We start from the raw sequence: 105,640 nt of genomic DNA on the forward strand, positions 1-105,640 counted from the left end.
AAATAATCTTTTTGGGGTTGATATCAACCCAAACTCTTGCGAGATCACGAAGCTAAGGCTTTGGATAGAGCTTTTAAAACACAGCTTTTACCAAAACTTTGATGATGAAACTTATCACGATCTCAAAACCCTACCAAATATCGATATAAACATAAAATGCGGGAATTCTTTGGTATCTTACTTTGAAATTGATAAAAGCCTAAGTCACTATCCAAACATCAAAGAACGTATGAGCAAATACAAACGCATAGTAAAAGACTATAAAGAGGGCTTTTACACGGATAAAAATCTCATTGCCAAAGAAATAAAAAATCTCCAAGAAAGCTTTAAAAATTTTTGCTTGAAAGATAAATTTAACAAAGAGATCAAACAGCTCACAAATGGGGCAAACGAGTATTCTAAAAAATACGGCGATTTTTTGGCCGATGAACATCACGATGAAAAATTTAAAAGCTTTTTTTCTAAAAATATGTTTGAATTCAGTTTTGATGAAAAAGTAGCAAGAAAAGAATTTAAAAAGCTTTTAGAGCTTTATGAGCGTATTTTCGAACTAGAAAAATCACATCCTTTTGAATGGCGTTTTGAATTCCCTGAAATTTTAGACGATGATGGAAATTTCAAAGGCTTTGATCTAATCATTGGCAATCCACCTTATATAAAAGAAAATGATAATAAAGAGCTTTTTGCCAATACAAAAAAGTTAAGAACTTATCAAGGAAAAATGGATATTTGGTATCATTTCGTAGGGCGTGGATTTGATATACTTAAGAATAATGGATATTTAGCATTTATCGCTACAAATAATTGGGTTACAAATTCAGGGGCTAAAAAACTACGCAATATAGTTTTAGAAGAATCTCAAATTTTAAGCCTTGTTGATTTTAGTTCTTTTATGGTGTTTGATTCTGCAAGCATACAAACTATGATAATGCAATTTCAAAAAATAAAACCGCCTAAAAATTACGAATTTCATTTTGCTAAAATCACAACTCAAACTCCAATTTATGAAGATGTTATAAATCTTTTAAAAAATGAAAAAACCCAAAACAATGAAATTTTAAGCATAAATTTAACTCCAAAAAAATTTATAGATAAAACTTTGAATTTCACAAAAAGCGACTATGAAGAACTTTTTAACAAAATCCAAAAATATGGAAAATTTTACCTTGAAGAAAAAGAAGTAGCACAAGGAATAGTTTATCCTCAAGAAAATATAAATAAAAAATCTTTAGAAATTTTAGGAAATAATTTTTATTTAGGACAGGGAATTCAAAAATTAACAAATGAAGAAGTAGAAAATTTAAATCTTTTAAAAAATGAAAAAACACTTTTAAAACCAATTTTTGAAAGCGATAATATTCAAAAATATTTTGTAAAAAGATATAATTATTTTTGGGTTATTTATACAAATTCATCTTTTAAAAATCCAAATTCTATGGATAATTATCCAAATTTGAAAAAACATTTAGATAAATTTCAAAAGGTTATCACTTCTGATAATAAACCTTATGGTTTGCACCGAGCAAGAGATGAAAAATTTTTTACAGGAAGTCCTAGAATAGTAGCACTTAGAAAATGCGTAGGTGAGCCTAAATTTAGTTATGTTGATTTTGATTGCTATGTTTCAGCGACTTTTTATGTAATTAAAACTCAAAGAATTAATGTTAAATATTTAACTGCTATTTTAAATTCAAAACTTATAGCATTTTGGTTAAAACATAAAGGAAAAATGCAAGGCAATAATTATCAAATTGACAAAGAGCCTTTGCTAAATATCCCTATAGTAACTATAAATTCCAAAAATCAAAAAATAGTCGATGAGCTTGTAAATTTAGTCGACGAGATTTTAAAAGCTAAAAAACAAGACAAAAACGCAAATACTCAAAAACTAGAAAATAAAATCAATTCTTTGGTTTATAAACTTTACAATCTCACTGAAGAAGAAATAAAAATCATAGAAGGAAAGTAATATGCATAAAGGAAGAGATGATTTAATTTCACCAGAAGAAGCAGAAAAAGGCGTTGAAATAGTTTCTAAAATATGCAGAGTTGATAAAGAAAAAATACATTATCCAACCGTGGAATGCAATGGACCAAGCATAAGTGAATATAAATTTGATTATTTTCCTCCTAGTTTATTGCATACAGATTTTAAATATGAAATTAAATTTATTAATTGTAAATTTGGTTCTTGGGAAGACTTTAATTTATATAATACATCAAATAATTTTTTGGTTTTTGTAAATTGTGAATTTGATTATATATGCTTAAATAATGATTTAGTTACAGATAACACATTTAAATTAAACAATAAATTATATTTTTTTGGTTGCAAATTTAATGGAGATATTGACATTGGAAAGGCTAATATTAATGGCGAAATAAAATTTAATGGTTGTATTTTTAAAAATGTTTTTTATTTTAATGTTAAAGAATATTTGTCAAGTATTAAAATAAAAAATTGTATTTTTTATAAATCATTTTATATGTTGGGTTCTTTTAAAAATGAAGCTAGTTTTGATAATTCTATATTTAAAGATTATGTTTATTTTAATGAGTGTGAATTTGAAAAAACTGCTAGTTTTTATGGAGTGAGGTTTGAAAAAGCTGCGAATTTCAGTGCTTGTTATTTTAAAGAACCAAAAGCTGTAAATTTAATCAATGTCGATATAGATAAGCTAGATTTTAAATCAGTGGAGAAATATATAGAAGATAACTATCAAGATAAAAGTTATAAAGGGGAAATCAAGAGAATCAAGGATAAAAAAGAGAAATTTAAAATTCAAAACGAACATCAATTAAGATATGCCAAAAATTTAAAAGACTCTTTCAGGGTTATAAAAGATGTTTTAATCACCCAAAACAATAAATTAGAAGCTCAAGAATGGCACAAGCTAGAGCTTTACGCAAAAGAGAAAGAATTGGAAATTCAATTAAGTAAAAATAAAAATGACAATTTAAAAAAAGAATCTAAAAATCAAGTATATAATCCTAAGGATTATGAAAAATTTAATTATTCAAGACTGAAAGCATTAAAATCAAAGTTAATGCCTTTAATTTTTTATTCTTTATTACCAATGGCACATACATTATTTCTACCATTTTATTTATTTTGCACTATTTTTATAATAATAAAAATAATAACAAAGATATTAATAAAAATATCAAAATTATTTTATTATTTTTATATATCTTTTAGACCTTTAGAATGGAATAAGTTTATAATTTTTTGGAAAGTAAAATTTAATCATTGTATAAAAAAATTAATGACTTTTGGAAGAAAAATGCTAGATTTTACTTTATGGTTTGATTGTATTTTATTGCAAGTTTATAGGAATACTAGTAATCATCATACAAATTTCTTAAAAATTTTAAATTTTACAATTTTAATGATTTCATCATATGCTATTTTTAGCTTATTATTTTTAAATAATATGGATTTTATATTATCTTTTGATCCAATGACAATAGCTGCAATGAATTATATCGTTTTATTAATGTTATTAATTATTTTTATTAGCCTTACAAGGCAATTATATCAACATGGTGCTATTTTATTATTTCTTATTTGTGGTCTTTTTATAATCAGCATAGCATCATTTTTATCGCCAATATACATTCCAGCTTTTTATTTTTTAATTTATTTTGTAGGTATATTAATTTCCTATCTTTTATTTATCTGTAAAATTAAACTTTTTGTTTTTATTTCGAGATTGTTTGCCTATATTTGTCTAATTGGGGTTGTTATTTTAAAACCTCAACTTATCAATCCTTTTGTAGGAATTTTTTCATCAGATAAACTTTATGAAAGTAAATTTGAAAAAAGGTTAAATGACTTAAATACAAGTGCTATTATAAACCTTGCAAAACTATCTCAAAAAGATTTTAATTTCACTAAAGAATATATAAATATTTCTTTTACAGAATTAAATTCAGCTAAGGCTTTGATAATAGCAAATAAAGAAAAATTAAAAGAAATTTTATCTAAAGTGTATGATGATAAATATGAAAGTGGTTATAAAAAGGTCTTAAATGAACTAGAAAATAACACATCAAATGTAAAAAATATCATAGAAAAAATAGACAATAAAAATAACAATAGCGTTGTATCTGCTCAACTTAACCAATTTTTAAAATTAAATTTTACTCAAGAAGTAGATTTTTTACATGGAATAAAAAGAAATTTTTCTATATCTGAAAAACTATCACCTGAGCAAATGGCTCTTTTTGATCAAAAAGACAGTCAAGATAAATTAAAAAATATTTTATCTCTTTTAAATTTCAAAGTAAGCTTTGAAGAAATTTTAAAAATTATAAAACAAGATGAAAATATGCAAGGTGTTATAAAATCCACTAGTATTTTATATAGCATTATTCTTTTGCTTTGTATATTTTCACTCCAAAAAACCGCACGAAAAAATTCTATAGTGCCAAGCTAAGCTTTTAAGGCTTAGCTAAGCTTTATAATTAGTCTTTTAAGTAGTATTCTATAGTAGAAACCACTCTTATGGTTTTGATATAAGGGGTGTTTTTGTCTCTATTACTGATACTAAATTGCCCTTGAGAAGCCTTTTTTATCTTACCAAGATGGCTATTTGAGTCTTGTGCGAATTTTATCGCTGCATTTCTGGCATTGAGCGTTGCTTCTTCTATCATTTGTGGTTTTATCTCATTTAATTTTGTATAAAGATATTCTATTTCATAATTTTCTATTTTTATCACTATACCTTCTTTGCCAAGCGTTGAAATTTTTTCTAGTATGCTTTTTCCAAGTTTAACATTTTTAGTATAGATGAGTAAATTTCCCGTGCCCACATACCTAAAGCTTACTATATTATCATTTCTATAAGGATCGCTTAATTTATCTATGATATTTGGGGCATTATAGCTTATCTCATCAGCCCTTACACCTTGAGCTTGCAAAAATCTAAGTATATTTTGCTTATCTTTTTCCAAATCTTCGTATAAATTTGTAAGATTATTATTTGATCTTGTAAATTTTATAGGAAAGATAAGTGTATCCGCTTCTACATCTTTTTGACTTAGACCTTTTACGCTTACACTTCTTTCAAGCGTTTTAAAGTCATTTAAAGCCTTATTAAAACCAAAGGCTAAAATCAAACTTGCCAAAACTATGGCCAAAGATATAAAAAAAGTATTTAATTTCATTTTTATCCTTTAAGTCTGTATTTGCAATAATATTATAAAATCTATAAATATATATTTTAAAACTTTTATTTCGCTTAAAAATTATAGAGCATTTGAAAGTTAAAACATTTTTAAAAATTTAAAATTCCAAAGATTTTAAATTTTTAAAAAATAGCTAAAGATAAAAATTCAATTCTTAAAACAAAATTTAGAAACTAGAAAACAAAACGTGGCCGGGAGAAAGGGATTCGAACCCCTGGAGGTGTGACCCTCAACGGTTTTCAAGACCGCCGCTTTCGACCACTCAGCCATCTCCCGAAAAAATGTAAAGAAAACTATCGCTGGAGGCGACATCCGGATTCGAACCGGAGATCAAGGCTTTGCAGGCCCATGCCTTACCGCTTGGCTATGTCGCCTTGAATATGGTGCCCGAGGCCGGACTTGAACCGGCACGGAAGAAAAATTCCGAGGGATTTTAAGTCCCTTGTGTCTACCAATTCCACCACCCGGGCGGGTGATAATGGAGCGGGAAACGAGAATCGAACTCGCGACACCAACCTTGGCAAGGTTGTGCTCTACCCCTGAGCTATTCCCGCAAAGAAAACTTTTATAAACAACAAGTAAGTAAAGATGAAATCTTAACAAATTAAACTTAAAATATTGTTAAGATTTATTTTTATTTATTTGCAAATGTAACTTACGATAGCCTCTAATTTTTGATCCCCTTCTGTTACAAGAGGTAAAGAAAGTTCTACTCCGTCCATTTTAGCACTTGAATTTAAAACCCTTGGCATTGTTGCACCATATTGTCTTTGAGTGATATTTAAAGATCTTAAAGTACAGGTTCTATTTAAATCGCTAGAATATTTTTTTTCATATTCTAATGATTTTGTTAAAAGTTTATCATAAAGCTTTTCTTTACTTTCTTTTAAAAGCTCATCAGAAAATCTAGCCTCTAAAGAAGGTATTGAAACACTTATAAACTCACTTTTTGCAACAATGGCGTTTAAATCATTAATAAAAGCATTAAATGCATTTAATTCTTCTGGTTTTATATTGCAATTTAAATAAGCATTTAGCCTTTGTCCTTTTGGAATTTGAACCCCATCTTTATAAGAAAAATTTGGCTCTAAACTATACGAACCGCCTGTGCAAAATTTATCTTGTTTAGCTCTTTGTAAAATTTGATTAAAAGTATTAGAAATTTGACTTTTTTCTTCTTGGGTTAAAGAAATTTTTGTGCTTAAAAGCTCATTTGCCCAAAAATTGATATGTGCACTAAATACATCAGGTTTTATTTTTGAACTTTCTTCAATGTTTCTTGAAAAACTTAAATACCTATTTGAGTTTAAACTGCTATTTGTATCTTTTTTCTTATTTAAAAACTCAACGTTAAAAATAACCCCTAAAACAAAAAGCAACAAGCATAAAAAACCTACACCTAAACCTTTAAAAAAAGTTAACATCTTATTTCCTTTATTAAAAATTTAAGCTAATTTTAGCAAAGAAATATAAAAATCAATATCTCTTTATCCTTGTTTTAAAAATCCTATAATGCAATTGCATTTTTTGCATCTAAATTTAGCATTACTATCTTGAATTTTTTTATGAATTCCAAAAGGCACATCGTGAATTTTTCCTAGACATTGACAAGTATAAAAATAAATTGCCAACTCGTCATTTTCTTCTTCTTTAACTTCTTCAAAACTTATATCAGTTCCATCCTCAGAACTCAAAGCTCCTATTCTCCATTTTTCTACTTTCATATCCTCATAAAGTATATGCTCTAAAAGCCATTTTTTTACCATAAGATAGAGTTTCTCTTTTAAATCATTTGTAGTTTTTATATTTTGAATAAGTTCTATCATAGATTGAGTAATTTCTTTATGGATCTTACAATGCTCTTCAAAATAAGGGTATTTGATAGTTAGCATATATTTTTCTTCATCATTAAAATGATATCTCATATAATTAAAAAATTCTGTCAGTAAAATTTTAATTTTATCTTTATATACAGGCTTATCAAGTATATATTCAACTTTTGCAGCAAGTTCAAATAATTTTTTATGTTGTTGATCTATTTTGTTATTATGAACGCTATAACTCTTATCCCATTTTGGTAACAATTTTTATCCTTTATAAGTTTTTTCTTTGCTCTTTAAAAAAACCAAAAGCTGTTGGCATTTTTTACATTTGATGATTGCATTTTCATTTATCATGCTCATATGATCTTCAAAATTTAATCTATGTTCTATTTTGCAAGGACAAGAATAAATAAATTCTAAATTTTCTTGCATTATGGGTTGTTCTTGTGTTGATTTTTCATTATCTAAAGCTTTTGTTTTATTTTCATTGGCCCAAATTGCTATTTTAATATCATATTTTAAGATATGCTTATAAAGCCAATTTGACATCATGTGATACAATCTTTCTTTAAGATCATTTGTAGTTTTTATATTTTGAATTAACCTAGACATTTCATATATGATATTTTTATGCATTTGTCTGTGTTCATGAAGATAGGGATATTGAATTTCTTCCATAAATTTTTCTTCATCATGAAAGTGTTCTTTCATATAATTAAAGAGTTCTGTTAAAATTTCTTTTAACTCATCTCGTTTGACAAATTTATAAACTGCATTTTCAACTTTTGCGGCAAGTTCAAATAATTTTTTATGTTGAGTATCGATTTTTTTATTATTAATGTTATAGCATTCATCCCAAGCTGGAATCAGCCTATGATCTTCCATTTTTCAATCCCCCCCCCCCAGTCCATTTACAAAACATTTTATCAATATTCTATAAATATTATTTAAATATTATATCATAAAAATTTATTTTTATATATTTTTTTAATAATATATTTAAATGTATAAATATACTTTTTATTATATTTTTATTAAATTTTATTTAAGATAGTTCAAAATTTCATTGCTATTCTTAAATACTTACAATTGCTATAAATTTTATTTTTTTGCTATACTCCTTTTATGCAAAAACAAATCCTAGCTAAATTACAAAATAATATTCTTATTTGGTATAAAAAAAATGGTAGAAAAGAGTTACCTTGGAGAAATTTACAAAACTCTTTATGTGATAAAAGACTTTACCATATTGAACGCTCTTATGGGGTTTATATCAGTGAAATTATGCTTCAACAAACTCAAGTAAAATCAGTTTTAGAAAAATTTTACTTTCCTTTTTTAGAAAAATTCCCAAATTTAGCTAGCCTTGCAAATGCAGACGAAGAAAAACTTTTAAAAGCGTGGCAAGGACTTGGGTATTATTCTAGAGCCAGAAATTTAAGAAAAGCAGCCATTATTTGCATACAAAAATTTAATGGGTCTTTGCCAAAAAATATCAAGGATTTAAAAAGTTTAAATGGTATAGGAGCTTATACAGCTGGGGCTATTGCTTGTTTTGGATACGATGAAAAAGTAAGTTTTGTTGATGGAAATATAAAACGCATTTTATGCAGATTGTTTGCCTTGCAAAACCCTAGTACAAAGGAACTAGAACTCAAAGCTGAAAAACTCTTAAATTTAAACAATGCCTTTGATCACAATCAGGCTTTACTTGATATAGGAGCTTTAGTTTGTTTGCCTAAAAATCCAAAATGTGGAATTTGTCCACTTTATGAATTTTGTATAGGGAAATTTAATACAGAACTTTATCCAAGAGTTAAAAAAATATCATATGAAAATTTAAATTTAAATCTTGTTCTTTTAGAATTTCAAAAGAAATTTAGCATTCAAAAAAGTTCTAAAAAACTTTATAAAGGTATGTATAATTTCCCTTTTTTTGAAGACAATGAATTTAAAATTAATAAAAATATGAAATTAATAACAGAGTTTAAGCATAGCTATACTAGATTTAAAATCAATGTTAGAGTTTATCATCAAATTTTAGACAAGAAAGATAAAAGTCACAATTTTAAAAGTCTTGAAGAATTAGACAATATGCCCCTTTCAATTCTTTCTTTAAAAGCTTTAAAAATACTTAAACAATCCATTATAAAATTTGATAGCGGGGTTTGATTTATTATAATTATAAAATTATTTTGAAATTTAATTGGACAATAATGAAATTTAAAAAAATTTATATAGAACTTAGCGATATTTGTGGTTTAAAATGCGATTTTTGCCCTTGGGTGAAAAATACAAGAGGTGTTATGAAATTATCAAATTTTAAAGCTTTGGTAGAAGAAATTTCAAATAAAGCAGAACTTTTTACCTTTCACCTACTAGGAGATCCTTTACTTTTGCCAAATCTTGAAGAATATATTCAAATAGCCTATGAAAAAAATATGAAATTAGAACTTACAACAAGTGGCTTTTACTTTAATGAAAAAAATCAAAATTTACTTTTAAAATACTCTAATATTTATCAAATTAACATTTCAATCACGGCTTTTTTAAGTCAAAATAAATTAAATTTAAAAGATTATTTTGCACCTATTTTAACTTTTTGTCAAAAGTATCTTGAACAAGATATTAAAAGTTTTATCAATCTTAGGCTTTGGAATTTAGATGAAAAATTTAATTTTCCTAAAGAAAATTTAGAATTTTATGAATTTTTAAACTCATATTTTAATGTAAAAATTGATCCTAAGCAATCTAAAAATCGTCTTGCAAGACATATAATACTTCATCAAAAAAAATCATTTAACTGGCCTAGTTTAGAGAATAAAATCATAAATACCAAAGGAACTTGTTATGGGCTTATTAAGCAAATTGGAATCTTAAGCAATGGCACAGTTGTGCCTTGCTGTTTAGATGCTAAAGCTTGCATTAACCTTGGAAATATCTTTGAAAAACCTTTTACAAGCATTATTAACTCTCAAAAATCAAAAAAAATTATACAAGGCTTTAAAGAAGGAAAATATTTAGAAGCTTTATGTCAAAGATGTGCTTTTAATGTAAGTTAAATTTAATTTTTTTTAGCTAAATTAAACATTTTATTTTATAAAAGGCAAAGAATGAAAAAAAACCTAATCATAGTCGAATCTCCCGCTAAAGCAAAAACCATAGGAAATTTCTTAGGAAAAGATTATGAAGTTATAGCCTCTAAAGGTCACATTAGAGATTTACCAAAAACAAGCTTTGGTATAAAAATAGAAAATGATGTTTTTATCCCTGAATATAAAATTACAAGTGATCATAGCTCCTTGGTAAAAGAATTAAAAGAAAAAGCTAAAAATGCTAAAGAAATCTTTCTTGCAACGGATGAGGATAGAGAAGGAGAAGCTATAGCTTATCATATAGCAAAAGCCATAGGAAAAGACGAAGAAAAACTTCCTCGTATCGTATTTCACGAAATCACAAAAAGTGCTATTGATCATGCTCTAAAACACCCTAGAAAACTGAATATGAACTCAGTCAATGCTCAACAAACTAGACGTTTGCTTGATCGCATCGTAGGTTACAAACTAAGCCCTCTTTTAGGACAAAAAATTCAAAAAGGTTTAAGTGCTGGACGCGTTCAAAGTGCGGCTTTAAAAATCATAGTAGATAGAGAAAAAGAAATTCGTGCTTTTATACCTTTAGAATATTTTAGCATTGATATGATATTCAAAAAAGATCTAGAAGCGGAATTAATAGAATTTGATAAAACCAAAATAGAAAAACTTACCATAACCAATAAAGACCGTGCTAAATTAGTTCTTGAAGCTTGCAAAAATGATAATTATTTTATAAGCGAAATAGAAAATAAAGAAAGAAAAATATCACCCCCACCTCCTTTTATGACCTCAACTTTACAGCAAAGCGCTAGCAATCGCTTAGGATTTAATCCTAAAAAAACCATGATGATAGCTCAAAAACTCTATGAAGGAGTAAATACTCATCAAGGCACAATGGGTGTAATCACTTATATGAGAACAGATAGCTTAAATTTAGCCAAAGAAGCAATCCAAAATGCAAGAGAATTTATCAAAAATAATTTTGGAGAAAAATATCTCCCTAATAAAGCTAATGTCTATACCACAAAAGCTAAAGGAGCTCAAGAAGCTCATGAAGCAATACGTCCTACAAATCTGGACTTTACCCCAGAAATTGCAACCAAATTTTTAGATAAAGACGAGTTAAAACTTTATGCCTTAATTTACAATCGTTTTTTAGCCTGTCAAATGAATCCTGCTATCTCTGGAACTCAAAATATTTTTGTAAAAAATGATAGAGCTGTTTTTAAAATAAGTGGTAGAAAAATACTTTTTGATGGATACTATAAAGTATATGGAGATATGGATAAAGATAAAATTTTACCCGATCTTAAAATTGGAGAAAATTTAAAAATACAAAATTTAGAAATGAATTCTCATTTTACAGAACCTCCTTCAAGATACTCTGAAGCAGGACTAGTAAAAAAACTTGAAAGTTTAGGCATAGGAAGACCTTCTACTTACGCCCCTACTATCTCTATACTTACAAGCCGTGATTATGTAAAGATTGATAAAAAACAATTAATTCCTAGCGAAATAGCTTTTGTAGTTACTGAGATGCTTGAAAAGAACTTTAGTGATATAGTAGATAGTAAATTTACTTCAAATTTAGAAAATACACTTGATGAAATCGCTGAAAATAAAGCTAATTGGCAAGAAACTTTGAAAGAATTTTATTATCCTTTTATAAAAAAAATAGAAGAAGGAAAAAATAAAATAGCAAGTCAAAAAACTGTTGTAAAACTAGGAGAACTTTGTCCTGAGTGTGGCGGAGAACTTGTTATAAGAAAAGGACGTTTTGGTGAATTTGTGGCGTGCTTAAATTTTCCAAAATGCAAATATTCAAGAAATTTAAACAACGAAAATAAAAATGAAGACCAAAATTCTACAAAAGCTAAAACAAACTCAACAGGCATAATTTGTCCAAGCTGTAAAAAAGGTGAAATTGTAGAACGCTTTTCAAAACGTGGAAAATTTTATGGTTGCAGTGCTTATCCAAAATGTAATTTTATAAGCAAATATAAACCAAGCGATGAAATATGCGAAGAATGTGGTGAAAATTTAGTGATTAAAGAACTTAAAAAAGGCACATTTTTAGAATGCCTTAAATGTAAAATAAAAAAAGAAATCAAAGACTAATTCTACTTATGAAAATGGAATTTATTTTACATTTTCATAATTTTTATTAATTTTATAAATTAAAACATTTACAAAACAATACAAAATTATTAAAGTTTAAAAAGGAGACTAAAATGCAAAAACAATACATCAAAGCTGATGTTATTTTAAGTTTAGGATCTGCTTGTCGCACTGCACATCACTTAAGAAAAAACCATTTAAGATTATTTTCTTCTCCGCTTGATTGGATGGTAAGTGGTGATTTAGATATAATTTATGATTTATTTTGCAATGATTTTAAAGATTTTTTCTTAAATTATGAAGTAGTTAAACATTCTAAAAAAGGCGATAAGGCAGATGAGCCAATTCATGTTAAAGATGTCAAATATGATATTTTATCCATTCATCATTTCTTTGCTAATGAAGATTTAAAAATTCAAAGCAAAAGAGTCAATGAACAAAGCATTTATCGCTGGAATAAAATCAAACAAAAATTACTTTTAGCCAAAAATATTGTTTTTATCCATTGCGGTAACTTTGAACTAGAAAAAATAAAAAAATTTTTAACAAAAACTTCTCTTCTTTTAAAAAGAAACGGGGGGGGGAATAATATAAAATATTATTTTATAAATATTAGTTCAAACGAAAATTTAAACGAAAATGAAATTTATATAGATGAATTTAAATTTAATGAAAATTTACATATCATAAACTACACTATCAATGATTCTTATAATGGTTTTATAGGAAATGCATCTGCTTGGAAAAAAATTTTAAAAAGCTTAAAAATGCCACTAAAAATTAAAATAAAAAATGCTATTAATGATTTTTTTATCCGTTTAAAAAGAAGCTGCAAAAGAAGAATAGCTTTTTTTACAAAAAAATACAAAAATGATATCAATGAATTTCATTAAAACTTACCTACCCTTAATGATAAAAATGCCAAATCTAAAAACCCACTTAAAACATTAAAACAAAATAAATTTATTAAATTAAGGCTTTTTTGTTAGAATGCAAATTTTAATTACTAAATAGGAGAAGCAATGCAAATTATGCTTTGTGCTATATGCAATATAGCAAGCGGAGGATGTAGCGAAGATTGTAAATACTGCACTCAAAGCTCTTTTGTTAAAACAAATATTTTAAAATATAAAAGAAAAGATATCAAGCAAATTATTTTAGAAGCTAAAATGGCTAAAAAAAATCATGCTCTAGGATTTTGTTTGGTAACTGCAGGGCTTGGACTTGATGATGAAAAATTAGAATATGTTTGCGAAGCTGCATATGCGATACAAAAAGAAGTTCCTAATTTATTTCTTATAGCTTGCAATGGTATGGCAAATGTGGAACAACTTAAAGAACTTAAAAAAGCAGGAATTTTCTCTTATAATCACAATCTTGAAACTTCAAAAGAATTCTTTCCAAAAATTTGCACCACTCATACTTGGGAAAGTAGATTTAATACAAATCTTAATGCCAAAGAAGCAGGATTAATGCTTTGTTGTGGCGGAATTTACGGAATGGGAGAAAGTGAAGAGGATAGAATAAGCTTTAGAAAATCACTACAAGAATTAAAGCCTTTTTCAACTCCGATAAATTTTTTTATTTCTAATGAAAATTTAAATTTAAAAGCTCCAAAATTAAGCGCAGATGAAGCTTTAAAAATAGTGCGTGATACAAAAGCTGCATTACCTGATTCTGTTGTTATGGTAGCAGGGGGACGTGAATTTGTTTTAAAAGAAAGACAATATGAAATCTTTAAAGCAGGAGCTTCTTCTATTGTTATAGGAGATTATCTTACCACAAAAGGAGAAATAGCCTCTAAAGATATTGAAAAACTTGAACAAATGGGATTTAGTTTTGCTTCAGAATGTCATTGAGCACCAAGATTTAATTGATCTAAAAATTCTTGCAACAATAGCTTGTTGTTTATTTTTTTCTCCATATATTGCCAAATCTTTACGACTACCTATTTCTGCAACTGAAATTATTTTAGGCTCCATTGTGGCGTATTTTCATTTTATAGAAGATAGTGAAAATTTTAAACTTTTAGCTAATATTGGTTTTTTCTATCTAATGTTTATTGCAGGTATGGAAGTCAATTTAAGAAATTTTTTTAATATGGAAAAGAGACTTATTAAACAAAGTATTTATTATATATTTTTGCTTTATTCTTTAGCTTCTTTGATAGTCTGGATTTTTAAACTTCATTTTATATTTATTTTGATAATTCCTATAATGAGTGTTGGACTTTTATCTATACTTTTTAAAGATTTTGGTAAGCAATGTTATTGGCTTAATACAGCTATGATTGTAGCTACCTTAGCTGAAGTTATTAGTATAGTTTTAATTACTATCGCAGGAGCTTTTTTAAGAGAAGATACAAATATCATTAATGTGGGTCAAAGTATTTTATATCTTAATATATTTTTAGGGCTTTGTCTTTTAAGTTTTAAAATCCTTGGTATTTTATTTTGGTGGTATCCTGGATTAAAAACTATTTTAATGCCTGAAGAGGACAAAAACGAAAAAGATATAAGATTTTGTATTGCTATTTTTATTTTAATTATTATAGCGATGATTTTTACAAAATTAGAAGTTGCGCTTGGAGCTTTTATAGCCGGTTCTTTCATAGCAACCTTTTTTAATCATAAAAAAGATTTAGAGCACAAACTCTCAAGTTTTGGTTATGGTTTTTTAATTCCTGTATTTTTTATCTATATAGGTTCAACTTTTGATATTAAAATACTTTTAGAATATAAAATCATACTCTATTCTTTTTCTCTCATGCTTTTAATGATGTTTTTAAGGATACTTTGCTCTATGGTTTTTTTAAAGGATATTGGCTTTAAAAACTCAATTTTATTTGCCTTAAGCCACTCCATGCCTTTAACTTTATTAATTGCTGCAGCGACTTTATCTTTTAATGCTAAAATTATTTCTTCAAATTTATATGCTGCTTTAATTTTAACAGCTTTATTTGAGGTTATAATAGTTTTAAGTCTGATAAAAATTGTATCAAACATAAAAAAGGAAAATTAATGAATCTAGATTATTATTTAAATTTGGCTATTGAGGCTGCCTCTTTGGCATCTAAGGCTATAATGCAAACTAGGGATTCTTTAGAAATTTGGAAAAAAGAAGATAAAAGTCTTGTTTCAACGGCAGATATGGTTTCTAATGAAATTATTACACAAAAACTCTCACAAACTAATTTTAAAATTTTCTCAGAAGAAAAAATTTTAAAATACGAAGAAAGAAAAAATCTAGAGTATTTTTGGCTTATTGATCCTCTTGATGGCACAAGTGGTTTTTTAAAAAAATCAGATGAATTTTGCGTTATGATTTCTCTTATAAAAGAACAAAGACCCATTTTAGCCTTAATTCAAAGTCCTAGCACAAACAATGTTTTTTATGCACACTTACACACCCCTGTTTATAAAAATAATACAATTTTAAAAAAAGATGAAAATTTAATAAATCAAAACAAAAACACCGCTCTTTTAAGTGTAAATCATTTAAGCAAAGAAGATGAAAACTTTGCAAAAAAACACAATCTAAAGGCTCTAAATATAGGCTCAGGACTTAAATTTTGTGCCATTTTAGAAGGAAGAGCTGGGGTATATAAAAGAAATGAGAGCTTAAGTATATGGGATATAGCAGCAGGAGATTTTTTAATCAATCAAATTGGTGGTTTTATGGGAGATTTTAATTCAAAACTATTAAACTACAATCAAGAAAGCTATAAAGCTTTACCTTTTATAGCACTTTCAGATAAAAAATTCTTAAAAGATTTTTTATAAGGATAAAAATGAAAATTTTATTTTTAATGCTTTTTTTTCTAAATGTTTTATTATCCAATGATTTCTCGCAAAAAAAAATTTTAAGCATCAAAGCAAATGAAGATCCTTTTGAAATCATTGATTTAAAACAAAACAACCCAATAAATCTTTATAAACAAGAAGCTCTTTTTAACAGCTCAAATATAAACAAAGAAAAACAAAATAATCCCAAAGATGTAAAAACCGATTTTGCTATACTTGTAGGTTTTAAACCGCATTTTGGTTTAGCCTTAAATCAAATTTATATTAAAGCTGATCAATTTTCTTCTTTATTTATGAAAAATTTTTTCTTAAATTCACAACTTCATTTTATAAATTCTAAAGCCAATGAAATATATCAAAATAAAAAATATCTTGATTTATTTAGCATAGATAATAAATTTCATATTTTAAATATTTCCAATTTTTTAAATTATGAAAAAGATAAAAATAAAATCTATTCTCAAATTACAGATTTTCTAATCGTAATGAATTTAAACGAATTTTATATCAATACAACAAATTTTTTTATAACAAAAACAAAAAGTGCTAACGCTCTTATTAATTTTAAAATCATTGATGTTATTACAGGAAAAATAATAAGTAGCAAAAAAATCAAACTAAAACTTTCTCTAGATTCTTATAACGAAGAACAAAGTTATAAGCTTATATTAGATCAAATGCCAAAAATGCTTGCTGAAATTATCGATAAAGAAGATTTTAAAAAATGAAAAATTTTTATATGCAACTAGCCTTAAATGAGGCATGGAAATATCAATTTTTAACCTATCCAAATCCTGCTGTTGGTTGTGTGATCTTAGATAAAAATGAAAAAATTTTAAGCATAAAAGCCCACGAAAAAGCGGGTTGCAATCATGCTGAATTAAATGCTATAAGCGAAGCCTTTAAAAAATTAAAGCCTGAGATTTCTTTACCAAAAGAAGCCAATGCTTTACATGAATTTATTTGCAAAAATCATCAAGGAATTTTTAAAGATAGCATAGCTTTTGTAACACTTGAACCTTGCTCTCATCAAGGCAAAACACCTCCTTGTGCAAAACTCTTTAGTGAACTTAAATTTAAAAAAGTTTTTATAAGTGTTAAGGATGAAAATAAAATAGCTAGTAATGGTGCTTTATATTTAAAAAAACAAGGCATTGAGGTTGAATTTGGAATTTTAGAAGAAGAAGGCAAAAAACTTTTAAAACCTTTTTTAAAATGGCAAAAAGAACAATTTAAGCTTTTTAAACTTGCTCTTTCGATGAATGGTTCACCCTATGGCAAAATAGTAAGCAATGAATTAAGTCGCACTTATGCTCACCAAATAAGATCAGCTATTGATCTACTTGTTATCGGTGGAGAAACTATAAGAGCGGATAGACCTATACTTGATGCAAGACTTTGCAAAGGCAAAGCTCCCAATATTTGCATAAAAACTCATAAAAATTTAGAAGAATTTGATAAAAACATCCCTTTATTTAAAGTTCCAAATCGCAAGATTTATACTCATATCCCAGAGGAAGCAAAATTTATAATGTATGAGGGCGGAGAAAATTTTTTAAAAAATTTCAAAGATGAAATAGATATGTTTTTAATCTTTCAAAGCTCTAATTTAAATAATAAAGAAAATATCAAAATACCTTTAAATTTAACCCCGCTTTTTAAAGCTAATTTAGGAGAAGATAGCTATGGCATTTATGAGTTTTGATATTTTTTTATATGCAAAAACAGATTTAAGAATGTTTAATATAAAAGAGATAAATTTAGAAAAAAAAGGTGTATTTAACTATGAAATAAAAGCTAAAAAAGATAAGCTGAATCCTTATGATGAAAGCTTTGTTTATAGTGATAAAAGTGAAGATATTTTTGAAGCAAATGATGAAATTATTATCTCAAATCTTGGTAAAAAAATCATACTTTTTAATAACTACTCAAAAAATATTAATAATTTTAAAAAAGCAAAAAAAACTCATTTATTAAATCTAGCCCTTTTAGGCTCTTTAAATATCTTTTTTATAATCCTTGCTTTTTTAAATAACTTTAATACAATCAATTGCTTTTTAGTGCTTTTTGGTCTTTTGTTTTTAACTATGGGACTCATTAATTTAAAACTACTTAATAAGCAAATTCATATTTTAAAAAATTTCAAAAGCGAAGAAATGAAACAATTTTTAGAAAAAAATCATTAAAAGAGATATTTAACTTTGCATTTAGTCGATTTCATTTAAAATGGATAAGTAATTAATTATAGATTTTATAAATCAAGAAGAAGCTATGAAAAAGATAGTTGCTTTACTCGTGGTACTTTAGTTTTTTAAACGCTGATTTTAAAAAAGTAGATACATATGTTTTGATTTTAAAGAAAAGCTTAGAAAGTGTAATTCTTTACTTACAAATTCAAAGACAAATGTGTCGCTTAAATAAAATCAATAAATAAAGGAGGAAATAATGTTTGCATCTGTCAATTCTCAAAATACTTTATTTTCTTATGAAAATTTAAACATTGAGAAAAAAGAACTTGTAAAATTACAAAATGAAAACAAAACTCCTTTAGAAATTCCAAGTGATCAAATAGGTGGTGTTAGAGTTATCTTTGAAGATAAAAATAAAAATTTAATCAGTATAAATTTAAGTGAAGAAAATTTCAAAAGCTTACAAGAAAATTTTAGATCTTATACAAATTATATCCCAAAAGAAGATGGCTCTATAAGATTAAACGCAGAAGCTGAGAATTTCATCTCTTCGTGGTTTAATACTGCTTTAAATTTAGATAGTGCAAAAATAAATTCAAATCTTTATGATGATTATAATCTTATGTCTTTTAAAAAAGATAGACCTACTTTAAATCAAAGCCTAAATCAGCTTGGAAAAAGTAATTTTAATGCCATAGATGAAAATGCAAATATCACCCAAAAGCTTAATTTTTTAATTGATAAAGATGTCAATAAAGATGGCAAAATTGAATTAGGAGAATCAAAACCCGATGAACCCAAAGAAATATTAAATTCTCTTAGAGAAAGTTTAAATGGATCTTCAAAGATTACTGATAGAATAGATCCTCAAAAAATAAATGAAGAACAAAAGAAAAAAATAAAAAAAGTTGATAATAAAAAAGAAGAAGATTTGCTTAAAAAAGCACAAGAAAAAGGTTTAAGTGCATTAAGTGCTAATGAGCAAGAAAAGCTAAAAACACAAAATCCTAAGGAATTTAAAAAATTACAAGAAAAATCTTTGCAAAATTTAAGCTTAAATTTAAACAAAGACTTTAATCAAATAAAACTTGTAGATAAATTAGTCTAAAAGGTATTTAAATTTATACCTTTTAGAGCGTTACTTATAGTTTTACTTATAAAATTAGAACTACTAATACTTAATTTATCTAAGAATCTATCTAATTTATCCTCTTCTTTCCAAATAGGGTTTTTAACCCCTGCTAAATGCTCTAATTCTTTTTTAGCGTTTTCATAATCACTAAGCTCATCAATAAGCTTTAAATCCTTTGCTTCTTTAGCCAAAAACACTCTTGCATTAGCCCAAGTATCTTTTTGATCAAGATTTAAACCACGCTCTTTTGCTACATAACTTGTAAAAAGATCATAACTTTGATTGATTAAATTTTGTAAATATTTTTTTTCCTCAGCAGTCCAAGCCCTTGTAAAAGTTCCAGCACTTTTAAATTCTCCTGCTTGCAAACTTTGCTCTTTAATACCAAGCGTATTTACCAGCTCACTTATATCAACTCCTTGCATAATAACTCCTATAGATCCTATAAAACTTGCTGGATTAGCTAAAATTTTATTTGCACCTACTCCTGCCAAATAACTTCCGCTTGCCATAGTTCCACTTGCATAAACAACTACAGGTTTTTTTTCTTTTAAATTTTTAATTGCTAAAGCAAGTTCCATACTTGGTGCAAAAGATCCACCTGGAGAATCTATAACAAAAAGCACCCCTTTTATATTATCATCATTTTTTGCATTAATAATTCTTTCTAAAACTTTTGAGCTATCAAAAATCTCTCCTTTTAAATCAATACGCTCTAAATTTGCAAAATTTGATTTTGAGGCAGAATTTGGCACAAGAATTAAAAAAACAATAAACAAAAAAACAAAAGTTTTAAAATAAGTATTAATAAATCGAATAATTTTTCCAAAAAAATTAAAAAAACACTTTAAAATTTGCATTCTTTTCCTTTAATAAATAATTTTTCAACAAATTTAGCATTAAGAATAAACTGCAAAGGTAATTGTAAATTTTCACATTCTTTCACTTCAAAAAGACTAAAATCAGCACTTTTTCCTATTTTAATTTCTCCTAAATTTAAATTTAAAGCCTTGGCTGGATAAAGCGTTGCCATTAAAATAAGTTTTTTTGCTAATTCTAAAAGATTAAAATCTTTGTGTATAAGTAAATTAGCACGCATTTCATCTAACATAGATAAAGAGATATTTGAACTTAAGCCATCTGTGCCAAGATGAATATTTAAACCACTTTTTAAAGCTTTTTTTAAATCTAGGCTTTTTCCACTTAAAAGACGATTTGAAAATGCACAATGCGTTATAGAATGTAAATTTGTATCTAAATTTTCCCATTCTTTTAAATAAACACAATGAGTAAAAAGTGTTCTTATATCTTTAAAAAGTTTTAAAAAACTATCTACGCTATAAAATGGAACTGGATTAGAAGTAAAGTTTTTTAAATAATCTTTAAATTTCCCTTTTGCAAATCTTAACCAAAAATTCTCAGCCCTACTTTCTAGCAAATGAGTACTAACAAGTAGATTTCGCTCTTTTGCTAAATCAAGAGCAAATTTAGCAAGTTTTGGGTGAGTAGAGTAAGCAGAATGCACTGATACCGCTGGAATAAATAAATCGCTTTTATGCTTTAATGAATCTTGAAATCTTTTTAAAAATTCTTCTTTTTTAACAGCAATTTGATTTTCGTTGCTTCCTAAAATTTCATTAAAAAATATTATACGCATTCCATCTTTGCTTGCCTTAACACAAGGTTTTAAATCACTTCCAAAACTTGAAATTTCGCCTATGGTTGCCGTTCCTGTTTTGCGCATCCAATTTAGTTTTTCTAAAATTAAATCATTCTTAGCTTCTTTGCTAAGTTCATCTCTTGAATTAATAATACTTTTTAACCAAATTAAAAACTCTCCAAAATGTAAAGTATAAGAATTTGCACTAAATTCTAAGTGCGTGTGAGGATTGATAAAAGAAGGAAGCAAAAGCGTGTGTTTATGAGACTTTATAAGCTCTGCTTTAGGATATTTTTTTTGCAAAGTCTCTAAAGAATCTATAGCAATAATTTCTTCTTTAAAAGCCAAGGCCTTTTTTTCTAAAATATTAAATTTTTCATTACATAAAAATATTTTATCACTATAAATTATTTTCATACTTTCCTTTCAAAGCCATAATTGTAACAAAAATTTATTTTAAAATGTTATAATATTAAATTAAAGAATTAATTTTTAAGGTTTAGACTATGAAAATAATGGTAATTCAAGGACCAAATATCAATATGTTAGGTCTTAGAGAAGTTGGAATTTATGGCTTAATGAAAATGGATGAAATTCATGAGCAAATGAAAATTGCCGCATCTGGAAATAATGTTGAACTTGATTTTTTTCAAAGCAATTTTGAAGGAGAAATTGTAGATAAAATTCAAGAATGCTTAGGTGTATTTGATGGCATTATTATAAATGCTGGGGCATACTCTCACACATCAATTGCAATCAGAGATGCAATAGCTGGAGTAGGTTTACCAACTATAGAAGTTCATATTTCTAATATTTATCGTAGAGAAGAATTTAGACAAAAAAGTCTTTTAAGTCCTGTTTGCTCTGGAAGTATAGTAGGCTTTGGACCTTTTGGATATCATCTTGCTTTAATGGGTGTTTTACAAATTTGTGATCAAATTCAAAAAATTAAAGAGCAACAAAATCAACAAAATGCTAAAAATTAATGGAGCAATACGCTTTGAAACAAGTCGTTTTTTTCCTTATTGCAATAAAGGGGTAATTAAACAGAAATATTATGCTTTTATAGGTCTTGGAAGTAATATAGAGCCAGAAAAAAAACGTTTTGATATTTTTTTTAGAAAACTTCTAGATGATAAAAGAATCAAGATTTTAGCTACTTCCCCCTTTTTAATCAATAAGGCATTTGGATTTACAGAACAAAAAGATTTTACTAATGCTGTAATGATCATTGCAACCAATTTGCATGCAAGAGCACTTTTAAAAATTTTACTTTATTATGAGTTAAAATTTAAACGAAAGAGAACTTTTAAAAATGCTCCAAGAACTTTAGATCTTGATCTTTTGTATTTTTCAAAAAAAGTAAGAAAAGATTCTTGGTGTGAAGTTCCACATATTGGAGTTAAAGATAGAATAAGTGTAATTTTGCCTATAGGCTTATTATAAAGGAAAAAATTAATGGGACAACTTATCCATACCTTTACTGTAGAAGATACCGAAGAGATTATACCGAAAGTTAAACAAGACTATGGAGATAAAGCTTTAATTATAACCAATAAACAAATCAGACCAAAAACCATTAACCGTAAAGGAATTTATGAAGTAATGGTAGCCATAGAAGAATCAGACTATGAAGAACATCTTAAAAAGATGGGAAAAACTCTGCCAAATAAACAAACCAAACAAGCTAACTCTTATCAAAAAATAGAACAATCAAAAATTTCAAAAAACTTAGAAGATGAAGATGTTGTTTTAGACTTTTCATCTAATCTTAAAACACCTCCTTTAAAAGAAAAACTTCCAAGAAATAATCTTGAGAATATAAAAGAAAAATTATCAGAAGTTAGTAGCGAAATTTCAAAAGTAACTAACACGCCATTGCCAAACTATGAGCCAACTCCAAACTATAATAAAAAAATAGAATCTTTTGAAAAACAGATTAATAAGCTTAATGATAAAATGAATTTGCTTGTTGATATGATGTGGGATGATAAAGCTGAAGCTAGAAAAAATCTTGTTATACCGCCAGAATTTGCGAGTATTTATAAACAAGCCAAAGAAAGCGGTATGAAAGAAGAGCATTTAGAAGCCATAATGAAAGCAACTATTGAAAATATGCCAACAGCTATGAAAACCAATAAAGAAGCTGTGCAAAAATATTTTTATTCGCTTTTACGCAGTATTTTGCCTTGCCGCGTAGAAAGTGAAATTAAAAAGCAAAAAATTATGATGTTAGTAGGCCCAACAGGAGTTGGAAAAACTACCACTTTAGCAAAACTTGCTTTTCGCTATGCTTACGGAGATAAACGCTATAAAACTGGAATTATTACTTTAGATACCTATAGAATTGGTGCTGTGGAGCAATTATTTCAATATGCAAAAATGATGAAATTGCCTATCATTGATAGTATAGAACCAAAAGATTTAGATGAAGCTATTAAAAGTTTAAATAATTGTGAAGTAATCTTAGTCGATACCATAGGAAATTCTCAATATGACCAAAACAAACTTGCAAAAACCAAAGAATTTTTATCTCATTCTAATGCACAAATTGATGTAAATTTAGTAATTTCAGCTAATACCAAGCATGAGGATTTGGTCGAAATTTATAAAAATTTTTCTTTCTTAAATATTGATACGCTTATTATTACTAAATTTGATGAAACAAAAGTTTTTGGTAATATTTTTTCTTTAATTTATGAAACAAACATTCCTCTTAGTTTTTTCTCTATAGGTCAAGAAGTTCCTGATGATTTAGAGGTTGCAAATAGCGACTTTTTGGTGCGTTGCATTTTAGAAGGTTTTAACAAAGGAAAAGCAAGTGAATAATCAAGCTAATAAATTAAAAAATCTAATGAATGAAAATAAAAATAAAAAATCTAAAAATACACATTTTATTTCCATCACAAGCGGAAAAGGTGGGGTGGGCAAAAGCACTATAAGTGCTAATTTAGCAAATGTTTTAGCCTCCAATAACTATAAAGTAGGACTTTTTGATGCGGATATAGGCTTAGCAAATTTAGATGTAATTTTAAATATACGCATACAAAAAAATCTTTTACATGTCTTAAAAGGTGAATGCTCTTTAGAAGATATTTTAATAGAAGTAAAACCAAATTTATGGCTCATACCAGGAGAAAGCGGAGATGAGATATTAAAATACAATGATAAAAATATCTATGAAAGATTTTTAAATCAAGCAAGTATTTTAGATGAGCTTGATTTTTTGATTATTGATACAGGAGCGGGTATTGGAGGAAATATTTTAAATTTCTTGGAAATGTCAGATGAAGTTATAATCGTTACTGTTCCTGATCCAGCAGCAATTACTGATGCTTACGCGACTATTAAAACTACTTCTAAAACTAAAGAAAATTTATTAATGATTTTCAATATGGTCAAAAATGAAAATGAAGGATTAAAAGTTTTTGAAAATATTAAAAAAGTCGCCGATGCAAATATAAAAAATCCTCTAAAATTAGAATTTTTAGGATTTTTAGCAAGCAGTAAAGATGTAAGCTCAAGCATTAAAAAAAGAACCTTATTTACTGATGATAATACAAGCTCTAGCGATGAACTTAAAGCTCTTGCTTCAAAACTTTTATATAGATTGGAACAAAAAGTGCTTAATAATGTTTCAAATAGAAGTTTTTCGAATTTCTTTAGAAAAATTATAGAAAGATTTTAAAAAAGAGAAAATATGAGAGCTGAAAATTACGTAGCATTTTTTACTGTTTGCGGTTTCTTTATAGGACTTTCATTTAGCGTTATTAGTGTAGATGAAGCTTTTGATATTATTTTGTTTACATGCTTTATTACTTTTGCTTTTTATATTTTTGCACATATTGCTATAATGAATTTTATAGATATCAAAAAAATTAGTGGTCGTATTTTTAATAAAAATGATTATGAAAAAACTAGTAATAATATTATTAATGATTTAATCATTCGTGAGAAAAAAATGGATATAATTTTGGAGAAGCTTAATCAAGAAAGAGAAAGTCTTAAAAAGAATGACCCAAAAGAAAGAAACAAAAATGCTAAAAAAGCCGCCTAAAGCCTATGAACAAATGATCAAAAAAGAACAAGATGATCTTGTTGTAGCTTATATGCCCGCTTTGCGTGCTATGGCTTTTAAACTTAAAGAAAAACTCCCTTCAAGCATAGATGTTAATGATTTAATTAGCACTGGTGTTGAAGAAATGATTAAACTCTCGCGCAGATACGATAAAGAACAAAATGATAATTTTTGGGGTTTTGCAAGAAAAAGAGTTAATGGATCCATGCTTGATTATTTAAGAAGCTTAGATGTAATGAGTCGTAATAACAGAAAAATTATTAAAAGTATTGATAATCTCATAGATGAATATTATCAAGAATACGAAAGCGAACCTGATGATGAGTATTTGGCTAAAAAACTAGACCTTGATATAGAAAAAGTCAGAGAAGTAAGAACAGCTCATGCAATAAGCTATACTCTTCCTTTAGATGAACAAATAGAGCTTTATAATGAAGATAATACTTTAGAAAAAATTGAAAAAGATGAGCTTTTAGAAAAAATTAATGAAATTCTAGAAGATTTAAAAGAACGTGATCAACTCATCATTCAGCTTTATTATTATGAAGAACTTAATCTTAAAGAAATAAGCGAAATTTTACAAATAAGCGAAAGCAGAATTTCTCAAATTCACAAAAAACTTCTTAAAAAAATAAGAGAAAGGCTTTCTTAATGGCTGAAATACTTTCTCAAGAAGAAATTGATGCTTTACTTGAAGTTGTAGATGATAACACAGATACGCCAGTATCCTCCAACAATAAAGACGATAAAGAAGAAAGAAATATAGTCGTTTACGACTTTAAAAGACCTAATAGGGTTTCTAAAGAACAATTAAGAACCATTAAAGGTATCCACGACAAACTCGCAAGAAATCTTGCCTCTCAAATTTCATCTATGATGAGAAGCATAGTAGAAACTAAACTGCATTCAGTTGATCAAATGACTTATGGTGAATTTTTAATGTCTTTACCAAGTCCTACAAGCTTTAATGTTTTTTCCATTAAACCTTTAGATGGTAACTGTGTTTTAGAAATTAACCCAAGTATCGCCTTTCCAATGATCGATAGGCTTTTAGGAGGTCAGGGTGATAGCTATGAGGCCTCGCGCGAACTCACAGATATAGAACTTAATTTATTGGATTCTATTTTGCGTATTATTATGCAAAGACTCAAAGAAAGTTGGGCAAGTGTTACTGAAATTTATCCTAGTATTGAAGCAAAGGAATCAAGTCCGAATGTAGTCCAAATAGTTTCTCAAAACGAAATCGTCATTATGGTTGTAATGGAAATTATCATAGGAAATTCAAGCGGCATGGTAAACATTTGCTATCCGGTTGTACATTTAGAATCTATTCTTTCTCGCTTAGCAAATCGTGATATAATGATGGGAGAAACCTCAGCTAAAAAATCTCGTAATAAAGAACTAAAAACTCTCATTGGTCGTGCCGAAGTTGTTTACGAGGCTATTTTAGGAAAGACTTTAATTAGTGTGCATGAATTTTTAGAGCTTAATCAAGGAGATATTTTACGCCTTGATAGAGAAGCTGATGATAAAGCCATAGTTTGTATTGATAAAAAAGAAGTTTTTTTAGCACAAATTGGCTTACATCGTTTTAGAAAATCGATTAAAATCTTAGAACTTATTAGAACCGACAAAGACGAAATTAAAGAAATTCTTGAAAAATATGAAGAAGAAAGAAAAGCAAAAGCCAACGTTTATGATCAAGAAGAAACTCAAGAGGAGGAGGATGAAATATGATTAATGAATTTTTAAAGCTATTTACAAATGAATGTATAAGCACAATAGAAGGCTTAACAGGTAAAAGTGCTGAATTTAGTGAATATAAAGAATTTGATATTTCAACCCAAGATACGCTAAAGCCTCCTTTGGTTTATGTAGATTTTAATATAAATCCAACAGGTAAAATAGGAATTTTAGCTAGTGCTGTTTTAATGAGTGCTATTGGTGAATGGATGATGGGAGAAGAAGAAATTACCAAAAATGATCAACTTGGTGATGACGAAATGGATGCAGCTAAAGAAGCGATACAAAATATTATTTCTGCTTTTTCTACAAGTTTAGGAGCCCAAAAAGAAATTCCTAAAATAGAATTTAATTTTAACTCTTGCAAATTTAGCTCTGAGCAACCCGAGCTTAAAGATTTTATTAAAATTTATCTTTATGATGTAAAAATAGAAGATTTAAATGAACAAATTTCTTTAGTAATGGATAAAAATTTTTATAATTTACTTACACAAAAAGAAGATGACAATACCAGCAATAATAGCGATGCTAAAGATAATGATAAAAAAATTGCATTAAGCGAAGAGCTTAGAAATATAAATCTTATTATGGATGTAAGGCTTCCTGTTCGTGTGCGTATAGGAAATAAAAAAATGCTTTTAAAAGATGTTTTAACCATGGATATAGGTTCTGTTGTAGAGCTTAATCAATTAGCCAATGATCCCTTAGAAATTTTAATTGGAGAAAAAAGAATTGCTTATGGAGAAGTTGTTATAGTTGATGGGAATTTTGGAGTTCAAGTAACTGAAATTGGAAGCAAAAAAGAAAGATTAGAACAACTTAAATGAAAAATGTAAAACTTGATATAGAAAAATTTGAAAATATCCCTGATTTTCCAAAAGCTGTTACTTTTTTTGGTTCAGCAAGATTAAAAGAGGATAGCATTTATTATAAAAAAGCCAAAGAGTTAGCAAAAAAATGTGTTGAAAATGATTTTTGCGTTATCAGTGGCGGAGGTGGGGGAATTATGAAAGCAGCAAATGAAGGTGCTTTTAAAAATAAAAATAATAAAACTTCCATACAATCTGTAGGTTTTAATATTTTTTTACCCTTTGAACAAAAACTTAATGATTTTATAGAGTATAATATCACTTTTAAGAGCTTAGCCATACGCAAAATGGCTCTTATTCAAAAGAGTCTAGCTTTTGTGATCTTCCCAGGCGGCTTTGGAACTTTAGATGAGTTATGTGAAATTATCACACTAAAACAACTTAAATTTAAAGAAAATGTTCCTATTATTTTATTTGGGAAAGATTTTTGGCATAGCTTTGATGAATTCGTCAGAAATTCTTTGCTTGAATATAATCTTATCACAAAAGGAGATGAGTTAAAGTATAAAATCACTGACGACTTAGATTTTATCATTCAAACTTTAAAGGAACAATTATGAAAATTCTAGTCGCAATGAGCGGAGGAGTTGATAGCTCAGTAACTGCCTATAAACTTAAAAATTTAGGTCATGAAGTTATAGGATGCTATATGAAACTTCACGGAAAACCAAATTATCATGAAGAAAATATAAAAAAAGTTCAAAAAGTAGCAGATTTTTTACAAATCCCTTATCATATTTTAGACTTACAAGAAGATTTTAAAAATAAAGTATATATGCCTTTTGTTAATACCTATAAAGAAGGAAAAACTCCTAATCCTTGTGCTTTATGTAATCGTTTTATCAAACTTGGAAAACTTTTAGAATTTGCTAAAAGTTTAGGCTGTGAAAAACTTGCCACAGGACATTATGCAAGACTTGAAAATGGATATATCAAAGTAGCTTTTGATGAAAGCAAAGATCAGAGTTATTTTTTGGCAAATGCCGATAAAGAAGCTTTAAAATACCTTATTTTTCCACTTGGAGAGATGAAAAAAGAAGATGTTAAAGCTTTTGCTTCTACCATAAAAGAATTAAAATCTTTTGCTACTCAAAAAGAAAGTTCAGAAATTTGTTTCGTTGAAGATACTTATATCAAAGTTTTAGATCAATTTATGGATACAAAAATACCAGGAGAAGTTTTAAATAGCGATGGAAAAGTTATAGGAAAACATGAAGGTTATATGCACTATACCATAGGAAAAAGAAGGGGATTTGAAGTGCGTGGAGCACATGAGCCTCATTTTGTTTTAAAAATAAATCCAAAAGAAAATCAAATTGTAGTGGGAACTAAAGAAGAGCTTAAAGTTAATAAATTTAATTTAAAAAATATTAATCTTTTTATAGATGCTAAAGAACTCGACTGTGAAGTAAAAATCCGCTACCGATCTAAATCAACACCTTGTAAAGTAGTTATTAATGATGATAAAAGCGCTAATATCATTTTAAATGAGCCAGTTTATGGTTTAGCAAGCGGTCAAATGGCTGTATTTTATGATAATGATAAAGTTATAGCTAGTGGTTTCATAGAATAAGTTTATATTTTGTAATTATCTTAAACAAATAGATAATTACAATCATCATTTGAAAATATTTTTAAACTACCTATGACAAAACATATATTTTGGACTGTATTTTATATTTTTTAACAAAGCAATAAAAAAGCTACGAACTAGATTAAATGATTTCCTTCTTGCAAGAAATGAAAAATTTAACAAAATAAAACTAAGCAAAAAAAATAAACTCTAATCACGATCATAAAATGATCAATTTTTAAGTTGATAATTAATTGGTATTAAAATCTTAATATTTTTACTATATTTTGGGAAATTTTTAGACGCTAACTGTATAGTTTTTAAAGCACTTTCGTCTAATAATTTATATCCTGAACTTTGCATAATTTTTAAATACTCTAATTTTCCCTCCTGTTTCCATAAAAACTCAATTAAAACTATACCCATCATACGCATTTTAATTGCTTGTCTTGGATAAACCAAAGAATCTTGTATAGCCTTTTTAATTTCTTGTAAAAAAGGATGATTATCGCCAAAATTTATACTTTCTGTTTCTGTTTTTTGATTTACAGCTTGATTGGAATTTAAATTATTAAATTCTTTAGATTTAACAACTTCATTAGATTTGTGTAATTTTTCGTTTACAATAGGCTTTTTTTTGTATTTTTTTATTTTTTGGGTTTTGATTACTTTTTCTTTTATAGGTAAAATTGGCAAAATTGGAACATTTTGTTTTTCTTGTTTTATGGTATTATCTTGAGATGGACTAGAAATAGCAAACTGTTTCATTGAGAGAGAAAATGCCTCTTGACTCTTAAATTCTATTTTAAACAAAGTAACACTAGAAAATAAAAAAAATAATAAAGGCAAAAAAAATAAAAAAGAAATATAAAAAGCTTGAAATTTATGATTTTTTAATATATTAGTCATTTTTTTTCTCAGTTAAAATTTGAAAATTTTCGTGCTTTTTAGCTTTTAATAAATCAATAACTTTTACAAAGCTTTCAAATTTTGAATCTTTATCGCTTTTTAGCTCCACTATAGTTTTAGGATTTAAATTATCAATAGTATGTTTAAGCTCATCTAAGCTTATCTTTTTATCATCGACATAAAAAATATTTTGTGCATCAATACTAATAGAAATTTTTTCTTCTTTTTCACTCATATTTATACTGCTTTGACTTGATGGGAGATTAATTTTTATACTTCCTTGCGCTATAAAAGTAGAAATACTTAAAATTATAGCAAGTAAAACAAGCATAATATCAATAAAAGGGACTATATTTAACCCTTCATTTTTTGGAAGCTTAATCATCTTTATTCTCATTAGAAATTCTAAAAGAATTGCTAAGAAGCGATACTTTGCGCAATAAAGCATTATAAGCAATTAAAACAGGAATAGCCACTAAAAGTCCTAAAGCTGTTGCTTTAAGCGCTAATGAAAGTCCTATAACTATGGATTTTACATCTATATTACCAGCCAAACCCATTTCATAAAAGGTTATCATTATACCTATAACAGTTCCTAAAAGTCCTATATAAGGGGCATTAGAATAAATAATATAAAGTGTTGTCAAATTTTCACTTATTGCATCATCAAATTTTTCTTGATTTTTATAATCTTTAAAATTAAGTTTTTTAAAAAACAATATTCTTTCTACGACACACCAAAATGCTATAAAAGCCATAAAACCTAAAACTACAAAAATAATTAAATCTATATAATTTTTTAAAAATTCCATAAAAAACTCCAAATGTAGTTTACGATTATATTAAAAGAACTCTGAATTTAAAATTAATATCTATTATCAAATTTATTTAAAAAATTTTTATACTCACTTCACAATTTATTATTACAATTCATTTAAATTAATTTTTAAGGAGTTTAATATGAAAAAAATATTTTTTGCAATTTTAGCTTTTGCAGCATTACTTTACGCTGATATGGTTGTTTCAGTTGATTCTTTACCTCAAAATGCTCAAAAATTTATCCAAACTTATTTTAAAGGAACTCAAATAGCTCTTGTAAAAAAAGATATTGACTCTTTTGATGTTACTTTAAATGATGGTACAGAAATTGATTTTATCATAAATGGAGAATGGAAAGAAATTGATGGCAATTATAAAGCTATACCAACTGGATTTTTACCTACTAATTTAATTTCTAAAGTTCAAGCTTCTCAAGCAAATGCACAAATTATAGAAGTAAGCAAAGAAATTAACGGTTATAAATTTAAATTTAATAATAATATGAAAGTTTATACAGATATAAATGGAAATATTTTAGGACAAAAATTTGATGATTAAAATAAAGCTTGTTTTTTAAACAAGCTTTTCAATCCAAATCATTCTCCTGGAAAGTAGTTTGGATTCTTCCAAGGTCCATATTTAACTTTTATATATTCTTTTGGATCTAAATTCTGCTGTGGTGATGCAAAATATTCTGGTTTTAAAGAAGGGGATTTACTATAAGCAGTATCAAGCCCTGCGCGATTTTCAGTTGTTACAATTGGCATTCTTACAAAACCTGTATTCACATAAGCTGCAATATCAAGCGCATCATCATCACTTAAAATAGGATTATCATAGCTTGCGCCATAAGGCATAGCCGACTTTAAAAATCTTGCTAAAAAAGGTATCATAGACATATGTCCTCCATCAGGATAAATGAGCAACGACGGATAAAGATGACCTCCACCTTGTGCATAGTTTTCATTTTTAATCCCTAATCCATTTTCGCCATGACAAGCCATACAATTTTCTTCAAAAAGTTTTTTTCCACGCACAGGATTGGCTGGGCGATTAGGAAATTTCATTTTAGCAAAAAAATCTCCCTCAAGTCTTACCCCATCTTTAATTCCATAAGCTTTTTTAAGCCATTTAAAATAAGCTAAAATTGCTTTCATTTCTTTAGAATCATCAGGGAATTTATGAGAATCTGTTCCGCCCATACCACGAATCCTATCCTCTAAAGAAATAATCTTCATTGTTTCTATATCAAGCTTTGGATAATTATTTATAACATTTAAAAAAGGAATAACATATTTTTTAGTGCCAGGCAAACCATTATTATCATCCATATGGCAAGCTATACAATTAACCTCATTATTAGTCATTTTAAGCTTCCCTTTAGGTCCTAATGTACTTTCTGTTTTGCTTAAAAGTTGTATGCCATAACGAATTAATTTTCCCTCTTCTCCTTTTGGCACATCATCAATGCTTAAATTTTTAATTGGCCATTGTTGTATAGGTCTTTTAGAAAATTCTTCAAAATACTTAACACCTTGCTTGTCGTTAAGCTCTTCTCCAATATTATAATCTTTAAAATTTTTAGCATTAGCCAAACAAATCAACACAAAAATTAAAAATATTTTTTTCATTACTAAAACTCCTTTTATAACATTAGAACCATTTTAGCAAATTAAAAGTTTAATTAAAAACAAAAAATTAATTTAAAAATTTATTTTTAATTATTTGTAGATTTTTTTCCAAATTTTTTAAATTATGTTCTACAGTTTGTTTAAAATCAATAAAAAACGGACTTGTTAAAGTAGAAATTAAATAGTTCTTTTCTTTTCCAAAACAGAACTCAACACTAAAAAATTTATCCTGCAATTTAGTATAAATTTTTTCTTCATTATCAAAATAAGTTTTCTCATTTATTTTTAAAAATTCAATTAAAATACCACAAAAATAACGCTTCCTTTCATCTATAAATTGCAAATCATAAATAATAAAATCTTTAAATTCGAAAGTATTAAAGCTCTTAAATTCGCTTAATGTTTCGCTTAAACCCAAAGCTTCAAATTCTTTTTGATTAATTCCAGTTTGTTTGAATTTTGCTTTAAAACGATATAAAAATGATCTTAGGATATTAATTTCTAGTTCTTTTTGACTTTTTTTAAGTTTTCTACTTGCAAAACGAAAGAAAAAAATTCCGGCAAAAATAGCCAAAATTAAAGCTATAAGCAAATCTTTAGTAAAAACAAAAGCTAAAAATCCAACAAGAAAAGCCTCTATAATGCTTAAAAATTTTAAAATAGCCAAACGCTTTATAATAAAAACTCTTTGATTTTCCAAATCCTGCATTCGCTATCCTAAATTTAAAACTATGATGATAAACTTTTTTAGAAAAATTTCAAATTTAAAATTTTATAAAAGCAAAATCTAATTTTAAGATTTTGCTTTTTCCATTCTTTTTCTTTGAGTTGGATCAAGATAACGTTTACGCACACGAATATTTTGCGGGGTAACCTCAACAAGCTCATCTTCTTCTATCCACTCTAAAGCCCTTTCTAGACTTAATTTTCTAGGAGGTACAAGCTTGATAGCATCATCGCTTCCACTTGCTCTAACATTGGTAAGATTTTTCCCTTTAATAGGATTTACATCCAAATCATTAGGACGTGAGTGTTCTCCTATAATCATACCTGTATAAACCTTAGTTTGAGGATCAATAAAAAGCACACCTCTATCTTGTAAATTAAAAAGAGAATACCCTAAAGCAACACCATTTTCCATAGAAATTAATGCTCCATTATTTCGCTTTTCAACTGTACCACCAAAAGGACGAAACTCTAAAAAACTATGATTCATTATTCCTTCGCCCTTGGTATCTGTTAAAAATTGACTCCTAAAACCTATAAGTCCACGTGCTGGAATTTCAAATTCTAATCGCGTTTGTCCATCTCCTGTTGGCACCATAGTTTTCATTTCAGCTTTTCTTTTGCCAAGTTTTTCTATCACAGCCCCGCTAAATTCATCTGGCACGTCTATAACTAAATGTTCAAAAGGCTCTGTTTTAACTCCATTTTCAACCTTTACAATAACTTCGGGCCTTCCCATACAAAACTCAAAACCTTCACGACGCATATTTTCAGCCAAAATAGTGATTTGAAGCTCGCCTCTACCGCTTACTTTAAATTTTCCTTCGCCACTATTTTCATATTTCATGGCAATATTTGTTTTCATTTCAGCTTCTAGACGTTCTGCAATTTTATTCGAGGTAACATGTTTGCCTTCGGTTCCTGCTAATGGGCCATCATTGACAGAAAAAACTATACTCAAAGTTGGCTCTTCTATATGCAAAGGATCAAGAGGCATAGGGTTATTAGGATCTACAATACTATCTCCTACATCTAAAGCTTCAAAACCAGCAATAGCCACTATATCACCACTTTGTGCTTCATCAATATCCATTTTTTCTAAACCCATAAAACCTATAAGTTTTGAAATTCTTCCATTTACTTTAGTTCCATCAGCTTTTGCAAGCATTACACTTTGATTTTTTTTCACACTTCCATTAAAAATTCTTGCAATTCCTATTTTGCCCACAAAATTATCATAGCCTAATGTAAAAACTTGAAGCTGTAAAGGATTTTCATTATTTCCACTTGGAGCAGGAACACGCTCTAAGATTGTTTTAAAAAGGGGTTCCATATTATCACTTGTATCATTTAAATCAAGTTTTGCATAACCATTTTTTGCTGCTGCATAAACTATAGCAAAATCAAGTTGCTCATCATTTGCATCTAAAGCTACAAAAAGATCAAAAATTTCATTGATCACACGCTCAGGATCAGCGGCTGGTTTATCAATTTTATTGATCACTACTATAGGCTTAAGACCTAAAGATAAAGCTTTTTTAACTACAAATTTAGTTTGAGGCATAACTCCTTCTTGCGCATCAACCAAAAGTAAAACCCCATCTATCATTTTTAAAACACGCTCTACTTCTCCACCAAAATCAGCATGACCTGGAGTATCAATAATATTTATCTTAGTTCCCTTATAATTAATAGCAGTATTTTTAGAAAGTATAGTAATACCTCTTTCTTTTTCTATATCATTGCTATCCATCACACGTTCTGAAATTTGCTCTCTATCGCTAAAAGTCCCTGATTGTTTAAGCAATTCATCAACCATTGTAGTTTTACCATGATCAACGTGAGCAATAACTGCAATATTTCTAATATTTTCCAAAATTTTCTCCAAAGCTTCAAAATTTAAAAAATAAAAATTATATATAAAAAATACTTAAAAATTAAAAATTAAAAATTGGAACACTTGTTGCTTTGTTCAATCATGTAAAACCAAAATTGAAGGAAATTAAAATGTCAAAACCATTAAATCAAGAAATTTTAGAAGGATTAAATCCTGAGATTACAATTAAAAAAGATAATACTCTTTTAGAAATTTTAAATCTTTTAGAAATTTTAAAATCAAACACAAATGAAAAAATGGCAAGAATTTCAGGCGAGTTAACAGAATTATTATCTCACAATGAAAATTTTATAAAAATTCAAAAAGCTGATAATTTAAATGAGTTATTACAAATTCTTACAGAAATAAGCAACAAAATGATTAAAGTTCATAATAGCGATTTTCTAAAAGAAAAATTTCCTGTACTTAAAAAAAGTAAATTTTTAAATTATTAAGGATAGTTATGTCAAGCCTAACCTCACAAAATGATATATTAAATTTAAATTCTAGCTCCAATAATTCTAAAACGAATTTTAGCAAAACAGACAAAATAAAAGAAAATAAAAATGCTGAGGTTAAGGATACAAAAAATCAAAAAGAAAGCAACAAAGAAGATACTGAAGATTTTTTAAATTCATTGCTTAATTCTATAGAAGAAACCAATGAATTTTTACCAGATAATATGAAAATCAGTAAAAAAGAAGTTCTTGATGAAGCTTTAAATAAGCTCCAGCAAGGTGCTTTTGATGAAAATGATAAGATAAGTATTTTTGAGTCAGCCTCTTTTATGCAGATTCTTTCTATGCTTGATAAACTAAAAGCTAATTCATCAGATATCAAGCTTGGGAATTTAAGCTCTCAATTAATACAAACTGTTAAAACAGAAGCTAATTTTAATGCTTTAAAAAAAGCAAATAATTTAAGCGAACTGTTAAATATAGCAAAAGATTTAGGCTTAAATGTTAAAAATATAAAAGTGGATCGTTTACTTGATCTAAAGGCCACTTTTCCAAATTTAGATAAAGCAGATTTTTTTAAAAATTCTATTGACAATGTTTTTAAAGAAATTATTCATAATAAAATAACTCATCTTATTAAAAATAAAGAAAGCAACACTAGCACCAACACAAAATCACCCTTAGTGCAAAACAAACTCAAAGAAAAAAATACAAATTCTTTGCTTTCTGAAACTCTAAAAAACCTTGATCTTTTAATTAAAGATAAAAAAGAAAGCAAAAAAAGCAATGAACAAGATTTAAATGAAACCATAAAAACAAAAATTAAAGACATTAAAAATGATATTTTACAAAATCAAGAAACTAAAAAAGAAAACATAAAAGAAGAATTAAAAAATACTAAAACCGAAATCAAACAAGAAAAAACTGAGTCTTCTTTAAAAGATATTAAAACTGAAGCTGATAAAAATTTAGATAATAAAATTAAAGACATCCAAAAAAAAGAACAAATTCTTAAACAAGAAGAAATAATAAAACAAGAAAAAATAGTAAAAAATGATAACCTCAATAAGAATGAAACTATAAAAAATTCCCAAATCATTAGTTCAAATCAAAAAGAATTAAATATTAATCAAAAAGATCTTAAACAAGAAAATCACAAAGATTTAAAACAAGTCAGTCTTGATCAAAAAATCAATCCAGAAAATATAACAGATAAAATTTCAAAAGAGTTAAATAAAAACAATAATTCTACTTTTGATAATAATCAAAATAAAGATTTAAACCAAAATTCAAATAATCAAAATAAAGAAGAAAAATCTATAGAAAAAAATTCTGAAGATTTAAATTCTTTGATTAAAGAATTAAGCAAAATCAATCACAATCAAATCAGAAATGCTACAAATGCAAAAGAAACCTTACAATATTTTTCACAAGATTTAAAAGAAGCTGTAGAACAGTATAAAGCTCCTATTACAAAAATTAGCATCACCCTAAATCCGTCTAATTTAGGAGAAGTTGAAGTAACCTTAGTTCAAAGAGGAAACAATTTACACATTAATTTTAATTCTAATACCAATGCTATGAATCTTTTTATCCAAAATCAGGCGGAGTTTAAAAATTCTCTTGTCAATATGGGATTTACAGGACTTGAAATGAATTTTAGCGATCAAGGAAAAAAAGATCAAAATCAAAATCAAGGAAAAAATCGTAGTGGTTATGGTTTTAAAGATGCTTTAGATAGTCAAAATGAGGAAAAAATTAATCTAGAGCTTGTTTTAGCAAAATATTTCTAAATTGGAATGGTTTTTGCTTTTAATTAAAAAATACTTAATATAAAAAGGATTTTATGATGTCAACAACAACTTGGAATAGCAATCTTAATTGGACAAATACCGCTAATACTAGCACAACTAATAAAACAACCAAAACCGATAGTTCATCTAGCTCTAGTAATAGCTCTGGTATAGTCAGCAACCCAAATGCTACCTTGGATAAAGATGCATTCTTAAAACTTCTTTTAATAGAACTCCAACATCAAGATCCAACTGATCCTATGGATAGCGATAAAATGCTTACTCAAACTTCCCAACTTGCTGCACTAGAAATGCAACAAAATACTAATAACACTATGCAGCAAATGGTTAAGACTATGCAACTACTTTCAAATTCTATGAGCACTGGTATGAGTATCTCTGCTGTAGGTGCTATAGGAAAAATGGCCACAGTTAATGCAAATACTATTAAATTAACTGGTGCTGATGAAGTTATTGCACTTAAAATGTATTTGCCTGAAGATTCCGATGATAAAGGTATTACTTTAGAAGTTTATGATAAAAATAACAAATTAGTATTTTCAGAAAAAAGCAATGAGGGAAAAGAAGTTTCAAAAGGACTTTTTACTTTAGAATGGCCAGGTAGAAATAATGATGGGGTTTATGCCGGAGATGGAGAGTATACCGTTAAAGTGGTTTATAATAATAAAAATGGAGAGAAAATCACAGCAAATTATGGTTCATATCCTATAGAAGCTATTAAATTTATAGATGGAATTGCTTATGCTAAAATGGGGGGTCAATACGTTAAATTTGATGATATTGCCGAAATTGCAGAATATAAAACTTCAAGCGGAAGTTCTCAAACACCAAGTGAGCCAGACGAAAATCCTGAAGAACCAGATGAGCCAAGTAAGCCAGACGAAAATCCTGAAGAATCTGTAGATTCTGATTTTTCAAAACCAGAAAGTTTTTATAGCACGTGGAGACATTAAGCCATGATGAACTCATTTTATAATGGAATTTCTGGAGTAAAGTCAAATAGTTTTGGTATAGATATTTCAGCTAATAATATAGCCAATGTTAATACCATAGGCTTTAAAAACTCAAACGCTGAATTTAAAGATGTATTTTATAATACTATTACATCTCAATCTACAAACCCAGGACAAGGCGGGTATGGCTCAACTTCAGCTTCTTCAAAATTAGATTTTTCTCAAGGCTCTCCTGTCGCAAGTGAAGGAGAATTTGATGTGGCACTACAAGGAAAAGGTTTTTTTGGGGTTTTAGGATCAGATGGAGGGGCTTATTATACAAGGAATGGATCTTTTAGAAGAGATGCTAATGGATACCTTGTGGATTCTTATGGAAACTATGTTTTAGGAACAATGAATCCTGCCTTTACAGGCATTAACTATAGCGACAGAGTTGCTGGACTTATGGGGGATTATCTTGATACAGGAACTCCTGTAAATAATGGCTTTACAATTGGATCAAATGATTCTTTTACTTTAGGAACAACAACCTCCCAAGGAGCTATTAAAGTTCCTGTAAATATGTATCTGCCTCCTCAAGTAACTCAAAATGTAAAATGGAGCGGAAGCTTAAATACCAATACAACAACAGAAGTAGTTAAAATAGATCTTGATCCTAGTAAATTTAATATTACAAAAACTGAAGATGGAAAATACATAGTTAGCGGAAGTGTTAGCAAAGAAGATGTATATAGTGCTAAAGCAGGTGATAGAATTATTTTAAATTTTACAGATGATAATGGAGTTAAGACAAGTTTTGAAGCAACTTTAGATGAAAATTTAAATTTTAAAAGTAATGAACTTGATTTAAAAGGTTTAGATGAAAATAGCATCAAACTTGATACGGCGCAAATTTCAACAGAACAGCAAAAAGCCAATAAAGATATCCTAGAATCTCCTATATACAATGCAGATGGAAGCAAAAGCACTTTAAGGGTTACACTCGAAAGAGTTCTACCACAAGAAGGCGATAATATACAATATAAAGCTATTGCACAAATTTATGATTCTAATGGAAATGCAGTAGGTAATCCAACTGAAGGAAATATGGTTTTTGATAAAAACGGGGCTTTGCTTCAAAACAATATCACAAGCATTGCAAATCCAAATGGTGGAACTATTAATATAGATCTAGGAACCCCATATGATCCTAATAAACCAGGTTCAGGTTATAGTGGAATTTACATTAAACAAGGGACAGAAAAAGATATACTTACACAGCAAGATGGCGTAGCTGAAGGATTTTTTGAGAAATATAGCATATCAGATGATGGAAGTATAGTTGCACAATTTAGCAATGGTAAAAATGGTATTGTTGGAAAACTTGCTCTTTATAACTTCATAAACGAACAAGGTTTAGCAGCAATAGGAGATAATATTTTTGCAGCTACAGCAAACAGTGGGGATCCTACTTTTATAATGAAAGATGGAAAATTAGTCAATACTGCTAAATTTAAAGGTGGATATCTAGAACAGTCTAACGTGGATTTAAGTGTAGAACTTTCAAACCTTATTGTAATGCAAAAAGCTTTTGATGCAAGTTCAAAAAGTATTACAACAAGTGATCAAATGATTCAAAAAGCTATAAATATGAAAAGATAATTTTATCTTTTCATTGTTTTAAATAGTCAAAAACAGAACTAAATTCTTTTAATTCAATTTCGCTATATTTTTCACATTCTTTTATAGTTGGGTTTTGATTTTGAAAACTTATACTTAAATTACTTGATACTAAATTATATTTATGTTCATCTTTGTTTATATTAAAACAAATAAAATTTCCAATATCTATTTTAGCATTTGTGCAAATATGTATTTTTACTCCATCCATTTTTTCATTAAGTTTATCAATCTTAGAACTAATTTCAAATTTTAAATTTATCAATTCTTTATACTGCTCAATCAAAAAATTATATTTATTTAACTTTTCGCTATAAGCGCTTAAAAGAAGTTTGCATTTTTTAGCATTAATAAAATTAGTTTGTTCACTCAATAAATATTTATAAGTTTTTTCTAAATTCAAAAGAACTATTTTTAAAGAATGTTCTAGTTTTACACTTAAATCTTTAAAATTAAATAATTCTTTATTTGATTTTTCAATATCACTATATTCAAAATAAATTTTATTATTATCTTTCATACAATTTTCAACAATAAGCTTTTTTCTAGGATAAATTTTATTACCCTTTAAACAATCTTTAATAAAAATATTATCAGCTTCTATAATTGCACCAGAACATTTTTCTATATAAACATCCTTAGCCTTAACATGTCCTTGCTCTAAATTTTTAATATAAACACAATCTGCTTGCAAAAATCCCTTATGGATATTTATAAAAACATCACTTCCATAAATTTGTGATTTTGCATGTGTAGCACCTTGGATAATTATTGTTTTACCATGCAATTGTGTATATCCAACATTGCCATTTATTTTTACTTTAGAAGTTTGAATATTTACTATACCTGATTTAACAGCATCATCTATTGAATTATTAACAATTTCGACACAAACATCTTCATCTAAGTCTGTTTTGATTGTTCCTGTCGTCTTAAGTCCAACCTGAGAAACTTTTAATGTATTTGAAATTCCATAACCTTCATTATCTTGAAACAAAAATCCATATTTTGCACTGTAGTATTTTATCCTATCATTGAAATTGATCTCATATATACTTTGATCTTTAAGTTTAAAAGGGTTATTTAAAAATTTAATTTCTTTTGGAAGTATGGGCTTTCCTTGTAAATTCTTTCCTTTTTTGCCTTCTATTTTTAAAACATATTCAAAAAGCAACTCATCTTTTTGAACAGGTCTGCAATAATCCTTCTCATCATAAGTATGATCTAGCTTATCATCTAAATGTCTATGAAATTTTACCTCATCAATTTTTCCTTCTTGAGTATCAACCCCTCGACTTATAATAATTTCATATTCTTTATCTTTAAAACCTTGTTTTATGGCTTGGACAATATTATTAATATTATTGTCTAAATTTCTATCCAATCTTATAATAAGAATTTTATATTTTACCATACCTTTAAAAAGTTCTTGAAAAATATCATTTTTAAGCTCGGTATAATAGCTTAAATTGCTAGAAACCACCAAACTTGCTTTTAAACAAAGTAAATTTTTATCACTTTTAAAAGAAAATTTAAACAATTTTGAATTTTTTGGAACCATTTCTATCAAAAATTCCTGAGTTATATCTTGAAAGCCATCTAAAAAGAATTCATCAGAATAAAATAAATTTAAATCTTCTTCTTGATAAGTTTTCTTTTTCCTAGTTTTAAAATTTGTACAAATTGTATTATAGTTTAATATCTTAAAATCTAACTCTTGAGACGTTTTGTTTTGTTCTTGTTTTAAAGACTCGTAGGGATTAAAAGTTTTTATTAATTTTGACATTTCCAAACCTTTTTTTAAAATATTCAAATGTTTCTTCTTTGTTTGTAATTTTCTCTTTTAGACATAACACTTCTTTACAAGAAGGGCATCTAAAATACCTTTTTTCCTTTAAAAGCTCTTCATGAATACTTTGTGGCACTCTATGAATTTTCAAATCACAATTGCAAATATAAAAAAATTGATATTCTTTTTCTATGTCTTGATTTGCAATCATTTTTTTTAAATTAATATACTGCTCCAAAGTATAATGACTTTCTCCAGTATAAATTAACCTTGTTAAATAATTGTTTATTAAAATATCCTCAGTACAAACATGATTTAAAATCCAACTTTTTGTTAATATAGATAATTGCTCTATAACACTTGATATATCAATATCATTTACCAATAACAAATTTTTTGTTTTATTTGTCAGCTCTTTATGAACTCTTCTATGCTCTTCTAAAAAGGGAAAATTTATTTTTTCCATAAATTCTTCTTCATTCTTAAAATGAAATTTAATATAATTAAATAATTTAAAAATGATGCTTTTAAAATTATCCCTATCCTCTTTTTCAAAGTTATTTTGAACCTTTTTAACAAAATCATCTATTTCATCAACTATCTTAAAAAGTTCTTGATGTTGTTTATCTAAACTTTTTTCATTAATGGAATACTCACTACACCAAACAATACCAGCCATAGCTATCCTTTTTTCTAATTTTTATGACGTTAACAAAAAATAAATAAAAATAAAATAAAAAAATTCCTTTTTTAAAAAATTACACGGGGGGGGGGGTTACAAAAATACGCATTTAGCATTTAAAACTTTTAATATTTAAAACTTTTTAAGACTAATATGATATAATAACTACGCCTTTTTTCAGACCTGTGCAATATTTTATTTAAACATCGCTTCAGGGTAGGAATACAGCAGAGCACTTAAATTTTATATGTGCCGCAGCCATCTGGGAAAAGGTTTTATTCTATTTCCCTAGTAATACGATTTCTAATATCTCTACGAACTATTTCTATACTCCAAAGCCAAACTATATGACCAAATAATTCAGAAATATGCTCATCTAAAGGAATTTGTGAAAGCGGTGGAACTTCAGCTATCAAAGGCATAACTATAACATGAGCAAAAAGATAGACAAAAAAACCAAAAACAGCGCCTTGCCACATTTTAATGCGAGGATAATACTCTGCTATCATACAATAAGCTATAGCAAATACAACAGAAAATCCTATATGCACAATAAAAATTGAAAGAGGTAGCTCAACTCCAGAAAAAACATAAGTTAGATCTGTTGGCAAACCAAGTTGTTCTAAAAAAATCTTAGGAGGAGTAGTTCTTTCCAAAGAATCTAAAGGCCAAGGAAAATTCGGATTTCTAGGAGGAAAAGGAACTTCCCATCCCCACTTAACTATAGCACCAAAAACTCCAGCTAAAATCCCTATAAAAAAAGATAAAACAACATGTTTTTGCGTCAAGTTATCAACTTTCATTTTTACCCCTTAATGAAATTTTTGAATAATTTAATATATTTTTATTTAAAATATATTAAATTCCAATTTATTATGTTTAATAACTTAAATATTTAAACTAAAATATTGTTTAAATTCCTCGCAAATTGTTAAAAAATTTACTCCATCTATAGATTTATTTTGCTTAAAAAAATCAAACATATCTTTAAATCCATCTTCTAATTCTTTAGATCGAACTCCATAGCTAATAGAAAGCCCTGCTTCTATAAAGGCTGCTAATTTATCACAATGCTTTAAAGCTTTACCATCAATAGCTCCAAATTCATCTTGATTAAAAGAAGCCAAACTTCCACTGCAAAGCTCAACTATTTTATTTTTATAGGTGCGATTTTCAAATTCATTCTTTACAAAAGCTCCCTCATTATCTCTTCCTTCTCTTATACCTAAAATATAAGCAAATTCAGCTCTTAAATTTTCAGGAATTAAAGGCAAAATCCTTTCATTGATAAGTTTCATTTCATAATCATTGATAATAGTATGAAGTCCATCTACTCCATATTTAACAGGGCTTATAATATCTCTTGTTAAACTTTCTGGCAAATCGTGAAATAAAGCACAATAAAAATTATTTTCAAGTCTTTTATTGCAAGCTTTTATTTCCAAAGAATAAAAATATCCCAAAATAGCCACTACAAGCATATGACCCAAAACAGCAGTTTCTGGAATTCTAGGAGTTTGAGCCCAACGTTTTTGAAAACGAAGTCTGCCACTTAGCTCAATGATTTTAGCAATTTTTTGATTTAAGGCAATTTTTCTAACTCCTATAAGCTCATAATAATCCTCTAATTCTTCTTCAACTTTATTTTTAATTTCTTCTATATCATTTAAAAAAGATGAGGTTTGATAAACTATATTAAACTCCCATTTTGTTGCAAAATAAGATGCTGCTTTTAAAATCAACTTTTCCTTAGGATAAGAATTGGTCTTTAAATATTCTTCAAAACGCTTTAAAAATTCTCCATTTTCAATATGTCCTATCATAGGTTCGATCTTATTTAAAACCCATTTATTCATCTCATCTTTTTTTTGTCTTAATATTTCATGATAAACATCTGGGCGTATATCAGTCACCACAACACGACTTAAAAATTCAAATATTCCACCCTCAATAATAACTCTCATATTAACATCTTGCTCCATTTTGGCAATAAAATAAGCAATAATAAATTTATGCGCTTGTTTATCAAGTTCAACTAAATTTGTCATTCTTGGATAATCATTCCATCTGCTAATTGATGCAGCTTTAAAAATATGTTCTATTAAATTTATACTAATCATTCATATCCTTTCATTTTTTAAAGCGATTTTATCATTTTCTTATTTGAAAAACATTATTTAAATCAAAAATAGCATTTTTTATATCTATTATCAACTTAAACGCCAATAATAATTAAATCAAAAATTATAATTAGTATATAATTTAATCTATGATTTTACACACAAGTACACAATATTTTTTAATTAAAAGGATATAAATGGATAAAAAAGCACTTTGCATCATAAGTGGAGGAATGGATAGCACTGTATGTGCTTATTTGGCAAAAGAACAAGGTTTTAAGGTTGTAGCCTTACATTTTGATTACAATCAACGCACGCAAAATAAAGAAAGAGAATGTTTTAAACAAATTTGTAAAAATTTAGGAGTGGAAAAATCCTATATTTTAGATACTTCTTTTATAAAGGATATAGGAGGCAATGCCTTAACTGATACAAATTTAACTATACCTAAAAATGAACTTCACTTAAACAATACTTCACCTATTACCTATGTACCGTTTAGAAATGGAATTTTTTTAAGTATAGCAGGTTCTTTGGCAGAAAAAGAAAAATGTGAAGCCATTTTTATCGGGGTAATTGAAGAGGATAATAGCGGATACCCAGATTGCACAACCGAGTTTATAAAAAAGGCACAAGAATTTATTAATGAAGGAACAAGTAAAAATTATAAAGTCGAAATTATAACCCCTTTAATTAACCTAAAAAAAGAACAAATCATCTCTTTGGCTTTGAAAAAAAATATTCCTTTGGAATTAACTTGGTCTTGTTATGAAAGCGAAAATGAAGCTTGCGGGGAATGCGATAGTTGTTTGCTTCGTTTAAAAGGCTTTAATAATGCTAATCTTGAAGATAAAATCCCTTATTCAAATAAAATAAAACATTTAAAAAAACTAGATGAAAATGAAAGAAAATCTCTGCTTGAAATTTGGGAAAAAAGTGTTTTAGCCACTCATCATTTTTTAGATGAAAAAAATTTTAATATCATAAAAGATTATCTAAAAAATGCTGATTTAACAGAACTTCAATTTTTATTCTATTATAAAAATAAAAAATTAGTAGGTTTTTTAGGGTTTCATGATGATATTATAGAAATGCTTTTTATTGATCCTCAATATTTTCGCCAAAAATGTGGAGAAAAACTTATAAAAAAAGCTTTAAATGATTTTAATATCCAAAGAGTTGAGGTCAATAAAGACAATTTAAATGCTATAAAATTTTATAAAAAAATGGGATTTAAGGGCAACAAAGAATATGTTGATGATTTTGGCTATACATTAATAAAATTAGAACTAGAATAATTAAACCCTATAAAACTAGGGTTTAATCAATTTAAAATATAAAGTTTATTTTCATTATTTTGATAAGAAAGAATATTTATCAATCCATCTTTAAAAAAAATACTTCTTGCATTTGTAATAGTTTCTGGATAAGAAATAACTTTTATTACTTCTTCTTTTACTGGATCGATAACTGCAATAACATTATGATTTTTACTTAATGCATAAATTAAACCATCTTTATAAGTCATTGAAGTTACATAAAGATCGCCTAGAGTTTTTCCCTCTTTAAGATCAGCTTTTGGTGTAAATTCTCCAGATAATACACGATCTTTTAAAGAAAATTTAGAGATTACAAAGGTTTTTGCATCTTTGTTGTTTGGAGTTGTTGCAAGATAAAAATAATTATTATCTACAGTCATACTTGCCACGTGATTAAATTTGGATCTCACGGTATCTAATCTTCCACGTCCTAAACCTTCTCCTTGACCTTCAAAATTATTTGCACCTTTTATAAAATCAGCATATTGTAAAGCATCATCAGCATTAGGATTTTTCTTAAATCTTAAAAAAGATTTATTTGAACCCATAAGAATAAATTTATCATTCATATAAGGGATAATACCTATGATAGGATCTATAGTAGCTGAAAAATAAGGATCCAATTCAAAACTTTCTTTGATTTTAAAACTATCATCAAGGAAAGCCACATCCCATTTAGAGCTTGCCACAAATTCATTATTAATATAATCAAGCGTATTAATTGGTTTGTCAAATGCTATTGTTTCTTCTTTTGCAATTTTAAGCTCACTATCAATTTTTGAAAATGGAGAATTATTAACATCATTATCAAATTTAATGCCAAGTTTTTCACTTGCAGGAGCAAAAGCATAATCAGGTGCTTTAACATCACGTTTTCCTAGAAAAGATATATTTTGCCATAAACCATTCCAACTATTTGTGCTCCAAATAATATACTTTGGATTTAAAGTAAATCTTACTGGATCGCCTTGTCCTACATATGGAGGAATTCCAGTGCTTACAAAAGCTTGAAAAACATTTGAAGCCACAATTAAAGCACTGATAAATACAGCAGCAAAGCTAAATTTAGTAAATTTTCTAATTTTTTCTCCATTTAGTTCTTTTTCAAAAGCACCAAATTTAGGAGCAAAAGCAAAAATCACACCTAGTAACAATACAACAGCCCAAAATATAACTTCAGCCCAAAAATAAGTATGGATACCAAAAACAGCTAAACCAAAACCTTGATCCAAGTCGCGATGAGCATGATTTCCATAATGAGCAAAAGATTGATAAAGACCAACAGCTGTCATAATTAAAAGAGCGGCTAAATATTTACCTTTTATACCATAACGAACAATAAAAAGAGCCATTACTCCTATGAAAATCATAGCCTCTCTTTGACCCCAACAAAGAACACAAGGACTATCACCTAACATATAACCAAAAACTAAATTCGCAATTCCAACGGGCAAAAGTATAATTAAAAAACCCGCTAAACACATTAAAGTATAAAAATTTCTTGTTTTATTAATTTCGTTCATTTTAGCCCTTCTTTATAAATTCATTATCGTTAAAAGCGCACCGGTTTTGTGACCAACATAGAAAAAAACCATCATTAACCAAGCTACCATTACTAAAGTAAAAGCAAGTTTTTCTTTTTCTGGCTTTTTAATTATTAATATTAAAGCAATTAAGACCAATAAAAGCTCTAAAAACTCCATAATATTCTCCTTATTTAAAAATTAAAGTATTTTAGTACCAATTACTTAAAACTTCCTAATTTTTCAGAAAGTTTCGAAGCACCATCTAATACATCTTCTGAAATAGTATTTATTTCTATAGAAAGCTCTTTAACCGAATTAGCAAGTTCACTCACTTTATCAATATTTCCCCCTAAGTGTAACATTTTATCTTTTATTTCAGCACTTTTATCTTTCATTGTTTGGGCTGATTGTTTACTTGATTCTAGTTTATACATAGAATTTACAAGTTCATGTTGTAAATCATTTGTTTTAAGAGAAGTTTCTTTCATAGACTCATGGATAGTATCCATTAAAGACTTATTATCATTAATTTGTTGCACTATCATTTGCACAGTCGTATTGATATTAACCAAAGATTTGCTTGTTTTATCAGCTAGTTGTCTTACCTCATCAGCAACAACAGCAAAACCTTTTCCATGTTCTCCTGCACGAGCAGCCTCAATAGCCGCATTTAAAGCTAAAAGATTGGTTTGATCTGCAATATCTCTTATAGAGCTTGTAATAGAAATAATATTATCAGCAGTTTGAGTTAAATAATCCATATTTTTAACAATATTTTGTTCTTTTTCATTACTTTCATTTATCAAATTTACAAGATCTGATAAAGTAGATTCTACTCTATTCATTAATGTGCTCATATCTTGCATATTGGTAATACTTTCTTGGGCAAGATCATGGGCCAACTCAATATGATTATCCAAAGCCTTTGTTATATTTCTTACACTTTGAATTTGTTCATTTTGAGAATTTGAACTTTCCTCTAACAAACTTACATTATTTTTAAGTAATTTTGAATTTTTATAGGACATTTCTGCACTATGAATTGCTTCAAGAACAGAATTTTCAACGGTAGCGATGAAAGTATTAATATAACCTGCACTTTTGCCTAATTCACTTTTTGAACTAATATCCAATCTTGCTTTTAAGTTTGCTTCATTTCCTGCAAGATTAGCACTTAGTTTTTCCAAAATAGAAATAGGAATAACAACTTTTTTTAATGTTACTAGCACAAATAAACCAAGTAAAATAATAGTAACAAAAACTATACCTAAAGCAAAGTAAAGACTATTGAGTCTAGCATCTGCTAATTTTTTATTAACTGTATTTTTAAAATCTATAATTTTTGCTTCTAAAGTATTTTCTAAATACATTGAAGAATTTATTTGCATAATATAAATTTGATCAACAATCATTTGAAAATGTTTTAAAAATAAATCAAGTTCTTCATTTTTTATATTTATAGCTTTTAAATTATTGATATATTTTCTAAGAACATCTAAAGTAGTTTTTTCCAAAATGCTCTGTGTTGCCAAAACTGTTAAAATTTCATTTGTGTTTTTAAGAATTTTAGGCACTTCAGCATGATCTTTTAATCCATTATCTAAATACTCTGTTAATATATTTTTATTTAACTCATAAAGATAATTTTTTGAATTAATAGCAATAGAATTTGCAGATTTAAATTTTTCTAATTGCTCTACTTTAGATTTAAAAATATCAGTAATTTCTGACACATCTATTGAAAGATTGTGTAAATTAATTAATGAGTTTTCAAATTCCTTGACCAAAATTACACTTGAATCGTAATTAACAAAATTAAATCTTTTTTCAAAAGTTTGATTCATCTTAGAATCCAAAATCTCTAATCCATTTAATAAATTTGTAACCTGCTCATTTCTTTTAGAATTTAAATGATTGCTAAAAATAACAAATAACAATGCCAAAACAAAAACAAAAACAATAGTAGCTAAGAAAATAAACTGATATAAAAAAGAACTTTTATTTGATCTGGTCATTATATTCTCCTGTTAAGCTTTCCAAAAAAGCTACAATATCATCAACAGTTTTTTGATCTAAAAACTTTCCAAGCTGATAATAAGCCATAAATTGGACACAAGCATCTAAAGTAGGAATAGATCCATCGTGATAATACGGAGCCGTTTTAGCAATGTTTCTTAAGCTTGGAACTTTAAATACCATCTTATCTTCAGGGTTTTTAGTTATCTCATATCTTCCTAAAACTTCTTGATTAGGATAATCTTCAAAAACTCCAATTTTTTGATACATATTGCCCCCAATATTTTTTCCTTGATGACAAGCTATACAACCATTATTTTTAAACGCTTCATATCCTCTTTTTGCTTTTTGTGATATAGCAGTAGCATCACCTTGCAAATATCTATCAAAAGGCGAATTTAAAGTAACCAATGTCTTTTCAAACTCTGCTATAGCATCCATTATATTATCTATATTAATTTCTCCATAAATTTTTTTAAAATCATTAATATATGCAGCATTTGCATTAACTTTTTGGATAAGTTCACTATCTGATTCTAATCCCATTTCTATAGGATTAAAAAATGGTACTTTTGCTTGCTCTTTTAAATCCTTAGCCCTACCATTCCAAAACTGAACAAAATTAAATACTGAATTAAACGTTGTAGGAGTATTAAAAGGTTTATCAAGCTGTCCTTTAACTCCAGTTGAAAATTCTTTATTATCAACTCCAAAATTATCGGTTCTATGACAAGTATTGCAGGAAACAGTTCCATCCTTTGATAAACTTGTATCATTATAAAGCTTTTTGCCTAGAATAGCCTTTTCTTTATTATAAGGAACTTCAGATATAGGGGTTATCATATCATCAGCATAAAGTATTGAAATAAATATTAAAAATATTAATTTTTTCATTTAAAAAATAGTCTCTCTTTCTTGTTAGCAAAATTAAATTTCTAACATGTTATTAATTTTAATATAAAAAATAAATAATTTTAAAATTAAAAATGAATATTTTATAATAATAAAATTATAAATATATTAATAAATAATAAAAATTATTAATTGACAAAAGAATTTTTTTGTTATAAAATCATAAAGATTAATAATATATAAATAAAGGATAAACAATGAGACAATACGAAACTTACAAATGCAATAAATGTGGCAACGAAGTTGAAGTTCAAAATGTTGGCGGAGGTAAATTAGTTTGTTGCAATGAAGAAATGCAGTGTATAACAAAAGATTTAACTGCGGTTAATCTAATGAAAGCTTTTGCAGGCGAATCAATGGCTAGGAATAAATATGATCTATTTGCTGATATAGCACAAGAAGAGGGTTGGCACGCAATAGCAAAACATTTTAGAGAAGCGGCAGAAAATGAAAAATGGCATGCAAGAGCTGAATTTAAAGCTTATCATGAAATCGTTGATGGAAAACCTTTAGAAGTTACAACAAAAAATTTAATTAGTGCTGCAGAAGGCGAAAATTATGAACATAGCATTATGTATCCAAATTTTGCAAAAATTGCAGAAGATGAAGGTAAAAAAGCGATCGCAAGATTATTTACAGCTATTGGAAAAGTAGAAATTGAACATGAAAGAGAATATCTAGCTCTTAAAAAAATGCTAGAAGAGGAAGAATTCTTTAATAGCGAAGTAGAAGAACTCTGGGTTTGTGAAGTATGTGGGCATATTCACCGTGGAAAAAAAGCTCCTGCTGCTTGTCCTTTATGCAAAGCTCCAATGGAGTATTTTAAAAGAGAATTTTTAGGATAATTTAAAAATGAAAAAGATTGTATTTTTATTATTTATTTTTTTAGGTGTGCTATTTGCTAAAATTAATATCAATACAGCAAGTATTGAAGAGTTAAAAACCCTTAATGGCATAGGAGAAGCAAAAGCTAAAGCCATCATAGCTTATAGAAAAGAACAAAATTTCACCAGCATAGAAGAAATAAAAAAAGTAAATGGCATAGGAGAAAAAATATTTCAAAATATTAAAGATTCTATTAGCGTTAATTAATTAAAAACCCTCATAAGGGTTTTTAATTTAATCGATATAAACACAATTTGCTTCTAAAAAATCTTAGAAATTTTTCATGATAAAATTCAATACTAAAGAAAATAAAATTAAAAGTTTATTACAATATACTTATGAATTTATTTGCAGAGAATGAAATTATAATAAGCAAAAATTTAATAGGCATAGATGAAGCTGGACGCGGGGCTTTGGCAGGTCCAATGCTTTTATCAGCTTGCAAGCTTCACAAAGATATAACAGGGCTTTGCGATTCTAAAAAATTAAATGAAAAAAAGAGAGAAGAACTTTATACGCAAATCATTAAAAATTCAAGCTATTTAATACTTAGTTTTTCTTCTGATCAAATTGATACTTTAGGACTTAGCACTTGTTTAAAAAAAGGTTTAAGCATCATAAAACAACACTTTAACAAAGACAATGATTTTTTATATGATGGCAATACAAATTATGGTATAAGTGGCATAAGAACTCTTATTAAAGCAGATTCTAAAATTCCTCAAGTAAGTGCAGCTAGTATACTTGCAAAAGTAAATAAAGACAGAATAATGAATTTTTTAGCTAAAGAATTCCCACAATATCATTTTGAAAAAAATAAAGCTTATGGCACAAAAATGCATAAAGAATTAATTACTAAATTTGGACCTTGCAAACTTCATCGTAAAAGTTTTAAACTCGTATAATTTTGTATTTAAAAATTTATAGACAAAGAAATTTTCTTTGTCTATAAACCTACCGCACTAAGAGTTTGGTATTTATTCATATAAATTTGAGCTTCAATTTTTCTCATTGTATCAAGAGCGACTTGAACAACAATTAAAACAGAAGTACCTCCGAAATTAAACGGTACTCCCATAAATTTAACCAAAACCCAAGGTAATGTAGCTATAAGTCCAAGATATATAGAACCTGATAAGGTAAGCCTTGAAGCAATTTCATTTAAATAATTTGCCGTTCCTTCTCCAGGTCTAATTCCTGGTATAAACCCTCCTTGTTTTTTAAGATTCTCTGCTATATCTTTAGAATTAAATACTATAGAAGAATAAAAATAAGCAAAGAAAATAACAAAAAAGAAAGTTAAAATATGAAATATATAACCATTTGGATTTAAAAAATCATTAATAGCTTGCAAATAAGAATTTGTACTTGATTGCAAAATTGTGGCTGGAAACATCAAAATCGCACTTGCAAAAATAGGAGGTATAACACCGCTTAAATTTAATTTGATAGGAATGTAATTCATAATGCGTTTATTTTGATTTTGCATTACAACTTTACGAGAATAAGAAATTGGAATACGACGCTCTCCTAATTCTACATAAATGATAATACCTATAGTTAAAAGTATAAGAACAAATATAGCAAATGCGCTTAAGAAATTCATTTCACCCGAGTTGATTTGACCTACAGTATTTTCTATAGCTCTTGGAATAGCTGAAACAATTCCAGCAAAGATAATTAAAGAAATACCATTGCCAACACCTTTTTGTGTGATTTGTTCTCCTATCCACATTAAAAGCATTGTTCCAGCAAGCATAGATATAGCACAAAGAGCTATAAAAGTATTTGTATCTTCTAATATAATAGCATTAACGCCTCCGCGTCCATGTAAACTTTGTAAACCTATAGCTACACCTATACTTTGAACTAAAGTTATAAAAATAGTTGCATAACGAATAATTTGCATATACTTTTGCATACCATCACGTTCTTTTTTCATTTTTCCGATATTTGGAAAAGTAGCAGCTAAAAGTTCCATAATAATAGAAGCTGTAATATAAGGCATAATTCCTAAAGAAATAATAGAAAATCGTTCAGCTGCTCCTCCGCTAAAAACATTAAACAAACCCAAGGCATTATTTTGATTATTATTAAAAAATTCTGCAATTACATCAGCATTGACGCCAGGAACAGCCACATAAGCTAAAACCCTATAGGCGAATAAAAACGCTAAGGTAATTAAAATTTTATTCGTCAATGCTTTATTCATTATTTTATTCCACTAATACTTATATTTTGATCTTTCACTTTAGAAGCTAAATCTTTAGCACTCTTTCCAATTAATTTGATTTTTTTAACAGCTTTTGAAATTTTATGTATGCTTTTAATACTTTCAAAGCTAATTTCATTTAATTCTTTAATAGCCACAATTTTTTCAACATTAATTTCATAAGGCTTTTCTACTCTAGAAGTAAAACCTACTTTTGGTAATCTTCTTTGGAGTGGTTGTTGTCCTCCTTCAAAACCTCTTTTCTCGTTATATCCTTTTCTTGCAGTTTGGCCTTTGCCTCCTTTAGTAGAAGTTTTACCCATACCAGAGCCTTGACCACGTCCAATTCTTTTAGTTTTATGCGTTGAACCCGCTGCTTTTGTCAAATTCATCTTCTTATCCTTTTAGCATTGTTAAAGCTTTAATTGTAGCACGAACTACATTTGCAGAATTATTTGAACCTAAAGATTTAGTTAAAATATCTTTAATACCTGCAAGTTCCACGATAGGACGTGTTGAACCACCTGCAATAACTCCTGTTCCTTCACTTGCTGGTCTAAGCAAAATTCTACTTGCATTATATTTAACTTCTACATCATGAGCGATAGTAGAACCTTTAGTTTTTACTTCAACCATATTTTTAAAGGCATCATCAACAGCTTTACGAATAGCATCAGGAACTTCTTTAGCTTTTCCATAACCTACGCCTACTAGACCTTTACGATTTCCTACTATAACTAAAGCAGTAAATCTAAATCTTCTACCACCTTTAACAACTTTAGTAACCCTGCCGATATCGACGATTACTTCTTCAAATTCTTCTCTATTATATTTTTCCATCGATCCTCCTTTGGGTTATAGCTTAATGCCATTTTCTCTTAAAGACTCAGCTAAAGCTGCAATTACACCATGATAAACATAACCATTTCTATCAAAAATGCCTTGTTCAATTTTTTTAGCTTTTAGAATTTTTGCAAATTCAGCAGCTATTTTTTTAGCACCTTCTTTATTTGCTTTTACATTCATCTTGCGTCCATCAATTGCTGCCAAAGTTACAGCTTTAACATCATCAATAGCTTGTATATATAGGGTTTTATTTGATTTAAAAACAGAAATTCTAGGTAAAACTTCAGTTCCAGAAATTCTTGCTCTAATTCTTTTTTTTCTTTTAATTCTTAAAGAAATTTTTCTTTTTAATATATTTACTCTCATACCCTATCCTTACTTCTTAGATGTTTTACCAGCTTTACGGATAATGCGTTCATCAGAATATTTAACGCCTTTACCCTTATATGGTTCTGGTGGTCTAAACTCACGAATTTGAGCAGCAACTTGTCCAACAACTTGCTTATCACTTCCTTTTACAATGATATTATTTTTATCTACTACGATTTCAATACCTTCAGGAATATCATAATTAATAGGATGTGAAAAGCCAAGAACTAATTCTAATACTTTTCCTTTTAATGCTGCTTTATAACCAACACCATTGATTTCAAGAGTTTTTGAGAAACCTTGAGTAATCCCTACAATCACATTATAAGCAAGCGCTCTATAAGTTCCCCAGTAAGCTCTACTTTGTCTGTCTTCACCCTTTGGAGAAAAAATAATTTGTTTATCTTTAATTTCAACATTAACATTAGCTTTTGTATCAAGCTCTTTTGTTAAATTTCCTTTTTTAAATTTTAAAAAATTTCCTTCTATTGTAACTTCTACCCCATCTGGAATAGAAATCGGTTGTTTACCTATACGAGACATATTTTTCCTTTTTATTTGTCTAGGATATTTCTACTTTTTAAAGAATGGATACCCAATGCCATAAAAAGTAAGATTACCAAATGGTACATAAAATTTCGCCACCTACTCCAGCTTTAAAAGCTTCATCGTTTGGCAAAACACCTTTACTTGTGCTAACTACTATAGTTCCATAACCATTCTTGAAACGTTTAATTTCATCTTTACCTTTATAAACACGACGACCTGGTTTAGAAACTCTTTTAATTTCATTTATAACACTTTGTCCCTTTTCGTCGTATTTTAAAACTACGTTAACAAATTTCTTTTTATCTTCTTCAATAATATTGAAACTTTCAATATAACCTTTTGTCTGAAAAATACTCACTAAAGCTTCTATAACATTAGAATGTAAAAGCTTAGTAGTTTCAAGCTTTCTCATACTTGCATTTCTAATACGAGTAAGTGAATCTGAAATTATATCATTGATCATTATCTTTCCTTACCAACTTGCTTTTTTAAGACCTGGAATTAAACCTTCATTGCCCATCTTTCTTAGACAAACTCTACAAATTCCAAAATCTCTATAAACTGAATGAGGACGCCCACAAACTTGACATCTTGTATATCCACGAACCTTAAATTTAGGTTTACGTGCTGCTTTAGCAATCATTGATTTTTTAGCCATCTTTATCTTCCTTTTGCAAATGGCACACCTATAAGCTCTAATAATTTATGTGCCTCTTTATCATTTTGTGCTGTTGTAACAATAGCAATATTCATCCCGTGAGTTCTTAAAATTTTATCATACTCAACTTCTGGGAACATCAATTGCTCATCAAGACCAAAATTATAATTTCCACGTCCATCAAAGCCATCTTTACTTAAACCTCTAAAATCCTTTACTCTTGGTAAAGCAATAGAAATAAGTTTATCTAAAAAAGCATACATATTGTCTTTTCTTAAAGTTACCATAACACCTACAGGAAAACCTTCACGTACTTTAAAACCAGCAACAGATTTTTTTGCTTTAGTTATAACAGCTTTTTGTCCAGCAATTAAAGAAATAGTATCTGCAATATTTTGCAATACTTTTTGATCTTTAGCTAACTCTCCTGCTCCAACACTAATAACGATTTTTTCAATACTAGGTATAAGCATAGGATTTTTGATATCAAATTCTTTAACTAAAGCAGCTTTTATGTTTTGATCATATTTTTCTTTTAATCTCATCATAAATTCTACCCCTCAATCTTTGCTACATTAGAGATATCCATAGGCATTTCTTTATTAATAAAACCACCATTTGGATTTTTCTCAGTTGGCTTTACAGCTTTTTTAGCTATTTTGCAACCTTCAACAATTACTTGAGATTTTTTTGGAAAAACTGCTAACACTTTTCCTGTTTTACCTTTATCATCTCCTGTAATGATTTTTACATTATCACCTTTTTTAATTTTAAATTTAACCGCCATTATAATACCTCCGGTGCTAGTGAAACAATCTTCATAAAGCCACCATATCTAACTTCTCTTCCTACTGGTCCAAAAATACGTGTTCCAATAGGTTCTCTCTTACTATCAAGTATTACAGCAGCATTTTCATCAAAACGAATTAAAGATCCATTCTCTCTATGAATTTCTTTTTTAGTACGAACGATAACCGCCTTAACAACTTGACCTTTTTTAACCTTACCATTTGGCAAAGCTTTTTTTACAGATGCAACAATCACATCGCCTACTGTAGCATATCTTCTTTTGCTACCACCTAAAACCTTAATACACATAAGCTCTTTTGCACCGCTATTATCAGCAACTGCAAGTCTTGTAAAACTTTGAATCATTATTAAACTCCTGTAGCTAATACAGATTTTAAACGAAATGATTTTCTTTTAGAAAGAGGTCTGCATTCTACAGCTACAACAACATCTCCCACTTTAACTTCATTTCTTTCATCATGAATTAAATATTTTTTAAATCGTTTAACAATTTTTCTATATCTTGGATGAACAACTTTTCTTTCAACCAAAACACTTACTGTTTTATCCCCAGCAATCTTAACAACACTACCTTGAATTTCTCTTTTAAATGCCATATTCTATCCTTGTTTTAAAACGCTAATTGCTGTACTTATTCTAGCAATATCTTTTTTAACTTGTCTAATCTCGTTTGGATTAGTAAGTTGCATAGTTTTTAGCTTTTGTCTTAAAGTGAATAAAAGCACCTTTTTTTCTTTTAGCATTGTTGCAAGCTCGGCTGCATTTTTATCTTTAATCTCAGTATATTTCATTTTGGCTCTCTCTTGTAACAAACTTAGTTTTAAAAGGTAATTTATGCATAGCTAATGTTAAAGCTTTCCTTGCCATTTCTTCATTAACTCCAGCCATTTCATAAATAATACGACCTGGCTTAATATTCATTACCCATTCTTCAACTCCACCTTTACCTTTACCCATACGTGTTTCCAAAGGCTTTTTGGTTAAAGGTTTATCAGGAAAAACTCTAATCCAAGTTTTACCTTGTCTTTTAACAAAACGAGTTAAAGCTATACGTGCAGCTTCAATTTGACGTGAATTAATACGACCTGCTTCAGTAGCTTTTAATGCAAACTCACCAAAAGTAAATTCTGTTCCTCTGCAAGCATAACCTCTGTTACGCCCTTTCATCATTTTACGATATTTCGTTCTTTTTGGCATTAACATTACTTACTCCTTCTTCGTCTTGTTGTTTTTTTAGCTGGAGCATTTTCTTCTGTTTTTTCAGGTTGCATACCCTTTTGTAGTACTTCTCCTTTAAAGATCCATACTTTAACACCTATATTTCCATAAGTAGTTCTAGCTTCTGCAAAACCATAATCGATTTTTGCTCTTAAAGTATGAAGTGGTACACGACCTTCTAAATACCATTCTGTTCTCGCCATTTCAGCTCCACCTAAACGACCCGAAACAGAAACTTTAATCCCTTTAGCTCCTGCTTTTTGCGCTCCTTGAATAACTTTTTTCATTGCTCTTCTAAAAGCTACTCTTTTTTCTAATTGAGTTGCAACGCTTTCTGCTGCAAGTTGAGCTGAAGCTCCTGCTTTTCTTTCTTCTTTAATATTGATATTAACATCTTTACCAATTAAATTTTGAAGATCCTTTCTTAAAACATCAACATCACTACCTTTTTTACCGATGATTATGCCTGGTCTTGCTGCTACAACAGTTACGCGCAATCTTTTAGCTGTTCTTTCAACTAAAATTTGACTAATTCCTGCATAATAAAGTTTTCTTTTTAGAAAAGTTCTAATTTTGTAATCTTCACCAATATTTTCAACCAAACTTGTTTTACTAGGAAACCATCTTGATTCCCAATTTCTATTAATTCCTAATCTTAAACCAATTGGATTTACTTTTTGTCCCATTTAGCTTTCCTTCTTTGCTGTTGCTTTTTTAGTGCTTTTATTATTTTTTACTTCTGCTTTTTCTATTTTAGCAACTTCTACTAAAATATGAGAAGTAGGTTTTCTAATACGACTTGCACTTCCTCTAGCACGTGGTCTAAATCTTTTAAGAACAGAACCTGCATCAACACGGCAACTTTTAATGACAACTTCATTAGCTTCAAAACCACCATTAGCTACTGCACTTGAAATAGCATTAGCAATATATTTAGCACCTTTATTTGGCATAAATTTTAAACTTGCCATTGCAAGTTCAGCATTCATCCCTTGAACTTCTCTTGCAATAAGTCTTGCCTTAGTCGGAGACAATCTTATGAATTTAATTAAAGCTTTACTCATATCTTATCCCTTACTTACCTATTTTCTTTTGAACAGAGCCTTTATGGCCTTTAAATGTTCTTGTTGGTGCAAATTCGCCAAGTTTGTAACCTATATGATTTTCTGTAATATAAACAGGAATAAAACTTTTGCCATTATGAACATTAAAAGTTAAGCCAATCATATCAGGAATAATTGTACTTCTTCTTGACCAAGTTTTAATAGGTTTATTATCATTATTTTTTTTTGCAGCGATGACTTTTTTCATCACATGATCATCTACAAAAGGACCTTTTTTTAACGATCTAGCCATCTTATTTTCCTTTTCTTCTTGAAATTATTAATTTATCACTTGCTTTTTTACGACGTGTTTTTGCACCTTTAGTAGGTTTACCCCAAGGAGTTACAGGATGACGCCCTGAATTTTTCTTACCTTCTCCCCCTCCGTGTGGGTGATCAACTGGGTTCATAGCAGAACCTCTGGTTTGAGGACGAATTCCTCTATAGCGATTGCGACCTGCTTTACCTATTGTAATATTAGCCCAATCTTCATTTCCAACCTCACCAATACTTGCCATACATTCAGCTAAAACTTGTCTCATTTCACCACTAGCAAGTCTTAAAATAACATATTTTTCTTCTTTACCCATAAGTTGAGCATATGCCCCTGCTGAACGTATCATTTGAGCACCTTTACCTGGTTTTAGCTCTATATTATGAACTATAGTTCCAATAGGAATATTTTTAAGCTTCATTGCATTACCTGGTTTTATATCAAGTCCGCTTTCTGCTGAAGCTACTACATCTCCAACATTTAAACCTTTTGGTTGGATTATATATCTTTTTTCTCCATCTTTATAAGAAATTAAAGCAATTCTACAATTTCTATAAGGATCATATTCTATAGCTTCAACCTTACCTTCTATACCAAATTTACGACGTTTGAAATCTATAATTCTATAAAGTTTTTTAGCTCCAGCTTGTTTATGACGGCTTGTAATTCTTCCATAACTATTACGACCCGAATGAGATTTAAGTTTTACAAGTAAAGATCTTACACTTGGTTTTGCTGTAATATCTTCAGAACTTAAACCTGTCATATATCTTCTACTTGGAGTATATGGTTTATAAGTTTTAATTGCCATTTTTAAGCCTCCATATTTTCTAAGCTAACACCTTCAGGTAGCTTCACATAGAATTTTTTATAATCGTTTCTTTGTCCTGTACGACCTCTAAAACGTTTCACTTTTCCATTAGTTCTTAAAGAATTAATACTTTGTGCATTTACGCCAAAATATTCTTTCAATATTACTTTTAAACTTGTTTTAGTCATTCTTGTTGAAGTTTGAATAACTACGACACCATTTTCTTGCAAATTCAAACTTTTTTCTGTATAAAGTATAGTTTTAATATCTGTAATATCTGCCATAATTATCCTTCTTTTGTAATTGAATCTAATGCTGATTTTTCAAAAATAACTGCATTAAAAACAGCTACAAGATATGCGTTAACTTCATTAATATCAACAACATAGCAATTTGATAAATTTCTATAAGCTAAAAGTGTTTTTTCATCTAACATATCTTTAACAATTAAAGCATCTTTAAGCCCTAATTTTTTAATAACAGCATTAGCATCTTTAGTTTTACCACTTTCTATAGTTAATGAAGGAACTACAAAAAGAGAATTTTTTGAAGCTTTTTCTTCTAAAGCTCTCTCAAGAGCTAATCTTTTTTGCTTTTTATTAACTTTTTGAAAATAATTTCTATTGTTAGTAGGACCAAAAGCTACAGCACCTCCTACCCAAACATTTGTTCTTGTAGAACCAGCTCTTGCTCCACCTCTTCCTTTTTGTCTCCAAGGTTTTTTACCACCACCACTTACGTCACTTCTACCTTTTGTATGAGCAGTATTTGCTCTAAGACTAGCAAGATAAGATTTTACATATAAATAAAGATTGTGTGGATTTACTTCTGCATATTTTGCAGGAAGATCTAATTCTCCAGCTCTATCAAATTTTTCATCTAAAATAGTTATTTTACTCATTTTGCAATCCTTATTTTACCCATAGCACCATTATATCCTGGCACTGCACCTTTAACAACTAAAATTTTATTTTGTGCATCATAGGATACAACTTCGTTTTTAACGCTAACCTTTTCATTTCCATAATGTCCAGCCATTTTCATTCCTGGTTGAACACGACCTGGCCATTCTCTATTACCAATTGATCCGTGGCGTCTGTGAAATCTACTTCCGTGAGATGCTGGACCACCACCAAAATTATGTCTTTTAACAACACCGCTATAACCACGTCCTTTAGAATTAAAACTTACTTTTAAAATTTTTGCTTCATTTAAAGGAGTTTCATCTAAATCACCTATTTCTGTATTTGCTACTTCTAAAGTTGCAAAGCGGTTAAATTCAGCCGAAAGATTATATTTTTTTTGCTGACCTTTTATACATTTATTACTTCTTTTACCTTTAGGATAAGCAACTAATGCTTTGCCATTATCAATTTCACAAACTTTAGCATTTACAACTTTTAATAAAGTTACAGCAATGCTAGGACTTGTGATAGTTCTACTCATACCTATTTTTTCTACAATATATTCCATATTCTATCCTTTATTTACCCATAGCTCTAACTTCAACATTAACTTCTGGAGCTAAATCAAGCTTAGTTAAAGAATCAACTGTATCAGGAGTAGCAGCCACTATATCTAATAAACGTGCATGAATTCTTATTTCAAACTGTTCACGAGAATCTTTATTGATATGTGGGGATTTTAAAACTGTATATCGTTTAATTTTAGTAGGTAATGGTACTGGACCTCTAATATCTGCACCTGTTCTTTTAACAGCTTCTACAATCGCTGCAACTGTTCTGTCTAGGACTCTGTGGTCATAAGCTTTAAGCTTAAGCCTAATTCTTTCCATAATTTTTCCTTTTTAAAAGAACTCGTTAGTTTAAAAACTAACTAAAAATAAAACGAAAGTATAATAAATTCATATTTTGCTTGTCAAGAGAATTTATAAAAATATTTAATTTTTTTCCTTATAAAAAGGATAAAAATTAAACTTATTACTTTTTTCTAAGATTTAAATTATTTTAATTTATAAAAATACTTTTAATCTAAAAATTTTAATTTAATAAATCAAACTAAATTTTTATATCATTTTTTCATTGTATAAAATATTTTTGTATTAATCATATAATTGCATAAGTCATTGGATTTTTTGTGTTACTTCTAGTCTTTTAATATAATTTGCGCTCTATCAAAATAGAAATTTAAAATTTCTTAATATCAAAATCCAATATCTATTGCTTTTTATATTAATATATTTTTAATCCTCACTTTGGCACGACCATATCACTACGACATTCTATGATAGTATGGACATTACCACGTGGGTTAAAATCCCCTACAACTTTAATCCATTTTGGTTTTAATTTATCTTTTAAAGTATTATAAATTTCGTTGATACTTGCTTCATGAGAAATATTTTTATACATAAAAGAATTAATATATAATTTTATAGCTTTAAGCTCAACTACTAATTTATCTGGGATATATTCAAAATAAATTGTCGCAAAATCAGGATATCCACTTCTAGGGCAACAGCACATAAATTCAGGCAAAGTAATCTTAATCACATAATCATTTTTAGCATCATTTGGCCAAAGCTCTAAGTGTTTATCTACATCAAATTCTTTAATCTCTTTTTCACCATATCTCATTTAAACTCCTTTGTAAAAATATCAATATTCCAAATTTCAAAAAAATCTTTTATAAGCTCTTGTGTTCGATTTTTAATCTCTTCTTTATTCCAAACCTTTTTGGTAATTAATTCTTTATTTATTAATAAATCAGCATTTTTGTTAATATAATTTTTTACTTTTTTATTTCCATTAAGTTTAATTTGCCAAGAATTATTTTTAATAGAAGTGTTAAGCTTACCTTTTAATAAAGTCATATTTCCTATTTGATAAATAAGCTCATTAGCTTCATCCTCATTTTTTATAACATCATTCCAATGATCTTTCCATTTTTGTGGACATAAATGTTCTAAAGTATAAACAAATTGAAGTCCTGTTTTATCTTTATAGTCTTTATTCTTATACTCTCTAAAAAGTTCTATCCAAAAAAGAATAAATTTTGCATCTTTATTTTCAATATAATTTAGCCATTTCTCTAATTCCTTAGTAGAAATTTCTGAAAAATATTCTTTATAAATTTCATTTTGAAGTTTTTTAAAATATTGGTTAAAATCTATATTTTTTAGCTTGTTAATAATTCTCACAAAAAATTTATTATAGTCTTTTGTATTAAAATTACACATAATCAATATTTCTAATAAATATAAACATTCTTTATAAATCTTATCTTCATTTTTTAATTTATATTTTAAAAATAATACTAAAGGCAAAATCGATGAATTAAAACCATAAAAACTTATAAGATGAAAAAATCTTTTTTCGTACTCTTCATAATAAAATATAGTTTCTTTATGAAGTTCTGGAAATTCCTTATATAAAGTTGCATATTGTGCTAAATCTTTTAAAAGTTCTATTATTTTATCTTCTTCAAAATTTTTTATATATTCCTTATATAAGGAACTCAACATACTTAAATTGTGTTTATTTACATCAAATATATTTTTTATAATTGCAAAAGCTTGAAGTAAAATTTCACTTTGTGTTCTTTTTAATCTACCCGTTTCAATCTCTTTCATCCAAAAATTTTGTATTTTTTCATCTTTTTCAAAAATATCTTGCCAATATTTTTTATAATTTTCGCTAGCTTTATTTTCATCTGAAATTTTAATAAATCTATCAAATAAAGCATTTTTTACAATATCTGTAGCACTCAATCGTTCACCAGTTGAATTAATAGAATCAAATATTTTTTGCTCATCTTCATTAGCATTTAAACAAACAATAACCCATAATTTGCTATCTATAATAAACTTTATAAATTCAAATATATCAATCTCTTGCTTTAAATTTTCTATCTCTTTTTTAAAATAATTAAAACAACCAAAAATTCCTTTTTCTGCCTTAGAATCGTTTTTTTCATCTTTTAAAACTTTTTCATATTTTTCTTTATCCAATCTTGAGTGATTGATTTTTGGCTTATCATCAGTATATTTTTCAAATAAATAATCTTTAAAATGCTGTTTTTTACTATTTTCTAAATAATCATACAAAACTTTAATTAAAATAGAGAAAGTAGTAAGTCTTTGTTGTCCATCGATAATTAATGAGTAATTTTCTGTTCCTTGATGTCTTTTTAAAATAATTGATCCTAAAAAATGTTCTTTTTTTTCAATAAAACTATTTTTTAAATCAAATAATAACTGCTCCCAGTGCTTTTCTTCCCATACATAAGCTCTTTGAAAAAAGGGAATAATAACTTTATTTTCATTTCTTATAAAATCAAAACTATTTTCCCTAGCTTCCATAAAATCTCCTTTAAATTTATAAAATTATACAAAAACTAACTAAAAAATTTTAAAGCTTTTTGAAATTCTAATTCATAATTTTCTTTAAATTCTAAAAAATTGCATTGGTATTTTAAGCACTCTTTTTTTAAATTTAAATGATCTTTTATTAAATCATTTAAATTTAATTTTTCAGTGAACAGCCTCCTTTCTATCACATTTTGTTTTTCATAAATCAGCTCATAATTTTTCACTATATATTCTTTAGAAAAAAGCAAATTTAAATGTTTTATTTTATTTTTAAATTCTTTTATTAAAAGATCAATGTACTTAGGATAAAGATAAATTCCTTCCAAAATAAGATTTTGATCATTTTCTAAATGTGTTTGTAAAATACTTTTAACAATAGGATATAAAAATTTAGCGATTTTTATATCTTCATTTACTTCAAAAGGCCTAGAGTTAAGTCCTTTTAAAAGCCCCATTTTTAAATGATCTAAGCTTATATAAGGATAGTGATGAATTTCTAATAATTTTTGTGCAAGTAGAGTTTTTCCTGTATGAGACTCTCCTGCTATTAAAAAGATCATTAAATGATTGCCTTTTAAATTATAATTAGGAAAAACCTTTGGTAGAATTTTTCCTATCACTTTATATATTAATTTATATCAAATCAATTCTCACACATCTAAATGCTTAACATCCTTAGCATGTGCTTGGATATAATCTCTTCTTGGTTCTACATCATCACCCATAAAGAGATTAAAGGTATCATCAGCACTTTGTGCATCTTCGATAGTAATTTTAAGAAGTCTTCTAGCACTTGGATCCATAGTTGTTTCCCAAAGTTGTTCAGGATTCATTTCACCTAAACCTTTATAGCGATAAATATCTGATCCTTTTTTGGCATTGTTTTCTACTTCTTCTAAAATATCTAAAATATCTTTTTCAAAGTTCAAATCTCTTTCTTTAATCTTATCAAAGATAAAATTTGCTTCAACATATAAAGGATGAGTAAATAAATCATCATTGATTAAAAGTTCTTCAAGTCCATTTTCAGTTTGAACAAAAATGCGAATTTCATTTTCATTGATATAAGAATTTAAGATATTATAATTTAATTTTTCAAGATAAACTTTTATAATATTAAAAAGTTCTTCATTTGAATTTTTAATTAAATCTGGATTTTCAATTAAATATCTAATCACTGAAATGATATTAAATCTTTTTTCAAGTTCTCTAAGAACAGAACGGTAAGCTGAAACAATTTTTAAAAAGTCTTTTAAATCATTAAGTCCTATACCTTGATAATTAGAATTTTCTATGCCCATTTCAATTAAAAAATCATTTAATGCTTTCTCATCTTTTAAATAAATTTCTTTTTTCTTTTGTCCTCTTTTTTCATAACGATATAAAGGAGGCTGAGCTAAATAAATATGTCCATTTACAATTAAATCTTTCATAAAACGAAAGAAAAAGGTTAAAAGTAAAGTTTGTATATGAGATCCATCTACATCAGCATCTGTCATAATGATAATTTTATGATATCTAAGTTTTGAGATATCAAAATCTTCTCCTATACCACAACCAAAAGCAGTGATCATATTTTGAATTTGTTCTGATTTTAAAATTTTATCAAGTCTTGATTTTTCAACATTTAAAATTTTACCTCTTAAAGGTAAAATCGCTTGAAAAGATCTTTCTCTGCCTTGTTTTGCAGAACCTCCAGCAGAGTCTCCTTCTACAAGATAAATTTCACTTTCACTTGGATCTTTGCTTTGACAATCAGCTAATTTTCCAGGTAAAGTTCCTACACTTAAACTTTCTTTTTTACGGGTTAGTTCTCTTGCTTTTTTAGCTGCCTCTCTACCACGTGCTGCCATTAAAGCCTTATTCATTATAGCTTTTGCTTCTATGGGATTTTCTTCAAAATATTTAGTTAAATACTCAAAAGAAGCTTTTGAAACTATAGGACGCACATAAGTTGAACCTAATTTTCCTTTAGTTTGTCCTTCAAATTGTGGTTCAGGAACTTTAACACTTACTATAGCTATAAGTCCTTCACGTATATCCTCACCAGTGATTTTACTATCTTTTTCTCTGGTACTTGCATTAGCTTCTATATAATTACTTATCACACGGGTTAAACCCATTCTAAAACCTGCTTCGTGAGTTCCACCATCTGGAGTTTTAATATTATTTACAAAAGAAAGTAAATTTTCACTATAAGTATCATTATAAAGTAAAGCTACCTCAACATTTACATCTTCTTCATCAACACTAAAAAAGATTGGTTTAGTTAAAGCTTCTTTTTTATTTAAATCTGTAACAAATTGAGATATCCCACCTTCAAAATGAAAACTTTCGTGTTTTCTTATACGATTATCTTTAAAATTTATAGTAATTTTTGGATTTAAATATGCAAGTTCTCGAAATCTTTTAGCTAAAATTTCATAATCAAATTCTGTTACTTCAAAAATTTTATCATCAGGCCAAAATTCTATAGTTGTTCCTGTTTTTTTACTTTTTCCTATAACACCAAATTCACTAATAACTTTACCTTCTGAAAATTCTTGACGATAAATTTCTCCATTTCTTTCAACTGTAGCTATAAGTTTTTTAGAAAGAGCATTTACAACAGAAACTCCAACACCATGTAGACCACCTGAAACTTTGTAAGTATCTTTGTCAAATTTTCCTCCTGCGTGAAGAACAGTTAAAACAACGGTTAAAGTTGGTATATTTTCAGTTGGATGTATATCAACAGGAATTCCTCTACCATTATCACTTACTATACAACTTCCTTCTGTTGTAATTTCAATGTCAATAGTATCACAATGTCCTGCCATAGCTTCATCAATAGAATTATCCACTACTTCATAAATCATATGATGAAGTCCGCCTATATTAGTATCTCCTATATACATACCAGGACGTTTTCTAACAGCTTCTAGGCCTTTTAAAACTTTAATATTACTTGCACCATAATTTTCTTGCATATTTTTCCTTTTAAACTAAATTTATAATTTTTAAATTTATAAAATCATAGGCATAATAACCATTTCAAGTTTTCCTGAGCTCACAACAAAAGCTAAATTTGGTTCATTAATACTAATTTTAAATTCATTCTCTTCAATAGAAGATAGAAAGTCTAATAAATATTTAATTTTCACACTAAGAGCAAATTCTTCTTCTAAATTAAGTTCCATATCAAGTTCTGTTTTTGCTTCCATATTATCAAGACTGATTCCTTCAAATATGATTTTATTTCTTAAAAAATGGATCTTTAATTTTTCTGTTACTACACTGATTTTTTTTAGAGAATCTATAAAATCTTCAGTTTGTAAAATGATTTCTTGTTTAAATTGTTTTGGCACAACTTTTTCATAATCTGGGAATTTATCATTAATGAGTTTTGTAAAAAATTCAAAATTATCATTCTTAGCTATAAGCATATTTTCATCATAAAATATTTCGATTTTTTCATAAAAAAGTTTTTGCATCTCAGTGATTGCTTTTTTAGGAATGCAAATATGAAATTCTTGATCGTTATTTTTTTCTAAAGTATAAATGGCTAATCTTCTTGTGTCTGTTCCTACAAAATTGATTTTTTCAGTTTTTATATCTAAAAAAGCACCATTTAAAGAATACTTTGGGTTATTTGTATCTATACTTGGGAGAATTTTTTTAAGAGATCTGCTCAAATCACTAGAATCAATATCGAATTTATTTTTACCTTCTGTTTGTGGAAAATTTGGAAAATCTTCATGGTTAAACATTGGTAATTTATATTTTGTGCTTTTTTGTCTTATAAATAAAAAATTATCAATTGTTTCGAGTGTAACTTCCTCATTATTTAAATTTTTAATTACATCAACAATACTTTTTGCATTTGCTGTTGCAAATCCAGAAGATTCTATACGAATTTTTTTGATTTTATAATTTATTCCTATTTCAAAATCAGTTGCTTTGATTGTAAGTTTATCTTCATTAGCTTCAAAAAGCAAATGGGAGGTAATAGTACTAGAATCTTTTTTTTCTACATAGGCATTACATAAAATAATAGCAGATTCTAAAGTATTTTTATTTATACTCAGTTTCATTTTTTCTCCTTTTATAATTTAATTTCATAATAATAATAAGCATATTGAAAATGTGAAAAAGTATTTTAAAAATTTATTTTATCATAGTTTTTTCTTTTTTAATTTTTCATTTTTATTCACATTTTTTCACTTAACTTTGACTTTTTGTTAAAATTTTATTTTTAAGTTCTTCAATTTTATTTTTAAGTTCTAAATTTTCTAAAAAAAGCTCATTGATTTTTTTGATATTATGTGAAATTGCTGTGTGATCTTTCATTTCAAAAAACATTGCAAGTTGTGGCATAGACATAGTTGTAAGTTCTCTTGCTAGAAAAATTACAATGCGTCTTATAGTTACTATATTTTTTGTTTTTCTATTTGATTTTATATCACTTGGTTTTATATTAAATTCTTTACAAACAATATCAAGTATATCTTCTATAGTAATATTTTCTTTTTTCTCTTTGATATGATCTTTCATTAAACTTTTTGCTATATCTAGAGTTATTTCTTGATTAATGAGTCTTGAATAAGCATTAAGATTTGTAATCATACCTTCAATTTCTCTTATATTATCTCCCATAGAAGTTGCAATATAATTAATAACTTCATTGTTCAAATTTACTTCATTAAATTCACATTTTTTTCTTATGATGGTCATTTTTGTATCAAGTTCAGGTGGTGTAATATCAGCAATAATCCCATTTGCAAAACGACTTTTTAATCTTTCAGTAATACCTTTTAGCATATTTGGTGGATTATCTGAAGTCATAATGATTTGACCTAATTTATCTTTAATTTCATTAAAGGTGAAAAAAAATTCCTCTTGAATTTTGTCTGTTTTTCCTAAAAATTGTACATCATCAATAAGCAATACATCACAATTTCTATATTTTTCATGAAATTTCTCCATAGTTTTATTACTAAGATGAGAGGTAAAATCATTGACAAAATTTGCACTTGTGGCATAAATAACTTTTTTTCCGAGCTCTAAACAAGCATTTCCAACAGCTTGAAGTAAATGCGTTTTTCCAAGTCCAGTTGCCCCATAAATAAAAATAGGGTTATAAAGTTTTCCTAATTTATCTTTATTAGCTACAGCTTTACAGGTTGCATAAGCGTATTCATTTGAATCTCCTACCACAAAACTATCAAAAGTAAAAGAAGGATTTAATATAGTGCTTTGTGTTTTAATTTGCATTATATCTATTTTACTAGCTTTAGAATGGGTTTTTGTATTTTGTGTTTGGATAATCACTTTTGCTTTATTGCCAGTTTGCACTTCATAAAAATAAGAAATTTTTTGAGCGTATTTTGTTTGGGTAAATTTAGCTAGAAATTCGTTTGAAGCATTAAAAACTAAAAGGTCTGCTTTGCTTTGCTTTTCATTTAATCTAAGAGGTAAAATATAATTTTCATACTCATTTTCTGAAAGTTCTTTTTTTAAAAAATCAAGTATTTTATTTATATCCATTGAGCCCTATCTAGTATAAAATTTTTGAATTTTATCTTTAATTTTATAAAAAAAGGTTAAAATTATTCACATCTTTATAAAAGAATTTCACATTTTTAAGGTTTATTTTGAAAATTTTAGGAATTGATCCAGGAACTCGTTTTTGTGGATATGCTATTATAGAAAGTAATAAAAATAAAAATACTCTTATAGAAGCAGGACTGATAAAGATTAAGCCTTCAACGCTTCAATATCAAATTACAGAGCTTTGCGAAGGATTAGATTTGATTTTTAAAAATCATCAATTTGATGAGGTGGCTATAGAAGATATATTTTTTGCTTATAATCCAAAAACAGTTCTAAAACTTGCCCAATTTCGTGGAGCTTTGAGTTTAAAAATCTTACAAATTCATGGTGAATTTAAAGAATATACTCCTTTACAAATTAAAAAAGCGATAACAGGGAAAGCAAAAGCAACAAAAGAACAAGTTGCTTTTATGGTAAAAAGACTTTTAGGAATTTCAAAAGATATTAAACCTTTAGATATTACAGATGCTCTTGCCGTAGCTTTAACACATGGAGCAAATTTAAGAATGAAATATTAGTTTTTAACTAAAATATAAAGTTGTTCATGAACATAAATAGATCGATTTTTAAGATTTCTACTAGCTCTAAAGGTATTGTATTTTTGTTCCAATAAAAAGCATTTTCCAAGATTTTGTAAGCGTTTTAAAAAATTTTCTTTTTTTACAAAGCCTTCACAATTATAAGATAATAAAATAATTTTAGCTTTTAAATTATAAATTAAGTCAAATAAAGCATTTTCAGCATTTTTTTGACTATTATAAATACTACGATTCCAATCTTTTGGAATTCCACTTATATTTGAAATTTCTTTGGGTTCTTTATAGTTTGCAATTAAATTTAGCATAAAATAATTTGAACTATAAGGATGTTGATTATAAGGGGGATCAAGATAAATTACATCTATATTATCAAGTTCTTTTGCAAGTATATTTGCATCTTTTTGTATAACTTTAAATTCACAAAAAAAATTTGAAAAAATAGGCATTTTAAGTTCTATTTCGCCTTTTATACGTTTAAGAGCATTACCGGCTTCTCCTCCAAATTTTCCTATGCCATTTTTTCCTTTGTAAAAACCTTTAAAAACTCCACTTGTATTAGAATGAACACTTGCTTCGTAGATTAAAGGTGCTATAAAAAAATGTCTTAATTCTTCTGGAATTTCATTATCAATTTTTGCTCGCAAGGTATCAAGATACATTGCATTATTAATGGTATAAAAAACTCTCTCATCTTTTTGAATAAAATTTTCATCTTTTGGAGCATAAAGTTTACTAATAAAACCTTTTTGAAGTTCTAAATTTTGAGTTAAATTTTTATGATATTTTTTTATAAGTTCATTTAAATTTTTATTTTTATTGCTAAGATAGCATTTGTTAATAACTCTTGAATAATCTTCTAAATCATTAGCTATAATGAAATTTGAGTGTGCCTTTGCAAAACGACTAACGATACCTGAACCGCTAAAAATATCACAAAAGCTAAATTTATCTTTTTTTAATTCTTTTTTAGCAAAATTAAATCCTTGTTCTAAAAAGCCTAAAAGCGATCTTTTATTGCCAAGATAAGTAATGATTTGTTCTTTTAAAAAGTTAGGGTTTTCAGTAGTCATATTAAAAGATATAATACCTTAAAGATGTTTCAGCAATTTCTTTCATAATTTCAAACATTTCATTTACTTCCCATTTGTTTTCTCTAAAATACATACTAACAGGAGAAAAATAATTATGATCGCTATTGCCATCTGCTTTAAAAATATAAGTTTTATTTAGATAGTAAAATTCATTTAAAACATTTAATTTTGCTAAAACGGATTTTTCACTGCTTGCGAAATCACATCCCCAGCCAAAACATACAAAAGGAGTTATTTTTTCATGATTTAACATGGCTTTAATACCTGTTAAATTTTTTCCTAGTCTTTCTATAGCATTTCCAGTAGCTTGTTTGTCTTTACCTTCTTTTTTTCTAATATCATTGGTTCCTTGTCTTTTAGCTTCTGTAATCAATAGAACTTTTTTATAATTCTCATCATCTTTTTTTCTTAAAAATAATACTCCACCATCTGGTTTTATAGTATTATCTATAAAATTCATATCAAATTGAGCGCGAATTTTTGTTGATTTAATATTATTAATCATAAAAGAAATTTCTATTTTTTTCTCTATTTCAAAATAATATTTACCATCTATAAAATTTGCAACCCCCCCCCCCATATCCATTTGATGAAAATCTTTTTTCTAAATATTTTTTAGTTTTTTGCATAGCTAGGTCTATATTCAAATCATCTTTTTTTGAATGTAAATTCTTTGCTTTATGTTGATTTTTATTTTCTATTAAATTTTTTCTTGGCATTTAAAAAACCATTAAGATTTCTTTGGTGTTACAAGCATATTTACATAACGACCTTCAAAATTTGGCTCTTTGTCGCGATTGGCTACATTTTCTACCATAGTCCAAATTTTTTCAAGCAGAGCAATACCAGCTTCAGGACTTGACATCTCACGTCCTTTTAAAAATACACGAAATCTTACGTGTTTTCCTTGCGATAAAAACTCAAGAGCATGTTTAACTTTATAATTAATATCATTTTGAGCGATTTTTACTGAAAGTTTAATTTCTTTTATATCAATAATTTTTTGTTTTTTCTTTGCCTCTTTTTGTTTCTTTTCTTGTTGATAACGGAATTTTCCAAAATCCATTATTTTGCAAACAGGTGGATTTGCATCAGGAGCTATCATTACAAGATCAAGTCCTAAACGATTTGCTATCTCTAAAGCTTCATCACTACTAATTATCCCATAAACTTTTCCATCATCGCCTATACATCTTATTTCATCTGCTCTTATTTCATCATTGAGCAATATTTCTTTTTCTTTACTCAAAAATATACCTCACTTATCTTCTCCTTGATTAAATTAATAAATTCATTTAAGCTTAAATTTTTTTGCTCTTTTGCTCTTCTATCTCTTAGAGCAACGTTTCTTTTTGAGACTTCATCATCTCCTAAAACTAAAATCATTGGTAATTTTTGTTTTTCAGCGATGCGAATTTTTTTACTTAAACTTTCATTTTTTTCATAAATTTCACTATCAATACCTAATTCTAAAAGCATTTTATGAATTTCTTTAGCATAAGCTTTGTGATTGTCTGAAATTGGTATTATGCCTACTGCAGTTGGTGCAATAAAGAATGGGAATTCTCCCCCACAATGTTCGGTTAAAATTCCTATAAATCTTTCAAAAGATCCTAAAATTGCACGATGAAGCATTACGGGTTGTTTTTTCTCATTTTCGTGATTTGTATATTCTAATTTAAAACGATTAGGTAGATTAAAATCTACTTGTATAGTTCCGCATTGCCATTTTCTTTTTAGGGCATCAGTGATTTTAATATCAATTTTTGGACCATAAAATGCTCCACCACCTTCATCAATATTGTATTTTAAATTTTGCTCATCTAAAGCTTCTTTTAAAGCTTTTGTTGCAATTTCCCAAATTTCATCATCACCGATAGCTTTTTCAGGTTTAGTTGAAATTTCCATTTCATAGGAAAAATTAAAGAGCTGCATTAACTTATCAACAAAATTTAAAATTTCAAGTACTTGTTCTTTGATTTGACTTGGCATACAAAAAATATGAGCATCATCTTGAGTGAATTCTCTAACTCTTAATAATCCATGCAAAACACCACTTTTTTCATGACGATGCACAACGCCGTATTCAAAAAATTTTAAAGGTAAATCTCTATAGCTTCTAACTTCACTTTGATAAACTTTAATATGTCCTACACAATTCATAGGTTTTATGCCATATTCTTGTTCATCAATTTGAGTAAAATACATATTTTCTTTGTAATTATCATAATGTCCGCTAATTTTCCAAGCGTCTGCTTTTAAAAGTTCAGGGCCGCGTACAGGCTCATATCCCCTTAAACGGTGAGCTTTATAAAGCATTTGCTCTAATTTACTTCTAAGTCTTGCTCCATTGCTAAGCCAAATAGGCAATCCCCCGCCTATTTCATCATCAAAAGTAAAAAGTTTAAGTTCACTTCCTAATTTTCTATGATCTCTTTTTTTAGCCTCTTCTATAATATGCAAGTATTCTTTTAAACTTTCTTTGTCTGCAAAAGCGGTTCCATAAATGCGTGTTAGCATTTCTTTTTTTTCATCGCCACCTAAGTAAGCTCCTGCAATTCTTGTCAGTTTGAAGAATTTAAGAAATTTAGTATTTGGTAGGTGAGGACCACGACATAGATCTTCAAATTCACCTTGTTTATAAATACTTACAACTTCATTTGGAATTTTTGATAAAACCTCTTGTTTAAGATCATCATCTTTAAATTTAGTCAAAGCTTCGTTTTTTGAAATTTCATACTTTGTAATATCTAGCTTTAAATTTGCTAGTTCTTTCATTTTATCTTCTATTTTTATCAAATCTTCTTCGCTAATCTTATTTTCCACACGAAAATCATAATAAAAACCATCTTCTATTACAGGACCTACGAAAAATTTAGCTTCAGGATATAAATTTTTAATTGCTTGAGCCATTAAATGGGCACAAGAATGACGAATTACTTCTAAACTTTCATGAGAATTATCAAAATATATAGCTTGTAAATCTTTGCAATCTGCACTTTGTGTATCAATAATTTTATCCTGTTTTAAAAAAGCGATGATTTCTTTTTCCATTTACTACCTTTGCTTACTTACTCTGTAAGTTTTGATTAAAAACTTAATTTTAACTTTATAAAGCTTAATATTTTTTAAAATTAAGTTTATTTTTAAAAAATTAGAAATGGCTTTGAGCATCTAAAATTCCAAAATAATATAAATATAAAAATATAAGCCCTAAAAAAATTCTATAAATTCCAAAAGGAATAAAACTAAATTTTGAAATAAATTTTAAAAAAACTTTTATAACAAAAATAGCAACAAAAAATGCTGTTATAAATCCTATAGCTAAAGGAATTAAAGTTTCATTAGTATTAAGAATATAAGGCTCTTTATAAATACTATAAGCTGTGGCTATGATCATAGTAGGAATTGCAAGCAAAAAGCTAAATTCAGCTGCAACTTTACGATTAAACCCTAATAAAAGTCCTCCGATAATACTTGCTCCACTTCTTGAAGTTCCAGGAATCATAGCTAAAGATTGAAAAAGTCCAATGCAAAAGGCTTGTTTGAAAGATATTTCATCTAAAGAATTAATTTGATAATTTTTATTTTTATGTAATCTTTCTATAATAATAAATACTATACCTCCAAATATCAGCATTATTACAACTACATACCCATTAAATAAAAGATCTAAATGTTTGGCAAGAAAAAAACCAATAGCTCCAGTAGGAAAAAATCCTATGGCAAGCTTAGACCATAATTTAATATTTTGAAAAAGTTTATTCCAAAATACAAATAAAACAGCAAGGATAGAACCAAGTTGAATTATAATTAAGAAACTTCTTAAAAATTCACTTTGTTCTATTCCTAAAATAGTTGTCCCTAAAATCATATGTCCTGTTGAAGATATAGGTAAAAATTCAGTTAAACCTTCTATAACTCCAAGTATTAAAGCGTGAAAATTTTCCATCTTAGTCTTTTTTTACTATGCGTTTTACAAAATACAACATAACAGCTATAAAAACAATTGATGCTAAAATTCCATTATCTGTAAAACCTAAATTCAAAGCTAAAGGATTCTCGCTTCCTTGATTGCTTACAGAAAAAACGGTAATGCCTGCTATGATAACTCCAAAAATACTTTCTCCAACTATAAGTCCTGAAGCAAACAAAATACCTTTTTGCTCACATTTTGCAATTTTTTCTTCTTTATGAGAATTGTGTGCATATTTCTTTTTAAGATATTTCATTACATAATAATTTAAAATCCCCCCTACTATAAGAGGTATAATTGCTTCTGGGGGTAAATAAATACCTATACCTACGGCTAAAGGAGGTAAAGATTTTTGATATTTTTTTAAAATTTTATCAATAATTATAATAGCAATTCCAATTAAAGCTCCAAATATAATGTAATTCCATGCTATATTGTGATTAAAAATTCCTTGGGCTATTGTGCTCATCAAATTAGCTTGAGGGGCAGCTAAAGCAGCTGAAATATCCATGTCAGGTCTTGGCATAGCACCTTTAAATCCATAAGCTTGGTATAATAAATTTAATACAGGAACTATAGCTAAAGCTCCAAATATACAACCTATAAGTAAAGAAACTTGTTGTTTCCAAGGAGTAGCTCCAACTAAATGACCGGTTTTTAAATCTTGTAAATTATCATTTGATATAGCAGCTGTTGCTAAAATTGCACTAGTTGTAAAAATCGCTAAAGCAATAGCAAATTTAGACAAGGATTCATCAGCAAAAATTTTCTCTTGCGATCCTAAAAATAAAATAACTAAAGAAGAAACAATTATACCTATAAGTCCAATTCCTGAAATAGGGCTAGATGAAGATCCTACGAGTCCTGCCATATATCCACAAGCTGCTGCAACAAAAAAACCGATAAAAATTGCAATTAAAGTTCCAGATACAGCAAAAATAATGTGATTTGAAAGACTTAAATTTGCATCGGTTACAAAATTATAAAAAGCAATAAAAAGTCCTATGGACATAAGGATAAATAAAAGAAAAATACTTTTTAAAGAAAGGTCTGTATCTTTAGGATCAAGATTTTGTTTATCAGAAATTTTTGTATTTTTAATGATTTCTTTCAATCCTTTTATAACAGGGTCTAAAAGCTCTATTAATGTCCAAAGTGCAGCTATTGCTATGGCACCTGTTCCTATAAGTCTTACTTTTGCTGACCAAACGCTTGTAGCTAATTCTGTTGCATTTTTAGTACTATCAAAATCTAAATTTGAAAGATAAGGAGTAAAAACTCCCCAAGCTAAAAACATTCCTAAAAAAAGTGCCAAAGCTCCTGCTAGTCCTACAAGATATCCAGCTCCTAAAAGTGCTAAAGAATAACCAGTAGAAAAACCAAAAGCCATTTTATTCCATATAAATGAAAAATTACTTTCAGTAGCTAATATTTTAAAACCGCTACTTAGTAGACTAATAAAAGCTGCAATGAAAGATCCAGAAATTATTTCTTTGATACCATTTTTACTTTTTTTATTGCTTTGATCTTGGTTAACTACTTTTAAAATTTCAGCTGCTGCTCTTCCTTCAGGGTATACAAGTTTACTTTTGGTTACCATAGCTCTTCTTAGGGGTATAGTAAATAAAACTCCTAAACCTCCTCCGCAAAGACAAATTAAAAAGGTTTGCCAAAGTGGAAATTCGGTCCAATAACCACACATAAAAAGTCCTGGTATGACAAATATAACAGAAGATAAAGTTCCAGCTGCTGAAGCTTGGGTTTGAACCATATTATTTTCTAAAATATTTGAATTTCTAAAAAAGCTTAATACTGCCATAGATATTACTACAGCAGGAATTGAGGATGAAAAAGTAAGTCCTACTTTAAGACCTAAATAAACATTCGAAGCTGTAAAAATAATGGTTAAAATACTCCCTAAAAGCATTCCTCTAAAAGTTAGTTCTGTAAGTGAGTTATTTTTATACATTTCTTATCTCATTATTTAATTGTATAGGCTTTATCATTATTTATCCTTTATTAGTTTTAAAAATAATAAAGATACAAAAAAAAAGCTTAGATCTTTTTAAAATGTATGTTAACTCTTGAATAAATGGCAAATAAATCAAATACTAATATGTTTCATTTAGTAACTACTATAAAAGTTTAAATAATTAAAACTATACAAATTACAAAAATTAATTTTATAATTGAGTAACATCATACAAAAAGGAGTATCAAAATGAAATTTTTAGTTTCTTTTTTAATTTTATCAAGTATTTTTGTATTTAGTGCTTTTGCCGATCAAAACATGGAGGATGTTAAAGGAAAAATTAGAATAAGTTGTAATTATCCTACACAAGATATTAACGATGCTATGCAAGATTTTAATACAACTTGTCCATCAGAACAATAATGGCTTTTTGCCATTATTGGCAACCCTCGCATTCTATGCTTCTATCTGCAACATTAACTTTTTCGCTATCAGGGCTTTCGCTTCTTAGATAATAGGTTGATTTAATTCCTAGTTCCCATGCTAGTTGATAAATTTCGTTAAGATATCCACCGCTTGCCTTATCAAGTGATAAGAATATATTAAGACTTTGTCCTTGATCTATCCATTTTCCACGTATAGCAGCAGCCTTAACTAGAATTTTTTGATCAAGTTCATAAGCAGGAGTATAGTATTGCCAAGTTTCTAAATTTAAATTTGGAACAACTACAGGTATCATTCCGCTTAAATTTTGTTCAAACCATTTTCTCTTATACACAGGTTCTATAGTTTGTGTTGTTCCTACTAAAATAGAAATTGAGGAGGTGGGTGCAATAGCCATTAAATACCCATTTCGCATACCATCTTTTTTAACTTTTTCTCTTAATTTATCCCAATCACATACGCTTTGATCAAATAATCCTTCTTTTAGTGTTAAGGCTTTGGCTTTAGGGCTTGCTAGATCTATTGGAAAAATTCCTTTACTCCAGTTTGATCCTTCAAATTCTGAATAAGTTCCTTTTTCTATAGCTAAATTTGAACTTGTATTTATTGCTTCATAGCTAATTTGTTCCATTATTTCATCGATTTTGTTAAAATGTTCATCACTTCCCCAATAAATTTTGGCTTCTGCAAGCATTTGAGCTTCTCCCATTACGCCAAGTCCTATAGCACGAGATTTTAAATTCGTATCTTTTACTTTTCTATGTGGATAAAAATTAAGATCGATCACATTATCAAGCATTCTTATAGCAGTTGGAACAACTCGTTTTATATCTTCTTGAGTATAAACTTTACTTAAATTTATACTTGCTAGATTGCAAACTGCTGTTTTTCCATCATTTTTAAATTTTTCAACTATATAAACTTTATTGCCGTCTATGCTATCTAAAGTGCTTATTTTTTTAGCTGGTTTTTGATAGTTTCCATTAACAGTGATTATTTCTTCTTCATGGAAGTATTTTTCTTCGCCATTTTCAAAGACAACCTTGATTTGATAATAGTTTGGTTCAGTGTTTTGAAAGATTTCTGTGCATAAATTTGAACTTCTAATAATACCTGAATGAGCATTTGGATTAGCTTTGTTAGCATTATCTTTAAAACATAGAAAAGGCATACCAGTTTCAAAATAATTAAGTAATATTTTTTTCCAAAGTTCTTTTGCTTCTATGATTTCTTTGACAATGCTTTCATCTTTTTCATATTCTTCATATCTTTTTTCAAATTCTTCTCCATATAAATCACACAAATCAGCAGTATCAGCAGGATCAAAGAGGGTCCATTTATCATTAGCTCTAACTCTTTTCATAAAAAGATCATTAATCCATAATGCAGGAAAGAGTTCGTGAGCTCTTCTTCTTTCTTCGCCTGAATTTTTACGCAAATCGATAAAATCGCTTATATCCATATGCCAAGGTTCTATATAAACAGCAATAGCGCCTTTTCTAGTTCCTAGTTGATCAACTGCAACTGCTATATCGTTAGTAATCTTTAAAAAAGGTATAATACCTCCTGCTGCATTTTTATGACCATCAATGCTTCCACCCATAGCACGAACTTTAGACCAATCCCAGCCTATACCACCTCCGAATTTAGAAAGCAAAGCCATTTCTTGATAGCTATCAAAAATACCTTCTATATTATCAGGTGTGCTTCCTATATAACAAGAGCTTAATTGATGGCGTGTAGTTCTAGCATTAGATAGTGTTGGAGTGGCTAACATTACTTCAAATTTAGAGATGAGGTCATAGAATTTTTTTGCCCATTCTGTAGGATTAAACTCATTTTGAGCCAAAAACATTGCAATAGCCATAAACATTTGTTGAGGTAGTTCTATAGGCATACCTTTGCTATCTTTTATCAAATATCTATCGTATAAAGTTTTAATACCAAGATAGGTAAATTGCATATCCCTTTCAGGTTTTATATAAGCGTTTAGATCATCAAGATCATATTTTTCTTTAAGGCCTAGTAGGATTCTTCCTTCTTTTTCTCCTTTTTCAAGATATTCTCTTAGATGATTGTAACGGTTCATACCATTTACTTTTTTGTAAAGATCAAATAAAAAAAGTCTAGCCGCAACAAAAGTCCAATTAGGACAATCAATATCTATCTTATCCACTGCTGTTTTAATTAAAGTTTTTTGTATCTCTTCTGTGGTTATTCCATCTCTAAATTGAATTTTTGCATCAAGCTCTAATTCGCTTAGATTTACTCCCTCTAAATTTTTAACAGCATCAGAAGTGCATTTTTTGATTTTTGAAATATCTAATTCTTCAGTACGTCCATTTCTTTTAATAACTTTCATAATTAACCTTTAGAATTATTTAAATGTTCTTGCAAAAATTGCATCAATATTTTTTGTGTAATAAGAATAATCAAAACATTTTCTAACATCTTCTTCTTTAAGTTTTGATCTTAAATCCTCATCATTTAAAAGAGCAATTAAAAATAAACTTTCATTTTTTTCATTTAGGGCAGATTTTCCATCTTGTAAATCATTCCAAACTTTCATAGCATTTCTTTGAACGATTTTATAAGCTTCTTCACGACTTAAACCTTTAAGTGGAAGCTCTAAAAGAACTCTTCCTGAAAAAACTAATCCACCTGTAAGATTTAAATTTTTCATCATATTTTTAGGGTAGACTAAAAGATTATCAATCAAATTTTTTAGTCTATTTAGCATAAAATCAGCAGTAATAAAAGCATCAGGTAGGATAAATCTTTCTACACTTGAATGGCTTATATCTCTTTCATGCCAAAGAGCAACATTTTCTAAAGCTGGTGTTACAAAGGATCTTAAAATTCTGCAAAGTCCTGTTATATTTTCACTTAAAACAGGATTTCTTTTATGTGGCATTGCTGAGCTTCCTTTTTGCCCTTGTGAAAAATATTCTTCAGCTTCATAAACTTCTGTTCTTTGAAAATGTCTAATTGCTACAGCAATTTGTTCGCAACTTGAAGCTAATATAGCTATGGCAGAAATTACTTGTGCGTAACGATCTCTTTGAATGATTTGATTTGATACAGGAGCTGGTTTTAAATTTAAAATTTTACAAACTTCTTCTTCAAATTCTAAAGGAGCATGAGCAAAATTCCCCATGGCCCCACTGATTTTTCCATAGCTAATTACCTCTTTTGCATGAAGTAAAAGTTCTTTTGCATTTTTTATTTCATCATACCAAATTGCCATTACCAAACCAAAAGTGATAGGTTCACCATGAATTCCATGACTTCTTCCTACCATTAAGGTATTTTTGTGTTCTAAGGCACGTTTTTTAATTACATCTAAAAGTTGTTCTATATCTTCTAAAATTAATTCTAAACTTTCTTTTATTTGTAAGGCTACAGCAGTATCAATACAATCAGAACTTGTCATTGCATAATGCAAAAAACGACCTTCTTCTCCTAAATTTTCACTAACATTTGTAAGAAAAGCTATGACATCGTGTTTGGTAGTCTTTTCAATTTCGTCAATTCTATTGATGTCAAATTTGGCATTTTCTAAAATTTTTTTACAATCTGCATCATTTATAATTCCAAGCTTATTCCAAGCTTTAACTGCGGCTAATTCTACTTTAAGCCAAGCATCATATTTGGCTTTTAAGTCCCATTTTTTAGCCATTATTTCCCTGCTATATCTTTGAACCATTTTAAACCTTTTTTGGTTATAATTTTTTTAATGAGAAAATGTAATTCTATCTCAAAAAATTTACAAAAAGGTTAAAGTTGCCTTATACGAAAATTAAGCTATCAAATAATGGAAAAAAGGCGTTTCAAGTCCTTATGGAAAACTTAAAAATTTCTATAAATGAGGCTCAAAAACTTATAGATAAAAAAAGACTTTTTTGTGATGGAAATTTAGTTACACAAAAAAATCAAATTTTAAAAGGCATTATAGAATTGATTGTTTATGAAAACAATCCAAAAGGAGTTGAAATTGTCTTTGAAAATGAAGATTTTTCTGTGATTGAAAAGCCAAGTGGAGTATTATCTCATCCCAATGGAAGAAATTGTGAATATAGTCTTTGTGATGAAATTTGGCATATTTGGGGAAAAGAGGCTTGTGTGGCTCACAGGCTTGATAAAGAAACAAGCGGACTTATACTTGTAGCAAAACATAAAAATTCTCAAATTGATTTTAAAACTATGTTTGAAAAAAAAGAAATTCAAAAAGAATATTTGGCTTTAGTCCAAGGAAAGATAAATGAGAATTTTAGTGTAAATGTAAGAATGGATTTAGTTAAAGATTATGACGATATAAAAACAAGAATGTGTATTTGTGAAAAAGGAAAAAATTCTTTCACTGAATTTGAAATTTTAGAATTTTATCCAGAATTTAATGCCACACTTTTGCTTTGTAAGCCTTTTACGGGAAGACAGCATCAAATAAGACTTCATTTGTTTCATGTGAAACATAAAATTTTAGGAGATCCTTTATATGGCTTAAATAAAGAGCAAATTGAAAGAATTTTAGATAAAAAAATGGAAGAAAAAGAAAGGATAGAATTTTGTGGAGCAAAGCGTTTGCTTTTACATTCTTATCGTTTGAAATTCAAATACAAAAATAAATTTTTTGATATAATCTCCAAAAAAAATATAAAAAAAGAATTCTTAAATTTCTTATGATTAAAACTCATAAGAAATTATATTTTAATAATTAAGGAGTTAAAATGAAAAATAAACTAACAACGGGGGGGGGTAATAGGATTTTTTTGTCCTTATGGCATAGGAGATAGTTTAATTTCTTTAAAAGCTTTATATGCAATAAAACATATTTATAGGGCAGAAATAGTTTTTTTTGGAAAAAGTAATTTAAAAGATTTAATATCTTGTTTTGATTTTATTGATAAATTTGAAGAAATTCCTTCATTAACTTCTAGTGAAAATCCTATCATAAAAGAGAAAATTAATAAGTATAATTTAGATTTTATTATTTCTTTTCATGCTAAAACTTTTGTACTTAAATTTTTGATAAATACTAATGCTAAAAAAGTGATTACTAGAAATCGTCCTATTTCTATTTTTTCTTTAAAATGCAAATGTGTCTTTGTTTCTTTTATTAAAAGATTTTATAAAAATAGAAACGATGAATTTAAAATGCTTTATTATGCAAGAAAAATAAATCCTAAATTATTTGATAAAGAAATTAAAAATTTAAATTTTGATATAAAAATTAAAACAAATATTTATAATAAAAATATCATAAATAATTTTTTAGATCAAAATAATATAAAAGATAAAAATTTAATACTTCTTAACCCTTTTTCTATTTCAGCTTTTTATACTTTAAAATTGGTAGATTATTTAAAGCTTTGTCAAGAAATTGTTTCTAAATTTAGTGATGTTTGCATAATTATACCAAGTTATGAGACTGTGCATAAAGATTTTATACAAGAATTTAATATGTTTTTTAAACAAAAACCACAAAAAATTTATATTTTTAAAAACGATGACAATATTTTAAATATTTGCGAGCTTATCAAAAGAACAAAATGTGTTATATCTCCTAGTACAGGGGTGATTCATCTTGCTTCAAATTTGGAAAAATCAAGCATAGGTTTATTTAGTGAAAAAGATATAATTTTTTGGGAAACTTTTAACAAGGATTATGTTTTGCTAAATAAAACTAAAGAAGAATTGAGTACATATGATATTTTAGAGATTATAAACGAAATACTTTTAAAATTAAAAAGATATTTATAAGTCTTAGATTTAAAATAATAATAAATTAAATTTCTAAGGTTTTGAAATTTAATTCTATTGCGATTTTATAGGTTTTAAGCTAAAATTTTTAGCTTGAGTTATCTTAAAAGGAGTGATAATGAAAAAGATTGAAACAGGGGGGGGGGTATCACTTAAAATAGGCTATTATTGTCCTGATGCCTTAGGTGATATGATAGCAAGTTTAGATATGCTTTATGCATTAAAATATATCTATAACGCAAAAATTATTGTTTTTGCAAGAAATAACACTTTGTCTCTTTTAAAGAGTTTGGAATTTATTGATTATATTGAAATTTTAGAAAATCCTATAAAACAAGAAAATTTAGAAAAAATTAATCAATATATTTTAGATTATATTATTTCATATAAGGCAAATACTTTTTTAATTGATCTTTTTATTAAAAGTAATGCTAAAAAAGTTATCACAAGACTCAAAATCAGAAGCTTTTTTTCTATAAAATGCAAAACACTTTGGATAAAACTTCTTAAACGTCTTTATAATAAAAAAAACAGAAAGAGATAGGTTGCTTTTTTATGCTAGAAAAATAAATGCTAGAATTTTTGATAAAAAGATTAAAAATTTAGAATTTAAAACACAGATAAAAACCAATGTAACACATAAAAATTTAATTAAGAATTTTTTAAATCAAAATGAAATTAAACGTTTTATAGTGCTTAATCCTTTTAGCATTACTTCAAATACTACTTTAGATACTATTTCTTTTTTAAAATTAGCAAAAAACATTAGACAAATTTATCAAGATGTTAGTATTGTTATACCTACTTACGATTTGGTGCATGATCATTTTATAAATGAGCTTTATGGATATGATAAAAATTTATCTAAAGAAATTATAATTTTCAAAAATAATGATGATATTTTAAATTTAGCAGAGCTTATTTTAAAATCAATTTGTGTAATAAGCCCTAGTACAGGCACTACTCATCTTGCCACAAATTTGAAGGTTTTTAGTATCGCACTTTACCCATTAGGAGATGAAGTGCTTTGGCCAACATATAATAAAGATTATATTTTTATTAAAAATGCCAAAGATAATTTAAGTGAAGATGAAAAGCAAGAAATTATTATAAATATCATTAAAAAATTAGAAAAATATCTTTAATCTTTTTCTAATTTTAGAATCTTTTTGGTTTGTATAGCTATAGGGATATTTTTAATAGGCTTGGTATAATCGTGACAATAATCACAAGCTTTAAAAAAATCTTGCACATAAAAGTCCAAATATCTTTTTTTATCATCTTCTAGGTTGATAAAATCCCCACTGAATTCTTCTAAACCTTTAAGTCTTGATAAAGAACTGGCTACAGGACATACAAAGATTGCTCCTTTGGGAGCTAATAAATGTTTATCCCCCCCCCCATTGCTAATACCTTGTGCACTCATAAGAGAAACACAAGGCATCATACAAGCATAATAGTTTTTTATGATATCTTCTTTTGTTCTATTTCTTTTATAAATTTTTTCTATGTCATACCAAGTATCAGTTGTATTAAAAGAATAAGCAATTTTATTTTCTTTAAGTTTTTTAAAAATACTTTCTTGTTTTAGTGGGATTTTTAAATTTGGAGATTTTTTATAATCAGATATACTAATTTTTCTTAATTTTTTAGAGTTTTTAAGTTCTTTTACCAACTCATCGCTAAAATCTATGGTTGCATTGGTTAGTATATCAAAGGTAAAGATTTTTTTAGAATTTTCTATATAGTTTATAAGTTGTGGAAGTTCTTTAAAAAGCAAAGGTTCTCCACCTATAATCCTAAGCCTTTGTATGCTATCTACTTTTTCAAATAAGGTTTCTAGGCTTGTTTTTAAACCTTCAAGCGTTGAGGTGTATTGATTGTTAGGTGAGAAGTATTGCATTAAATTATTGCAAGATTCGCAACGCATGGTGCATTTTGTAGTTAATACAAGCTCAAGGTAGGGTATATCGACCTTTCCTTGTAAAACTCTTTTTGTAAAATAAGATTTTAAAAAGAATTTTTTTAGAAAAGCAGCATATGGCACTTTGTAAATTCTAGAGAATCCTCTTTTTCCATTTAGATAAGAAAAATGCCATTTAATATTTGGGATAATATATCTTTTGATAAATAAATCATTATTTAAATATTTTTCATAGTATAAATCTTGCATTAATATCCTTAAAAATTTTTATCTTAGTAGGGTAAAGTTTTTTAAATTTTTTATAAGAATTATATTATAAAACTCGTTTAAAAATTTTTATTTTTTTTGTTTGAAAAATAAAAATAAAATGGTTACAAAATAAATCACAATAGCCCATACCAAAAATGCTTCAATAAGTCCTATTTGTCTTACTATCGGTTGAGAGATTATAGGGCTTAAAAATTGTCCTAAAAATATAAAGCTTGCTAAAATTCCATAAGCTCTAGCTCTAGCATTTGCAGGACAAATAGAAAATAGATAAGCAGTATTATTAACAAGCATAATTCCTCCACCTGTTCCAAGCAAGGCTAAAGCAAATATTACAGCACTAAAAGAGTGAATAAAATATAAAAGCATAAAAGAACTACCTACAATAAATAGAGTTAAAATATAAATTTGTTTTATGCTTATAAATTTCATTAAATACTTATAGCTTAGAGAAAATACTCCATAAAAAAGAGCAGAAACTGACATAGAAATTCCTATATATTTTGGATCAAGTCCTAGATGATCTTCTATATAGTAAGGAAGTTGGGTTGGTGATATGTAATAAATTACCATGATAAAAAATCCTATAAAATATATAGGAAAAAATTGCCAATAATTTGTTTTTGTTTCTATTTTAGTGTGATTATAAAATTTAAATTTCTTAGGTTCAAAGAGATATATATAAGCTAAAATTGTGATTAAAATTCCAAGTCCATATACTAAAAAAGGATAACGCCAAGAATAGCTAGAAACATAACCCGCAATAGAAATAAAAATAGCCCCTCCAACGGCACAGAAAAAACCTTGCCAAGAAAGAGCATTTTCACGGCGATTAAATCCACCTCTACTATAATAATCTCCAAGTAAAGCTGAAGCTCCTGTCATAATAAAAGCTGTTGCTATTCCAAATACAGCTCTTGAAACAAGAATGGCATAAATATCATTGAAAAAAAATCCAGCTATACCCGAAATTGTCCAAACTACCATAGCAGGAAAAACAAATTTTAGTTTGCCGAATTTATCCATAAACATTCCTGCAACCGGAGATAGTATTACTACAAAAATAGCTGGTATTGTTAAAATAAGACGTGTTAAAATATCAAGATGATTAAGTGTAAATTCTATCAAGATCCCGTTTTGGTTTTGTAAAAGTTTATCAAAATGTCTATTAATGGCAGGAAGAGCCGAAGAAATAACAACGCTTCCTAGCATTGTCATAGCAGCCATTGAAAATACTGCAATCTTAAAACCCGTTTTTTCTGTAATTTCAACCATTTTTTTATCAAATTTAGTATCATTAGGGTGAAATATATGCTGTTTTTTTGCCATAATAAACCTTTTTTATTTATTATACTGCAAAAAATTGATTTTGTTAAAAATTAAAAACTAATTTTTATTATCTTTTGTAATTACCCAAGCCATACCACAAAAGCCTATGATAACAACCAAGAATATAAAAATAAGTTCTATAATATCAAGCCAACTCATTTTTCTTTCTTTCTTTTAATTGTCCACAAGCTGCTGAAATATCAAGACCTTTACTTTCTCTTATCGTGCAAGTTATACCCTTTGAACTTATATAATCTTGAAATTTAATAGCATTTTCTAAATTTGGACGTTTATAAAAACTCCCTTCGTGTGGATTAAAAAGTATTAAATTTACTTTAGCTTTTATACCATTTAAAAGTTTGACAAGTTCTTTTGCGTGATCTATTTTATCATTGATGTTATCAATTAGTAGATATTCAAACATAACTCTTTTTCTTTGATCTATAGGAAATTCTCGCACCGCTTGCATAATAGAAGCTATATTGTAAGCTTTATTTATAGGCATTAGCTCATTGCGTAAAGTATCATTTACAGCATGTAAAGATATAGCAAGTAATACTCCTAAATTCATTTCTCCTAGTTTTTTGATTTGATTTGCTAAGCCACTTGTGCTTACAGTTTGACGTCTAGGGCTTATGCATAATCCATCATTGTGAGATAGTATTTTAATAGCTTTTGATACATTATTAAGATTATCAAGAGGTTCTCCCATTCCCATATAAACTATGTTAACGCGTCTTTCATAAGGAATTTGATTATCTTTTTTAATGCAAAGAATTTGGGCTACTATTTCTCCAGCACTTAAATTTCTTTTTAATCCACCCTTTGCTGTCAAACAAAAACTACAACCACTTTTGCAGCCTACTTGAGAAGAGACACAGATAGTATATTTAGCATGAGCGATTTTTACACCTTTTTCATCAAATTTCTCTTCTTTCATTGGTAGGAGCACACTTTCTATTCTTAATCCATCTTTGAGTTCAAAAAGATATTTGATGCTACCATCTTTGCTTTGTTCTTTATAGATGATTTTAAGAGGGTTAAAATGATAATTTTCATTTAGTTTTTCTCGTAAATTTTTTGGCAAAGAGGTCATTTCTAGAAAATTATCGGCATATTTTTGATATATCCATTGATAAATTTGTTTCACGCGAAACATTGGATTGATATATTCTTCCAATTCTTCGGGTAAAAAATCTAAAATATTTACAGTTTCTTTCAAAATTTATTCCTTATATTTTAGAGATAATTATGTTCTTTTAAATATTGTATTAAATTTTCTTTGGCTTTTTGATGATTTTTTATGAAATCTTTATGTGCGTTTTCATTGCAAAAATTAGTTGCACATAGAATACACTCTGCAAAAATTCCAAAATTTTTAGCCACGCTTAAAATAGCAAAAGCTTCCATATTTTCAGCAAAAAAATCTAATTTAGCAAATTCTTTGGCAGCTTTTTTATCTTGACAAATATAATTTGAAGAATTTATTTTAATTGTTTCACAAGAAACATTTTCATTTTTAAGACAAATTTCATTTTGTGCTGGAGTGTAAAAATTGTTTGAAATTTTTGAAAATTCAATATTATAGGCATGAGAGCTTTTATAAATTTCTAAAATTTTACCCTTTTCGTATAATCCACAAGTCCCTATAAATACTAGATTTGATGGTTTATATATATGACAGATTTTAGTTAGATTACAAGTTGCTTCTACTAATCCTATGCCTATAGCTTTGGCAAATGAGAAATTTTCATTACCTCCTGCACAAATTATCATCTAATCCTTTCTTAATTTATTTTTAGAATTTTATCTAAAAAGACTTAATTAAGAATTTTTAGATAAAATAATTTTTTATGATTAAAGCAAAAAAATATTATGGACAGAATTTTTTAAATAATAAAGAAATAGTTTATAAAATCATCCAAGCCATACCCAAAGAAACAAATAATATTGTTGAGATTGGGCCTGGCTTAGGTGATTTAACGCAAGAACTTTTAAAAATTTCTTTTGTTAAAGCATATGAAATCGATAAAGAACTTATACCGCTTTTGCAAAAGAAATTTCAAAAAGAAATCGAATGTGGAAAATTAAGATTATTACATCAAGATGCAAGCGAGGTTAAAGGAAGTTTTGATGAAAATAAGTATTTTTTGATTGCAAATTTACCTTATTATATAGCAAGTCATTTAATTTTAAAGGCCTTAGAAGATGAAAACTGTTTAGGGCTTATTGTTATGGTACAAAAAGAAATGGCTCTTAAATTTTGTGCTAAAGAAAATGAAAAAGAATTTTCTTCTTTAGGAGTTTTAAGTGCTTTAATTTGCAAAAGAAAAATACTTTTTGATGTAGATCCTAAATGTTTTAATCCCGAACCAAAAGTTGTCTCATCTGTGATGAGTTTGATAAAGGAAAAAGAATTTAGGGAACTTTGTAATATAGAAGATTTTAAATTTTTTTTAAAAGATTGTTTTAAATTTCCAAGAAAACAGCTTCTTAAAAATTTGAGTCTTCATAGAAATAAAGTTTTAGAAATTTTAAATAGTCTTAATATAAAAGAAAATGCAAGACCCCACGAAATTTGCGTTGATTCATACCTTAAAATTTATGAAAAATTAAAGGATGAATATGAGCGAAAATAATCAAGAAAACCAAGAGCAAAAGATAAATTTTAATTCTAAAAACAATAAACATTATAAATATAGAAATAAAAGAAAAAAAAATATTCAAAATTCAGAACACGAAAACTCAAATTCTAATACTCAAAATAATCAAGAAGAAAAAAAGAAAAAAAGAAAAAATCTTCCTTCTAAATTAATCGGAAATGAAGACTGGCAGATCGCTCTTGCTGAGTGTATAGAAGCAAATCGTATTTCGCATGAAAATCGTTTAAATCCTCTAAAATACAATAACTCAAGTGAACACAAGATCCGCATAACTCCTCTTGGTGGTTTGGGTGAAATTGGTGGCAATATTACTATTTTTGAAACAAATAATGAAGCTATTATTGTAGATATAGGTATGAGTTTTCCAGATGGGACTATGCACGGAGTAGATATTATTATACCTGATTTCTCTTATGTTAGAAAAATTAAGGATAAGATTAAAGCTATTATCATCACTCATGCACACGAAGATCACATAGGAGCTGTGCCTTACTTTTTTAAAGAATTTCAATTTCCAATCTATGCAACTCCTTTAGCCTTAGGAATGATTTCAAATAAATTTGAAGAACATGGTTTAAAAAGCGAGAGAAAATGGTTTAGACCTGTAGAAAAAAGAAAAATTTATGAAATAGGTGAATTTGATATAGAATGGATTCATATCACTCACTCTATCATCGATGCTTCTGCACTTGCTATAAAAACTAAAGCAGGAACTATTATACATACGGGTGATTTTAAAATAGATCAAACCCCAATTGATGGTTATCCTAGTGATTTGGGACGTTTAGCACAATATGGAGAAAATGGAGTTTTATGTCTTTTAAGTGATAGCACCAATTCTTACAAGGAAGGCTATACAAAAAGTGAAAGTTCTGTTGGGCCTACTTTTGATCAAATTTTTTCAAAGACTAAAGGTAGAGTGATAATGAGCACTTTTAGCTCTAATATTCACCGCGTTTATCAAGCTATCACTTATGGTTTAAAATACGGAAGAAAAGTTTGTGTTATAGGTCGTTCTATGGAGAGAAATCTCTATACCACAATGGAACTTGGTTATATCAAGTTAGATAGAAAAATTTTTATTGATGCTGATGAAGTGAATAAATACAAAGACAATGAAGTTTTAATTGTAACTACAGGAAGCCAAGGCGAAACAATGAGTGCTTTATATAGAATGGCAACTGATGAACATAAATTTATAAAAATCAAGCCAAGCGATCAAATTATCATTTCAGCTAAAGCTATCCCAGGTAATGAAGCAAATGTTTCTGCGGTGCTTGATTATTTGCTTAAGGCTGGTGCTAAAGTAGCATATCAGGAATTTAGCGAAATTCACGTAAGTGGGCATGCAAGCATAGAAGAACAAAAACTTATGCTAACACTAATAAAACCAAAATTTTTCCTACCAGTTCATGGTGAGTATAATCATATCACTAAGCATAAAGAAACAGCTATGAAGTGTGGAATCCCTGAAAGAAATATTTATCTTATGAGCGATGGGGATCAGGTTGAGATTTGTCAAAAATATATCAAACGCGTAAAAACAGTTAAAACAGGAAAAGTTTTTGTAGATAATCAAATCAATAAACAAATCGCTGATGATGTAGTAATCGATCGTCAAAATTTAGCCGATAATGGAATAGTTGTTATCATAGCTCAGCTTGATAAAGCTTCAAAAACACTTGTTAATAAACCTAGAGTTTTTAGCTATGGACTTGTAGCTGATAGACAAGATCACGCATTTTCAAAGGAAATGGCTGAAGTTTTGGCTCAATTCTTTAGCAATGTTAAAGATGAAGTTTTAAATGATCCAAGATTTTTAGAAAATCAAATCAGACAAGTATTAAGAAAGCATATATTTAGAAAAATTAAAAAATATCCAACTATAGTCCCAACTATTTTTGTAATGTAAAATTTTATTCAAAGCTTCTTAAAGGAGTTTTGAATTTTTTCAAGAATTAAAGTAATGAAAATTTTATATAATAATTTTTTGGTTTTATTGAAAAGTAATATATTTTATTTCTTTATTTTTTTTATACTTATATTTTTTACCAGAAATTAATGATTTTATTAGAATACATTTTATACAAAATGATATAAATCACTTAGATACTTTTTCTCAGATGATGTGGCTTTAAGTGATTTTAGAAATATTTCAAGCTTTTTTAATTGCACCTTTATTTTATCTTTTAGGAAAAATAAAGAAAATCCATTAAAAATATTTTATTTTACTTTTTTTGTTTTTATTGTTATAGGCTGGGTGGTGGTTAATTATAAAGTTATTAATTATCGTATAAATTCACATTATTTATTTTTATATTTTCAATGATTTATAATTGTTTAGAATTTCTTGTAATGTTTTTTATTACTTTGTTTTTGGTTAAAGAAAGAATAAAAATATTAATTTTTATTTGTTTTGTTAAATTTATTGTTAGCTTTTTGATAGATTTTATTTTTTTAAAATATACAGATTGTGGTGTGTATTATAAAACGTAAGTTCCGTTGTTTCTAATATTGATAACTATTAGTTTTTATTATTATATAAAATTTTATATATGATAGCTTTAAAAATATTAAAATACGATTTATTGCAAAAACTCATATATTTCTAGCTTTAGAGCAGTTGCTAGATAATATGGCTTATATATTTGTAATTTTAGCAAGCTTAAATTTAATGCATCAAAACAGTGAATATTTTATAGCTATGTCTTATTTTTGGGGATTTATACTTGTATTTATTTTGAGTTTTGGTAGTATTATTCAAAAGATTATTGTAAAAAAAGATGAAATTTGTTTTAAGAATAAATTGATTTTTATATTTTCAATAAATATCTTTTTTATATTTTTGGTTATTATAAGTTATTTTTATATCCAACAAATAGCAACTTTTATAGGATTAAATTTAAATAATCAAAGCTTAAGTATCATTAAATCCCTTTATTTTGCTTATGTAATATTTCATTTAAGTTATAGTATAAAATGTATTTTTTATGCTGCAGGTTGTTTTGAAAAAACACTTTTAATAAGCATCTTAATTAATTTTTGTATATATTTCCCTTATTATTTTTTAGTTATAGATAATATAGATTTTCTTATAAAAATATTTTCTATTGGAGTTTGTTTAAATTTTATCATTTCTTCTGTATTTTTAGTATTTTTCATAAAAGCGAATGTGAATAATAAAAATGTTAAAATTACAAGTTAGTTTTAAACAAATCAAGGCATAACAATGAGAATCAATAAATTCATTTCACACAATAGCCATTATTCTCGTCGTGAGGCAGATGAACTTATTAAACAAGGTTTAGTCAAGATCAATAATAAAATAGCCCTTTTAAGCGATGGGGTAAAATTTGATGATAAGATTTTTATCAAAGGCAAAAGACTTCAAAAAAGAACAAGTTTTAGTGTGATTATTTATCATAAGCAAAAAGGCGAGATTGTTTCTAAAAAAGATGATAGAGGTAGAAAAATTATTTATGATAGCTTGCCAAAACAATTTCGTAATTGGCTAAGTGTAGGAAGACTTGATTTTGCAAGTGAAGGTTTGCTTTTATTAACAGATTCTCCCGTGATAGCTTCTTCTTTAATGCGTAGTGATTTAGAAAGGGAGTATTATTTAAAAGTTAAAGGCATAGTAAATAAACAAGTTATAGAGGCTATGCAAAACGGGCTTGAAATTCAAAATGAAAAAAAAGGAGCTCATGCTAAAACAAAAATCACTTCTATGAGTTTTGCCCCTTTTTTAGACTATGAAATTTTTGGTTCAAGTGGAGGTTATACTAAACTTAGGGTTATTATTAATGAGGGTAAAAACAGAGAACTTAGGCGTTTTTTCGCTCATTTTGATTTAGAGGTGATGGATCTTAAAAGAGTAGCTTTTGGAGCGCTTGATTTAGGTATTTTAAAAGCAGGAAAATATCGCTTTTTAGAAAAAGGAGAATACGAAAAATTAAGAGATTTTTTAAAGTTTAATAATATTAAATATTAAAGCCTTTTTAAAGGCTTTAATATTTTTAGTATTTTTCAAAATATTTTTGTATAGTATTTATATCGTTTGTTTTGGTAAGAGCTAACATTAAAAGAACTCTTGCTTTTTGTGGATTTAAACCTTGTGTATTAATAAAGCCTAAATCTTTATCATCTTTACTTAGGGCAACAGATCCTGCCACTACTCTTGAGCTTATGGCAACTTTTAGGCCTTGTTTCATAAGTTCTTTTAATACTTCTTTTTGATTTTGATGAATGCTTCCAGCTCCACTTCCTGCTATCACTAAACCTTTTGTACCATTTTCAAATAAAGCTTTAGCAGCAACGCCATTTCCATCATTGGAATAAGTATAAAGTATATCAACCTTTGGCAAAGTATCTAATTTGCTCACATCAAAAGGAGTTTTTTTGGTATGTTCTTTTAAATTTGTATTATAAAAAAATACCTTTCCATCTACAATATAACCTAAATTTCCAAAATTAGGCGAAGAAAAAGCATCAACATTTAAAGTGTGGGTTTTGCTTGCATCTCTTGCACCTTGTATTTTATCATTCATTGCTATCATTACACCTTTGTTTTTGGCCTCTTTGCTTGCAGCTAGGGCTACGGCATTATAAAGATTTTTTGGACCGTCTGCACTCATAGCACTTGCAGGACGCATAGCTCCCACTAAAACGACAGGTTTATCGCTTTTGATAGTTAAATTTAAAAAATAAGCAGTTTCTTCCATAGTATCAGTTCCATGAGTGATTACTACACCATCGATATCTTTTTTGAGAAGTTCATTGATTTTTTTAGCAAGTTTTAGCCAAATTTCATCAGTCATATTAGAACTATCAATATTTGCAACTTGCTCTCCGCTAACTTGTGCTAAATCTTTAATTTGTGGAACGGCTTTGATTAAAGTTTCAATTCCTATAACTCCTGCTTTGTATCCTGTTGTTTCTAGTTCATTATCAATGGATCCGGCTATAGTTCCACCTGTGGCTAATATAACAATTTTTGGTTTTGCTTCTAGCATACTTGCTCCTAAAATTAAAAACATTATTATAAAAATAATATTTTTCATAAACTCTCCTTTATTATTTATTGCAATATATTAAATTATATTAATAAATAACAAACAAAAGTTAAATCAATAAATTTCTTTGACAATGAATTGAGGGACTATTAAACCTCTATATTCATTTTTAGAAATACTTCCAACTAGAGTGATTTTTTCGTTTAAATTCGGTTCTTTATCAAAATTAAAAAATAGAGCTTCTATTGTTTTGCTATCTTTATTTAATATGAGTTTTAAATGCTTTTCTTCTTTTCCTATAAGTTTTTTGTTTTTAACATTTAAATTTTCTAAAACAAAAAAAGGTCTTGGATTTTTATATCCAAAAGGCTCAAAAGACTCTAAAATTTCAAGCATTTCAAAATCAATTTCAATTGGATCTAAAATTCCTAAAATTTCATCTGCATCATTAAATTCATTTTTGGGAATTTTAAGACATTCTTTAAAGATTAAATTTTTAAATTCATCTAAGTATTTAAAATCAAGACTAAATCCAGCTGCACCTTTGTGTCCTCCATAATTTTCAAGCAAAAAGTTAGCTTTTGTTATTAAAGACAAAACATCTACTTTTCCAACGCTTCTAGCACTACCTTTAAGTTTGTTTTCATTTTTTGAAAACACAAAGGCCGGTTTTTTAAAATGTTTGGCAAGACGACTTGCAACTATCCCCAATACTCCTTCGTGCCAATTTGCCCCGCCTACTATAATGCAAGCGTCTTTTTCGTCAATTTGTTTTAAAGATTCTTCGAAAAGTTGTTTTTCTTCGTCTTTTCTGTTTTCATTAAAATTCACAATTTGCTCTAGATAGTTTTGTGCATCTTGTAATTTTTTAGTATGCAAAAAACGATAAGAGATACTCGCATCATCCATTCTTCCAGCACTATTTATAAGAGGAGCAATTAAAAAGCTTATATTATCAAGTCCAAATTTATCTTTTTGATAGTATAGTTTTATCGCTTTAAAAGCGGCTCTATTTGATTTATTTATATATTCTATTCCTTTTCTAACAAGAGCGCGGTTTAAATCTCTAAGTTCCATCATATCAGCAATAATGGCAATGGCTAAAAGTTCTATAAATTTGGATAAATCATATTTGATTTTACAAACTTCTTTTAAAGCAGCGACTAAATACCATGCCACTTGTGCGCCACAAATTTCTATATTAGGGAATTTACAATCTTCTTGTTTTGGATTTATAATGGCAAAAGCATCAGGCAGGGTTTGCAAGGGCATATGGTGATCGGTGATGATTAAATCAATATTTTTTTCTTTGCAAAGTTTAGCAGCATCAATAGCAGCTATGCCATTATCAACAGTTATAATTAAATCACAATCTAATTCTTTAATAATTTCTTCATTAAGCCCATAGCCATCTTTAAAACGATTAGGAATTTTGACTACATAATCAAAACCAAGATCATCAAAAAATTCAGATAGTATCACGCAAGAAATAATACCATCTACATCATAATCACCCACTATGGCAACTTTTTGATTTTTTTCTATGGCTTCTTTAATGCGATTTGCCCCTTTATAAATATCTTTTAAGCAAGAGGGCAAAGGTAAATCGCATAATTTTGTATGCATATCATTTTCAAAACGTAATTTTAAAATTCTTTTTATATCTTCTTTGTTAATTGTATTCATTATTTAATGCTGCTTTTATAAATCCACAAATTACAGGATTTGCATTTTCAAGTCTTGAGGTAAATTCAGGATGAAATTGCACTGCTAAAAAGAAAGGATGATTTTTAAGTTCTATGGCCTCAATAAGTCCTTTATTTTCTCCACTTATGATAAGTCCTTTATCTTCATACATTTTTTTGTATTTTGGATTGGCTTCATAACGGTGACGATGTCTTTCTTTTACCGATTTGGCATTGTGATAAATTTTGCTTAATAAACTATCTTTTTTAATTTCGCACTCATAAGATCCAAGACGCATAGTTCCACCTAGTGGCGTTTTACTTGTTCTAATTTGTTTAGTTCCATTAGAATCTATAAATTCATCAATTAGATAAACAATAGGGTTTTGACATTTTTCATCAAATTCGCTTGAATTTGCATCTTTTAATTTTAAAACATTTCTTGCAAATTCAATAAGAGCAAGTTGCATGCCAAGGCAAATTCCTAAAAAAGGGATATTGTGCTCTCTTGCATAATTTATTGCTTTTATTTTGCCTTCAACTCCCCTATACCCAAAACCTCCAGCAACTAAAATTCCATTTACATCTTTTAAATCTTCTAAAGAATCTAAATTTTGCAATTTCTCGCTATCTATCCATTTGATATTAACTTTAGTATCAAGTGCTGCTCCAGCATGGATTAACGCTTCTGTTAAACTTTTATAGCTTTCCTTAAGATCGATGTATTTTCCAACAAAAGCAATTTTTACCTCATTGCTTGGAGCAATTACTCTTTTAACAAGGTTGTTCCAATTTTCCATATCGGGTTTTAAATTTTTAAGATCTAAAATATTTGCAATAGCACTTAAAATATCTTGTTTTAAAAAATTAAGTGGAATTTGATAGATACTTGCTGCATCAATGCTTTCTATCACGCAATTTTTTTCAACCCCACAAGAAATAGCTATTTTATTTTTCAATTCTTTATCAAGCGATTTTTCACTACGACAAATGATCATATCAGGACTTATACCTATACGACGTAATTCTCCTACGCTGTGTTGAGTAGGTTTTGTTTTAAGTTCTCCTGCGGCTTTTATAAAAGGCACAAGAGTAAGATGAATATTCATAGCATTATTCTTGCCCACTTCAAGTTTTAATGCACGTATGGCTTCTAAAAAAGGTAAGCCTTCTATATCTCCAACTGTTCCGCCAATTTCTACTATGAGTATATCTTTATCTTTTCCTGCATTTTTTATTCTATCTTTGATTTCATCTACTATATGAGGGATTACTTGTATAGTTTTTCCAAGATATTCCCCTCGTCTTTCTTTTTCTATCACGCTTTGATAAACGCGCCCTGTTGTAAAATTATTGCTTTGAGATAAGCTTTCATCTAAAAAACGTTCATAGTGTCCTAAATCAAGATCGGTCTCAGCCCCATCATCTGTAACAAAAACTTCTCCATGTTCAAAAGGACTCATTGTTCCAGGGTCTACATTGATATAAGGATCAGCTTTTAAAATTCCTATATTAAGCCCTGAATTTTTTAAGAGTGTTCCAATGGATGCTGCAGCTATACCTTTGCCTAAAGAGCTAAGAACACCTCCGGTTACAAAGATATATTTTGTTTGTTTTAGCTTCATTGATTTACCTTAGATTTTTTGTTTTATTATAACCCAAAAAAGCTTTTTATTTTATTATTTATAAAGTAATTTTGTGTAAGAATTTATAATTTTTTAAGGAAAAATATGAATTTTACAAATACTCAAAAAGCTCTCTTTGATAAAAACCTAAAAGCCTTAAAAAATCCTATTTTAAAACAAGATTTAAGTCAGCTTAAGACTTTAAATTTTAAGATTATTTTAGGAAAGCATAATTTAGATATTAATATTACGGGGGGGGGTAAGAGCCTTTATAAGGATGTTTTAAGTGAGCTTAATGAAAAACTTATAAAATATCAAACTCATTTTGCATTTTATCCAATACTTTATTTTTATGGTTTTGGGAATGGAGTTTTGCTTAAGGCTTTGCTTCAAAACACAAATCATAGGCATATTATTGTTTTTGAAAAAGAATTAGAAATTCTTTATATAGTATTTCACTTATTTGATTTTTCTAGTTTTTTAAAAGAGCAAAGATTAATTATTTTTTATACCGACAAAATGAGCATAAATGACTATGCTAATTTTTGTTCTACTCCTGTTTTTGTAAGATATGCAAAAGTTTATCATCTAGAATTAATGAGTGAGTATTATTTTAAATTTCAAGAAGATATTTTAAAAGTCAATGAAACGATAATGTCTTATTTTAAAAAAGAAATTCTAACTAATGGAAATGATCCAAAAGATGTTTTAATGGGTTTAGAAAATTTTATAATCAATTTGCCCAAAATGATTACGCGCCCTAGTTTTACAAATCTCATTCAAGATCGTTGCAAGTCTTTTGAGAATGCTATCATAGTATCAACTGGGCCTAGCTTAACAAAGCAACTCCCTTTGCTTAAAGAAAATGAAAAAAGCTATAATTTTTGTGCTGATAGCGCCTATCCTATTTTAGCCAAAGAGGGCATTAAACCTGATTATGTTTGCATGGTGGAAAGAACTGATTTTACGGCTGAATTTTTTAATAATGACTTTAAAGAATTTGATAAAGATATAACTTTTATTTTAGCAGGAGTGGCATCTCCTAAGGCTTGTGAATTTTTAGAAAAAACAATCGTTCTTTTATGCTTATACCAAGGGATTATCTTTTTGCTTTTTATCTTGACTTAAAACCTTTTTCTTATGTTTTTTACTCAGTTAGCGTGGCGCATTTAGCTTTTGTGATAGCTTTGAATTTGGCTTTTAAAAATATTATTTTTATAGGTCAAGATTTAGCCTTTAATGATGAGGGAGATTCTCACCCAAAAGATTATAAACATACTCCAAAATATGAGAGTAGCAACTATAAAGGTTTAAAAGCCTTAGCTTATGGAGGAAAAACACAGGCTAAAACTCAAGAAGCATGGGTTTATTTTAAGCAAGTTTTAGAACAAATGATAAATGAGGCAAAATGTTATGGCATAGAAGTTTATAATGCCACAGAAGGTGGATTAAGGATAGAAGGAAGCATAGAAAAACCTTTTTCTTTGTGTATTAAAGAGCTTTTAAAAGATACAAAAAAATCTTATTTACCTTTAAGTGTATTAAGTTTTGCTAAGCAGAGTGAATTTTTATTAAAAGCTTTTGTAAAAATTATTAAAAGTATAAAAAATTGTAAAAAATTTGTTGATAAAATCAGTCAAAAGATAAAATGTATAGAACAAAGCCATCTTGATTTAGAGCAAACAAAAAAGATAATCAAAGATTTAGAGTGTTTAAAACAAGAATTATTTAATTTTAAAGATCTTTTAGAGCTTTTACAACCTAGTTCTTTTCAGCTTGAGCTTAGTTTGGCAAAAATTTCTGTGATAAATGTTAAAAACGAAGAAGAGCTTTTAAGAAAAAATTTACTCTTTATTGAAGAATTTATAGAGTATTTTAGACTAGTTAAAGGTTTATTGAGTCTTCAAAGGCAAAGTTTTTTAAAACATATTTGCGCACTAGAGAATGAACTTATAAAAAGAGGTTTTGAAAATAAAATTTTAAAAATAAAAGATAATATATGCTAAAATTTCAAAAATTAAGGAGTTTTTATGCAGATTACTTTACTTCATCACACACCACTTTTTGTATGTTCTCACGCTACTAGAACTTGTTGGCAAAGTTTTGATAAGGGTGATTGCGGAGGAGAAAAAGATAAAGAATTAATAGATCGTGTAGGCAACAAATTTAAACATTCTTCTACTTTAGAACATTTAAACTATACTTTTTATATACAAGGGATTTCTAGGGCTTGTTTGCAAGAAGTTGCACGCCATCGTCATACTAGCCCTAGTGTAAAAAGCACACGCTACACTTTAAAAGAACTTAGAAATGAAGATGAATTTAAAATCGGAGATTTTGAGAATGCAAGCCGTTATCTCGTTCTTTGTGGCAATGAAGAGGTAGATAATGCTAGTATAAAAGCTTTAGAAAATTTGCGTCTTATTTTGCAAAAAAGTATTAGTTTAGATATTGCTAAATACTGTTTGCCAGAAAGTTATAAAACAGAACTTACTTTAAGCATTAATGCAAGAAGTTTGCAAAATTTTATTACTCTTAGAAGTTCAAAATCAGCTCTTTGGGAAATAAGAAATTTAGCTAATGCTTTATTTAAAGCCTTGCCAGAGGATCATAAATTTATATTTGAGCATTGTTTATATAAGGAAGGATAATTAATGCTTTTGGTCAAAAGCATTAAAATTCCTACACCTTCTTGCTTCTAATAAATAAAAAGTTTTATTTATCTTAATGTGATCGTGCTGTTTATCAGCATTAAGTCCTACACTAACACCCATTGTGGTTTCGCTTGCTGGACTTCCTGCATCACCAAGTGCTCCTGCAACTCCTATTATAAAGACTATTAAAGCAAGAGAAAAATTTAATTCTAAACAAATAGGAACAAAAAGAGTTGTGATAATAGGTATAGTTTCAAAAGAAGTTCCTATACCCATTATAAAAAGTTTCTAAAAATTCTATAAAAAGAGTGCTATCACACTTCCAATAAACAATAAAGTTCCATTATAAAAGATAAAAGTAGGGATACAAGTATCTTTAATGTGATCGTGCTGTTTATCAGCATTAAGTCCTACACTAACACCCATTGTGGTTTCGCTTGCTGGACTTCCTGCATCACCAAGTGCTCCTGCAACTCCTATTATAAAGACTATTAAAGCAAGAGAAAAATTTAATTCTAAACAAATAGGAACAAAAAGAGTTGTAATGATAGGTATAGTTCCAAAAGAAGTTCCTATGCCCATAGTGATTAAAAGCCCTATTAAAAGCATTATAAAAATAGCTAAAAATTTACTTTCTTTCATAAAAGGAACAACAGAATTTACAAGCTCATTTACAGCGCCACTTTGTTTTAAAACTTCTCCATATCCAGCTGCTACGAGTATAACAAAGGCTATAAAGCCCATCATTTTTAAACCGTCATCAAAAATTAAATCGATTTTTTTATACTCCACTCCGCCTAAAGCTACCATCAAAACAAAACCTAAAAGTCCAGATAAAGGTAAATTCATTGTAGCAATTTGACAGATTAAGGTTACAACAAGTCCTGCTAAAACTCCCCATTCTTTACGAGTCATTTTAAGATTGTCAAAATCTACTTTAGAAAATTCTATCTCTTTGTATTCTCTTGGTTTTCTATAAAAAACAAAAATAGCCAAAAAAAGTCCAAGTATCATACAAAAAGCAGCTAGATACATAGTATTGGTAACATCATTTAAAGATATATTGACTCCATTAGAAGCAATATTATCTTTTATCAAGTCTTGAAAAGTGAGTCCAAAACCCACAGGCAATACCATATAAGGAGTAGTAAGTCCAAAAGTTAAGGCACAAGCTACCGCTCTACGATCAATTTTTAAGCGATTAAAAAGGCTTAAAAGAGGCGGGATTAAAAGCGGTATAAAAGCCACGTGTATAGGCACTAAATTTTGTGAAAAACAAGAAATAATTGTTAAAGAAATTAGTAAAAAATATTTTTTATGTGAAATAAAATGACTTACGATTTTGATTAAGTAAGCGGTTAAATTTGTTTTAGAAATGGCAGCTGCAATAGCCCCTAGTAAAATATAGCTTAGAGCAGTTTTTAAATTTTCTTTCATACCACCTATTAAGATATCCATAGTTTCGACCATAGATAAGTGAGAAAGCATTCCAGCTACTAAAGCAGAGATTAAAAGGCTAAGTAAGACATTAAAACGAAAAATACAAAGTAAAGTCATTAAAATAACACTTATAATAATGGGATTACTTAAGAGCATATAATTTCCTTAAAAAGTATTAAATCTTTTATCATACTTATAAAAGATTAATTTTTGCTTTATTAATTTATAAATTAAAGCTAAAAGATAAGTTTTTGTGTAGTATTTGCTTTTTTATATTTTTAAATTTATAAAAAGTATCAATTAAATTGCAACCCACCAAAAGGTGAGTTAGCAATAATTGAAGGCATCAAGCCTACGTATAAATCTTGTATTGTAAAACCACTAAAAGTAGGCTTGCAAAGCAAGATTTTTATCTAAGATTAACTTAGATAAAAGCTTTATCCAAAAAGGATAAAGTTTGATTATTGTTTTAACTGGATCAAAGTTTGAAGCATTTGATCACTAGTTGAAATAGTTTTAGAATTTGCTTGATAGCCTCTTTGGATAATGATAAGCTCAGTTAAAGAACGGCTTAAGTCCACGTTTGACATTTCAAGCGCTGAGGTTTTCATCTCTCCACGTCCACCTGTTCCAGCTTCTCCAACTACTATATTTCCACTATTTGCAGTAACTTTGAAAAGATTTCCGCCTATTTCTTCAAGACCTGAGTTGTTTGCCACTGAAGCCATAGCTATTTTTGCTACTGCAAAGGTTTTTCCATTTGTAAATTCACCTAAGATATTTCCTTTATCATCAACGCGTATTGCATCAGGTTTTAAGTTTCCTGAAGTGTAGCCATCTGTGGCTTGATTGGTAAGAGCTGAAGCTGAGTTAGAACTTACAAGACCATCATTACTTCCACTTGTTCCAAAGGAAAGCTTGATTTGTTGATTTGGAGCTGCACCATTATTTGGTGAAAAATTAATCGTTCTTGGATTATAATTTGACAAAGAGCCATCATTGTTAAATCTTGCTGTTCCTACTATGATATTATTTGGACCTTCGCCTGTAGTATTAATCTCTGCAGGTTCTGGAACACGGATAATCATTTGCCATTCATTGCCACCATCTTGAGTGGTGCTTTGTTTTACAAATTGCACTTCTAAAGTATGTTTTGATCCTAAAGAGTCATAAATTTCAAGTCCGGCCGAAAAAGCACTAAGCTTTAAAAGTTCGCTTTGTTTTACTTGATTTCCAGCAGGGAAAGATCCATCAAGTCCTTTAAAGATTTTTGTAAAGGCATCATTAGTGCTTACAGTTCCTCTCTCATCTGTATAAGCTGTGATATTAAAATTCATATTATGGGGTCCAAAATTTAATGGTCCTTGACCCCCTGTAACAAGCGTTGGACTATTTGAACTTTCATTAACATTGGTGATAGAAAAAGCTCCTGAAGAATTTACAACTACTTTAACATTTTCATTTACATCTGCTGCAGCAAATGTCCCATTTCCATCATAATCAACCCCATATCTTGCATCTCTTTGTAAAAGTTCTCTTAAATCTTCAGTAGTATGAAAAGTTCTTACTTCAGTATTTAATAAAGAACCATTCATTACAGCATTGTAATAATTTTGTGAACCAATAACATTTGTATCTGTGCCATTCCAAGTAGGATTTCCTGCTCCCCCATTTGTTCCTGGAACATAAGCATAACCTCCATCAGGATTATACATAGGAGGAAGGGTTTGAGGCGAAGAACTATAGATATATTTATGAGCTGTTATAACTTGTGCATTTCTATCACCTTGTAAATTAGTTGCATTACCACCTGTAGCTGTCCACAGAGAAGTATTATTATTCTGTTGATGTGTATATGCAAATGAACCTGGAGCTCCATCTTGCCCTGCTGTCCAAGTTGCTGTCCAAACTTCACCTGCTGTATTATCAGAATTTACTACAAGATTGATATTTTTCATATTATCAGTAGTGCCATCTGAATTATCATTGATAAAATCTATACCACTACCATCAGAATTTTTTACTGCTTTAACTCCTGTGCCTTGTCTTGTGTCATTAGGGGCTGTAAAGGTATTAATATAAGTTATAGCTTCATCTATACTTGATATGTTATCATTTTCTATCTTTACTCCATTTAAAACTATACTTAATTTTGTTTTTTGATCACCATTTCCCCAGAAAGCTGCTGTTTGATTTTGTTGTAAATTAGGATTAAAAGCACTAACACCTAAAGAGTTTGTAGAGTATTTTGCATCTGCATAAGATACCCAAATACCTTGTCCATCTCTTAAATTTAAGCCTTGTCCATTAGCATTAAATAAAGATGCTGCATCAACACCTTTTTCTGTAACTTCAACTGAATTTTTAGAAGTGGTATAAAATTGAGTAGTTCCTGTATCATTTTCATCTTTAGTTTCATTTGTTTTGCTATTATATCCGTGAACAGAATCTAGGGCATATAATGGTCTGCTGGCTGTTCCTATATTAAGCCCGCTGTTAAGATTTGCTTTAATAGCTACTTCGGTTGATTGTGCTGCAGGGATGTGCATGCCTGGATCGATGAAAATATTTTTTGGACTTCTTGAAGAATCAATGCTTTGAGTATCCCAGTCGATATTCCAACCTTGGACAACAAAACCTGCATTATTAACAAAATTCCCATAAGCGTCAAGTTTAAAATCCCCTGCACGTGTAAGGTAGTTTGTAAGACCACCATCATCACTTACCATAAAAAACCCATCTCCATTGATCGCAACGTCAGTATTTTTATCGGTGGTTTGAACTGAACCTTGAGAGTGAATTCTTGTTGTGGAGCTAACTGAAGTTCCAAGCCCTATTTGTAAAGGGTTTTGTCCCCCTCTTCCATCAGTTGGAGCTGTGGCAATTTTTACTGTTTGGCTAAACATAGTTCCAAAATCAGCACGAGAGTATTTAAAACCTGCTGTATTAACGTTTGAAATGTTATTACCTTCAACGTCCATTGCAATTTGGTGTGCTTGAAGTCCGCTAACTCCGGACCAAAGTGATCTCATCATAATTAAATCCTTTATAAAGTATTGCTTAAAATTATTCGAAAAAATACTAAGCAATTTTTGTTCCAATTTTAAATTTATTTTGGGC

111 protein-coding genes, 4 tRNA genes, 1 other RNA gene and 2 pseudogenes (1 of these 118 cut by a window edge) are annotated in these 105,640 nt (G+C 28.0%); 47 read left to right on the forward strand and 71 right to left on the reverse strand.

Annotation, left to right across the window (positions count from 1 at the left end):
- Both DU473_RS01605 and DU473_RS01610 read left to right on the forward strand, forming a co-directional pair.
- A protein-coding gene (locus DU473_RS01605; RefSeq protein ID WP_131186423.1) for a type IIG restriction enzyme/methyltransferase crosses the window boundary here: on the forward strand, positions 1 to 1,969 show its 3' portion. Its footprint begins 1,790 nt before the window's first position; only the last 1,969 of its 3,759 coding nucleotides appear in the window; the start codon falls outside the window, past its left edge; the stop codon is at positions 1,967 to 1,969.
- A gap of 1 nt (position 1,970) precedes the next feature.
- Positions 1,971 to 4,439 carry a pentapeptide repeat-containing protein gene (locus tag DU473_RS01610; RefSeq protein ID WP_131186424.1) on the forward strand — a complete coding sequence of 823 codons (2,469 nt, stop codon included), beginning with the start codon at positions 1,971 to 1,973 and terminating at the stop codon, positions 4,437 to 4,439.
- Between the two features lie 28 nt (positions 4,440 to 4,467).
- Here DU473_RS01610 and DU473_RS01615 read toward each other — a convergent pair whose 3' ends face one another.
- The 8 genes from DU473_RS01615 to DU473_RS01650 form a co-directional block, all read right to left on the reverse strand.
- Positions 4,468 to 5,169: an SIMPL domain-containing protein gene (locus DU473_RS01615; RefSeq protein ID WP_131164003.1), complete on the reverse strand. Its 702-nt coding sequence runs from the start codon at positions 5,167 to 5,169 to the stop codon at positions 4,468 to 4,470.
- A gap of 209 nt (positions 5,170 to 5,378) precedes the next feature.
- A tRNA-Ser gene (locus tag DU473_RS01620) sits at positions 5,379 to 5,466 on the reverse strand.
- A 24-nt stretch (positions 5,467 to 5,490) separates the two neighbouring features.
- Positions 5,491 to 5,564: transfer RNA gene (locus DU473_RS01625), tRNA-Cys, on the reverse strand.
- A 7-nt stretch (positions 5,565 to 5,571) separates the two neighbouring features.
- Positions 5,572 to 5,660, reverse strand: a tRNA-Leu gene (locus tag DU473_RS01630).
- Positions 5,661 to 5,669: 9 nt separating this feature from the next.
- Positions 5,670 to 5,744, reverse strand: a tRNA-Gly gene (locus tag DU473_RS01635).
- Positions 5,745 to 5,828: 84 nt separating this feature from the next.
- Positions 5,829 to 6,614 carry a hypothetical protein gene (locus DU473_RS01640; protein WP_131164002.1) on the reverse strand — a complete coding sequence of 262 codons (786 nt, stop codon included), beginning with the start codon at positions 6,612 to 6,614 and terminating at the stop codon, positions 5,829 to 5,831.
- 63 nt (positions 6,615 to 6,677) lie between these two features.
- Positions 6,678 to 7,274 carry a bacteriohemerythrin gene (locus DU473_RS01645; protein ID WP_131164001.1) on the reverse strand — a complete coding sequence of 199 codons (597 nt, stop codon included), beginning with the start codon at positions 7,272 to 7,274 and terminating at the stop codon, positions 6,678 to 6,680.
- A 3-nt stretch (positions 7,275 to 7,277) separates the two neighbouring features.
- Positions 7,278 to 7,898 (reverse strand): bacteriohemerythrin, encoded by a 621-nt coding sequence (locus DU473_RS01650; RefSeq protein ID WP_131186425.1) that lies wholly within the window; start codon positions 7,896 to 7,898, stop codon positions 7,278 to 7,280.
- A 240-nt stretch (positions 7,899 to 8,138) separates the two neighbouring features.
- On the opposite strand from DU473_RS01650, the gene mutY reads away from it, so the two are divergent.
- The 11 genes from mutY (at position 8,139) to DU473_RS01705 (ending at position 19,326) form a co-directional block, all read left to right on the forward strand.
- A complete protein-coding gene (gene mutY / locus DU473_RS01655) occupies positions 8,139 to 9,185 on the forward strand; it encodes an A/G-specific adenine glycosylase (RefSeq protein ID WP_131186426.1) in 1,047 nt (348 codons plus the stop codon).
- Between the two features lie 44 nt (positions 9,186 to 9,229).
- Positions 9,230 to 10,075 carry a radical SAM/SPASM domain-containing protein gene (locus DU473_RS01660; protein ID WP_131186427.1) on the forward strand — a complete coding sequence of 282 codons (846 nt, stop codon included), beginning with the start codon at positions 9,230 to 9,232 and terminating at the stop codon, positions 10,073 to 10,075.
- Between the two features lie 51 nt (positions 10,076 to 10,126).
- Positions 10,127 to 12,226, forward strand: a complete 2,100-nt coding sequence (gene topA / locus DU473_RS01665; RefSeq protein WP_131163997.1) for a type I DNA topoisomerase — start codon at positions 10,127 to 10,129, stop codon at positions 12,224 to 12,226.
- A 113-nt stretch (positions 12,227 to 12,339) separates the two neighbouring features.
- Positions 12,340 to 13,119 (forward strand): DUF1796 family putative cysteine peptidase, encoded by a 780-nt coding sequence (locus DU473_RS01670; RefSeq protein WP_131186428.1) that lies wholly within the window; start codon positions 12,340 to 12,342, stop codon positions 13,117 to 13,119.
- 129 nt (positions 13,120 to 13,248) lie between these two features.
- A complete protein-coding gene (locus tag DU473_RS01675) occupies positions 13,249 to 14,085 on the forward strand; it encodes a biotin synthase (protein WP_131163995.1) in 837 nt (278 codons plus the stop codon).
- A complete protein-coding gene (locus DU473_RS01680) occupies positions 14,066 to 15,247 on the forward strand; it encodes a cation:proton antiporter (RefSeq protein WP_131164083.1) in 1,182 nt (393 codons plus the stop codon). The genes DU473_RS01675 and DU473_RS01680 overlap by 20 nt, the downstream gene beginning before the upstream one ends.
- The gene (locus DU473_RS01685) at positions 15,247 to 16,008 is read left to right on the forward strand and encodes a 3'(2'),5'-bisphosphate nucleotidase CysQ family protein (protein ID WP_131163994.1); all 762 of its coding nucleotides are present in this window, start codon (positions 15,247 to 15,249) and stop codon (positions 16,006 to 16,008) included. The genes DU473_RS01680 and DU473_RS01685 overlap by 1 nt, the downstream gene beginning before the upstream one ends.
- A gap of 8 nt (positions 16,009 to 16,016) precedes the next feature.
- Positions 16,017 to 16,757, forward strand: coding sequence for a hypothetical protein (locus tag DU473_RS01690; protein WP_131163993.1), 741 nt, complete (start codon positions 16,017 to 16,019; stop codon positions 16,755 to 16,757).
- Complete coding sequence (gene ribD, locus DU473_RS01695; RefSeq protein WP_131163992.1) at positions 16,754 to 17,734, forward strand: bifunctional diaminohydroxyphosphoribosylaminopyrimidine deaminase/5-amino-6-(5-phosphoribosylamino)uracil reductase RibD; 981 nt, start codon at positions 16,754 to 16,756, stop codon at positions 17,732 to 17,734. The genes DU473_RS01690 and ribD overlap by 4 nt, the downstream gene beginning before the upstream one ends.
- The gene (locus tag DU473_RS01700) at positions 17,715 to 18,215 is read left to right on the forward strand and encodes a hypothetical protein (protein ID WP_131163991.1); all 501 of its coding nucleotides are present in this window, start codon (positions 17,715 to 17,717) and stop codon (positions 18,213 to 18,215) included. Before ribD ends, DU473_RS01700 begins: the two co-directional genes overlap by 20 nt.
- A gap of 259 nt (positions 18,216 to 18,474) precedes the next feature.
- Positions 18,475 to 19,326 (forward strand): hypothetical protein, encoded by an 852-nt coding sequence (locus DU473_RS01705; protein ID WP_131165612.1) that lies wholly within the window; start codon positions 18,475 to 18,477, stop codon positions 19,324 to 19,326.
- Here DU473_RS01705 and sppA read toward each other — a convergent pair.
- Together sppA and mqnF are read right to left on the reverse strand one after the other, a co-directional pair.
- The gene (gene sppA / locus DU473_RS01710) at positions 19,323 to 20,210 is read right to left on the reverse strand and encodes a signal peptide peptidase SppA (RefSeq protein WP_131165613.1); all 888 of its coding nucleotides are present in this window, start codon (positions 20,208 to 20,210) and stop codon (positions 19,323 to 19,325) included. The genes DU473_RS01705 and sppA overlap by 4 nt on opposite strands.
- Positions 20,198 to 21,427 carry an aminofutalosine deaminase family hydrolase gene (mqnF, locus tag DU473_RS01715; protein WP_131186430.1) on the reverse strand — a complete coding sequence of 410 codons (1,230 nt, stop codon included), beginning with the start codon at positions 21,425 to 21,427 and terminating at the stop codon, positions 20,198 to 20,200. Before mqnF ends, sppA begins: the two co-directional genes overlap by 13 nt.
- Before the next feature lie 89 nt (positions 21,428 to 21,516).
- Here mqnF and aroQ point away from each other — a divergent pair, with 89 nt between their 5' ends.
- The 10 genes from aroQ to mnmA are packed head-to-tail and all read left to right on the forward strand — an operon-like array spanning position 21,517 to position 29,273.
- Positions 21,517 to 21,996 carry a type II 3-dehydroquinate dehydratase gene (gene aroQ, locus DU473_RS01720; RefSeq protein WP_131163987.1) on the forward strand — a complete coding sequence of 160 codons (480 nt, stop codon included), beginning with the start codon at positions 21,517 to 21,519 and terminating at the stop codon, positions 21,994 to 21,996.
- The gene (folK, locus tag DU473_RS01725) at positions 21,983 to 22,456 is read left to right on the forward strand and encodes a 2-amino-4-hydroxy-6-hydroxymethyldihydropteridine diphosphokinase (protein ID WP_131163986.1); all 474 of its coding nucleotides are present in this window, start codon (positions 21,983 to 21,985) and stop codon (positions 22,454 to 22,456) included. Before aroQ ends, folK begins: the two co-directional genes overlap by 14 nt.
- Before the next feature lie 12 nt (positions 22,457 to 22,468).
- Positions 22,469 to 23,839 carry a flagellar biosynthesis GTPase FlhF gene (gene flhF / locus DU473_RS01730; protein WP_131163985.1) on the forward strand — a complete coding sequence of 457 codons (1,371 nt, stop codon included), beginning with the start codon at positions 22,469 to 22,471 and terminating at the stop codon, positions 23,837 to 23,839.
- Positions 23,832 to 24,698, forward strand: coding sequence for a flagella biosynthesis ATPase FlhG (gene flhG, locus DU473_RS01735; RefSeq protein ID WP_131163984.1), 867 nt, complete (start codon positions 23,832 to 23,834; stop codon positions 24,696 to 24,698). Before flhF ends, flhG begins: the two co-directional genes overlap by 8 nt.
- 12 nt (positions 24,699 to 24,710) lie before the next feature.
- A complete protein-coding gene (locus DU473_RS01740; RefSeq protein WP_131163983.1) occupies positions 24,711 to 25,067 on the forward strand; it encodes a hypothetical protein in 357 nt (118 codons plus the stop codon).
- Positions 25,048 to 25,740 carry an RNA polymerase sigma factor FliA gene (locus DU473_RS01745; protein WP_187347518.1) on the forward strand — a complete coding sequence of 231 codons (693 nt, stop codon included), beginning with the start codon at positions 25,048 to 25,050 and terminating at the stop codon, positions 25,738 to 25,740. The genes DU473_RS01740 and DU473_RS01745 overlap by 20 nt, the downstream gene beginning before the upstream one ends.
- On the forward strand, positions 25,740 to 26,825 hold the full coding sequence (fliM, locus tag DU473_RS01750; protein WP_131163981.1) for a flagellar motor switch protein FliM: 1,086 nt from the start codon (positions 25,740 to 25,742) through the stop codon (positions 26,823 to 26,825). Before DU473_RS01745 ends, fliM begins: the two co-directional genes overlap by 1 nt.
- Complete coding sequence (gene fliY / locus DU473_RS01755; protein ID WP_131165617.1) at positions 26,822 to 27,658, forward strand: flagellar motor switch protein FliY; 837 nt, start codon at positions 26,822 to 26,824, stop codon at positions 27,656 to 27,658. The genes fliM and fliY overlap by 4 nt, the downstream gene beginning before the upstream one ends.
- Positions 27,655 to 28,260, forward strand: a complete 606-nt coding sequence (locus tag DU473_RS01760; RefSeq protein WP_131163979.1) for an LOG family protein — start codon at positions 27,655 to 27,657, stop codon at positions 28,258 to 28,260. Before fliY ends, DU473_RS01760 begins: the two co-directional genes overlap by 4 nt.
- Positions 28,257 to 29,273 (forward strand): tRNA 2-thiouridine(34) synthase MnmA, encoded by a 1,017-nt coding sequence (gene mnmA / locus DU473_RS01765; protein WP_131163978.1) that lies wholly within the window; start codon positions 28,257 to 28,259, stop codon positions 29,271 to 29,273. The genes DU473_RS01760 and mnmA overlap by 4 nt, the downstream gene beginning before the upstream one ends.
- A 231-nt stretch (positions 29,274 to 29,504) precedes the next feature.
- Here the strand turns inward: mnmA and DU473_RS01770 are convergent, their stop codons facing one another.
- Genes DU473_RS01770 through exbB form a run of 3 tightly spaced genes read right to left on the reverse strand, consistent with a single transcriptional unit; the run spans position 29,505 to position 30,994 of the window.
- Positions 29,505 to 30,182: an energy transducer TonB gene (locus tag DU473_RS01770; RefSeq protein WP_131163977.1), complete on the reverse strand. Its 678-nt coding sequence runs from the start codon at positions 30,180 to 30,182 to the stop codon at positions 29,505 to 29,507.
- The gene (exbD, locus tag DU473_RS01775) at positions 30,175 to 30,567 is read right to left on the reverse strand and encodes a TonB system transport protein ExbD (RefSeq protein ID WP_131163976.1); all 393 of its coding nucleotides are present in this window, start codon (positions 30,565 to 30,567) and stop codon (positions 30,175 to 30,177) included. The genes DU473_RS01770 and exbD overlap by 8 nt, the downstream gene beginning before the upstream one ends.
- Complete coding sequence (gene exbB, locus DU473_RS01780) at positions 30,560 to 30,994, reverse strand: TonB-system energizer ExbB (RefSeq protein ID WP_131163975.1); 435 nt, start codon at positions 30,992 to 30,994, stop codon at positions 30,560 to 30,562. Before exbB ends, exbD begins: the two co-directional genes overlap by 8 nt.
- Before the next feature lie 148 nt (positions 30,995 to 31,142).
- Between exbB and DU473_RS01785 the strand changes: the two genes are divergently transcribed.
- Complete coding sequence (locus tag DU473_RS01785) at positions 31,143 to 31,559, forward strand: PepSY-like domain-containing protein (RefSeq protein WP_131163974.1); 417 nt, start codon at positions 31,143 to 31,145, stop codon at positions 31,557 to 31,559.
- Positions 31,560 to 31,597: 38 nt separating this feature from the next.
- On the opposite strand, the gene DU473_RS01790 is transcribed toward DU473_RS01785, so the two are convergent.
- From DU473_RS01790 to typA, 3 genes are all read right to left on the reverse strand, one after another.
- On the reverse strand, positions 31,598 to 32,632 hold the full coding sequence (locus DU473_RS01790) for a c-type cytochrome (protein WP_131163973.1): 1,035 nt from the start codon (positions 32,630 to 32,632) through the stop codon (positions 31,598 to 31,600).
- A 67-nt stretch (positions 32,633 to 32,699) separates the two neighbouring features.
- Positions 32,700 to 33,341 carry a poly(A) polymerase gene (locus tag DU473_RS01795; protein WP_131163972.1) on the reverse strand — a complete coding sequence of 214 codons (642 nt, stop codon included), beginning with the start codon at positions 33,339 to 33,341 and terminating at the stop codon, positions 32,700 to 32,702.
- 84 nt (positions 33,342 to 33,425) lie between these two features.
- A complete protein-coding gene (gene typA / locus DU473_RS01800; RefSeq protein WP_131163971.1) occupies positions 33,426 to 35,234 on the reverse strand; it encodes a translational GTPase TypA in 1,809 nt (602 codons plus the stop codon).
- Between the two features lie 131 nt (positions 35,235 to 35,365).
- On the opposite strand from typA, the gene DU473_RS01805 reads away from it, so the two are divergent.
- Genes DU473_RS01805 through DU473_RS01820 form a run of 4 tightly spaced genes read left to right on the forward strand, consistent with a single transcriptional unit; the run spans position 35,366 to position 40,100 of the window.
- The gene (locus DU473_RS01805) at positions 35,366 to 35,689 is read left to right on the forward strand and encodes a hypothetical protein (protein WP_131186431.1); all 324 of its coding nucleotides are present in this window, start codon (positions 35,366 to 35,368) and stop codon (positions 35,687 to 35,689) included.
- 8 nt (positions 35,690 to 35,697) lie between these two features.
- A complete protein-coding gene (locus DU473_RS01810) occupies positions 35,698 to 37,485 on the forward strand; it encodes a flagellar hook-length control protein FliK (RefSeq protein ID WP_131186432.1) in 1,788 nt (595 codons plus the stop codon).
- Between the two features lie 53 nt (positions 37,486 to 37,538).
- Positions 37,539 to 38,459 carry a flagellar basal body rod modification protein gene (locus DU473_RS01815; protein WP_131163968.1) on the forward strand — a complete coding sequence of 307 codons (921 nt, stop codon included), beginning with the start codon at positions 37,539 to 37,541 and terminating at the stop codon, positions 38,457 to 38,459.
- 3 nt (positions 38,460 to 38,462) lie between these two features.
- Positions 38,463 to 40,100: a flagellar hook protein FlgE gene (locus DU473_RS01820; RefSeq protein WP_131163967.1), complete on the forward strand. Its 1,638-nt coding sequence runs from the start codon at positions 38,463 to 38,465 to the stop codon at positions 40,098 to 40,100.
- A gap of 10 nt (positions 40,101 to 40,110) precedes the next feature.
- On the opposite strand, the gene DU473_RS01825 is transcribed toward DU473_RS01820, so the two are convergent.
- On the reverse strand, positions 40,111 to 41,904 hold the full coding sequence (locus DU473_RS01825) for a flagellar assembly protein A (RefSeq protein WP_131163966.1): 1,794 nt from the start codon (positions 41,902 to 41,904) through the stop codon (positions 40,111 to 40,113).
- Entirely contained in the window at positions 41,879 to 42,586 is a 708-nt protein-coding gene (locus DU473_RS01830; RefSeq protein ID WP_131186433.1) for a bacteriohemerythrin, read from the reverse strand. Before DU473_RS01830 ends, DU473_RS01825 begins: the two co-directional genes overlap by 26 nt.
- A gap of 177 nt (positions 42,587 to 42,763) precedes the next feature.
- Here DU473_RS01830 and ffs point away from each other — a divergent pair.
- Positions 42,764 to 42,861, forward strand: an RNA gene (gene ffs, locus DU473_RS01835) — signal recognition particle sRNA small type.
- A 3-nt stretch (positions 42,862 to 42,864) separates the two neighbouring features.
- Here the strand turns inward: ffs and DU473_RS01840 are convergent.
- Both DU473_RS01840 and DU473_RS01845 read right to left on the reverse strand, forming a co-directional pair.
- Positions 42,865 to 43,392: a YagU family protein gene (locus DU473_RS01840; protein WP_131186434.1), complete on the reverse strand. Its 528-nt coding sequence runs from the start codon at positions 43,390 to 43,392 to the stop codon at positions 42,865 to 42,867.
- 84 nt (positions 43,393 to 43,476) lie between these two features.
- Positions 43,477 to 44,709: an HD domain-containing protein gene (locus tag DU473_RS01845; RefSeq protein ID WP_131165622.1), complete on the reverse strand. Its 1,233-nt coding sequence runs from the start codon at positions 44,707 to 44,709 to the stop codon at positions 43,477 to 43,479.
- A 197-nt stretch (positions 44,710 to 44,906) separates the two neighbouring features.
- Here DU473_RS01845 and queC point away from each other — a divergent pair.
- Together queC and DU473_RS08390 are read left to right on the forward strand one after the other, a co-directional pair.
- A pseudogene (gene queC, locus DU473_RS08385) lies at positions 44,907 to 45,578 on the forward strand (7-cyano-7-deazaguanine synthase QueC); the annotation flags it as partial.
- Positions 45,579 to 45,692: 114 nt separating this feature from the next.
- Positions 45,693 to 46,007 (forward strand): GNAT family N-acetyltransferase, encoded by a 315-nt coding sequence (locus DU473_RS08390; RefSeq protein WP_243830578.1) that lies wholly within the window; start codon positions 45,693 to 45,695, stop codon positions 46,005 to 46,007.
- 26 nt (positions 46,008 to 46,033) lie between these two features.
- Here the strand turns inward: DU473_RS08390 and dsbI are convergent, their stop codons facing one another.
- The 5 genes and pseudogenes from dsbI to DU473_RS01870 all read right to left on the reverse strand — a co-directional run bounded on the left by dsbI (position 46,034) and on the right by DU473_RS01870 (position 50,464).
- On the reverse strand, positions 46,034 to 47,551 hold the full coding sequence (dsbI, locus tag DU473_RS01855) for a disulfide bond formation protein DsbI (protein WP_131186435.1): 1,518 nt from the start codon (positions 47,549 to 47,551) through the stop codon (positions 46,034 to 46,036).
- 12 nt (positions 47,552 to 47,563) lie between these two features.
- On the reverse strand, positions 47,564 to 47,731 hold the full coding sequence (dba, locus tag DU473_RS01860) for a disulfide bond formation protein Dba (RefSeq protein WP_131163253.1): 168 nt from the start codon (positions 47,729 to 47,731) through the stop codon (positions 47,564 to 47,566).
- Positions 47,732 to 47,772: 41 nt separating this feature from the next.
- Positions 47,773 to 48,315, reverse strand: coding sequence for a methyl-accepting chemotaxis protein (locus tag DU473_RS08575; protein ID WP_424944991.1), 543 nt, complete (start codon positions 48,313 to 48,315; stop codon positions 47,773 to 47,775).
- A gap of 594 nt (positions 48,316 to 48,909) precedes the next feature.
- Positions 48,910 to 49,569: pseudogene (locus DU473_RS08580) on the reverse strand (DAHL domain-containing protein); the annotation flags it as partial.
- Positions 49,553 to 50,464, reverse strand: a complete 912-nt coding sequence (locus tag DU473_RS01870) for a cytochrome-c peroxidase (RefSeq protein ID WP_131186437.1) — start codon at positions 50,462 to 50,464, stop codon at positions 49,553 to 49,555. The gene DU473_RS01870 and the pseudogene DU473_RS08580, both read right to left, overlap by 17 nt.
- Before the next feature lie 215 nt (positions 50,465 to 50,679).
- Here DU473_RS01870 and DU473_RS01875 point away from each other — a divergent pair, with 215 nt between their 5' ends.
- The 3 genes from DU473_RS01875 to rnhB all read left to right on the forward strand — a co-directional run bounded on the left by DU473_RS01875 (position 50,680) and on the right by rnhB (position 52,272).
- Positions 50,680 to 51,327: a ferritin family protein gene (locus tag DU473_RS01875; RefSeq protein WP_131163250.1), complete on the forward strand. Its 648-nt coding sequence runs from the start codon at positions 50,680 to 50,682 to the stop codon at positions 51,325 to 51,327.
- A gap of 7 nt (positions 51,328 to 51,334) precedes the next feature.
- Entirely contained in the window at positions 51,335 to 51,574 is a 240-nt protein-coding gene (locus tag DU473_RS01880; protein WP_131163249.1) for a ComEA family DNA-binding protein, read from the forward strand.
- Between the two features lie 131 nt (positions 51,575 to 51,705).
- Positions 51,706 to 52,272, forward strand: a complete 567-nt coding sequence (rnhB, locus tag DU473_RS01885) for a ribonuclease HII (protein ID WP_131163248.1) — start codon at positions 51,706 to 51,708, stop codon at positions 52,270 to 52,272.
- 41 nt (positions 52,273 to 52,313) lie between these two features.
- On the opposite strand, the gene secY is transcribed toward rnhB, so the two are convergent.
- From secY to dnaA, 27 genes are all read right to left on the reverse strand, one after another.
- On the reverse strand, positions 52,314 to 53,579 hold the full coding sequence (gene secY, locus DU473_RS01890; protein WP_131163247.1) for a preprotein translocase subunit SecY: 1,266 nt from the start codon (positions 53,577 to 53,579) through the stop codon (positions 52,314 to 52,316).
- Entirely contained in the window at positions 53,579 to 53,971 is a 393-nt protein-coding gene (gene rplO / locus DU473_RS01895; RefSeq protein WP_131163246.1) for a 50S ribosomal protein L15, read from the reverse strand. Before rplO ends, secY begins: the two co-directional genes overlap by 1 nt.
- A 4-nt stretch (positions 53,972 to 53,975) precedes the next feature.
- On the reverse strand, positions 53,976 to 54,419 hold the full coding sequence (rpsE, locus tag DU473_RS01900) for a 30S ribosomal protein S5 (protein ID WP_131163245.1): 444 nt from the start codon (positions 54,417 to 54,419) through the stop codon (positions 53,976 to 53,978).
- 15 nt (positions 54,420 to 54,434) lie between these two features.
- On the reverse strand, positions 54,435 to 54,791 hold the full coding sequence (rplR, locus tag DU473_RS01905) for a 50S ribosomal protein L18 (RefSeq protein ID WP_131163244.1): 357 nt from the start codon (positions 54,789 to 54,791) through the stop codon (positions 54,435 to 54,437).
- A 9-nt stretch (positions 54,792 to 54,800) separates the two neighbouring features.
- Entirely contained in the window at positions 54,801 to 55,337 is a 537-nt protein-coding gene (gene rplF / locus DU473_RS01910) for a 50S ribosomal protein L6 (protein ID WP_131163243.1), read from the reverse strand.
- A gap of 73 nt (positions 55,338 to 55,410) precedes the next feature.
- Positions 55,411 to 55,806 (reverse strand): 30S ribosomal protein S8, encoded by a 396-nt coding sequence (gene rpsH, locus DU473_RS01915; RefSeq protein WP_131163242.1) that lies wholly within the window; start codon positions 55,804 to 55,806, stop codon positions 55,411 to 55,413.
- A 9-nt stretch (positions 55,807 to 55,815) separates the two neighbouring features.
- Positions 55,816 to 56,001: a type Z 30S ribosomal protein S14 gene (locus tag DU473_RS01920; RefSeq protein ID WP_131163241.1), complete on the reverse strand. Its 186-nt coding sequence runs from the start codon at positions 55,999 to 56,001 to the stop codon at positions 55,816 to 55,818.
- 2 nt (positions 56,002 to 56,003) lie between these two features.
- Positions 56,004 to 56,549 carry a 50S ribosomal protein L5 gene (rplE, locus tag DU473_RS01925; protein ID WP_131163240.1) on the reverse strand — a complete coding sequence of 182 codons (546 nt, stop codon included), beginning with the start codon at positions 56,547 to 56,549 and terminating at the stop codon, positions 56,004 to 56,006.
- Between the two features lie 5 nt (positions 56,550 to 56,554).
- Positions 56,555 to 56,788: a 50S ribosomal protein L24 gene (gene rplX, locus DU473_RS01930; protein WP_131163239.1), complete on the reverse strand. Its 234-nt coding sequence runs from the start codon at positions 56,786 to 56,788 to the stop codon at positions 56,555 to 56,557.
- The gene (gene rplN / locus DU473_RS01935) at positions 56,788 to 57,156 is read right to left on the reverse strand and encodes a 50S ribosomal protein L14 (protein WP_131163238.1); all 369 of its coding nucleotides are present in this window, start codon (positions 57,154 to 57,156) and stop codon (positions 56,788 to 56,790) included. The genes rplX and rplN overlap by 1 nt, the downstream gene beginning before the upstream one ends.
- A 2-nt stretch (positions 57,157 to 57,158) precedes the next feature.
- Positions 57,159 to 57,407, reverse strand: a complete 249-nt coding sequence (gene rpsQ / locus DU473_RS01940; RefSeq protein ID WP_131163237.1) for a 30S ribosomal protein S17 — start codon at positions 57,405 to 57,407, stop codon at positions 57,159 to 57,161.
- Between the two features lie 3 nt (positions 57,408 to 57,410).
- Entirely contained in the window at positions 57,411 to 57,602 is a 192-nt protein-coding gene (gene rpmC, locus DU473_RS01945) for a 50S ribosomal protein L29 (protein WP_131165627.1), read from the reverse strand.
- Positions 57,589 to 58,014 carry a 50S ribosomal protein L16 gene (gene rplP / locus DU473_RS01950; protein ID WP_131163235.1) on the reverse strand — a complete coding sequence of 142 codons (426 nt, stop codon included), beginning with the start codon at positions 58,012 to 58,014 and terminating at the stop codon, positions 57,589 to 57,591. Before rplP ends, rpmC begins: the two co-directional genes overlap by 14 nt.
- Complete coding sequence (gene rpsC / locus DU473_RS01955; RefSeq protein WP_131163234.1) at positions 58,014 to 58,715, reverse strand: 30S ribosomal protein S3; 702 nt, start codon at positions 58,713 to 58,715, stop codon at positions 58,014 to 58,016. Before rpsC ends, rplP begins: the two co-directional genes overlap by 1 nt.
- Entirely contained in the window at positions 58,716 to 59,093 is a 378-nt protein-coding gene (gene rplV / locus DU473_RS01960) for a 50S ribosomal protein L22 (RefSeq protein WP_131163233.1), read from the reverse strand.
- Positions 59,094 to 59,103: 10 nt separating this feature from the next.
- Positions 59,104 to 59,385 (reverse strand): 30S ribosomal protein S19, encoded by a 282-nt coding sequence (gene rpsS, locus DU473_RS01965; protein ID WP_131163232.1) that lies wholly within the window; start codon positions 59,383 to 59,385, stop codon positions 59,104 to 59,106.
- A 1-nt stretch (position 59,386) separates the two neighbouring features.
- Positions 59,387 to 60,217, reverse strand: coding sequence for a 50S ribosomal protein L2 (rplB, locus tag DU473_RS01970; RefSeq protein WP_131163231.1), 831 nt, complete (start codon positions 60,215 to 60,217; stop codon positions 59,387 to 59,389).
- A 2-nt stretch (positions 60,218 to 60,219) separates the two neighbouring features.
- Positions 60,220 to 60,501: a 50S ribosomal protein L23 gene (locus DU473_RS01975; RefSeq protein WP_131163230.1), complete on the reverse strand. Its 282-nt coding sequence runs from the start codon at positions 60,499 to 60,501 to the stop codon at positions 60,220 to 60,222.
- A gap of 2 nt (positions 60,502 to 60,503) precedes the next feature.
- Positions 60,504 to 61,118: a 50S ribosomal protein L4 gene (gene rplD, locus DU473_RS01980; protein WP_131163229.1), complete on the reverse strand. Its 615-nt coding sequence runs from the start codon at positions 61,116 to 61,118 to the stop codon at positions 60,504 to 60,506.
- Positions 61,115 to 61,690, reverse strand: a complete 576-nt coding sequence (gene rplC / locus DU473_RS01985; RefSeq protein ID WP_131163228.1) for a 50S ribosomal protein L3 — start codon at positions 61,688 to 61,690, stop codon at positions 61,115 to 61,117. Before rplC ends, rplD begins: the two co-directional genes overlap by 4 nt.
- Positions 61,691 to 61,700: 10 nt before the next feature.
- Complete coding sequence (rpsJ, locus tag DU473_RS01990; RefSeq protein WP_131163227.1) at positions 61,701 to 62,012, reverse strand: 30S ribosomal protein S10; 312 nt, start codon at positions 62,010 to 62,012, stop codon at positions 61,701 to 61,703.
- A 415-nt stretch (positions 62,013 to 62,427) separates the two neighbouring features.
- Positions 62,428 to 62,814 carry a preQ(1) synthase gene (gene queF, locus DU473_RS01995; protein ID WP_131163226.1) on the reverse strand — a complete coding sequence of 129 codons (387 nt, stop codon included), beginning with the start codon at positions 62,812 to 62,814 and terminating at the stop codon, positions 62,428 to 62,430.
- Positions 62,811 to 64,538 (reverse strand): DUF262 domain-containing protein, encoded by a 1,728-nt coding sequence (locus DU473_RS02000; RefSeq protein WP_131163225.1) that lies wholly within the window; start codon positions 64,536 to 64,538, stop codon positions 62,811 to 62,813. Before DU473_RS02000 ends, queF begins: the two co-directional genes overlap by 4 nt.
- A 35-nt stretch (positions 64,539 to 64,573) precedes the next feature.
- Positions 64,574 to 65,107 (reverse strand): adenylate kinase, encoded by a 534-nt coding sequence (locus tag DU473_RS02005; protein ID WP_131163224.1) that lies wholly within the window; start codon positions 65,105 to 65,107, stop codon positions 64,574 to 64,576.
- A gap of 90 nt (positions 65,108 to 65,197) precedes the next feature.
- Positions 65,198 to 67,516 (reverse strand): DNA topoisomerase (ATP-hydrolyzing) subunit B, encoded by a 2,319-nt coding sequence (gene gyrB / locus DU473_RS02010; RefSeq protein ID WP_131163223.1) that lies wholly within the window; start codon positions 67,514 to 67,516, stop codon positions 65,198 to 65,200.
- 36 nt (positions 67,517 to 67,552) lie between these two features.
- Positions 67,553 to 68,620 (reverse strand): DNA polymerase III subunit beta, encoded by a 1,068-nt coding sequence (dnaN, locus tag DU473_RS02015; protein ID WP_131163222.1) that lies wholly within the window; start codon positions 68,618 to 68,620, stop codon positions 67,553 to 67,555.
- Between the two features lie 130 nt (positions 68,621 to 68,750).
- Complete coding sequence (dnaA, locus tag DU473_RS02020) at positions 68,751 to 70,073, reverse strand: chromosomal replication initiator protein DnaA (protein WP_131163221.1); 1,323 nt, start codon at positions 70,071 to 70,073, stop codon at positions 68,751 to 68,753.
- A gap of 107 nt (positions 70,074 to 70,180) precedes the next feature.
- Between dnaA and ruvC the strand changes: the two genes are divergently transcribed.
- Complete coding sequence (gene ruvC, locus DU473_RS02025; protein ID WP_131163220.1) at positions 70,181 to 70,657, forward strand: crossover junction endodeoxyribonuclease RuvC; 477 nt, start codon at positions 70,181 to 70,183, stop codon at positions 70,655 to 70,657.
- Here ruvC and DU473_RS02030 read toward each other — a convergent pair.
- The 7 genes from DU473_RS02030 to DU473_RS02055 form a co-directional block, all read right to left on the reverse strand.
- Positions 70,654 to 71,748, reverse strand: coding sequence for a DNA adenine methylase (locus DU473_RS02030; protein ID WP_131163219.1), 1,095 nt, complete (start codon positions 71,746 to 71,748; stop codon positions 70,654 to 70,656). The genes ruvC and DU473_RS02030 overlap by 4 nt on opposite strands.
- A gap of 1 nt (position 71,749) precedes the next feature.
- On the reverse strand, positions 71,750 to 72,355 hold the full coding sequence (locus tag DU473_RS02035) for an EcoRI family type II restriction endonuclease (RefSeq protein ID WP_316328896.1): 606 nt from the start codon (positions 72,353 to 72,355) through the stop codon (positions 71,750 to 71,752).
- Positions 72,315 to 72,488: a hypothetical protein gene (locus DU473_RS08395; protein ID WP_262867655.1), complete on the reverse strand. Its 174-nt coding sequence runs from the start codon at positions 72,486 to 72,488 to the stop codon at positions 72,315 to 72,317. Before DU473_RS08395 ends, DU473_RS02035 begins: the two co-directional genes overlap by 41 nt.
- A gap of 11 nt (positions 72,489 to 72,499) precedes the next feature.
- Complete coding sequence (gene infC / locus DU473_RS02040) at positions 72,500 to 73,018, reverse strand: translation initiation factor IF-3 (RefSeq protein ID WP_131163218.1); 519 nt, start codon at positions 73,016 to 73,018, stop codon at positions 72,500 to 72,502.
- Complete coding sequence (gene thrS, locus DU473_RS02045; RefSeq protein WP_131165630.1) at positions 73,015 to 74,823, reverse strand: threonine--tRNA ligase; 1,809 nt, start codon at positions 74,821 to 74,823, stop codon at positions 73,015 to 73,017. The genes infC and thrS overlap by 4 nt, the downstream gene beginning before the upstream one ends.
- Positions 74,824 to 74,923: 100 nt before the next feature.
- Positions 74,924 to 75,721 (reverse strand): undecaprenyl-diphosphate phosphatase, encoded by a 798-nt coding sequence (locus DU473_RS02050; protein WP_131163216.1) that lies wholly within the window; start codon positions 75,719 to 75,721, stop codon positions 74,924 to 74,926.
- Position 75,722: 1 nt separating this feature from the next.
- Complete coding sequence (locus DU473_RS02055) at positions 75,723 to 77,714, reverse strand: OPT family oligopeptide transporter (protein ID WP_131163215.1); 1,992 nt, start codon at positions 77,712 to 77,714, stop codon at positions 75,723 to 75,725.
- A 252-nt stretch (positions 77,715 to 77,966) separates the two neighbouring features.
- Here DU473_RS02055 and DU473_RS08230 point away from each other — a divergent pair, with 252 nt between their 5' ends.
- Complete coding sequence (locus DU473_RS08230; protein WP_166683053.1) at positions 77,967 to 78,140, forward strand: hypothetical protein; 174 nt, start codon at positions 77,967 to 77,969, stop codon at positions 78,138 to 78,140.
- Between the two features lie 13 nt (positions 78,141 to 78,153).
- On the opposite strand, the gene DU473_RS02060 is transcribed toward DU473_RS08230, so the two are convergent.
- Together DU473_RS02060 and purB are read right to left on the reverse strand one after the other, a co-directional pair.
- On the reverse strand, positions 78,154 to 80,523 hold the full coding sequence (locus DU473_RS02060) for a ribonucleoside-diphosphate reductase subunit alpha (RefSeq protein ID WP_131186438.1): 2,370 nt from the start codon (positions 80,521 to 80,523) through the stop codon (positions 78,154 to 78,156).
- 15 nt (positions 80,524 to 80,538) lie between these two features.
- On the reverse strand, positions 80,539 to 81,867 hold the full coding sequence (gene purB, locus DU473_RS02065; RefSeq protein WP_131163213.1) for an adenylosuccinate lyase: 1,329 nt from the start codon (positions 81,865 to 81,867) through the stop codon (positions 80,539 to 80,541).
- Positions 81,868 to 81,944: 77 nt separating this feature from the next.
- On the opposite strand from purB, the gene DU473_RS02070 reads away from it, so the two are divergent.
- The 4 genes from DU473_RS02070 (at position 81,945) to DU473_RS02085 (ending at position 85,066) form a co-directional block, all read left to right on the forward strand.
- On the forward strand, positions 81,945 to 82,844 hold the full coding sequence (locus tag DU473_RS02070) for an RluA family pseudouridine synthase (protein ID WP_131163212.1): 900 nt from the start codon (positions 81,945 to 81,947) through the stop codon (positions 82,842 to 82,844).
- A gap of 366 nt (positions 82,845 to 83,210) precedes the next feature.
- A complete protein-coding gene (locus tag DU473_RS02075; RefSeq protein ID WP_131186439.1) occupies positions 83,211 to 83,921 on the forward strand; it encodes a glycosyltransferase family 9 protein in 711 nt (236 codons plus the stop codon).
- A 118-nt stretch (positions 83,922 to 84,039) separates the two neighbouring features.
- On the forward strand, positions 84,040 to 84,465 hold the full coding sequence (locus DU473_RS02080) for a hypothetical protein (protein WP_131186440.1): 426 nt from the start codon (positions 84,040 to 84,042) through the stop codon (positions 84,463 to 84,465).
- A gap of 1 nt (position 84,466) precedes the next feature.
- Entirely contained in the window at positions 84,467 to 85,066 is a 600-nt protein-coding gene (locus DU473_RS02085; protein WP_166683076.1) for a glycosyltransferase family 9 protein, read from the forward strand.
- Here DU473_RS02085 and DU473_RS02090 read toward each other — a convergent pair.
- From DU473_RS02090 to DU473_RS02105, 4 genes are all read right to left on the reverse strand, one after another.
- Entirely contained in the window at positions 85,063 to 86,094 is a 1,032-nt protein-coding gene (locus DU473_RS02090) for a radical SAM protein (RefSeq protein WP_131186442.1), read from the reverse strand. The genes DU473_RS02085 and DU473_RS02090 overlap by 4 nt on opposite strands.
- A gap of 87 nt (positions 86,095 to 86,181) precedes the next feature.
- The gene (locus DU473_RS02095; protein ID WP_131186443.1) at positions 86,182 to 87,441 is read right to left on the reverse strand and encodes an MFS transporter; all 1,260 of its coding nucleotides are present in this window, start codon (positions 87,439 to 87,441) and stop codon (positions 86,182 to 86,184) included.
- A 145-nt stretch (positions 87,442 to 87,586) separates the two neighbouring features.
- Positions 87,587 to 88,663, reverse strand: coding sequence for a dual-specificity RNA methyltransferase RlmN (rlmN, locus tag DU473_RS02100; protein ID WP_131163207.1), 1,077 nt, complete (start codon positions 88,661 to 88,663; stop codon positions 87,587 to 87,589).
- Positions 88,664 to 88,680: 17 nt separating this feature from the next.
- A complete protein-coding gene (locus DU473_RS02105) occupies positions 88,681 to 89,217 on the reverse strand; it encodes a phosphorylase family protein (RefSeq protein ID WP_131163206.1) in 537 nt (178 codons plus the stop codon).
- 77 nt (positions 89,218 to 89,294) lie between these two features.
- Between DU473_RS02105 and rsmA the strand changes: the two genes are divergently transcribed.
- The 4 genes from rsmA to DU473_RS02125 all read left to right on the forward strand — a co-directional run bounded on the left by rsmA (position 89,295) and on the right by DU473_RS02125 (position 94,095).
- Positions 89,295 to 90,080: a 16S rRNA (adenine(1518)-N(6)/adenine(1519)-N(6))-dimethyltransferase RsmA gene (gene rsmA / locus DU473_RS02110; RefSeq protein WP_131163205.1), complete on the forward strand. Its 786-nt coding sequence runs from the start codon at positions 89,295 to 89,297 to the stop codon at positions 90,078 to 90,080.
- The gene (locus DU473_RS02115) at positions 90,061 to 92,016 is read left to right on the forward strand and encodes a ribonuclease J (RefSeq protein ID WP_131163204.1); all 1,956 of its coding nucleotides are present in this window, start codon (positions 90,061 to 90,063) and stop codon (positions 92,014 to 92,016) included. The genes rsmA and DU473_RS02115 overlap by 20 nt, the downstream gene beginning before the upstream one ends.
- 723 nt (positions 92,017 to 92,739) lie before the next feature.
- A complete protein-coding gene (locus DU473_RS02120; protein WP_131163203.1) occupies positions 92,740 to 93,309 on the forward strand; it encodes a hypothetical protein in 570 nt (189 codons plus the stop codon).
- 24 nt (positions 93,310 to 93,333) lie between these two features.
- On the forward strand, positions 93,334 to 94,095 hold the full coding sequence (locus tag DU473_RS02125) for a pseudouridine synthase (RefSeq protein ID WP_131165636.1): 762 nt from the start codon (positions 93,334 to 93,336) through the stop codon (positions 94,093 to 94,095).
- A gap of 25 nt (positions 94,096 to 94,120) precedes the next feature.
- On the opposite strand, the gene DU473_RS02130 is transcribed toward DU473_RS02125, so the two are convergent.
- The 3 genes from DU473_RS02130 to pyrG all read right to left on the reverse strand — a co-directional run bounded on the left by DU473_RS02130 (position 94,121) and on the right by pyrG (position 98,426).
- A complete protein-coding gene (locus DU473_RS02130) occupies positions 94,121 to 95,116 on the reverse strand; it encodes a type II asparaginase (RefSeq protein ID WP_131165640.1) in 996 nt (331 codons plus the stop codon).
- 114 nt (positions 95,117 to 95,230) lie between these two features.
- On the reverse strand, positions 95,231 to 96,802 hold the full coding sequence (gene recJ, locus DU473_RS02135) for a single-stranded-DNA-specific exonuclease RecJ (protein WP_131163201.1): 1,572 nt from the start codon (positions 96,800 to 96,802) through the stop codon (positions 95,231 to 95,233).
- Complete coding sequence (gene pyrG / locus DU473_RS02140) at positions 96,789 to 98,426, reverse strand: CTP synthase (RefSeq protein WP_131163200.1); 1,638 nt, start codon at positions 98,424 to 98,426, stop codon at positions 96,789 to 96,791. Before pyrG ends, recJ begins: the two co-directional genes overlap by 14 nt.
- A 105-nt stretch (positions 98,427 to 98,531) precedes the next feature.
- On the opposite strand from pyrG, the gene DU473_RS02145 reads away from it, so the two are divergent.
- Genes DU473_RS02145 through thyX form a run of 3 tightly spaced genes read left to right on the forward strand, consistent with a single transcriptional unit; the run spans position 98,532 to position 101,077 of the window.
- On the forward strand, positions 98,532 to 99,554 hold the full coding sequence (locus DU473_RS02145; protein WP_131186444.1) for a 6-hydroxymethylpterin diphosphokinase MptE-like protein: 1,023 nt from the start codon (positions 98,532 to 98,534) through the stop codon (positions 99,552 to 99,554).
- Positions 99,509 to 100,432: a motility associated factor glycosyltransferase family protein gene (locus DU473_RS02150; protein ID WP_131186445.1), complete on the forward strand. Its 924-nt coding sequence runs from the start codon at positions 99,509 to 99,511 to the stop codon at positions 100,430 to 100,432. Before DU473_RS02145 ends, DU473_RS02150 begins: the two co-directional genes overlap by 46 nt.
- A 24-nt stretch (positions 100,433 to 100,456) precedes the next feature.
- Positions 100,457 to 101,077, forward strand: a complete 621-nt coding sequence (gene thyX, locus DU473_RS02155; protein ID WP_131186446.1) for an FAD-dependent thymidylate synthase — start codon at positions 100,457 to 100,459, stop codon at positions 101,075 to 101,077.
- Here thyX and DU473_RS02160 read toward each other — a convergent pair whose 3' ends face one another.
- From DU473_RS02160 to flgE, 3 genes are all read right to left on the reverse strand, one after another.
- Positions 101,078 to 101,356, reverse strand: coding sequence for a Na+/H+ antiporter NhaC family protein (locus tag DU473_RS02160; protein WP_438830689.1), 279 nt, complete (start codon positions 101,354 to 101,356; stop codon positions 101,078 to 101,080).
- A 21-nt stretch (positions 101,357 to 101,377) separates the two neighbouring features.
- Complete coding sequence (locus DU473_RS02165; RefSeq protein ID WP_131186447.1) at positions 101,378 to 102,676, reverse strand: Na+/H+ antiporter family protein; 1,299 nt, start codon at positions 102,674 to 102,676, stop codon at positions 101,378 to 101,380.
- A 305-nt stretch (positions 102,677 to 102,981) separates the two neighbouring features.
- Positions 102,982 to 105,555 (reverse strand): flagellar hook protein FlgE, encoded by a 2,574-nt coding sequence (flgE, locus tag DU473_RS02170; RefSeq protein WP_131186448.1) that lies wholly within the window; start codon positions 105,553 to 105,555, stop codon positions 102,982 to 102,984.
- Between the last annotated feature and the right edge of the window lie 85 nt (positions 105,556 to 105,640).

It is taken from the genome of Campylobacter novaezeelandiae, assembly GCF_004323845.1.
Taxonomy (GTDB): domain Bacteria; phylum Campylobacterota; class Campylobacteria; order Campylobacterales; family Campylobacteraceae; genus Campylobacter_D; species Campylobacter_D novaezeelandiae.

Coding starts and splice junctions, on each gene's coding strand:
- DU473_RS01610 (WP_131186424.1), top strand. CDS start 1,971: ATGCATAAAGGAAGAGATGATTTAATTTCACCAGAAGAAGCAGAAAAA.
- DU473_RS01615 (WP_131164003.1), bottom strand. CDS start 5,169: ATGAAATTAAATACTTTTTTTATATCTTTGGCCATAGTTTTGGCAAGT.
- DU473_RS01640 (WP_131164002.1), bottom strand. CDS start 6,614: ATGTTAACTTTTTTTAAAGGTTTAGGTGTAGGTTTTTTATGCTTGTTG.
- DU473_RS01650 (WP_131186425.1), bottom strand. CDS start 7,898: ATGGAAGATCATAGGCTGATTCCAGCTTGGGATGAATGCTATAACATT.
- mutY (WP_131186426.1), top strand. CDS start 8,139: ATGCAAAAACAAATCCTAGCTAAATTACAAAATAATATTCTTATTTGG.
- DU473_RS01660 (WP_131186427.1), top strand. CDS start 9,230: ATGAAATTTAAAAAAATTTATATAGAACTTAGCGATATTTGTGGTTTA.
- topA (WP_131163997.1), top strand. CDS start 10,127: ATGAAAAAAAACCTAATCATAGTCGAATCTCCCGCTAAAGCAAAAACC.
- DU473_RS01670 (WP_131186428.1), top strand. CDS start 12,340: ATGCAAAAACAATACATCAAAGCTGATGTTATTTTAAGTTTAGGATCT.
- DU473_RS01675 (WP_131163995.1), top strand. CDS start 13,249: ATGCAAATTATGCTTTGTGCTATATGCAATATAGCAAGCGGAGGATGT.
- DU473_RS01685 (WP_131163994.1), top strand. CDS start 15,247: ATGAATCTAGATTATTATTTAAATTTGGCTATTGAGGCTGCCTCTTTG.
- DU473_RS01690 (WP_131163993.1), top strand. CDS start 16,017: ATGAAAATTTTATTTTTAATGCTTTTTTTTCTAAATGTTTTATTATCC.
- ribD (WP_131163992.1), top strand. CDS start 16,754: ATGAAAAATTTTTATATGCAACTAGCCTTAAATGAGGCATGGAAATAT.
- DU473_RS01700 (WP_131163991.1), top strand. CDS start 17,715: ATGGCATTTATGAGTTTTGATATTTTTTTATATGCAAAAACAGATTTA.
- DU473_RS01705 (WP_131165612.1), top strand. CDS start 18,475: ATGTTTGCATCTGTCAATTCTCAAAATACTTTATTTTCTTATGAAAAT.
- sppA (WP_131165613.1), bottom strand. CDS start 20,210: ATGCAAATTTTAAAGTGTTTTTTTAATTTTTTTGGAAAAATTATTCGA.
- mqnF (WP_131186430.1), bottom strand. CDS start 21,427: ATGAAAATAATTTATAGTGATAAAATATTTTTATGTAATGAAAAATTT.
- aroQ (WP_131163987.1), top strand. CDS start 21,517: ATGAAAATAATGGTAATTCAAGGACCAAATATCAATATGTTAGGTCTT.
- folK (WP_131163986.1), top strand. CDS start 21,983: ATGCTAAAAATTAATGGAGCAATACGCTTTGAAACAAGTCGTTTTTTT.
- flhF (WP_131163985.1), top strand. CDS start 22,469: ATGGGACAACTTATCCATACCTTTACTGTAGAAGATACCGAAGAGATT.
- DU473_RS01740 (WP_131163983.1), top strand. CDS start 24,711: ATGAGAGCTGAAAATTACGTAGCATTTTTTACTGTTTGCGGTTTCTTT.
- DU473_RS01745 (WP_187347518.1), top strand. CDS start 25,048: ATGCTAAAAAAGCCGCCTAAAGCCTATGAACAAATGATCAAAAAAGAA.
- fliM (WP_131163981.1), top strand. CDS start 25,740: ATGGCTGAAATACTTTCTCAAGAAGAAATTGATGCTTTACTTGAAGTT.
- fliY (WP_131165617.1), top strand. CDS start 26,822: ATGATTAATGAATTTTTAAAGCTATTTACAAATGAATGTATAAGCACA.
- DU473_RS01760 (WP_131163979.1), top strand. CDS start 27,655: ATGAAAAATGTAAAACTTGATATAGAAAAATTTGAAAATATCCCTGAT.
- mnmA (WP_131163978.1), top strand. CDS start 28,257: ATGAAAATTCTAGTCGCAATGAGCGGAGGAGTTGATAGCTCAGTAACT.
- DU473_RS01770 (WP_131163977.1), bottom strand. CDS start 30,182: ATGACTAATATATTAAAAAATCATAAATTTCAAGCTTTTTATATTTCT.
- exbD (WP_131163976.1), bottom strand. CDS start 30,567: ATGATTAAGCTTCCAAAAAATGAAGGGTTAAATATAGTCCCTTTTATT.
- exbB (WP_131163975.1), bottom strand. CDS start 30,994: ATGGAATTTTTAAAAAATTATATAGATTTAATTATTTTTGTAGTTTTA.
- DU473_RS01785 (WP_131163974.1), top strand. CDS start 31,143: ATGAAAAAAATATTTTTTGCAATTTTAGCTTTTGCAGCATTACTTTAC.
- DU473_RS01790 (WP_131163973.1), bottom strand. CDS start 32,632: ATGAAAAAAATATTTTTAATTTTTGTGTTGATTTGTTTGGCTAATGCT.
- DU473_RS01795 (WP_131163972.1), bottom strand. CDS start 33,341: ATGCAGGATTTGGAAAATCAAAGAGTTTTTATTATAAAGCGTTTGGCT.
- DU473_RS01805 (WP_131186431.1), top strand. CDS start 35,366: ATGTCAAAACCATTAAATCAAGAAATTTTAGAAGGATTAAATCCTGAG.
- DU473_RS01810 (WP_131186432.1), top strand. CDS start 35,698: ATGTCAAGCCTAACCTCACAAAATGATATATTAAATTTAAATTCTAGC.
- DU473_RS01815 (WP_131163968.1), top strand. CDS start 37,539: ATGATGTCAACAACAACTTGGAATAGCAATCTTAATTGGACAAATACC.
- DU473_RS01820 (WP_131163967.1), top strand. CDS start 38,463: ATGATGAACTCATTTTATAATGGAATTTCTGGAGTAAAGTCAAATAGT.
- DU473_RS01825 (WP_131163966.1), bottom strand. CDS start 41,904: ATGTCAAAATTAATAAAAACTTTTAATCCCTACGAGTCTTTAAAACAA.
- DU473_RS01830 (WP_131186433.1), bottom strand. CDS start 42,586: ATGGCTGGTATTGTTTGGTGTAGTGAGTATTCCATTAATGAAAAAAGT.
- DU473_RS01840 (WP_131186434.1), bottom strand. CDS start 43,392: ATGAAAGTTGATAACTTGACGCAAAAACATGTTGTTTTATCTTTTTTT.
- DU473_RS01845 (WP_131165622.1), bottom strand. CDS start 44,709: ATGATTAGTATAAATTTAATAGAACATATTTTTAAAGCTGCATCAATT.
- dsbI (WP_131186435.1), bottom strand. CDS start 47,551: ATGAACGAAATTAATAAAACAAGAAATTTTTATACTTTAATGTGTTTA.
- dba (WP_131163253.1), bottom strand. CDS start 47,731: ATGGAGTTTTTAGAGCTTTTATTGGTCTTAATTGCTTTAATATTAATA.
- DU473_RS08575 (WP_424944991.1), bottom strand. CDS start 48,315: ATGGATTATTTAACTCAAACTGCTGATAATATTATTTCTATTACAAGC.
- DU473_RS01870 (WP_131186437.1), bottom strand. CDS start 50,464: ATGAAAAAATTAATATTTTTAATATTTATTTCAATACTTTATGCTGAT.
- DU473_RS01875 (WP_131163250.1), top strand. CDS start 50,680: ATGAGACAATACGAAACTTACAAATGCAATAAATGTGGCAACGAAGTT.
- DU473_RS01880 (WP_131163249.1), top strand. CDS start 51,335: ATGAAAAAGATTGTATTTTTATTATTTATTTTTTTAGGTGTGCTATTT.
- rnhB (WP_131163248.1), top strand. CDS start 51,706: ATGAATTTATTTGCAGAGAATGAAATTATAATAAGCAAAAATTTAATA.
- secY (WP_131163247.1), bottom strand. CDS start 53,579: ATGAATAAAGCATTGACGAATAAAATTTTAATTACCTTAGCGTTTTTA.
- rplO (WP_131163246.1), bottom strand. CDS start 53,971: ATGAATTTGACAAAAGCAGCGGGTTCAACGCATAAAACTAAAAGAATT.
- rpsE (WP_131163245.1), bottom strand. CDS start 54,419: ATGGAAAAATATAATAGAGAAGAATTTGAAGAAGTAATCGTCGATATC.
- rplR (WP_131163244.1), bottom strand. CDS start 54,791: ATGAGAGTAAATATATTAAAAAGAAAAATTTCTTTAAGAATTAAAAGA.
- rplF (WP_131163243.1), bottom strand. CDS start 55,337: ATGTCTCGTATAGGTAAACAACCGATTTCTATTCCAGATGGGGTAGAA.
- rpsH (WP_131163242.1), bottom strand. CDS start 55,806: ATGATCAATGATATAATTTCAGATTCACTTACTCGTATTAGAAATGCA.
- DU473_RS01920 (WP_131163241.1), bottom strand. CDS start 56,001: ATGGCTAAAAAATCAATGATTGCTAAAGCAGCACGTAAACCTAAATTT.
- rplE (WP_131163240.1), bottom strand. CDS start 56,549: ATGATGAGATTAAAAGAAAAATATGATCAAAACATAAAAGCTGCTTTA.
- rplX (WP_131163239.1), bottom strand. CDS start 56,788: ATGGCGGTTAAATTTAAAATTAAAAAAGGTGATAATGTAAAAATCATT.
- rplN (WP_131163238.1), bottom strand. CDS start 57,156: ATGATTCAAAGTTTTACAAGACTTGCAGTTGCTGATAATAGCGGTGCA.
- rpsQ (WP_131163237.1), bottom strand. CDS start 57,407: ATGGCATTTAAAAGAGAAATTCAAGGTAGTGTTGTTAAGATTGCTGGG.
- rpmC (WP_131165627.1), bottom strand. CDS start 57,602: ATGAAATATACTGAGATTAAAGATAAAAATGCAGCCGAGCTTGCAACA.
- rplP (WP_131163235.1), bottom strand. CDS start 58,014: ATGTTAATGCCAAAAAGAACGAAATATCGTAAAATGATGAAAGGGCGT.
- rpsC (WP_131163234.1), bottom strand. CDS start 58,715: ATGGGACAAAAAGTAAATCCAATTGGTTTAAGATTAGGAATTAATAGA.
- rplV (WP_131163233.1), bottom strand. CDS start 59,093: ATGAGTAAAGCTTTAATTAAATTCATAAGATTGTCTCCGACTAAGGCA.
- rpsS (WP_131163232.1), bottom strand. CDS start 59,385: ATGGCTAGATCGTTAAAAAAAGGTCCTTTTGTAGATGATCATGTGATG.
- rplB (WP_131163231.1), bottom strand. CDS start 60,217: ATGGCAATTAAAACTTATAAACCATATACTCCAAGTAGAAGATATATG.
- DU473_RS01975 (WP_131163230.1), bottom strand. CDS start 60,501: ATGGCAGATATTACAGATATTAAAACTATACTTTATACAGAAAAAAGT.
- rplD (WP_131163229.1), bottom strand. CDS start 61,118: ATGAGTAAAATAACTATTTTAGATGAAAAATTTGATAGAGCTGGAGAA.
- rplC (WP_131163228.1), bottom strand. CDS start 61,690: ATGGAATATATTGTAGAAAAAATAGGTATGAGTAGAACTATCACAAGT.
- rpsJ (WP_131163227.1), bottom strand. CDS start 62,012: ATGGAAAGAATTAGGCTTAAGCTTAAAGCTTATGACCACAGAGTCCTA.
- queF (WP_131163226.1), bottom strand. CDS start 62,814: ATGAGATATGGTGAAAAAGAGATTAAAGAATTTGATGTAGATAAACAC.
- DU473_RS02000 (WP_131163225.1), bottom strand. CDS start 64,538: ATGGAAGCTAGGGAAAATAGTTTTGATTTTATAAGAAATGAAAATAAA.
- DU473_RS02005 (WP_131163224.1), bottom strand. CDS start 65,107: ATGATCTTTTTAATAGCAGGAGAGTCTCATACAGGAAAAACTCTACTT.
- gyrB (WP_131163223.1), bottom strand. CDS start 67,516: ATGCAAGAAAATTATGGTGCAAGTAATATTAAAGTTTTAAAAGGCCTA.
- dnaN (WP_131163222.1), bottom strand. CDS start 68,620: ATGAAACTGAGTATAAATAAAAATACTTTAGAATCTGCTATTATTTTA.
- dnaA (WP_131163221.1), bottom strand. CDS start 70,073: ATGGATATAAATAAAATACTTGATTTTTTAAAAAAAGAACTTTCAGAA.
- DU473_RS02030 (WP_131163219.1), bottom strand. CDS start 71,748: ATGACTACTGAAAACCCTAACTTTTTAAAAGAACAAATCATTACTTAT.
- DU473_RS02035 (WP_316328896.1), bottom strand. CDS start 72,355: ATGGATATGGGGGGGGGGGTTGCAAATTTTATAGATGGTAAATATTAT.
- DU473_RS08395 (WP_262867655.1), bottom strand. CDS start 72,488: ATGCCAAGAAAAAATTTAATAGAAAATAAAAATCAACATAAAGCAAAG.
- thrS (WP_131165630.1), bottom strand. CDS start 74,823: ATGGAAAAAGAAATCATCGCTTTTTTAAAACAGGATAAAATTATTGAT.
- DU473_RS02050 (WP_131163216.1), bottom strand. CDS start 75,721: ATGGAAAATTTTCACGCTTTAATACTTGGAGTTATAGAAGGTTTAACT.
- DU473_RS02055 (WP_131163215.1), bottom strand. CDS start 77,714: ATGTATAAAAATAACTCACTTACAGAACTAACTTTTAGAGGAATGCTT.
- DU473_RS08230 (WP_166683053.1), top strand. CDS start 77,967: ATGAAATTTTTAGTTTCTTTTTTAATTTTATCAAGTATTTTTGTATTT.
- DU473_RS02060 (WP_131186438.1), bottom strand. CDS start 80,523: ATGAAAGTTATTAAAAGAAATGGACGTACTGAAGAATTAGATATTTCA.
- purB (WP_131163213.1), bottom strand. CDS start 81,867: ATGGTTCAAAGATATAGCAGGGAAATAATGGCTAAAAAATGGGACTTA.
- DU473_RS02080 (WP_131186440.1), top strand. CDS start 84,040: ATGAAAAAGATTGAAACAGGGGGGGGGGTATCACTTAAAATAGGCTAT.
- DU473_RS02090 (WP_131186442.1), bottom strand. CDS start 86,094: ATGCAAGATTTATACTATGAAAAATATTTAAATAATGATTTATTTATC.
- DU473_RS02095 (WP_131186443.1), bottom strand. CDS start 87,441: ATGGCAAAAAAACAGCATATATTTCACCCTAATGATACTAAATTTGAT.
- DU473_RS02105 (WP_131163206.1), bottom strand. CDS start 89,217: ATGATAATTTGTGCAGGAGGTAATGAAAATTTCTCATTTGCCAAAGCT.
- rsmA (WP_131163205.1), top strand. CDS start 89,295: ATGATTAAAGCAAAAAAATATTATGGACAGAATTTTTTAAATAATAAA.
- DU473_RS02115 (WP_131163204.1), top strand. CDS start 90,061: ATGAATATGAGCGAAAATAATCAAGAAAACCAAGAGCAAAAGATAAAT.
- DU473_RS02120 (WP_131163203.1), top strand. CDS start 92,740: ATGGCTTATATATTTGTAATTTTAGCAAGCTTAAATTTAATGCATCAA.
- DU473_RS02125 (WP_131165636.1), top strand. CDS start 93,334: ATGAGAATCAATAAATTCATTTCACACAATAGCCATTATTCTCGTCGT.
- DU473_RS02130 (WP_131165640.1), bottom strand. CDS start 95,116: ATGCTAGAAGCAAAACCAAAAATTGTTATATTAGCCACAGGTGGAACT.
- recJ (WP_131163201.1), bottom strand. CDS start 96,802: ATGAATACAATTAACAAAGAAGATATAAAAAGAATTTTAAAATTACGT.
- pyrG (WP_131163200.1), bottom strand. CDS start 98,426: ATGAAGCTAAAACAAACAAAATATATCTTTGTAACCGGAGGTGTTCTT.
- DU473_RS02145 (WP_131186444.1), top strand. CDS start 98,532: ATGAATTTTACAAATACTCAAAAAGCTCTCTTTGATAAAAACCTAAAA.
- DU473_RS02150 (WP_131186445.1), top strand. CDS start 99,509: ATGCTTATACCAAGGGATTATCTTTTTGCTTTTTATCTTGACTTAAAA.
- thyX (WP_131186446.1), top strand. CDS start 100,457: ATGCAGATTACTTTACTTCATCACACACCACTTTTTGTATGTTCTCAC.
- DU473_RS02160 (WP_438830689.1), bottom strand. CDS start 101,356: ATGGGTATAGGAACTTCTTTTGAAACTATACCTATTATCACAACTCTT.
- DU473_RS02165 (WP_131186447.1), bottom strand. CDS start 102,676: ATGCTCTTAAGTAATCCCATTATTATAAGTGTTATTTTAATGACTTTA.
- flgE (WP_131186448.1), bottom strand. CDS start 105,555: ATGATGAGATCACTTTGGTCCGGAGTTAGCGGACTTCAAGCACACCAA.